The following is a 115,343-nucleotide window of genomic DNA, read 5'->3' as shown; positions in this document are numbered from 1 at the left end:
CATGACGACGATACGATCCGCGATCTGCCGGATCTCCTCGAGGCGATGGGAAATATAGATGATACCGACACCGTCGGCCTTCAGCCGCTCGATCTGCCGAAACAGGAGCTGCGTTTCCTCGCCACCCAGGGCAGCGGTAGGTTCGTCCAGGATCAGCAGCTTGGCATTCAGCGTCATCGCCTTGGCGATCTCGATCAACTGCTGCTTGGCTGTCGACAAGCCCTCCACAAGGCGCCGGGGCGAAACATCAAGTCCGAGCCGCTGAAGCCCGGCATGGGCGCGTTCTTCCATGGCTTGCCGGTCGATGCGTCCGCCCTTGGTCAGGTAGCGGCCGACGAAGACGTTCTCGGCGATCGACAATTGCGGCAGAAGCTTCAGCTCCTGGTGGATCATGCCGAGGCCGGCATCCATGGCTGCGCGCGGCGTCGCCGGCGCGTAAGGCTCGCCGCACCAGGTCATCTGGCCTGAGGTAGGCTGAACGGCACCGGAAATGATCCTCGACAGGGTCGATTTTCCGGCGCCGTTTTCGCCCAGCAGCGCCACGACTTCACCCGCTCTCACATCGAGGTCGATGCCGTGCAGGACCTCGAGCGATCCGTAGACCTTGCGGATCTGCCGGAGCGAGAGGATGGGAGGGAGGTCGTTGGCAGTCATGGCGCTGTCTTCCGGTCGTAATCAGGGATGTTCGGCAACGAACTTCGCTGCGTTCTCCGGCGTCGTCAGGAAGCCCGGAAGCAGCTGCTCGGCTGGGAGCTTCTCACCGGCAGCAAGCTTGATGGCGCTGTCGACTGCGAGGCGCCCGATGCCGCGAACCTGCTGTGTTGCGGTGGCGTCGAAGCCGCCTTCAGCCAGGATCGGCAGAGCCGTGGTGTCACCGTCGAAGCCGCCGACATAGACGCGCTGCGAAACGCCGGAGACCTTGACAGCCTGTGCGGCGCCGAGAGCCAGACCGTCAGCCTGAGCGAAGATCAGCGACACGTCCGGATGAGCCTGCAGCAGGTTCTGGCCGATGTTGAGGCCCTCTGCCTGCGACCACTGCTCGCTCCACTGCTGAGCCACCAGTTCGACACCGGCATTTTCGCCGATCGCCTTCATGCAGCCTTTGGTGCGCTCGACTTCCGGCGTCGTGCCCTTCTGGCCATGGATCATGATCATCTTGCCCTTGCCGCCGGCAAGACCAATGATGTGCTTGCAGACTTCGTAGGCCGACGTGGCGTTGTCTGTGGCAATGAAGGTGTCGCCCGGAGCTTCGTCGGCATTGCGGTCGACGTTGACGACCGGGATGCCGGCTTCCTTGGCGAGACGGGTCGGAACCGCGGCAGCGGCCGCACCGGCAGGAATGTAGATGAACGCGTCGATGTCCTGCGTCAGGAGGTCCTGAACCTGGCTGACCTGGGTCGCGCTGTCATTCTTGGCGTCGACGGTGATGACCTCGATGCCCTTCTCCTTGGCATAGGCCTCGACGCCGATCTTGATCTGGTTGAAGTAGTCGGCCTGCAGGTTCGACACGGCGAGCCCGATCTTCTTCACCTCTTCGGCAGAAGCGCCGAGCGGGTTGAGAGCAGTCGTCGCCAGTGCTGCGGCGGCCAGAAGCATGGTCTTTAATTTCATGGTAGATCTCCTCCGTTGTTTCGGGACCCCGCTACCATCGCAGGACCGAAGGTTTGCCTGGCTTTTGCCCGGCGTTGAACTGGCGGCGATACCGCCAAACTGATCGGCTATCGAAGCGTCATTTCCTCTTGATGGCTTCGGCAGCGACTGCGAGTGCGATGACGACACCGATCACGACAGCCTGCGTGAAGGGCGAGACCCCGAGAAGGTTCAGGCCGTTGCGCAAGACGCCGATGATCAGGACGCCGATGATGGTTCCGAGAATGCCGCCCTTGCCGCCGCTGAGGCTGGTTCCGCCGATGACGACGGCCGCGATCGTGTCGAGCTCGTAGGAGACGCCGGCGGTGGGCTGCACCGAATCCAGACGCATGGCGAGTACAACGCCAGCCAGGCCGGCAAGCAGGCCGGACACGACATAGACGCCGATCGTGTAGAGGTTGACATTGATCCCGGCGAGGCGGGCGACTTCCTGGTTCCCACCGATTGCGTAGAGCGAACGTCCGCCGGACGTGTAGCGCAGATACAGCCAGCCAAGCACGAAGACCACCAGCATGACGGCCACGGTCAGCGTCAGGAAACCTCCATAGCGCGTATAGGCGAGCAGGCTGAACCAGGAGGGAAAGCCGACGATCTGCTGGCCGTCGGTGATCATGTTTGCGAGGCCCCGCGCCACCGACATCATTGCCAGCGTGGCGATGAAGGCTGGCACCCCGAGTGCGGTGATCAATATTCCGGATATGGCCCCTGTTGCAGCGGCCACGCCAAGCGCAAGCAGGATCCCGACCGGCAAGGGAAGTCCGACCTGGTTCGCGAGATAGCCCATCACCATCATCGTCAGGGCGAGCACGGAGCCGACCGCCAGATCGATGCCGCCGATCAGGATGACCATGGTCATGCCCACCGCCATGATGCCGAGCACCGTGATCTGGTCGAGCACGTTGAGAAGGTTCCGGGCCGACATGAACTTGTCGGTGGCAAAGGACAGGAAGATGCACAGCAGGATGAGCCCGATCAACGGACCGGTCGTCCCCCTCAGTGCCGCCAGAGCACTCGCTCCCGCGCCGCGCTCTTGGTCTGTCGCTGATATCGACATCCATGCCTCCCATGCTACCCCGGCATCTCACTGCCGGTATAAATATTCATTGTTGTCTGTAAATTCGTAGCGCAGCGTTCCGGGGGCTGTCAACTGCCCTCATCGTGCCTCGATAGAGATTTAATTTGAGCCGTCCCGCTTGACAGGGAAACATCTCATGCAATTATATGAGGTGTGGCATATTTATTCACTATGAGGTTTCCATGCAGCCGAATGATCTCGACCGCATCGCAAGGCAGATACGCCTTCGCGATCTCCAGGCGGTTTACGAAGCGGGCGCTGGCCATGTCGGCGGAGAAATGTCGGCGATCGACATTTTGACGGCTCTGTATTTTCAGGTTTTGCGCATATGGCCGGATCAACCGAAACACCCGGAACGGGATCGCTTCGTCCTGTCAAAGGGCCATGTCGCCCTGGCGCTCTACGTGACGCTCGCCAAGCGCGGTTTTATCCCGGAAGACGAGATCTCGACCTTCCTGAAGCCACATTCGCGCCTCAACGGCCATCCGAACTGCAACAAGGTCCCGGGCGTTGAAACCAATACCGGCCCTCTCGGGCATGGCCTTCCCGTTGCTGTCGGTATGGCAAAGGCAGCAAAACTGACCGGTGCCGCCTATCGCACCTATGTTCTGACCGGCGATGGCGAAATGCAGGAGGGATCGAACTGGGAGGCGATTTCGTCGGCCGCCCAGTTCGGCCTCGACAACCTCACGCTGATCATCGACCACAACCGGTTCCAGCAGGGCGCCGCCTTGAGCGACACCAACAACATGGCACCCTTCGCGTCCAAGCTTCGGGCCTTCGGTTGGGATGTCACGGAGATCAACGGCAATGAGATGGCCGAGATTGTCCCGGCGCTTCAGCACCGGTCCGACCGTCCTCACTGCATCGTTGCCCATACCAACAAGGGACACGGCATTTCCTTCATGCAGGACCGCGTCGATTGGCATCACAAGGTGCCGAACGCCGAACAATACAAAATTGCTCTCGCCGAGCTCTCGGAGGTGCTGTGATGAACGCCGTGACCATGACCGAAAAACTGCATGACTGCCGCGATGCGTTCGTCTCTGTCCTTGAGCGCCTTGGCGCAGAGAACTCGAAGGTCGTGGCCGTGTGCAACGACTCCGTCGGCTCCTCGAAGCTCGGCGGCTTCAAGGCAAAATGGCCGGAACGGCTGGTCAATGTCGGGATTGCCGAACAGAACATGGTCGGCGTCGGCGCAGGTCTCGCCAATGGCGGGCTCCTGCCTTTTGTCTGCGGTGCCTCCTGCTTCCTGACCGGCCGCTCGCTCGAGCAGGTCAAGGCCGACATTGCCTACTCCAACGCCAATGTGAAGCTCGTCGGCATATCCTCGGGCATGGCCTATGGCGAACTGGGACCGACCCACCACTCGATCGAGGATTTTGCCTGGATGCGGGTGCTGCCCAACTTGCCCGTCATCGCGCCCTGCGATTCCATCGAGACGGCTGCGGCCGTGGAATGGGCGGCCCGCTACGAAGGGCCCGTGTTCCTGCGCCTGTCGCGTGTCGGCGTGCCGGACCTCCTGCCGCAGGGCCACGTCTTCGAACCCGGCAAGGCCAACCTGCTGCGCGACGGCGATGCCATCACCCTGATCGCAAACGGCACGCTCACCCATCGTGCCATGAAGGCCGCCAAGATCCTCGCTACCCGGGGCATCGAGGCCCGCGTGCTCAACATGGCGACGGTTCGCCCGGTCGATGTCGACAGCGTGGTGGCAGCAGCCCGCGAAACCGGCGCCATTCTCACGGCCGAAGAACATTCTGTCTATGGTGGCCTCGGCTCCGCGATCGCCGAAGTCATCGTCGCAGAAGCGCCGGTTCCGATGAAGATCCTCGGCGTTCCCGGTATCTTTGCACCAACCGGATCGGCGGAGTTCCTGCTCGACGAATTCGGCATGGCGCCGGAGGCCATGGCAAACGCTGCCGAAGAACTGCTGGCGCGCAAGCGCAGGCGCAGCTAACGGCTAATACTCTCCAGGATGTCGCCGCACGCAGCACGGCGGCATCTGACCGCTTTCGGAGCTCGACATGATCACCGCCATTCTTGCCATCGACCAGGGGACCACCAACTCGAAGGCCGTACTCGTGTCGAGCGATGGCATCATCATGGCGCGCGGGTCTTCCCCCGTCGGTATCTCGCATCCGCAGCCCGGCTGGGTGGAGCAGGATGCCGACCGCGTCTGGGCCTCGGTTCTGGAAGCGATTGCCGCCTGCTTGGTCAATGCGCCGCCGGTCTCCATTGCCGGGATTGCGATCTCCAATCAGCGTGAGTCTGTGACCATCTGGGATGGCGGGACCGGTGAACCGCTCGGCCCTGTTGTCAGCTGGCAGTGCCGGCGCAGTGCGCCTGTCTGTGCCGAACTCAAGGCCGCCGGGCATTCCGCCCGGGTCGAGGCCCTGACCGGCCTTCCGATCGATCCGATGTTTCCCGGCCCCAAGATGAAATGGCTCCTCGACCGCGCGCCGGCGGGAAGATCGATCCGGCTCGGTACAATCGATTCCTGGCTGATCCACCGTTTCACCGGCGGAAAGGTGCATGCCTGCGATGCATCGAATGCGGCCCGCAGCCAGCTTCTCGATCTCAACAAAATGGCGTGGAGCGACGAGCTTTCAGCCCTTTTTGGCGTGCCCACGGCCTATCTGCCGGAGGTTCGCGACAGTGCGTCGCGGTTCGGGGAGACCCTTGGTGTCCCCGGCCTGCCGGACGGGATACCGATTGCGGCGGCGATCGGGGACAGCCATGCAGCCCTCTTCGGTCATGGCGCCTTCGAACCCGGCGACGGAAAGGTCACCTTCGGCACCGGTTCGTCGATCATGACGACCCTGCCGCACTTCATCGCGCCGCAGAACGGCATCACCACGACGATCGCCTGGTCGCTCGGCGGCACCCCGACCTATGCCTTCGAAGGCAATATCCTGGTCTCGGCCGCATCGTTGCCATGGATGGTCGAGATTCTGGGTCTACCGGATGTTCAGGCGCTGGTTGACCTTGCGAGCACTGCGGAGCCGGAGGGGCCGGGCTTCGTGCCGGCCTTTGTCGGTCTCGGCGCCCCGCATTGGCATGCCGATGCACGCGCCCTGTTTTCGGGGATCACGTTCAACACGACACGGGCGCAAATGGCTCGGGCCGTTACCGATTCCATCGCCTTCCAAGTCCATGACGTCTTCAAGGCCATGGTCGCCCAGTCCCCGGCGCCGCTGGGTCGGTTGTTCGTTGACGGTGGACCGAGCAAGAATACCTTCCTGATGCAATGCGTCGCCGATGCTCTCGACCATCCCGTGATCCAATGCGATGCCGCTGAAGCCTCCGCGCTGGGCGCCGCCTATCTCGCAGGCCTGACACTCGGTCTCTGGAACGGTCTGGATGCGATCAAGGCCCTGCCGCGCAAGACAGCGACACTCGATGCAAAAGAGAGCGATGTCAGAAGGCGTCTGACGACCTGGCAGGATGCAATCTTCCGCTCGACCGTTTCACCGACTTCATCTATGGGTGAATAAAAATTCACCCATCGGAGGGGTTCATGGGACGTCTCAACGAGCTTCGACTTATCGCCCGCGTCGCGCAGATGTATCATGCGGAGGGCAAGCGGCAGGCGGAGATTGCCGAGATCATGCATATGTCGCAGGCCACCGTCTCGCGCATGCTGAAGCGGGCGGAGATGGAAGGGATCGTCAGAACCACGATCATTCCGCCGCCGGGCACGTTTGCCGATCTGGAAATGGCGCTGCGCGATCGATACGGCCTGACCGAAGCCATCGTCATCGACTGTTCGGAAGATCGCGATGGCGCGATCATGGCCCGCATCGGCGAGGCCGCCGCGCACTTCGTCGAAGTCACCCTGCAACAGGATGAGGTGATCGGCGTTTCCAGCTGGAGCCAGACCATCCTGCGCATGGTGGACAACATCCATCCGCTGAAGACGGGCCGCGCCAAATACATCGTCCAGATCCTGGGCGGCATGGGCGAAGCCTCTGTTCAGACTCATGCCACCCAGCTGACCGCGAGGCTTGCGAAACTCACCGGCGGCGAGCCGCGACTGCTGCTTGTCCAGGGCATCACCTCGTCGCGGGAGGCAAAGCTCGTGATGCTGGCTGACCCGGTGGTCCGCGGCACGATGGATCTCTTCGGCCGCCTGACGCTCGCCATCATCGGCATCGGCGCCGTCGAGCCGTCGGAGCTTCTGGCGCGCTCCGGCAACGTCTTCTCGCGCCAGGAGATGGCGATGCTGCACGACGCGGGTGCGGTCGGCGAAATCTCGTTCCGCTTTTACGACCGTGACGGCAAACCGGTCGAGACCCCGCTCAACGAGCGGGTCATCGGCATCTCGCTTGAGGATCTGCGCAAGGCCGACCGGGTGATGGCGCTGGCCGGCGGAGAATCGAAGACCGAGGCGATCGCCGGTGCCCTCAGGATGGGCATCATCGACGTCCTCGTGACGGACAAGTTTACGGCGGCCCGTCTAACGGCCTGACGCTCAATTCCGGGCGGACTGTCGGATCGGCTGCATCAAGGAGGAGTGAGACCATGCAGCGTTTTTCCGGACAGACTGTCTTCGTGACCGGCGGCAACAAGGGCATCGGGCTGGGCATTGCCCGTCGCTTTGCCGAAGAGGGCGCCAAGGTCGCCATTGCAGCCATCGAGCCTGATACGAGGGACGTCGCCTTGCGGCTTGCCGAAGACACGGGCGCCGAAACACTCGGCCTGCAACTCGATGTCACCGACGCCGCGGCCGTACGCGCGGCCTATGCCGAAGCGGAAGGACGCCTCGGACCTCTAAGCATCTCCGTCCAGAATGCCGGGGTCATCACCATTGCCAAGGTCGAAGATCTCAGCGAACGAGAATGGGATCTCAATCTCGACGTCAACACCAAAGGCGTTTTCCTCTGCTGCCAGGAGGCCGTGGCCCGCTTCCGCGCCAGCGGCACCAAGGGCCGCCTGATCAACACGGCATCCGGCCAGGCTCGCCAGGGCTTTATCTACACGCCCCACTATGCCGCATCGAAATTCGGCGTGGTGGGCCTGACCCAGAGCCTTGCCAAGGAACTCGCCAGAGAAGGCATCACCGTCAACGCCATCTGCCCCGGCATCATCCACACCGAAATGTGGGACTATAACGATCGCGTCTGGGGCAAGATGCTCGGCGATTACGGCCCGGGCGAACTGATGGCTGAATGGGTCGAAGGCATTCCCATGGGCCGCGCCGGGACGCCTGCCGAAGTCGGCGCTCTCGTCGCCTTCCTGGCCTCGGCCGATGCAGCCTACATCACCGGCCAGACGATCAATGTCGACGGTGGCCTGATCATGTCCTGATCAACGCCTAGTCTTTCTTCGGGAATGAAAGCTCACACTGGAAGGCCGTATCGCCGGTCGGCAATGGTAAACTTCGCAGGGTCATCGCGCCGCTCATCTGTGCGATGAGTTTGTCAACGATCGCAAGGCCGAGACCGGATCCGGGTTTGCTTGCCTGGCCACGCTTGAACCTTGTCCGGTAGACATTCAGATCAGGTTCGAGAGGAATTGAAACGGAGTTGGTCACGGTAATGCGACCGTCGTTCGCGATGCCGACCGTTATGGGCTGGCCGTCGGTCCCATAATGCACCGCGTTCTCGAGGAGATTGTTGAAGGCGATCGCGAAGGCATCGGGGTCTACCGGTCGCATGAGCTCCGTCACACCGGGCGATAGTTCCAGAACGACAGTCACCGTTGGTCGAGAGCGCTGAATGCTCTCGACCAGCAGTTTGACAAGGGCCACCAGGTCCACCGGCGCACTGGCAAATCCGATACCCGCTTCCGCGCGCGAGAGCTGCAACAGCTTCTCCAGCATCAGCGACAAACGACGCAGCGCTTCGAGCACACGTTCCGATCGGGATATGTCCTGCGGCTCTGTCAATTGTCGGGACAAGAGTTCCATCTGGGCGAGCGCTCCGGCAAGTGGCGTGCGCAGTTCATGGGCACTATTGGCCGCAAGGTCACGTTCGGCCTGTATCGCCTGTTTTAATCGTCCGAGCAGGGTGTTTACCGAGCCAGGGATCGCTGCGATTTCTGTGGGGAGCCCGTGCAGCGTGATCGGCTCGAGATTGCTCCCGTCTCGTGTGCTGATGGCGGCCTGCAGGGCGCTGACCGGTTGTGTCGCACGCACGACGATCCAGCGGATCGCGAACATGCCAAGCGGCAAAAGCAAGATGAACGGCAGGAGCAGCGTAATGGCACTTTCGAGCGCCGCCTCGCGACGATGCGCGAGTGAATCCGCAACCTGAATGAAGAGGGTATCGCTGATGGTCGCGACGGTGAAGATCCGCATGTCGTCACCGCTCCAAAAGCCGGGTTCAAGCGGCGCGGGATAGGGATCCGCTCCGACATTGTGCGAATGCATCAGCACGCGCCCCGCTGCATCGCGCACCTGATAGGTCAGGTACTCGTCGGTTATGCCCGGGTTTAAGGCTGCGATCTTGTTCGGCACCGTGCGGGCATCCCGGCGGAAGTAATCGTCGACAACCAGTGGCGCGAGCCGTTCTGCGGCTTCCTGCAGCGCGCTGTCGAAGACCTCGTCATATTCCGCACGCATCGCATAGATGGAGAGCCCGACTGCGATCGTCCAGAAGATGGCAAGCAGAATCGACAGGGACAAGACGAGACGTCCTGCCAGGCTTTGGGTCTCAGACCGCATCGGCGGAAATCCTGTAACCCACACCACGCACGGTCTCGATGGCATCCTTGCCGAGTTTTCGGCGCAAGCGGCTGACATAGACTTCGACCGTGTTGCTCTCGACTTCCGCCCCGAAGGCGTAGAGTGCCTCCTCGATCTGCGCCTTTGAAACGATGGCACGCTTGCGAGCGATCAACCGGTCGAGCACGGCCCATTCGCGCGAGGACAGCAGGATTTCCTGCCCGTCTTCGCCGGCAATACGTCGCTCGGAAGGGAAGATTGCGGTGCCACCGATCGTGAGATCAGGCAGCTTGTGAGTCCCGTAGCGCCGCGACACGGCGTGGATGCGGGCCTGCAATTCGCCCAGATCGACCGGTTTGACGAGGTAGTCGTCTGCGCCGGCATTCAAGCCGGCAATGCGGTCAGACACCTGATCATGCGCGGTCATGATGATCACGGGCATCTCGTCCCGACGGGCGCGCATGGCCCTCAGAATGTCGAGCCCGCTCCCATCCGGCAGCCGCAGATCGAGAAGAACGAGATCATAAGCCGCAGCTTCGAGACTGGCTTCGGCCTCGTCGCGTGTGCATGCCCAGTCCACCGCATGGCCCTCGCGGTCCACATGCGTCTTCACGGCATCACCCAAAATCTCGTCGTCTTCCACCAACAGCACGCGCATTCCATGACCTCTATCGAAGCGACTTTGATCCTTTGTAACTTACGAAACTGACAGGCTGCTGAACCAGCCGCAAGCGAGGTTACATCCATTCAGGTAGCTGTCAGCTTGAAGACTGATCTTCCTCCCCGTGTCCAACACAGGAAAGGAACACGTCACATGCGCAAGATCATCGTAGCTCTCAGCCTCGCATCAGCATTCGGCAGCACCGCGCTGGCGTCGGAAAAATGCAATGTCGCCATGGCCGACTGGAAGCCACGCGAGACCCTGCTGGCCAAACTCGAAGGCGAAGGCTGGAAGGTCCGCTCGATCAAGACAGAGGATGGCTGCTACGAGGCCTATGCCATCAATGCCAAGGGCGAGAAGGTCGAGGCCTATTTCAACCCGCAGACGCTCGACACTGTCGGCATGAAGATCGAGGACTGATCGATGGCCTCGACAGTCAAGGTCTGGGATCGTCCGATCAGGCTCTTTCACTGGAGCCTTGCGGGCAGTGTCGCCTTGTGCTGGCTGACGGCAGACGAGTTGCAGAGCCTGCACGAAGTCGCAGGCTATACAGCCGCCGGTCTGATTGGCCTGCGCCTCGTTCTCGGGCTCGCCGGAACGGGCTACGCGCGCTTTAGTCAGTTCATCCGTTCGCCAAAGCGGACCCTGCGCTATGCGGGCGAGATGCTGCGCCACCAGGAGGCCCGCTACCTCGGCCACAATCCACTCGGGGCTGCCATGGTCGTTGTGCTGCTCATCATGATCGGCGGCATCGCCCTGACCGGTTGGATGCAGACCACCGACGCCTATTGGGGCATCGAATGGGTTGAGGAGACGCATGAAGCCCTGGCGCAATTGCTGCTCGTGGCAATCGCCTTGCATGTGGCCGGCGTGGTCCATGCTAGCCGGCGGCACCAGGAAAACCTGGTGCTCGCCATGATCACCGGTCGCAAGCGGGCCCCCGCCGGCACCGATATTCTCTGATTGCTCAGGCTCGTTGACCACAAACAAGGACGCCGCTGACCGTGGCGTCCTTGTTCTATGTGTGGCAAGCGCCAGCACGAGCTTTCCCTGAAAGGGGCTTCCCTCAAATTTTCAGATGAACAGTGAGCGCATAAAGCAGCAGCATGGAATTGGCCAAGATCAGGCAGAACACAGCCAGCGATCCGAGATCCTTCGCATGTTTGCCCGTTGCCGACACCTCCGGTGAGATGCGGTCAATGATTTCTTCGATCGCCGTATTGACCGCTTCCATGGCGATCAGGAGGAGAAACAGGATGATCGCCGACAGCCGGACGGCGGCCGTCACATCCATCACGGCGTAGGCAACCAACAGCCCAGTACCGGCCATAACCTCCTGGCGAAACGCAGCCTCCTTCGTCAGCCGTGTCAGACCGCCCGCCGAATAGCCAGCGGCAGACCATAGATGGGCTATCCCCGTTTGCTTCGGCGCAGCATCTTTGGTGTGACGCGTCATGAGGATGCTCCGTCTCGGCAAGACGAGAATATGTCTAGTATGGGGTCCCGAACTTCCGTCTCGACCTGCATCAGGCCGAGCACGCTGTGGAATAGATTGTCGTGCGAGAGTGGCGTGGGAGCCTTTCCAGCAAGGCAAGACTTGTCGAGGTGATTAGACTGTTGCAGGCCCGGGGAGAGCCAGACGACGAAGGGAATATGCGTCTGCTCCTTCGGCGCGAGAATGTAGGGTGCACCATGCAGGTAGAGGCCGTTTTCGCCGAGTGATTCTCCGTGGTCCGACATATAGACCATCGCCGTATCCAGCCGATCGCCCTGTGCGTTCAGCTTGTCGATCACCTCTGACAGGATGTGATCTGTGTAGAGCAGGGCATTGTCATAGGCGTTGGTAATGGTTTCCGGCGCGCAGGTGTCAAAGTCCACCGAGCGGCAGTCTGGCATGAATTTCCGGAATTCCTCGGGATAACGAAGATAGTAGGCGGGGCCGTGATTGCCGAGCTGATGCAGCACGAGAACCGCGTCGCCATCAACCTTGTCCAGCCATGTGTCCAGGCCATCGACAAGGATCTGATCCAGGCATTCACCACCGTTGCAGAACCGCGGATCGCTCGACCTGAAGAGGTCTGTTTTCTTGATCCGGTCAGCGACACGTTTGTCGCCTGTGTTGTTGTCCCACCATTCCGTCTTGATGCCGGCATGGGTGAGGACATCCATCAGATTTTCAGTAGCCAGCCCCTTGGCATGGGTGTAGTCCCCGCGTCCATAAACCGAGAACATGCAAGGCACCGAAACGGCGGTCGCCGTTCCACAGCTCGACGTGTTGGAGAAGTAGACAATATCGCGTTTCGAGAGCTCAGGATTGGTTTGTCGCGCGTAGCCTCCGAGTTGGAAGTTCTGTGCCCTCGCAGTCTCGCCAACAACCACGACCGTAACCCTTGGCTTACGTTGGCTCTGTTCGTTGCCTAACATGCGCTTCGCATCCGTTCCGATCGGCTGAACGACGATGTTCTGCTCTTGATGTTTTCCCATGACGAAGCCCGCAGCGCTGACCATCGGGAAGATCGGGTTCAACGTCCGGAACCAGTCCCGGTGTGCGCGGGCGGTGAAGATGAACGTGCCGCTGTTCGAGAGCCCCGCCAGGGCCAGAACGGCAAGGCAGGGCACGATGATCATCATATTGACGGCCACTTTTTTCAGAATGGGACGATGCACGATGTCCACGAATGTGATGAACAACGCCGGCAAGAAGCCGAACAGCAACAGGTGAAGGACGAAGGCTCCGGTGATCAGGTGACCGGCTTCTGCCTGATTGGTCTCAATGGCATTGCGGATCATCTCGCCGTCGATGATGACGCCGAACCGGTCCATGAACCACGCGCCCGCAACGCTAGCCAGCAGGAGCAGAATCAGCGCTGGCTTGATCAGATACTTGGCGGAGAACGTGAGCATCAGCGCAATGAAACCCGCGAGCAGCCCGACGGACAGCGCAAACAAGGCGAGCATGTCGTCCTTCAGGAAGACTGAAGACTTGTGCCAAAACGTCCCGTTCACGAAGAGGAGAAGATAGCCTGCGGTGAGTATGCTCAGCACCTCGCTGCGCATCCGCGGCCGGAAGCTCAAAAGCGTCTTGAACAAGCCCGCTTCCTTTCCTGCATGGATCAAAGAGAACCGATGCACTGAAGCGGAAAGCTGACAGGAACCTGAACGCGGTTCAGGACCGGTGCGACGTCTGAGGCTTCCGGTAAGCGCAAGAACGTCTGGGGTGGTGGACTTGGGCTCTGCACTGGCAGGGTTTGCCGCTCCTGGTTCGCAGGCAGGCGAAGCCGGGGAACGCGGAAACAGAGCAGGGCGCTTCAGGCCTCGCCGGCACCTCAGTCAGCTATCGGGGCCTCTTCTCTTGCCGAAGAAGGAGACGGGCGACGGCACAACATGGGGGACCGTCTCGATTGATCAACCCGCAACAATACGCACCGGCGCGCCCTTGTAAGCCGGCGTTCCCGAGTTTTTCTCGTGATAGGACAAAGGCACCAGGGGATTGAGTTCGGGGTAGTATCCGGCCACGCAACCATCGGGAAGATCGTAGGCGGTGACGGTCAGTCCTGAGACCCGTCGGTCGATGCCATCGTTCAGATCCGACACAAGAGTAATCTTCTCCCCATCCTGCAGATCGAAACGTCGCATCTCGTCTCGATTGATGAGAACGATGTTTCGATCTCCTTGCAATCCGCGCAGGCGGTCGGAAAAACCGTAAATGGTCGTATTGAACTGGTCGTTGGAGCGTAGTGTCACCAATGTCATGCGGCCATCGCTGCTGGTCGCGTCCGACAGCGGTTCTCCAAGGGCCGAGATTGTATCGGGGGTGGTGAACTGCGCCTTGCCGCTCTCCGTGTTCCACGTGCGTTCCCGCGCGGAATTTCCTCGATAGAACCCGCCCGGGATGAAAAGTCGTCCGTTGAAGTCCTTGAACTGGTCGGGATAGGTCGCTTCGATCAGATCACGGATCAGGCTGTAATCGGCAGTCCAGTCGTCCCACCGCAAATTCGGATTGTTGCCGGAGAGGGTCGCCTTGGCCAGCCGGCACACGATCTCCACCTCCGACCGGACCTCCTCGCCTGGCGGTGTCGCCGACCCGAGCGAGCCATAGATGTGGCTGAGCGAGTCTTCCATCGAAACGGCTTGCTCGCCTGTCTGCTGTACATCTCGGTCGGTCCGGCCGAGACAGGGCAGAAGATAAGAGACCTTTCCGGGAGTCAGGTGCGATCGGTTGAGCTTCGTGGCGATATAGACGGTGAGATCGAGGCCGGGCCACGCCTTTTCCAGCCGCTCCCTGTCGGGCATGGCCCTGACCAGGTTGCCACCCAGCAGCAACATGGCCTTGACGGAGCCGTCCAGGATGCCTTCGCCGGCGGCCACGGTGTTGCGGCCATCTTCCCGCGGCACCTTAAAGCCGAACAACTGTTCCAGCCGATCCACGGGAACCGCTTCCGTCTCGATCTTCTCGCTCACCCCGACAGTCCGCTGGCCCTGCACGTTCGAATGCCCGCGCACCGGTGAAATACCCGCGCCGAGCCGCCCGACATTACCGCCCAGCAAAAGCAGATTGACGAGCATGCCGAGGCTCAGCCAACCATGCACATGCTGGGTGATCCCCATGCCGTAGATGCCAATGACATTCCTGGCGCGGACATAAACGTCCGCTGCAGCTTCGATCATGCGGCGTGTGAGGCCCGAATGCGCCTCGATCATCTCCCAGCTCATGGCGTTCACGGCCTCAAGCATGGGCGCGAAGCCGGTCGTATGGGCTTTTATGAATTCGTGATCGAGGACCGTCCCCGGGGCTTTTTCTTCAGCGTCGAACACGCACTTCATCATTCCCGCGAGCACTGCGATGTCGCCGCCGGGACGGACCTGATAGAACTGTTCTGAGATCTGCGTCGGACTTCCGACGGTCATCTGAACCGGGTTTTGCGGGTCGACGAATTCAAGCAATCCTTTTTCACGGACAGGATTGAAGGTCACGATCCGACAGCCGCGATCAACGGCATCCTTGAGCTGATGAAGGAATCTCGGACTGTTGGACCCCGTGTTCTGCCCGAAGAAGAAGATCGCGTCGCAATGCTTGAAATCCTCCAGCGTGCAGGTGCCGACCGGCGTTCCGATGAAGGTCTTCAGATTGACCGAGGTCGTCTCATGACACATGTTCGACGACTGCGGCAGATTGTTGTGGCCATACAAACGGGCGAACAGGGCAAAAAGATAGGCCGGCTCCAGCGCCGAGTGACCGGATGAATAGAACACGGTCGACTTCGGATCGAGCGCTCTCAATCTTGCACCGATGTCGGAACAAGCGTCTTCCCAACTGACCGCGAAGTAACGGTCGCGATCGGGGTCGTAGCGCATGGGATGGGTGAGACGCCCTTCGGCTTCCAGGTCATGGTCGTGCCATTGACGAAGCTCTGAAACGGTATGCTCGCTGAAAAACTCTGGTGTGACCCGCCGCGTCGTCGCTTCCCAGAGTGTCGCCTTCGCGCCATTTTCGCAGAACTCCAACGCATTCGGATCAGCAGGTTTGGCCCAGGCGCAGGAAGTGCACATCATGCCTTTGGGCTTGTTCTGCGTGGCCAGGATCTTCAGTGCCTCCGGGGAGGCATGCGCGTTTCCATAGGTGCTCAGGATCCCTTTGAGAGATCCCCACCCTCCGGTCGCGCCGGAATATTGCGGAGTCCCCGGATCGTGGCTTGTCGCCTTATGATCTCGGCTCTTACCGGTTTCATCCATCTCTGGCTCCCCTTTTGTCGACGGGTGAAACGGCTCCCGCCCGAGGGGCCAACGGCGCGCAGGTGTCTTTGTTCCGCGTCAACCGGTTGGGCCAGCGATCTGTGTTCATGTCAGCTCACGCTTGAGCGTGAAAGTCTTCAGCGATCGGACGGCTGATCCGTGCTCAGCACATCTTCGTTTCGAACGTTGCGCAGGAGATAGATCCCGTAGAGAAAATGGGGCAACACCAGAAGCACAGGCAGCACGAACGCCCATCCTCCGACCTCCCCTCCGGGGCCCTGGGGGGCCGATTGCTGGCTGGCCGAGATCGAGAACGTGCCGAAATCCCAAAGCGCGTGGTAGATGATCGCCGGCCAGATCGATCCCGTCCGCACGAGAATGGCCATGAAGGCGAAACCGCTGAGGGTCGCGGTGAAAGCCTGCAGCATGGCGTTCAGCAGTTCCCCCGTCGTCAGCGCGTTGAGGATGTGAACAGAGCCGAAGAGCACCGAGGTCCCGATCATCGCTGGCCACAGCTTCACGCGCGTTCGCAACGCCTGAAACAGGATGCCGCGAAACATGGTTTCCTCCGACAGTCCGACGAAAATAGTGCTGAGAAGGATCATCAGCATCAGATCGAGCGGGGGCAATCCGATCACCGCAGCAAGGCCGAGAAACGTCACAATGTAGAGTGCCGGCAGCCACATGATGCGAAGCGAGCTCATCGGCCTTGGGGCCACGAATTTGAGGTCGCGCCAACCCGTCACCAGAATGACGGCCACCAGGAAAAGGAAGGCGGCGACGACATTCCAGAGCGGTCCTTTCGCCAGTCCCTCGGTGAGCGACTGCTTTTGACCGCCGCTGAGCCAGATCCCCCCGTAGATCGTGATCGTGGCCCAGATGCCGTAGACCACCAGACTGAAAGGGAGGCGGGCTTGTCCGTGTGCGAATTTCATGTCGTCCTGCCTCTTGCTCAAGCTCCACAGGGTTGGCGATGCCCGCCGTGATCCGGCTGGATTCTCTGTTATCGTCCACTGTGTTTCCACATCGGTGGCAGCATGTTGCCCCGTTTCGCCGCCGCGTGCAGCACCAGAAGCCCCGTGGCGGTGCAGAGGCCGAACGCCACCACACTTCCCTCCATGCCGAAGCTGCCGCCTGTCAGGAACTCTGGTCCTTCGAGTGTCGCCCTGAACAGACCGGGCTGTTTGAAGGCGCCGGAGACGGAGCCGGAATAGATTCCGCTTTGCACGAAGTTCCAGCCCATGTGGAAGCCGATGCTGAGCCATAGTCGTCGGGTGAGAAGGAAGAGAGCCGCGAGCAGAACTCCGGCTTCGAAAGTAATTGCCAGCGCACCCAGCAGGGTCGCCTCCGGATTGCCGAGGTGGCGCAGCCCGAAGATCAGAGCCGAGACCAGGAGCGCGATCCAGCTTCCGGCGAGTTCCTCCACATTGCGGAAAATCACGCCCCGATGCAGCAGTTCCTCGAAGACGCTGGAGCTGATCGCCATGGCGATTGACAGCAGGATGAGGGGGAAGGGGTTGATCCCATCGACGCGGTAAACGCCGAGCACCATCAGGATCATCACGCACAGCGTATAGAGACCGGCGCCCCCCAGAAGCCCCCCTCCCAGTTCGCGCGCCAGCGGTGCCCGTGCCAATTCGTTGACCGGGCGTCGTTCGACGAAGCGGACAAATGCGACATAAACGGCGATCGCAAGAGCTGCCATCAGAGCGGCACTTCCGATCGCAAGCGGTGGGCGGTCGGCAAACTGCCCGCCCCAGAAGCCGTTGCTGACGCCCATCAGAACGAAGAGCAGCGGGGCAAGCAGCAAGATGCGTATCAGCGGAAACTGCAGGATCCGCAGCCAGAGTGGCCTGAGCCCCTCCGTAGCATTTCCGAACTCCCTCGTCTGTTGCTGGTGAGCCAAGTGGCTGCCCTCACTTTGCTGCCTTTGCCCAGTCCGGGATATGCCACTCGATCTTGATGCTCTCCGCGCAATCATTCGACAGTTTTCGACCGGGCTGGTTGATGAAGGCCACACCCATATCGGCCACGCAGGGCTGATAAAGCAGGGCGCCATGGCCGGCCTCCGGGATCATGAAGACCTGAGCGTTGCTGAGTTGTTCGGTCGCGACTTTGGCCCAGCTTGCCGGTGTTTGGCTGTCATAGAGGCTGCCGATTGAGAGTGTGGGAATGTCGCTCTTGACCGGGACCTGCCAATTGTCGCGCTGGACCTTCTTGAACGGAATGCAGGACCCGAAGACGAAGCGCGCGGCATCGTCGGCGTCGTCGCCGATATAGGGGTATTTCTGGGCGGCCGTGAATGCCTGGTAGCCCTCGAAACTGTTGAAGGGCAGGTCCTCCTGGCAGGCATAGTTGAAGAGATAGAGATCGCCGAAGAAGCCTTGCTCCGATTTGGCGACATCCCGCTGGATGATGGCGAAGTAGCCGGCGACTTCCGCTTCGCTCATGCTGTCGATCAGGGCGGTCAGCCGGGCTGTGGCCTCGCCCGTTGTATGGGTCTTGACGAAGGCACTAAGGGCGCCCTTCGAGGGATTGATGTTCTGCAGGGCGGCGTAGTCGGCAACCATCCCGGCAGCCTTTGCGTCATCGCTCCCGCGTGCAGCAATCAGCGCTTTTTCCAGCTCGGTGTCGAACAGGATTGCGACGGGTCCATAGTTGCTTTCCGTGTCGATCTCGTCGCGCAACTGTTCCATGATGCTCTGGTTCGAGCGGTCTAGCCTGGCCGAAATCACGGCATTGTCGGCCAAGGTGCCGATCAGGGCGCGCTGTGCCTTGGGCAGCGTCGCGGACACCTTGGCAACGTCGTCATCGCCCGGCATAGGCATGACGAAGTCGCGACCGACCAGCAGGTCGACGGTCGGCATCTCCTTGCCACGATGCAGCTCGTAGATGAAGGCCGGAAGGTAAGGCGTCATCGACAGGTTGCCGTATTTCGTGTTGCGCTCCTCGAAGGGGCGGAAGATAGTCTTGGGCTCAATCGCCTTTCCCTGGTGGATGACCTTGCCAGCCTTGGCCGCATGAAGCGTCTCGATGATGATCTTGTCGAGCTCCGGGAAGGCGGCGTTGCAGGTCTCATCCGCCTTGCACTGCTCGACCACGTGTTCGATCGGCTCGCTGACCTTCTGCGCAAAGGTGTCGTAGAGCTTTACCCAGGACGGGGCCACGCCGTCGATGATCACGGCACGGATGCCCTCGGGCGCGACGCGCATGGTCTCCAGGGCAAGCTTCGTGCCATAGGACACGCCATACATGTTGTAGCTCGTGTAGCCGAGCGCCTTGATGATCGTTGAGACGTCCTTGGCATTTTCGGTGGTGTTGTATTTGGAGATATCGATCCCGGCGGCTTCGATTTCCCGCAGGCAATCGGCGATGGTGTTGTTGTTCTCGTTCGATCCGTCGATGGCAGTGGTCGTGTATTCCTTCTTGGCGATTTTCGCCGCGTTGGAGGCCAGGGCATTGAAACACTTCACCGATTGGCCCGAGAGACCGGCCGACCGCTGGTCCCAGAAGACCACGTCGCGCGTCGTGCGCCAGGGTTCGAATGCTCGGGCAAGAAGCGGGATCTGGACCATCGCGCTGGCGCCGGGGCCACCCTGGAGGTAAACGAGCGGATCGGCTTCGGGATAAATCGAATGCGACTTAAGGATCGCAAAATCGAGGCTGATCTTCTTGCCATCAGGCTTCGAATGGTCCTCCGGGACCTGCACCCGTCCACAGAAGACGGTCTTGCCTTCGATCTCGTCGACGGGAAGCGGACGGGGGCAGATGATCTGGGTGATCGGCGCGCTTCCTGCCGTGCCCGCTTTCAAATCGGCGAAACCTTCCTCGGCGTTGCCAGTGAGGAAGGAGATCAAGGCCAATATGCCGGTATAGTCCATTTCAAAATCCCTCTTTGACTGCATTTTCCGTCATGAAAACGGATCGCTGAATCTGTGTCCGCGACCCGTCGGCAGGCATCATAGACGCCCACCTCTGAGATCAATCAGTTCGCCGGTATCCCGCATCGTGCAGGTCATGTATTGCCGACCGACGGCGGCTTCGATCTGCCACTCGTGTTTTCCGGGGGAGCGAGCCTTGGTGAAGTGCACCTGGTGCATCCCGACGGCAAAGTTCCGCGCGACGATATCGGCACAGCCCTGATAGGCCATTGGAGGCGCCCGTTCAGCGACCGGCTGCATGCGATGCGCCATCGAGTTTTCGCGCTCGCGATCACCGGCCTGGTAGCCCTCGGCATAACCGCGTGTGCGATTGCCTTCCCAGTAGGGGTAGCCGTGAACGCCGTCACGATAGCCGCGCTCGAATTCGGCCATCTCCTCGCCGCCGCCGGGCTCGTAGCCCTCCTGATAGTGGTGCTTGTTGTGCGCCAGAGCTGCAATGCCGAGAATGGCGATGGCCGCTGCGGCGGCGGCTGCCTTGTCCTTGTCGCTCATGCCGGCCTCGGCCAGTGGGATGCCGACCTGGAAGGCCAGTGTGGCCGCCGCAAACAATGCGATGATGCGTTTCATGGTCACTCTCCTTTGCACCTATTTGCTTCAAGATCTGACGGTAAGTTCACCACGCCCTGACACGCCGTTCCGGCTTCAGCCATTCCTTGTCGCCCTCTCCGATGTCGAAGGCCTCGTAGAAGGCATCGACATGCTTGAGGGCGGCGGTTGCTCGGTAGAAGCCCGGCGGATGGGCATTGCTCATGAAGACGCTGCGGATGGCCTGATCCGTCACCTTCATTGCCCAGAACTGGGTCCAGGAAATGAAGCAGCGCTGTGCCGGGCTCAGGCCATCGATGCTGACGTTTTCGTCCGGATGCTCCGCCAGATAGTCCTGAAGCGCCTCATAGGCGAAGTTGATGCCGCCGACATCGGCCATGTTCTCGCCGACGCTGAGCGCACCGTTGAGCTTCAGCCCCGGCAGCACCTCGTAGGCGCTGGCCTGTTCGATCAGCTTCTCCGCTTCCTTTTCGAAGGCCGCAGCATCCTCAGGCTTCCACCAGTCCTTCAGATTGCCCTTCGCATCATAGAGCCGGCCACGGCTGTCGAAGCCATGGGTCATCTCGTGGCCGAGCACGGCGCCGATGCGGCAGAAGTAGGTGGCTGCGTCCTTGTCCGCCTCGAAGGCGGCCGGTTGAAGGATGGCCGCCGGAACTTCGAAGCCATTCTTTGACATGCTGTAGCCGGCATTGATGATAACCGGCAGCGTCGTGCGGCTGTCCGAAAAGTCTTCGCTGACGGCGGGTTTACCGAGCTTGGAATAGCTTCGGCCCGCATCGAAGGCGGTGAGCCGCATGATATTCCCGACGAGGTCATCGGCGCGGATATCGACCGAGGAATAATCGATCCAGGTTTCGGGGTAGCCTATCTTGTAGGAGAGCTTCTCCAGCTTCCCGAGGGCTGCCTTCTTGGTCTCCGGTGCCAGCCAGTCTCTCGTCTGCATACGGTTTTGGAAGGTCTGGTGGACGCGCTCCACCATGTCCCGTGCTTTTGCCTTGGTGTCTTCGGTAAAGTGGCGCTCGACATAGAGGCGTGAAACCGGATGGCCGAGATTGGACTGCAGGGCCGATTGCACGAGCTCCGACCGGGGTGGGAGCCGGTCGATGCCATAGACGATCTTGTTCCACTCTTGCGCTGTCGCATCGAAGCGGGTGCCGAGATACCGTTTGAAATGATTGATCACCTTGACCTTCAGATAGTCCTTGATGTCCCCGATCGGACGGTTCTTGAGCATCTTCTCAAGGGCGGACAAATAGCGCGGCTGGGTGAGGACGATCGTTTCCGGTGGCGAAACGTCAACAGCGGCCAGCATCCTGCCGAAATCAAGGCTGGGGATCTCTGCCTGGAGCTCATTCAGGCTTTTAGGCTGATAGCTGTTGGCGGGGTTCATCGCCTCGACCGGCGTCAGCGAGGCGGAATGCAGCTCCCGTTCGAGATCGGCGATCATATCGACCACCGCCACCGCGCGGGCCTCGTCATAGCCGGCGGTTTCCAGAACCTGCCTCAGATTGGCGCGAAGTGCGAGGTCCAGTTCCGAGCCCGACGGGGCGTCGTAGAGGTTTTCCTGGTTGAAGATCAGGGATCCCTCGACGAGGAAGAGTGCCATTTTTGTGGTATCGGCCTGATCGGTCGATGGGACGAAGCCGACGAGTGCCACCTCGCCGGCGACGGTAATGTAGCGTCCGAGATAGGTGGCGAGGTCGTCCATCCCGGTAATGGCGTCGATGCGCGCGAGTTCCGGCTCGATTGGCGTCATGCCTTTCTCGTCAAGCGCGGCAGTATCCATATAGGAGTTGTAGAAAGCGCCGACCTGCTGCAGCGGGCTGCCCTGTTTTGCTGTGGCGGCCTTATCGCCGGCATCCGCCATCAGGTTCTGCATCTGCGCGGTCAGCCTTCGGCCCATGAAGTCGAAAGTATCGATGCTGACGCGATCAGCCGGCCGCTCAACGCGGTCGAGCCAGCCGCCCGCGGCATAGCGATAGAAATCCGCGCCCGGATCCACGGAGGGGTCCATGTTGCTGACCGAGAACGACAGCTGGTCCGGTCCGATCTCCGGCACAGGAACCTTGTCGGCAGCCAGTACGCAGGCAGAGGCCGACAGATAGAGAAAGGCGAGCGAAGTCAGACGCTGCATGGGGTCCCCCCTTCACGGTCGAGCATGACAGATGCCAGTCGGTGGCCGCCGCTGGTGCGCAAGACCGGTGCCGGAACGCCGGCACCGCATCGGTCCGATCAGAGCGAACCTTCATTCGTCAGCGACATGACGTTGGCCACCACGCCGCTGTTCGAAACAAGGCACCGCCAGGGCGCACGCGTCGGACCCACGCCGACCGTCACCTGCGAATTGGCTTCCGAGAAGATCATCTCCGTAATCTCCACGTCGCCGTTGTTTGTGGTGTTGGACACTGCCGCCAGGCATGCACTGCGCGCCGCCGGTGGAACGCTTTCGTCCATCAGGGGCTGGGTCGCCGCCGCCATCGGCGGCGATTGCGAGGCACCATCCGTGGTGCAGGCCGACAGAACCGAGGCTGTCATGCAGATCATGCTGGTCGTCACCAGGAACTTCTTCATGCCTTTTCCCCTTCTTGTCGCGGTATCTGCCTTCGATGCTCCCAAGAATTCAGTTGCTCGCCTCGATCAGGAACCGTCCGGCCGCCCATCCCGAAGCGCTGCCGTCGGGTCGCGACACGCGGCACCAGCGTGTCTGCCCTGTCATGCGGCATCCGCCATTGCGCAGGATCTCGCCATTTACGACGCGGGTGACGATCGGGCTTTGTGCGCTCGGTCGGCTGCGGATGTTCAGGGCATCTCCCGGCGTTACGCCGGCGACCTGAAAGAAATCGGGTCCGCCTGAAAGGCCGTCGGCAAAGTCCGGCTGGGGCGCCGCCGCGGGGCGTCCCCCCGTCACTTCGATCCTCAGCGTAAATCGCGCCTGCTCGTTGCGGCGAGCGGCATTGCGCATGAGGTAGACCTGCACGACATAGTCGCCACTTTCAGGAACAATGATGTCGGCGAAATCGCCGGACACCGAACCGTTGAACAGCGCTTCGCCGCTGTCGGGTGCGAGAATGTTGAAGTAGTTGCTACCGTTCGAACTATCCATCGTGACGGCGATACGTTGACCGCCACGGACATTGATGCGGTAGTTTACACCTTCATATCCGCGAACGGTGCCGCGGATGACTGTCGAGCTCTGACCACGGCTGAATTCGACACGGGCGCTGCGTTCCTGCGCGACCGCCGTTTGCTGCCCGCTCTCCGCGACGGCGACGAGCGCCATAGCGACCACTCCACCTACGAACGCACGCCACATACGCATCGGATATCTCCCGCTGGGAAAGCCTGGATCAGTTGCCGTGCAACCTACCGATGTCTTCAGACTGGCATGCTCGAAGGTTGTGAACCAGTGAATTAAATTAGTCTAATATGAGAAAGTCTCATGGTTGCACCAATTTCAGCTTCTCCTTCTCCTCACATCGCTGGGACTTTCCCAGCTCCTGTTTGAACCAGCGCACCAGCGCGTCGAGGGCAGGCTCCGTACGGCGGCTCTCCTTTATGCAGAGGTGGTAATCCTCATGTGTCGAGAGTTTCGCTGGATCGAGAACTGACAGGTTTCCTGCCTCAAGTTCAGGCTGTGCGAGGAAGTCTGGAACCAGCGCTGCACCAAGATCCCGGCGCACCATGTCGAGCGCGATCACATAATGCGAGGCAAACAGCCATCGGCAGTCGAGCGGCAGGAGATCGGCCCGTCCTGTGTATCGTGCATAGGCCTGCCAGTCGCTTCCGATCTTGCCGGGTTGTAGCTCGGTCGTGATGTAGCGGAAACCTTTCTTTCGTGCGGCAACCGCCGAGGACACGACGGGAACGAGGTTCTCCGGCCAGAGCAGTTGCGCATGGTAGCCGCGATCCCTCGGCAGCGTCGTCACGAAGGCATCGCCAGAGGCATCGGAAAGCTCCGGATCCTGCGCATACATCACGATCTGCAGATCGATATCCGGATGGGCCTGATAGAAGGAGTGAAGCCGAGGAACGAGCCAGGCCTGGGCGAAACTGCTGCAGATGGCAAGCCGCACGCGATCGCGCGTGCCGCCGATGGCCTCGGCCAGCGAGCGGTCAATCTCGGCAAACGCCGGCTGTAGTCGTCGCGCAAGGTCCCGTCCGGCATCCGTCAACGCAATGCCGCGACCGTTCTTCTGGATCAGCCGTTCTCCAACGATCTCTCCGAGCAGCCGCAGCTGATGGCTGACGGCACTCTGCGTGACGCCCAGTTCTTCCGCTGCTGCGGCCACGGACAGATGGCGCGATACCGTTTCAAACGTGTGCAACGCCCTGAGATTATGCCTGAAATCCATCGCGTAATCCTTGATGCGGCAATCCGCGCGAAATCGGGCGCCCTGCACCCTGGAACAAGCGAGAGTGGGTGCGCCTGAAACTAACGTTTCATGAGGATTGTTTAAAATTCAAGAGAGAAACTCATTGGACACCCGCGGTCGGCCCTGAGATGGTCGCTCCCGTCGAAATTGTGAACGAGAGATCGACCATGACGAAGACAGACGGAAGCAGACGCCTCTTTGTGAAGGGGTTGTCGACGGTGGCACTTCTTGGTCATCCTGCTGCGATCCTGGCCGGGGAAGTGATGAAGGACATCGCCACCCTGAAGCCCGGCGAATTCACCTGGCATCCGGAGAGACAGCGGACAGGCCCGGTCGCAATCGTCGTTTCGCTGCCGGAGCAGCGCGTCCACGTCTACCGAAATGGAATTCGCATCGCCGTTTCCACCTGCTCGAGCGGAAAGCCGGGTCATGAGACGCCGACCGGCGTGTTCGTGGTCTTGCAGAAAGACAAGCACCACAAATCCAGCACCTATGACGATGCGCCGATGCCGAACATGAACAGGCTCACCTGGTCCGGTATCGCCCTCCATGCCGGCAATCTGCCGGGCTATCCGGCCTCGCATGGCTGCGTGCGCCTGCCGCTTGATTTTTCCGAGCGTCTGTTCGGCATTACCCATCTCGGGACCCCTGTGATCATCTCCGGTTCCGCCACCGATCCCTATGAAATGACCCACCCAGGCATGGTGCTCGGCGCCTATGCGGCACGGGAGTTCGAAGGCGCGGTCGCAGCGTTGCACGGCAAGGAGCGCCCCACCGACTGGACAGACCTGAGCAAGCAGCCCGTGGTTTCGGTGATCATGTCAACCTATGACGGCCGTGCGCTGCTGGTGGAGAACTCGGAGATCCGGGCAGAGGGCCAGATCACCGTCAGCGGCAAGGACAGGCTCGGCAGCCACGTCTTCCTGCTGCAAGCTCTCGATCAGGCCGTAGAAGGCATGCGCTGGATCGCGTTTTCGAATTCCGTCGATGATCCCCGTGTCGTCGGCGAGGCTAAAGACGTCCTCTCCCGCATCTCGGCCGACCCGTCCTTTGTCGCAAACATGCAAAAGGTCCTGCATCCTGGCGCGGTCCTCATCCTTACCGACACGCCGCTTGCCCCCGACAGCCGCTCGGGCAGGGATTTCGTGATCATGAGTTGATCCGGGCCACCTTAAGGGCGGCGTTGACTTTCAAGGCTGACGGCCGAGCCATGTCGGCCTGAAGTCCCAGCAATCGCGATGAGCTTTCCATCCGGTCGGCGATGTCGCTCCTCAAAGCCTCGTGTTCCTGGTCAATCGAAAGTGGAGCCACGCATGAAGGATCACCAGCCTATGGTGATGAAAAGACCTCGCATTTTCATGAGAACCATCCTGCGGGTCGTCACGATGTTCCGCCAAGGCGTGGCGTTTCATTCGGGCGACAACATCCACGCGATCTGGTAGTTGAGTATCTCTCGTCAAGACGGCAGCAGTGTGTGGAGTGTCGATTTCGTGAAGATTGATCAGCGTATGACCCGAGCCATGAACCGGCGGCTCATACTGAACCTTCTTCGGCGTGAAGGTCCGGCAAGCAGGGCCGACATCGCAACCGTGACTGGATTAAGTCCAGCGGCCGTCACCTTCGTTGTCGCAGACCTGATTGCCGAAGGCTATCTGCGCGAAGGGGATACACAGCCGGGCGCAAGCGGAAGGCGGCCAATCCCCCTGGAGCTGAACTATGGCGGCCATTACGCGATAGGCATCAAGATGAATGTCGGCACGCTTGGTTGCGTCCTGACCGATTTGTCGACCCAGGTGCTGTCCAGCCTGACGGTCGAGTACAAGTCGTCCAAGCCGGAGGATGTGCTTGATGCCGCCGAACAAGCCGTCATCCGACTGCGCCGCACGGCTCCGGACTTGCAAGGCAAGCTGATTGGCATCGGTTTCTCCATGCCGGCGACCGTCGATATCGAGCAGGCGATCTGCGTGCAGAGCCGACGCTTCCAGTGGGAAAACGTGCCTTTTGGAAGAATGTTGCAGCAGCGGATCAATGCACCGGTCTGGATGGAAGACGATACGCTTGCTTTTGCTTTGGCGCAGCACCTCTTTGGGCTTGGACGGCATCACAAGGTGTTCACGGCACTCGCTCTTGGCGTGGGCATTGCCTGTGCGACGGTGAATGACGGTATCATTCATCGAGGCGCCCATGGTCGGGCCGGTAAACTGGGACATGTAACGCATGACCCGAACGGCCCTCTATGTGAATGCGGCCGCAGAGGATGCCTTCAAGCCCGCTACTCCGAGCCGGCAATTGTCGAGGCCTGGCGTTCTGAGCGCGGGCTTGCCCCCGGTGTTGATCGATATGCGATGAAAGAGGCAGCCATTCAGGGAGATCCCGTTGCCCGGCGCATTCTGCAGGAAGCGGGCAGGGCGATTGGTTTCCATCTGGCAGACGCGGTCAACATCATGGATCCCGAGGTCGTGATCGTTGGCGCAGAAGCCGTCAGCTTCGGCGATCTGCTCTTTGGGCCGATGCGCGAAAGTTTGGCGGCGCGATGTTACGAAGAGCCGCCCGCGATTGTTCCGGATGAGCGGGATAACTTCTGGAGCTCGGGAGCGGCTGCCCTTGCAACGCAGGCTCTGTTCAATTTTGAGGCCAGTGGCAGCGGTCCGAAGGAAGCGGAATAAAAGAGGGGCGATGAAACCGACGTTCCACCGCCCCAGTCGCTTGGGAGATTATTCGTTGATTTCAGCCGAGACTGATGACCAGGCAGCCATAGCCCTCAAGCGTTTCCTCATCCGCTACGGCCCGTCCCGAAAGTAAGTCGAAACCGGTCGGCAGGCCGCGAACCATAGCCTCAGTCTCTAGTGTGTTGAGGACGAACAGAAGCTTCTGGCTGCCGGAACTGCGCAGCGTGACCTCGACACCGGTTGGAAACGCGTCGAGCAGTGGGCTCACGCCGCGCGCTGCCAGGATGTTCTCGTCCAGAGCCTCGACCAGTTCCGGCGTGAGATAGGTTGCAACATAGACGACCTCTCCCTTGCCGACTTTGCGGCGCGTGATGGCCGCCTCGCCGTCGAGGAACCGGTTTGACCAGTGTGCCAGGATCTCAACGTCCGCTTCGGTCTCGATTTGCTCGTAGAGATGCTCGACGTCAATTTGCCGTCCGGCAAAGTTCAGGGTGTAGATCCGTTCTGCCGAAGACGGGGCTGCGCGGTTCGGATTGTCGTAGAGCCCTGCTGCAGGCGTCATTCGTTGGAACAGCCCGTCTCCGTTCTTCGCGGTCAAACGGCCGAATTCGACGACCTTGACGCCGCAAAGCTTCGCCAGTGCTCCACCGGGTGCCTGTTCGCGGATGATATGATTGTTGATATCGCGAGTCCCTGTCATCGCCCCGACGATCAGGGTGCCGCCCGCTTCGACGAAAGCTTCGAGCTTCGGGGTCCACTCCGGCTTCCACATGACCCAATGCGGCACATAGAAGACCTTGAGCCGCGATAGGTCATCTTCCGGATGAACGAAGCCGCAGGCAATGCCGCGCCGATAGCAGTGCGCATGCAGGAGTGTTGCGTCATCCTGGGGCGAGGGCAGGCCGATCGGATAGGTCTTGTGCGCCTCCTGATTGTCGAAATCGGCGCCGGCGATGCCAACGTCCATGTGCACGGAAGTCCCGAGCAGGCGATCCTTGATCTTATGGATGTCAGAGGCAAACTGTTTGGCTTCCTCGTAGCGTCGGCGCGGGACGTCATCGTGATCGATGATACCCATCCAGTAGATCTCGGCGCCAAAATGGGCCGGGCGCCAACGGAAAAACATCAGGCCATCGGCCCCGCGTGCCACCGAGGACAGGGCCATGCGCCGCATCTCGCCCGGCTCCGGATTCATCGTCGTGAAGGAGGGCTGGCTACCGAGGCCCGACGCCTGCTCGGGCACCAGGAAATTGCCGCTGTAGCTGCGGCAGAGATCCAGCTGCAGCGCCTGCGTCGCGGCATGGCCATTGGTCCGCCGGAACTCGTCGTAGAGCATCGGATAGATGTCAAAGCCGATGAAATCCAGATCCTGACCGAACTCTGCCCGGAAATCGATGTCGTGCAGGTTGCCGAGATTGTGGAAGATGAACCAGTCCGGATTGGCCGCGCGCAGGATCTCGACCTGGTCGCGCTGAAACGCAGCCGTCGCCCAGGCAAGGAAGCGGTGGTAGTCCTGCACGTGGCCAGGGCTGCTGAACGACGGTGCCATTGGGAAAGGCAGGACCACCTGGTCGAAATTGTCGTAGGCCGTGGCCCAGAAGTGGCCACCCCAGGCGAAGTTCAGGTCATCGATCGTCTGATAGCGATGTCTCAGATAATTGCGAAACGCGAGCGCGGCGGAGTCCGAGAAGGATTCCGAAACCGTCGTGTTCAGTTCATTGTCGGTCTGCCAGCCGATGACATGCGGGTTGTCCCTGTAGTGCTCGGCCATGGCTGCTGTGATCCGGCGGCTGTGCTGCCGCAGGACCGGGCTCGTGGTATCGCAATGCTGTCTCGAACCATGGCTTGCGCGCCGGCCGTTGCGATCCACGCGCAGCACTTCCGGATAGTTCATCGTCAGCCAGCGCGGCGGCGTAGCAGTCGGCGTGCATAGGATGGTCTTGATGCCAGCCTTGCCCAGCACCTCGATAGCGCGGTCGAAGAGATCGAAGTCAAACTTGCCCTCGAAGGGCTCCCAGATATGCCAGGCGAACTCGCCCATGCGCACAGCATTGAAACCGGCTTCCTTCATGCGGTCTGCATCGCGCTGCCAGTAGCTTTCGTCGACATGTTCGGGGTAGTGCGGGACGCCAAGCAGGAAGTCATCGAGATTGATCGGCCGCCAGGCGGAAAGTGGCGCGGGCTGAGTACGTTTCATGGGAATGCTCCTGGTATTCAAATGGCTTGCAGCGGCTTGGGTGCGGTGAGGGTCCGCCCATCCGGGCCGAACAGATAGACATCGGCGATCTCGAAGCCGATCGTGACGGCGGCATCGCTCGAAAACGGCACGATCTGTGGCACCTGCACGGTGACATTCTCCGTTCTGGTATCGGATCCGGAAGTCTTCAAGGGGGAGGCATTGGCATAAAACACGGTCTCCCGTCCAAGATGCTCGACGAGCCGGACGCGTGCCGGAACCGTCACGCTCGCCTTGCCATGTGTGACCAGCTTCTCCGGTCGAACGCCGAGCGTGATCTTGTCCCCCGCAGACAGAGCCTGGGCGTCAGCAATAACGAGGCTGACGGGCGGAAGACCTTCAATGGCTGTGGTAACCGTATGGCCCGAGATGTCCGCAACAGTGCCCTCGAAGAAGTTCATGCGGGGCGCACCGAGAAAGCCGGCAACGAAGAGGTTCTTCGGATTGCTGTAGAGCTCGAGCGGCGAGCCGACCTGCTCGATTTCGCCTTTGTTCAAGACGACGATTCGGGTTGCCATGGTCATTGCCTCGACCTGATCGTGGGTCACGTAGATCATGGTCGAGCCGAGTTGTGCATGCAGCGTTGAAAGCTCGACCCGCATCTGCGTGCGCAGCGCTGCATCGAGGTTGGACAACGGCTCATCGAAGAGAAAGACTTCAGGAGAGCGGGTAATCGCACGACCTATGGCAACGCGCTGCCTCTGGCCTCCCGAGAGTTGCCTTGGCCGTTTGTCGAGCTGCTCGGTGATCCTGAGGATCTCCGCAGCGCGCCTGACGGCCGCGTCGATTTCCGCCTGTGGGCGCTTTGCCATTCTCAGGCCAAACCCCATGTTTTCGGCGACCGTCATATGGGGATAGAGCGCGTAGGACTGGAAGACCATCGCGATGCCGCGATCACCCGGTTCTTCATGGGTCACGTCGCGCCCGCCGATCGAGAGCGTGCCCGACGTGACCGTTTCGAGGCCTGCGATCGTCTTGAGAAGCGTTGATTTTCCGCACCCGGATGGGCCGACCATGACGATGAACTCGCCCTTGTCGATGGTCAGATTGATATCCTTCAGAGCGTGAAATTGGGCATAGTGCTTCTGAAGGTTTTCGAGTTTGACGCTGCTCATTGGTCAGCCCCTTGCAAGTATGTCGATGAAAGGCCGGGCACAGTCGGTCATCCCTTGACCGCGCCCATGGTCAGGCCCGAGACGAAGTGCTTCTGCATCAGGAAGAACATCAGGACCGGTGGAATGGCGACGAAGATCGTGGCGGCAGAGACGATGTTCCACTGCGACACCCATTCGCCTTTGAGATTGGCAAGACCCGCAGTCACGGGCTTCACCGCATCGCTCTGGGTCAGCACGATTGCCCAGAAGTAGTCGTTCCAGATGAATGTGAAGGTGAGGATGGCAAGTGCTGCAAGGGCCGGCCGCACCAACGGCACCACGATATGGATGAGAATTTGCCATGGCGAGGCGCCCTCTGCACGGGCTGCCTGAAAGAGCTCCGCCGGCAGGGCCGCAATGAAATTGCGCATGAAGAGGGTGGCAAATCCCGTCTGGAAGGCGATGTGGAAGGCCATCAGTGCGAAGAAGGTGTCGTAAAGCCCAAGCGACACCATGAGGTCCCGGATCGGAATCATCATGATCTGTTGCGGCAGGAAATTCCCGCCGACAAAGAGCACGAAGATCACCATGGATCCGGGGAATGGATATCGCGACAGCACGAAGCCCGTCATGGTCGACAACACCAGCACCATGATGACCGAGGGCACCGTGATGATCAGGCTGTTGACGAAGTATTGCATCATCTTCGTCTGCTGGAAGACGGCGACATAGTTGTCGACGAGTTTGAACTCGGTTGGCCAGCCCCAGTAGTTGCCGGCCATGACATCTTCGAACGAGCGAAACGACGTCAGGATGATGGCGAAGAGGGGCAGCAGCCAAAGAACGAGGATGGCGCAGACCATCGTCATGTAAAGCGCGCGGGCACCGGAGTGTGTTTCGGCAATGGGGCGGGGATACATGGTGTTAAGTCCCTTTCTCGGCCTTGATCAGGCCCCGCAGGTACCAGGCGATGAACACCGCCATGATCAGGAACAGGACGGTTGCGATCGCCGCGCCGTAACCGAAGCGGTAGGAGAAGATCGACTGTTCATACATCTGATAGGCAAGGACCGTGGACGAACCGAACGGGCCGCCTGCCGTCATGACCGAAATCAGATCGAAGGATCGCAAGGCACCGACGAGCGTGATGGCGATCGCAATGAAGGCAACCTGCGTCAGTTGCGGCAGCACCACATGGCGCAGCATGTTCCATCCGCGCGCGCCATCGACGCGTCCGGCCCCGATCAGGTCTTCATCCAGATTGTTGAGGCCTGCGAGGAACAGAACCAGACAAAAAGCGATCTGCGGCCAAAGAGCAGCGATGATGACCGCGAAGGTCACGAGATGCTCGTCGGACAGAAGAGCAGGCGCCGTCGCGCCGAGCGCGTTGAAGATGATGGCGAGCAGACCGAACGTGGGATCGTAGAACCAGTTGAAGATGACGCCGACGGTCACGGCCGCAAGAACCAGCGGCATGAAGAACAACGACTTCGCCAGCCGCATCCCGGCGATCTTCTGATTGACGAGCAGCGCGATGGCAAGCCCCGCGGGAGGCGCTAGCAAGAACATCATGAGCCAGATCAGGTTGTTCTTCAGCGATGTGTAGAACTGCGGATCCTCGAGAAGCTCGATGTAGTTGCCAAGCCCGATCCATGTCTTCGGACCGATGCCATCCCACTCGAAAAACGAGATCAGGAAGGTTTCGATCGACGAAGCCACGATGATGACCAGGAACAGGAGCAGTCCCGGTGCGAGAAGGAGAGCAGGCGTCAGCCAGCTTCGGTGTCGTCGCCACCAAATTGTCATGGGTCTAATACCGGTGTTGGGGCGGGCGAACGCCGTTCGCCCGCGCTACAGAGTTCAGCCGTGGATGCGGGCGCGGGTGCGCTCGATCTGGGCAAGGATGCTGTCGCGCCGTTCCGGCCGGACCATGAACTCCTGAAGGCCCTTCAGACCGGCCTGGGCGAGATCCGGGTCGCTGTCGCGATCATAGAACTGCGCGGTCCCCTTGACGCTCTTCAACGCCTCGAGCGACATTTTGAGGATCGGATCGTCACCGATTTCGCAATCGCTGCGGGCCGGCACATTGCCCTCGGGCATCAGGTAGGCCGACAGGTTTTCCGGGCGGTAGAAGTAGGCAAGGAACTCGCGTGCCGCATCCTTGTTCTTGGCACCCGAGGGCATGTGGATCGAATCCACCGAGAAGTCCTCGTACTGCTCGAGCCCTGCCTTGATTTCGGGGAAGGGGGCAAACCGCACCTGAGACAGGTCTTCCGCCGGGAAGGCGTATTTGATGAAGTTGCCCAGATCCATCATGGCAGCCTTCTTCTGGACGAGTGCGGCTGCTGCCGGATCCCAGTTGAAGGAGGTATGATTGGGCGTGAAGAGGTCGGCCTTGATCAGCGCTTCCCAGCGATCAAAGATCTCCTTCAGCGAGCTGTCGGTATACTGGATCTTGCCGGCCATCAGATCCATGTGATGCTCGAGGCCGTTGATGCGCAGGTTCATGTGGTCGAACCAGCCGCCGCAGGGCCACTGATCCTTGGTGCCGATGCTCATGGGCACCAGGCCGGAAGCCTTGGATTTCTCAGCAAGCGTGAAGAAGTCATCGAAAGTCTTCGGCACCGTGAGGCCAAATTGGTCGAACGTGTCCTGGCGGTAGAACAGGCCCCAGAGAATGCCGCCGGTTGGCAGACCATACTGTTTGCCGTCGACGGTGACCGAACCCAGCGTATTGCCGATGACATCGGCATAGTTCTCTCGCGCCACCAGATCAGAAATGTCTTCGAACAGGCCGCGGGTAACGAAGGACCGCATGCGGCTGCCCGAGAACCAGAAGCAGATGTCCGGAGGGCTGGTGACGAGATAGTTGCGAATGGCGGTCTTGTGTGCCTCGTGGTCCATGTTGTTGACCGACACGCTCACGCCCGCTTCCTTGCCGAAAGCAGCCGCTATGGTTTCCAGCGCCTTGCGCTGGTCAACATTTCCACGGTTGGAGATGATGGTCAGTTCGCGGGTCTGGCCGATGGCCGGGGTTGAAAGGGCGGAGGCAGCAATGGCCGAGCCCGTGGTTGCCAGGAAGTGGCGCCGCGACATTTCGAAAGACTTGTTCGGAAATTTCATGATTTTGCTCCTCCGTCGGTTTTCCCGATGCCGACGGTCGCAAAAAGCCACATCGAATGGCCAGCGTCAAGAATTAATTTAATAAATAAAATAATTGGGCTGAGGTCCGCCATCGTGAGCTGCCGAGAACCGTTGACTGGGCCTCGCTTGCCGTGCCGAACCAGACTTCGATCTTCTATATGGGCGGGCGCATCCCGGCCAGATCGAGCAGCGTCTGAGGGACAACGGCATGAACTCCGACACGCCTGTCGTGGTGGTTTCCTCAGTCAGCCACCCGCTAGAGCGTTGCTGGGCAGGTCCCCTTGGGAGCCTGGCAGACGCCATGCGGACAATCGGCGTCGACGAACCTGTTCTGATCGGTGTCGGTGCAGTGTTCAGCCGGGCAGCCGAAGCCACTTTTCTTCACCACGATCCCCTCTCGCGGCAGAAGCGGTTTGCGTGCATTTGGCCAACGTGAGCGAACAGCGCTGAGCAGCAGGAGGCTGTTGCCTTCTGGTGGCGCCGGCGTTGGGTTCCAGGAGCCACCAGCCGGCTTTGCAGGGCCCGGTCGAGCTAATCGCTTTCCCCGTCATGCTCTGTTGTTTGGGCAATTGTCTCGGGAGGCAGATGGTTCCCCTCAACAGGTCCGGACGGCAGTGCGGAAATGGTTGAGCCGCTCTGTCGCAATTCGACACCTGCGAATGGAAAACGTGTTCGGAATTCCGGATTCCGGCGGGCCGCCGTTCGGATATCCGAACATGCGGAAAGTACCTCGCCGGGCAAGCTATTGATTTTAAGTGAACTTCAGACTGGCACGCCTCTTGCTGCCCCATAATGGACAACAAGAGGAACTCGTACCGTGAACTTTGAGTGGACCATACTAATCGCACTGGCCGGGGCCATCATCGCCAAACCGGCCTCGTCGCTGCTCGGGCGATACACCGGCTGGGTGGTGAGCCTCATACCTCTGTACATCTTCGCATCGCTTCTGACGCACCTCGCTCCAGTGGCAAACGGAGAGGCGTTAATCGCGCAGCTGGCCTGGGTGCCCTCGCTCGGCGTCGAACTCGCCTTCCGCCTGGACGGTTTCGCACTGCTGTTTGGCTTGCTGATCAGCGGTATCGGAACGCTGGTGGTGATCTATGCGGGGGCGTATTTCGCCGAAAAGCCGAGCGCCGAGATCGGGCGTTTCCTCAGTCTCATCATGCTGTTCATGACCGCGATGCTGGGAACCGTCCTGTCGGACAATCTCATTGTCATGTTCGTCTTCTGGGAACTGACGAGCCTCGCCTCCTTCCTGCTGATCGGCTTCGACGGTCACAAGGAAGCGGCTCGCAAGTCGGCGCTGCAGTCTTTGATCGTCACTGGCGGCGGCGGCCTCGCGCTGTTTGCCGGCATCCTTCTCATCGGCATGACGCTCGGCACCTTCTCGTTCACGGAAGTGCTCGCACGCTCGAACGAGCTGGTTGCCGGCAACTGGGCCATCCCGATCGCAGTCCTGATCATGATCGGCGCATTCACCAAGAGCGCGCAGTTCCCGTTCCACTTCTGGCTGCCCAATGCCATGGCCGCGCCGACGCCCGCCTCCGCCTATCTGCATTCGGCGACCATGGTGAAGCTCGGCGTCTTCCTGCTCGCGCGCTTCGACGGTGTGTTTGCCGGCATGCCGGGCTTCGGACACACGCTGGTGATTTTCGGGTCCTTGACCATGATCATTGCTGCTCTGCAGGCGCTTCGCGCCGAAGGCTTCAAGGCGGTTCTCGCCCAATCCACCGTCGCCTCGCTCGGCATTCTGGTGATGCTGATCGGCCTGACAGGCGAAGTCGCCGCAGTTGCCACCGTCGGCTTTATTCTCAGCCATGCGCTCTACAAGGCGGCACTCTTCTTCTGCGCCGGCACCGCCATCCATGCGACGGGGGAAACCCGGCTTCATAAGCTGGCGGGCCTCGCCCGCTTCCTGCCCGTCACCGCCGTTGCTGCCGTGCTTGCCAGCCTGTCGATGGCCGGCCTGCCGCCTTTCGTCGGCTTCATCTCGAAGGAATATCTGTTCGAAGCGCAGCTTGCCAATGACTGGAACATCCTGCCGATCGCGGCTGCGGTTCTCGTCAATGCCGTGATGGTCGGCGTGGCCGGCGTCGTGTCGATCCGTCCGTTCTACCTCAAGTCCGAGACTGGACGGGAGATCCATCATGGCGAGACATCAGGCCTTCTGGCAGGTCCATTGCTGCTCGCCGCCGGCGGCATTCTGATCGGCTTGATACCCGCACCCGCAGGACAGTGGCTCATTGGCCCGGCCGCGTCGGCACTCCTCGGTCAGCCGGTCGATGTTTCCTTCAAGCTCTGGCACGGCCTGACGCCGATGCTGGTCCTGTCAATGCTCGTTGTCGCCATCGGTGCCGTCATCATCGTTCAGTGGACCCGGATCCATAACGCGCTGCGCCGTTACGACAGGCTCTACGCCTTCCTCGGCGACCGCTTCTACCACAAGGCCCTCAACGGCGTTCTCGCAGCGGCGCGGCTGTCGACCAGGGTGCTCCAGAACGGCGATCAACATCGCTACACCACACTTGTGGTCCTCATGGTCACACTAGGCCTTGCGATCGCCTTCCTGGCGGCTCCGTCTGCCGAGTTCCTGGCCTCGGAGGGCCACATCCGCATCTCGGTCGCATTTGTCCTGATGCTGACAGTCGTCGGCGCGATTGCCACGATCATCGTCCGCTCGCTGATTGCGGGCCTCGTCTCCGTCGGCATCGTAGGCTTCGGCTCGGCCGTGATCTTCATGCTGAACGGCGCTCCGGACCTCGCTCTGACACAGATGGCGGTTGAAACGCTGATCGTGATCCTGATGACGGCCGTGCTTCTCAAGTTGCCCTCGCGACGCCGTCATTCGCGCACGCTTTCCGAGCGCCGGCGCGACGGCATGATCGCCGCAGGCTTCGCCGGGATGATGTTCATCGCGCTCGCCTCCATCGGCGTCACACCGATCGACCTGCGCCTTTCCGACTATTTCGGCGAGACCAGCTACCTCGAAGCCTATGGCCGCAACGTCGTGAACGTCATTCTCGTCGATTACCGCGCTATCGATACGCTCGGCGAGATCGTCGTCGTCGCCATTGCCACCATCGCCGCATGGGGACTGCTGCGCGGCTCCCTCAAACCCGCCCGCAACAAGGAGTGACCGATCATGTCCGTCATCTTTTCCACCATGTCCCGCCTGTTCTTCGTGCTTCTGCTGGGTGCGGCTGTCTTCATGCTGTTTCGCGGCCATAACGAGCCGGGCGGCGGCTTCATCGGTGGCCTGTTCGCGGCGCTTGCCTTTGCGCTTCTTGCGCTCTCCGACAGCGTGGCAAAGGCCCGCAAGGCCCTGATCGTTCACCCGGTCGGCCTGATTGGGGCCGGCCTCGTGCTCGCCTTCGTCAGCGGTATCCCCGGCCTTGTCTCGGATGGCTCGTTCCTGACGCATTGGTGGTTCGAGCTTGGCTCCACGCATCTCGGCACCGCCACCGCCTTCGATATCGGCGTCTTCATGGTCGTCATCGGCGGTGTGCTTTCCCTGGTCTTCCGTTTTTATGAAGGAGTAGAACAGTGAGCCTGATCTACGCATTTGCCGTCGCCGCCCAGATGGGTGCCGGCATCTACCTCCTCCTGTCACGCCATGTGATGCGCATCCTGTTCGGGGTGGTGCTGCTGTCGACGGCAGCGAACCTTCTGATCTTCATCGCGGGCGGTCTTCAGTTCACGGCCCCCCCGGTCATCCAGCAGGGATCGCAGACACTGGCCGAAGGAGCCGCAAATCCTCTGCCCCAGGCGCTCATCCTGACCGCGATCGTGATCGGATTCGCCCTCGTCTCGTTCGCAGCAGCCCTCGTGCTCAAGGCCTACTACACGATCGGCTCCGTCTTTACCGACGAGCATACCGATGCCGAAGCACTCGGCTCGCCCTTCGAAAAGGAGGCCATCCGCAATGGCTGACACACTTCTCCTGTGGCCCGTTGTCCTGCCGCTTGTCGGGGCGGCGCTGGCGGCCGCCTTTCACGCGCGGCCGGCGGTGCAGCGCATCGTCGCGCTCACCGTCATGATCATGACGCTCGGCGCGTCCTTCATGCTTGCCAACGCGGTCATGGTCGGCGGCATACTGACCAAGACCTTCGGCAGCTGGATGCCACCTTTCGGCGTCGTGTTCGTCGCGGATCGCTTCAGCGTCGCGATGGTGGTGATCTCAAGCCTCCTGGCGCTCTGCGCCCTGATCTTCTCCGTCGCTGACCTTCGCCAGCGTCAGGTTCGCTCGGGCTTCTACCCGCTGTTTCTCGGCTTGATGATCGGGGTGAACGGCGCATTTCTGACTGGCGACATCTTCAATCTCTATGTCTGGTTCGAAGTGATGCTGATCGCAACACTGGGCCTGATCACGCTGGACCGAACGCGCGCCCAGATCGACGGGGCGATCAAATATGCCGTCCTCAACCTCCTTTCCACGATCCTCTTCCTGATGGCGATTGGGTTGCTCTACGGCGCCACCGGTACCTTGAACATGGCAGATTTGGCCATGGTCCTGCCGCAGACCGAATCTTCGGCTGCGCTCACCCTGTCGGCGATGATGTTCCTGCTCGCCTTCGGCATCAAGGCAGGCTTCTTCCCGATGTTCTTCTGGCTTCCGGCCTCCTACCACACGGCATCGATCATCGTGTCGGCGGTGTTCGCAGGGCTTCTGACCAAGGTCGGGGTCTACGCCCTTTTCCGCGTCTTCACCCTGCTCTTCGAAATCGACAACGGGACCCTGAAGCCATTGATCGGCGTGTTTGCTGCGGGCACTATGCTGTTCGGCGTCTTCGGGGCGGCCGTGCAGTGGGATGTCCGCCGTATCCTGTCGTTTCACATCATCAGCCAGATCGGCTACATCATGCTGGGGCTGGCGATCGCCACCCCCCTCGCCATGGCTGGCGCGGTCTTCTACATCATCCACCACATCGTGGTGAAGGCGAACCTGTTCTTCATCGCAGGCGCCATCCACCGGGCGACCGGGTCCTTTGACCTTCGCAAGTCCGGTGGATTGATGAAGTCCTCGCCGTGGCTGGCGGTACTTTTCGCCATTCCGGCACTTTCCCTGGCCGGCATTCCGCCGCTTTCGGGCTTCTGGGCGAAGCTGATGGTGGTCGATGCTTCCTTCCAGGGAGATGAGGCGTGGCTTGCAGGCATCGCGCTCTTTGTCAGCCTCCTGACGATCTTCTCGATGAGCAAGATCTGGATTGAAGCTTTCTGGAAGGAGCCTGTCCGAAAAACCCGAATACGCCATGTGCCGGCTGCCATGATGGCGCCCATCGTGGTGCTCGGGGCCATCACACTGGCGATCGGCATCAACCCAGAACCTCTGGTCGCCTTTTCCAACCTCGCCGCCGATAGCATCGGGAATCAGGCTGATCTGATTGGTGCCATGATCGACCACCACGCAACAGCAGGAGTGACGCCATGACCCTCGTGAACCGTATCGGCAGATCCATGACACTGGGACTGGTCTTCATCAACGAACTCATTCGTTCGTCGATTGCCGTTGCCCGTCAGGTGCTTGGCGACAGCTCGCTTGTCAAGCCAGCGATCCTCGCCGTGCCGCTTGATCTGCGCAGCAGAGCCGGCGTTACGGCGCTTGCGAACTGCGTGAGCCTGACACCCGGCACCACCTCGCTGCATGTCAGCGAGGACCTGAGGACCCTCTATGTTCACGTTCTCAATGCGCCACAACCCGATGCGGTGGTGGCCAGCATCAAGAACACGTTCGAGACACGCATAAAGGAGATCGAAGGATGATTGCGCTCCTGGATGGGATCCTATCAACGTTTGCCGCCGTCATGATTGCGATTTTGATGGTACCCCTGCTTCTTGCCGCCGTCCGCATGGTCACTGGCCCCGGCTATGCCGACCGCTTCATTGCACTTGACATGCTGACCGGCATTGCAGTCGCCATAGCCGCCCTGACCATGATCGTCACCGGGCGACGCGAGTTCCTCGACGTCGCCTTCGGGATCGCGTTAATCGGTTTCCTCGCGACATGCTCGCTGTCTGCGCTTCTTGAAAAGAAAAAGGAGGACGCGTGATGCTCGCACTCCTGTCCATTCTGTTCAAACTTGCGGGCGTTGCGTTTCTCTGCATTGCCGCTCTCGGTGTCATCAAGCTTGCCGATCCGTTTCAGCGCATGCACGCGGCCACCAAAGCCGGCACGCTGGGTGCTGGCCTGGTGATTATCGGCAGTGTCATCGCCTATGGCGCGCTGGACGCGACTGTCATGGGTATCCTGACCGTCGTCTTCCTGCTGCTCACCGTGCCGGTCGCCGGCCATCTCCTCGGTCGAGCAGCCTATGTGTCGGGTGCGCAGTTGACTCTGTCGGGCGATGACGCCCTTTCCGGTGTGCTGACGCGTGCCGGCCAGTCGCTCGGCAAGCGGAGCGGCTGGGTTTCCGTGGCGCCGAAAACGCCTTTGAGCGAGAGGCAGGACCGAGCCCCTGAGCCAAGACCGACGCCGCGCATCGACATGCCGGTACTGCCGGCTCTCGAGACTGTACGATTCGCCATCATCGACGGACAGGTGGCACAAGTCGCGGAACGCGCTTTTTCGATCGCCAAGAGAACCGGCGCGAGCCTCTCGGCCTACACCCTTATTGACACGCGTGCGATCCATGCCACCGCCGACCAGGCGCGAATGCGTCGCTTGATCCGCGAGCGGGCGAGCGACGCCATCAGCGAGTTCAAATCGATCACGGCGGAGACGGACGTGGCTTCGATCCTGCACTATGATGAAGGCGATCCCGAAGCCATTCTCCGCTGCGAGACCCTACCAGGCCAAACTCTTCTGGTTCTGCCGTGTCAGGGCTGGTTCCATCATCAGGTCGAGGCACGCATGGACCGCACCACCTGGGATCCGGATGGTCTTCTGCGGCTGCCGAGCTGCCATGGCGGTCCGGTGCTATTCGTTGCCAAGACGCCATTGCTCGAGACGGCACGCACGCTGGTGGTGCGCGATTGTGGCGAAGATCATCTCGCCCCGCTCGTCGAATGGTCACTTCTCAATCATGTTTGGGAGGTAACGCAGATCGTGCATGTTGCAGACAAGCGGCTGAAGGATGCGGCACTGGCCGAGATCGCTGACCGTTTCGGTTGTGGCTACACGCATCATGCCGCGCCGGACAGTGTCTGCGCTATCCCGCCCGGGATCGTTGGCATACGTGCAGTGGTGCTGGGCCGCACACCACGGCCACTGCGGACGAACTGGTTCGGCGCGCCCTGGCTCGACCGAATCGCACCGGACATGACCGGTGACGTCCTGGTGATGGAACGATGAGGGCTCGCTTGGAATAATGTGCTGGCAGGCAAAGCGCGTGTTGGTCTAATCAATCTCAATGTCCCTGCTTTCGCGTCCCAAACTGCCTCTCTCCATCGCGCTGCCACTCTTCGTGGCAGTCGCAATGTTCCTGGTGGCCGTCGGCACGACACAGATCGGCATCATGGCTCTGCGATCGAGCAACGAGACGGGCCTGCGCGATCAGGCGCTGGTCTTTCTCGATGCCGTGGCGGGCAATATTGCCGCCGAGATCAAGGAGGCCGATGCGCAGCAATCCGTGCAGCGGACCCTTGCGGCTTCGCTCGAGTTTCGGACAGCGCTTCTCGAAGAAAGCATCGCGGCTCGCTGGACGGACCAGTCCGGTGAGACGATCACGGTGACGCTGGCCGAAAGCGATGGGGATCTGCTCGATGCTGCCTTGACAGAGGCGCAAGCCAGCGGCCCCGACGAAGCCAGCGCGCGCTTGGTCTCGGAGAGATCCGTTCTTCTGGTCGCGCGCAGTTATGGTATGGACGAGGGGCGTCTCTATCTCGCCGCGACCTTTGACACCCTGCCGCTTGAAGCGGCCACGGATGCTGCGTTCAGCGCGGCGCTCGGGATCGACATACTGGTGGCGATCATCGCGGCGGCTGCGGCTTATGTCGTCACGCGGCGCTCGCTCAAGCCACTCGATCAGTTTATCGACCGGCTGGCAGACCGTGGGGGCTCCTCGACGACCGGTGCCGACTGGCGACGCGGCAACGAATTGCGCCAACTGGAGGCGGCACTTGCCATGCGCGAGCAATCGGAGGCCCAAAGGGTCACCATCCTCGAGCAGATGGCGCAGCAGGAGCGCGACGGACTTCTGGCTCGTATGGCAGCCAGCATTGCCCACGAAGTGCGCAATCCGCTAGCCGGGCTGAAGAATGGCATCTCCACGCTCAAGCGCTTTGGCGAGCGAGAAGAGGTGCGGAAGGAGACGCTGGACTTTCTGGAGAACGGGCTCGACAGTATCGGCCGGGTGGTCGACGTCACACTGTCCACCTATCGCCGGCGGTCCGGAGCGCGAATGATCACGGCCCAGGACCTTCGCGACCTTGAGATCTTGATCGCTCCGGAAGCGGGCCGCGCTGGCGTCGGGCTCGACTGGAAGTTCGAGGAGCCGACGGAGTTCCGCGTCGACGTTGATGCCCTGCGCCAGATTCTGATCAATCTGATGCTGAATGCCGTCCGCGCATCGCCACCGGGATCCACCGTCACCGTTTCTCTCACACGCAAGGATGCCCAGACGGTTGTCCTCAGTGTCGCGGACGAGGGACCGGGTATGCCGCCGGAGATCGTCGCTGCCATGATTTCGGGCCGGGTCAACGACATCCCCGTGGAGCGCAGCATCGGTATCTGGATCGTCGCCTCGCTGGTCGAGCGGATTGGAGCTGATTTGGCGATCCGCAGCGACAGCAAGGGAACCAACGTCCAGCTGACGCTGGTTACGGCACAGCAGGGCGAAGCGGAGACATGACATGGTGACGGCAGGTCGCATACTGGTGGTCGAGGACGACGCGACGCTTGGTCATTCGCTGCAACAAAGACTTGTCCTGGAGGGCTTCAGCGTCAGATGGGCGCGTTCGGCTGCTGAAGCCGATGCAGCGCTCAAGGCGACAGCACCCGACATCATCCTGTCGGATATCCGGCTGCCGGATGGCGACGGCGAAACCGTCATGCGCCGGCATTTCGAACGTTTCGGCCTGATCCCGGTCATTTTCATGACAGCCTATGGCGACGTCGACCAGGCCGTTCGCCTGGTGCGGGACGGCGCGGTCGATTACGTCAGCAAACCCTTCGATCTCGATCAGCTCGTCGAGACCTTGCATGGCATCAGCCGCCGCAAGAGCACCGGCGCCCAGAGCGGGGCCGCATTTTCCGGCAGCACGGTCATGCGCCAGATCGGCGCGACACTGCTGCGTGCTGCGGAGATCGATCTGCCAGTTCTGATCCTCGGCGAGACCGGAACGGGCAAGGAAGTCGCGGCCCGCTATGTCCATGAGGGCGGCCCGCGCAAAAACCTGCCGTTCGTGCCGGTCAACTGCGGCGCATTGCCTGCAGACCTCGCGGACTCGTTGCTCTTCGGCCATGAACGCGGTTCCTTCACCGGCGCATCGGGCCTGCATCGCGGCTTCTTCGAGGAGGCGGACGAAGGCACGCTGTTTCTGGACGAGATAGGCGACCTGTCCCCTGTGTTGCAGGTGAAGCTGCTGCGTGTGCTGGAAACGCGGGAATTTCGACGCCTTGGGGGAAGCGAGACACGCAGATTTGGAGCCCGTCTCGTCTGCGCCACAAACAAGGATCTCGGCGCCATGGTGGCCGAGGGCGAGTTCCGCGAAGACCTGTGGTTTCGCATCAATGTCATCGCCTGCAAGCTTCCGCCGCTCAGAGACAGACGCGAGGAATTGCCGTCGCTGCTTGAGAGTCTTGCGTCTGCGGCAGCAGCGCGGCTCGGACAGGGTGGAATCATCATCGACCGAGCGGCTCATGAAGCGGCAATGCGCCACCGCTGGCCCGGCAACATCCGCGAACTGATCAATCGTGTTGAACGAGCCGTTGCCATGGGGGACGGCCATGTCTTGTCAGAGGCGGCGCTCTTCCCCGAGGGGCCGCTTCCAATGGACGCCGACCCCCACGGCGTACTTGACGTAAACGCTGCGCTGTCGGATGTCCGCGATGCCGCCGAACGGGCGCATATCAAAGCTGCCCTCGCGCACGCCAAAGGCTCAGCGAAAGACGCGGCCGAAAGTCTCAAAATCTCGCGCACAACACTCTGGGAGAAGATGCGTAGGCTGAAAATCGGGCCCGACGGCAGCTAGGTCCTGGTGTCTGGATCCCACGCCGCATCCTGCTCCGGCGCAGTCAAAATGCGAAGGCCGAGCTGATGGAAATTCGGCAAGCGGGGAAAAGCCCTTCTGGCAGTCTTTGCGCCTGTATTTGCCGAACAATAGAATAAGGCTTGGTGGACGGGTCGACCTGGAGGACATGATCCTGGGCGGCGCACTAGGTTGAGAAAGACCGATAGGTGAGCTCATGCCGCCATATCCTCGATCACGAATTTCAAGACACCGCTCAGAGCCAGGCCAGGTTGGTGAAGGCATTGAAGCCCTGCATTCGGACGCACGACTTTCGCCGCGGACGACGACTGGCAATCCATCTTCCGCTTCGCGGGATCTGATATTCACCTCATGCGGCAAGTCCGCGCTGAGTTCGGAGGCAGCTTCGATTGTGAGAGAGGAGTACACCGGTCGGTCAAGCTTGCGCGTTCCGTTCTCTTGATCAGATCGCCTGTCCAGTTCGATCGTATTGAAGAACCCCGCGCAGATATCCGGGCAAATCAATCCTGTCGGCACAACAACTGGGTCTGTGAGGAAGATCCGGATGGTGGCGAAGAATGAGGGTTACACGGTCCCCATCGAAACGCTTCGAGCGCTGCATGCTGACAGGACACCCGATCTCGCATGCCGCTCGGCGCACTTAGGCCTGGAGCACGCCCCATTCATAGCTCCATCCAATCATGGGCTTTGTTATCACATCCGTATGATCAGTTTCACATCGGGGCTGAGCGCGACTGTACCGCCGCCGGTTGTCGGGTTCCACATGGCGCTTCCACTCAGTCTCCAGACACCGCCTTGGAAAGCTCTCGGCCACGTCGCTCAACACCATTCTTGTAAAGGCTCTCAGGCTCTATCGGCGGCGACAAACGATCGTATGCTGCGTGAATTTCGCAACACTGCGAGTTATCTTCGCTCAGTGAAACGCAGTGATGATGCTTGAGATGCAGTGACTTCTGGTCCAGCTGCAATTGCTGCTAGCCAAGCCCAATTGGTGAAACAAGGGCTTTCAAGAAATGAAATGATCCGCTCTATTGTCTGCAGCTTTCGCCTCGCTGCTATTCCATAGTAACGCGAAAACAGACGACCGGTCCTTCGACAATTCGCGTGTTCCAAGCCTTAAGGAAATCAAGCCGCTACCGCGATCCGCTCTCGACGGACTTCAACCCAGTTTCTTCCACGATGTCATACTCTCCGTCGAAGGAAACTATAGCTATCTGGAGCACAGGGACGGACAGCCGGCCCGACTTCGGGCAGAGAGCAAGGGCGCCGATATCAGCCTTGCGACCGGTCTTGGCGGAGTTGGCTTCGCCGTCGTTCGGGGCAGCTTTTCCGCCTACTAAATAAAATCAAAGGTTGTAGAGTTTCCGTTGAACCTCGTCGCTGATGCCTATGCACGAGACAATGATGCCATACTCGGCTTCTACCCGCTGCCCTTCCTTCGCATGGGCGCGATAGGCGGAATTGGAAGCGGTGATGCCAGCTACGCCTTTGCTGCCAACCCTGGCGGCTCCGATAGCGACAGCACCGGCAAACGCCTCGGCGGCTTAATCGGAGGTGTCTACCCGGTCGGGCCCGTCTTGCTCTCCGCAGACCTCAGCTATCTCAAGATCTGGAACGTTCAGAGCTATGACCCGAGCAATAATCCGCCGAAAGCGTCATGGGATTCGGAACTCATGACGCTGACCCTGGGCGCTGACTATCAGGTCATGCCAGATCTGACCCTTTGGGGAAAGCCAGCTTCAATCACATCCTGTCTCAGACTGTCGCGCCGGCCGACACGCCAAACGACACCAACTGGATGGCCCTTGAACTTGGTGCGACCTATGCATTGTCTGACAAGATCGACCTGAAAGTCAGCGGCCTCACCTGGGCAGGCAACGACAAATTCAACTACAGCCGGATCTCGGCGGGCATGAACTACAGGTTTTGAGGGGAAGTCCAAATGTCTTACTGCAAAGCAACAAGCAAACCGGGGATGTATGACATGACACGGCAGTTTTCGAGACGGATCGTGCGGACTTCAGCGGCTCTTGCTTTCTGCATGCTTATGGCAGGCCTGCCCATCCCTGCACATGCGCAACAGGCCGGCTTAAATGCAGCTCTCAATGAAGCTACAGACGCGGTGCGCATCGCGCTGATCGAGGCGCGCCTTGAGGGTCTGGGAGATCTACGTGACGAGATAAGTCCCAGATTGATAATACTTGCTATGGGCAACGATGAAAGGCTGCGTCGATTCCTAGTCGACGATGAATATGCCGCATCAGTGGTTTTGAATATAAGGCAGCATAGATATCATCTGAATTTGTATATTAGTGGAAAATTGACGGAAGAAGAGCTTCGTATCATGAATAACAATTTGGGAATAATATTCCCATTCCTTCCTGGAATTGCCAGCTAGTAAATATCGTAAATTTTATTGAAAATTCAGTGAAGCAATTTATATTTAAAGTATTTTGGGTGTGACAATCTAACACTCGAAACTCCCGACAGGCCGATACGGGCCTGTCGGGAGTTTTTTTGCAGAGACGCATCTCTTCAGATCCGCAGTGCTCGCTGCGGATCTGGCAATCTTCAAAAGACTGACCGCAGAAGAGGCCACACCCTGAGGCGGTCTATCATGGCGCGATCAGATGATCGACACCTCATGCCGCCGCTCCGTGGGGGTCATACCGAAACGGCGCTTGAACTGGCGAGAAAAGTTCGCAGTGTCAAACAGCCCGCATTGTTCGGCAATGGACGTGATCGTCATAGACGGATCACACTGCTCGATCAGTTGTTTGGCCCGATCAAGCCGGACAGCGAGAATGGTCTCCGCCACCTTCAGATCGCGCGCGGCAAATGCGCGATAAAGCGTTGATCTAGAACACTTCAGCGCATGACAAAGACTATCGACGTCGAGGTTTACATCGGCATAATTGCGTTCGATATGGCGTAGTGCGGCCACGAAAATCAGCGGATCGCCCTCCTTCGTCACCGAACTTACGGTCCGGTCAATGAAGGCTTGGCGCGAGATTTGTCGTGCTTGGTCGATGAGAACGTTCCTCTCGCCGCCCGTTAGTGTCTCGTGGTTACGTGACAACAGACCCAGATTCTCTCGCAGAACCGGCATCAAGGGCGAGGTCTGAAGGCGCTGCTTCAGAATTGCAACCGGCGGGATATCTGGGCCAAGTACCTCTCTTAGCTCCGTGCGTCGGATCACCAGATAGATCGCCTTGTGACGCGTCAAAGACACTTCGCTTGGAACGCGCGCATCATAGACAAAAAGATCCCCGGCACTGGCGACGGCCTCAATTCCGTCTTGGCTGCGCGCCCGCCTCGTCCCTTGCAGGATGAAGCCCAGGCTGATGCTGTCCAGGCCGTCATGGTCTATGTGCTTCATCAAGCGCCTGCCGCTGACCTGATCGGACTGTGTGACGAAAAAGTCGGCAGCCTCGCAAGTTACTCCCTTGGCTGACGCCTGGAATCTGTGTTCGATCTGTTTGGATGGGGCATCGGCACAGAAATCGGTGAACGCGATTGAACGCCAATAGTCATAGGCCTGGGCTTGATGAACGCTGGAGGTCGAAATGGACACAGGCGTGGGCTCCGATGGAAATCCATGCAGATCAAGCTGCCATGGCCCAAGATCCGGTCTCCAGTTCCACGTCTCTTTCACGCTGAGGCACCTTTGAAATGAGGTCGTTTACCGATGAAATTTGCAGCTCATGCACTGTTTCAAAAAGTCATACTCACAAGCGGCGAATATTGATTGTTGATTGCAACGCATCAAGATGAACATTGAGCCAGGTGACTGATTTCCTCAGCGTGAATGCCCCGACAATCGCGGTCGTCATGGCGTTCAGCGTGAGAATATCGACTGCCCTTAAGCCAATGGCCGCCAGGCTCGTAATGACCAGGCCTGAAGCCACCAAAGCTATGCCGCTCAAGGTCTGGCTGACACCAATCAATCTGGATCGCTCTGCTTCCGGAGAAAGAAGCTGCACGAGAGTGGTCACTGGAACAACAAAAAAACCGGTCCCGGCTGAAATGACGAAGAGAGCGCTGAGCACCAGCGGAAAACTCTCCGATCTCACGCCGGTCCCGAGATACCAGATCCAGAGCGACGGTCCCGAGATGACCAAAAGGGTCAGGAACGGTGCTTTCTCCTTCGTATTTTGCCAATCAACGGCTTTGACAAGTGCTGCCCCCGCAACTGCACCAAGGCTCGTGACCGTGAGGAGCACGGCCACAGAACTCGGCGGCAAGCCCATAGATTGCTGCACATACACGGGCAAGAGGGTGGTTGTAATGGCTCCTTGAAACCAGAACCAGTTGGCCCCGAAGATTGGTGCCTTTGCACCCGGGACACTGAGAACCGTCCGCATGCCGCGTCTGAAATCAAGCAGAATTTCAAAAATCGATAGCGAGATTGAAGGTGCTCGGGCTTGAAGCTTCGGCAAAGCATGACTTGCAGTCCAGGCGACAGCGGCGGCTGCAATACCCAGTAGAGCCACCCATGTTTTCCCGGCTTCCGTCTGGCCCAGGAGACTGCCCATGATCATGCCGCCGAGAATGGACGTGATGAGCGTAGCCTTCATCGAAGCGTTGGCGGAAACGAGTGCGGCAGGCTGAACGAGTTCAGGCAATATGCTGTATCTGGCCGGGCCAAATAACGCATTCTCGAGGCCACACAACGCGAGACACACCAGGAGCAGCAGGAAGTTATCCCACCACAACGCCTGGGCCGACACCGCAAACAGCAGTAACTGGCCAAACTTGACCCGCCGAATGATCGAAGACTTGTCCCACCGGTCGGCCATTCGGCCAGCCGGCACGGAAGCAAAAAGCAAGGGGAACACCATCACGATGGTGCTCAGCCCAATGACGGTTTCGCCAGAGAGGCCTAGAAATGAGACATTGCCAAAGGCGACAAAGGTCAACAGCCAGAAACGCAATTGATTATGCGCAAACACGCTCAGCCCCTGCACGAGCAGCAAGGCTCTGAATGCGTTTTTCGAGTGACCGTAGGGGGCTTGATCGGTCGTTCCCGTCATCTTTTCTCTGTCCTGCCCAGATCGTCTCAAGCGACGTCGAGGTTGCTTATAGCCGGACAGGCGATGACGACAAGAACTCCCAGAGCGTTCCACGTCGTACACACCACTTTACATTGTCGAATTGAGCGCCAACAGATTCTCCGAGCAGCAGATTGGGCGAACTCTCGATCACCCCCTAACTCATCACTTGAGACGATCCGGTGATCAGGTCGCAGCGCGCGGCGCGCAGCGACGGTCAAGCTGTTCGAAAAGGCTCGGAAGGTGCGTGCCCGGTGACGAGAAACGGGCGACGACGCAGAAGGTCTGAACGCACTGGTGAGGAAGCGGATGCCACTGCCCACATCGCGCTATAGCGGATCTGTTGGGATTTCGGTGAAGGCTGCTACGGCTCAGCTTCGAACCTCGTCGTTTGCAGGACAACAAGGAGGCTCCAACAAGATCGGGAATGACCGAAGGTCACGCCATGCCGATTTCGGCTTGGGGCTCACCTTTGGGCATCACCTTTGGGCATCAGGTCGCCGATGACGCCAAAACGGGATCCGGCACGACGGAAAACGTGGAAATCAGGGCTTTTTTGGGGGGATTGGCTGGGGGTTGCATTCTCACATGATTTCAATGGTCTAGAAAAAAGCCTTTGATTTTCCTCTGTATTCCTGCCGTGAGCGACCGTGGATGCCTTTTTTTGTGCCCTGGCTTTGGGTCGACGTCAACATGGCGGGAGAGCGGCAATTATCTCCGCCCGAGAACGCCAAGCCGGAGGTAGCGGACAACTCGCGCGAACGGGATAGGGACTATTCCGTGCTCTGAGCACCAGCGGTGATGGATCTACAGCCAGCCCTGATGATGCATCCTTATCTTTTCTTTACGCCCCTCACACGTCTTCCCAATCGAAGCCTGACCCGAAGCGCCCTTAATCCTGTGTCGGTATCAACAGGAGAAACGGACATGTCCGACCTCATCTTCATCGCGCTTGGCGGTGGCACGCTTCTCGTGCTTGCCTTTTACGCCCGCGCGCTCGACCGGCTGTGAGGGCGCATAGATGCTTGAACCCCTCTTCGGCCTCTTCGTCGCCATCGCCCTTGGCATCTATCTTGTCGTGACGCTGCTGCGTCCCGAGCGTTTCTGATCGGGAGCAGATCCATGACACTTGTCGGATGGCTGCAGATCAGCCTCCTCTTCCTCGCCGTCCTCCTCGTCATCAAACCACTCGGCCTGTACATGGCGCGGGTGTTTTCCGGCGAACGGACTCTTTTGTCGCCCGTGCTTGGCCGCCTGGAACGCGACCTCTACCGTGTCGGCGGCATCAACCCCGAAAAGGAGCAGAGCTGGCTCGGCTATACGCTTGCCATGCTCGCCTTTTCGCTCGCCGGCTTTCTCGCTCTCTACGCCATGTTGCGGCTCCAGGCCTATCTGCCGCTGAACCCGCAAGGCTTTCCGGGCGTGCCATCTGATCTCGCCTTCAACACGGCCGTCTCTTTCGTCACCAATACCAACTGGCAGAACTATGCCGGTGAGACGACGATGAGCCATTTCTCCCAGATGGCCGGCCTCACCGTGCAGAACTTCCTGTCCGCCGCAACCGGCATGGCGCTGGCCGTTGCTGTTACCCGCGCTCTGGCCCGCTCCAAGGTCGCAACACTCGGCAATTTCTGGGTCGATATGACCAGGGCTACGCTCTACGTTCTGCTGCCGCTCGCCATCATCGTCGCCCTCGCCTTCGTCGCCATGGGCCTGCCCCAGACGCTCGACGCCTCGGTCACGGCCACGACGCTTGAAGGTGCCAGTCAGGTGATTTCGCTTGGCCCCGTCGCCTCCCAGGAAGCGATCAAGCAGCTCGGCACCAATGGCGGCGGCTTCTTCAACGTGAATGCCGCCCATCCTTTCGAAAATCCGACAGCCTGGTCGAACTACCTCAATATCTTCGCTATGCTCTCGATCTCGGCGTCACTCGTTTACACCTTCGGCCAGATGGTCGGAAACCGCCGGCAGGGCTGGGCGCTTATCTCGGCCATGGCTGTCCTGCTGATCGCAGGCGTGGTCGTCACCTACTGGGCCGAGGCCCAGGGCAATACTATCCTGACCGCGATCGGCGTCGATCCAGCACTCGGCAATATGGAAGGTAAGGAAGCCCGCTTCGGCCAGGCCATGACCGCGCTCTACGCAGCCGTTACGACGGGTCTCTCGGATGGTGGCGTCAACGGCATGCACGGCTCGTTCACAGGCCTGGGCGGCCTGGTGCCGATGTTCCTGATCCAGCTCGGCGAAGTGCTGCCAGGCGGCGTCGGCTCCGGTCTTTATGGAATGCTGGTCTTCGCAATTCTGTCCGTCTTCGTCGCCGGTCTGATGGTCGGCCGCACGCCGGAATTCCTCGGCAAGAAGATCGAGGGACGCGAGATGAAGTTCGCCATGCTCGCCGTGCTCATCCTGCCGCTGGTCATCCTCGGGTTCACATCAGTCTCGGCCTTGCTGCCCTTTGCTGTGGCAAGCATCGGCACGGCTGGCCCGCACGGCCTGTCGGAAATCCTCTATGCCTATACCTCGGCTGCCGGCAACAACGGCTCGGCCTTCGGCGGGCTCACAGGCAACACGCCCTGGTACAACACCACGCTCGGGATCGCCATGCTGCTCGGCCGCTTCGCCTATGTCGTGCCGGTCATGGCGATTGCCGGATCCCTCGCCGCCAAGGTGAAGTCGCCCGCTTCCGCCGGCACCTTCCCGACCGATGGCCCGCTCTTCGTCGGCCTGTTGATCGGCATCATCCTCATTCTCGGCGGCCTGCAATTCCTGCCCGCACTGGTGCTCGGCCCGATCGTCGAACACTTCGCCATGCTCGCTGGCCAGACCTTCTAAAGGACCCACCATGTCAAAAGACCACAAGGCTCCCGGTCTTCTCGACCCTGCAATCCTGTTTCCGGCGATGCGCGATGCCGTCGTGAAGCTCGATCCGCGAAAGCTCCTCCGCAACCCGGTCATCTTCGTGACCGAGATCGTCGCCATCGTCGTGACGATCCTCTTCATCCGCGACCTCGCCCAAGATCCGGGCAAGGCCGGCTTCTCCGGCCAGATCGCCGCCTGGCTCTGGTTCACCGTACTTTTCGCCACCTTCGCTGAAGCCGTGGCCGAGGGTAGGGGCCGCGCTCAGGCCGACAGCCTGAAAAAGACCAAGTCGGAACTCGTCGCCCGCCGGCTCGGAGCCAGCGGGAAGACGGAAACCATTCCTGCCTCCAGCCTCAAAGTCGGCGATATCGTTCTCGTCGCAGCCGGCGAGCTGATCCCCGGCGATGGCGAAGTGATCGAGGGCGTCGCCTCGGTCAATGAAAGCGCCATCACCGGCGAATCCGCCCCTGTCATCCGCGAGTCCGGTGGAGACCGTTCGGCGGTCACCGGCGGCACGCAGGTTCTCTCCGACGAAATCAAGATCAGGATCACCGTCCAGCCGGGCTCGTCCTTCGTCGACCGGATGATCGCACTGATCGAAGGCGCCCAGCGCCAGAAGACGCCGAACGAGATCGCGCTGTCGATCCTGCTCTCGGGCCTGACTCTGATCTTCTTGCTTGTCTGCGTCGCGATCTGGGGCCTGGCCGGCTATTCCGGCACGGTGCTTTCGGTGACGGTGCTGGCAGCGCTGCTCGTCACCCTGATCCCAACCACGATCGGCGGCCTGCTCTCGGCCATCGGCATAGCCGGCATGGACCGCCTGGTCCGCTTCAACGTGATCGCCACCTCCGGCCGCGCGGTGGAGGCTGCGGGCGACGTCGACACGCTGCTTCTCGACAAGACGGGCACGATCACCTTCGGCAACCGCATGGCCAGCGACTTTCTGGCCGCCCCGGGCGTCACCCCGGCGGAACTGGCCGAAGCTGCTCTCATCGCCTCGCTCTCTGACGAAACGCCCGAGGGACGCTCCGTCATGGCGCTGGCGACAGGCGAGTTCGGCGTGCCGATGCCGAAGGCCGAGTTCGATGCCGTCATCGGCTTCACCGCCGAAACCCGCCTTTCCGGCGTCGACATCGGTTCGCGCCGCCTGCGCAAAGGCGCCGTCGATGCGGTGCTGAAGTTCGCCGGTCTCACCGATCAGGATGCGCCGGCCGAATTCCGCCGCGCTGTCGATCAGGTGGCCCGCACCGGCGGCACGCCGCTCGGCGTTGCCGATGGCAACCGGCTGCTCGGCGTCATCCACCTCAAGGACGTGGTCAAACCCGGTATCAAGGAACGTTTCGCGGCGCTGCGTGCCATGGGCATCCGCACGGTCATGGTCACAGGTGACAACCCGGTCACGGCCGCGGCAATCGCCTCGGAAGCCGGCGTCGATGACTTCCTCGCCCAGGCAACGCCTGAAGACAAGCTCGCCTATATCCGCAGGGAACAGCAGGGCGGCCGCCTGATCGCCATGTGCGGCGACGGCACCAATGATGCGCCGGCCCTTGCCCAGGCCGATGTTGGGGTCGCGATGCAAACCGGCACCCAGGCAGCTCGCGAGGCCGCCAATATGGTCGACCTCGATTCAAGCCCGACCAAGCTCATCGAGATCGTCGAGATCGGCAAGCAGCTCCTGATGACGCGCGGCTCGCTGACGACGTTCTCGATCGCCAATGACGTGGCCAAATACTTCGCCATCATCCCGGCGCTGTTCGTCGCCACCTATCCGGCGCTCGAAGCCCTCAACATCATGGGGCTGACGTCACCGCAGTCGGCCATCCTCTCGGCCGTCATCTTCAACGCGCTGATCATCGTGGCGCTCATCCCGCTCGCGCTGAAAGGTGTTGCCTACCGTCCATCGGGTGCTGCGGCACTCCTGCGCCGCAACCTGCTGGTCTACGGCGTCGGCGGCCTGATCCTTCCCTTTGCAGGCATCAAGCTCATCGACATCGCCGTCAGCGCTCTTCATCTGGTGTAACCATGCTCAACCATCTCAGACCCGCACTCACCCTCGTTGTCGCCATGACCGCACTCACCGGTCTCGCCTATCCGTTCGCAATCAACGGCGTCGCTCAGGCTGTCATGCCGGCCCAAGCCAACGGCAGTCTGATAGAACGCGACGGCAAGGTCATCGGCTCAAGCCTGATCGGCCAGAATTTCGCCTCCGACCGGTATTTCTGGCCGCGCCCCTCGGCGACGGGGCCAGACCCCTATAACGCGGCAGCCTCGTCGGGCTCCAACCTCGGCACGACCTCGGCCAAGCTGAAGGAGCGCGTGGCGGCCGATGTCGCACGGCTGACGGCAACCGGCATCGTGCAGCCGGTACCGGGCGATGCCGTCACCACCTCGGGCTCCGGCCTCGACCCGCATATTTCGCCCGCCTTCGCCGAGGTACAGGTGACGCGCGTGGCGCAGGCGAGGGGGCTCCAACCCGCAGCCGTTGCAAGCCTCGTCGAGCAGACGATCGAAAAACCCGACTTCGGCGTTATCGGCGAAGCAAGGGTCAATGTGCTAGAGCTCAACCTGGCCCTCGATGCCCTGAACAGATGAGAAGTTGATGGCGGACGACGACCGCAGGGACGAACGACGTCCCGATCCCGATGCCCTGCTTGCCCTGGCGGAGAAAGACCGCCGGGGCAAGTTTACCGTTTTTCTGGGAGCCGCCCCCGGCGTCGGCAAGACCTATGCGATGCTGTCGCGCGCCCGACGCCTCAAGGCTGACGGCATCGACGTCGTCATCGGGCTGGTCGAGACCCACGGTCGCGGCGAAACCGCAGCCCTGCTCGACGACCTCGAAATCCTGCCGCGCCGCAGGGTGGCTCATCGCGGCCGGATGCTCGAGGAGTTCGACCTCGATGCGGCGCTTCAACGGCGTCCCCGGATCGTCATCGTCGACGAGCTCGCCCATTCCAACCCTGAAGACAGCCGCCATCCGAAGCGCCACCAGGACATCGAGGAGCTTATCGCAGCCGGGATCGATGTCTGGACGGCGCTCAACATCCAGCACCTCGAAAGTCTGGCCGATCTCGTCGCCCAGATCACCGGTGTCACCGTGCGCGAACGGGTGCCCGACATCGTCCTCAAGCGCGCAGACGAGGTGCTGCTCGTCGACCTTGCGCCCTCGGAGCTCATCGAGCGCCTGAAGGAGGGCAAGGTCTATCTGCCCGAAAGCGCCAACCGCGCAGTCGACCGCTTCTTCCGCCTCGGCAATCTGACGGCGCTGCGCGAACTGGCACTGCGCCGCACCGCCGACCGCGTCGATGATCAGATGGTCGATTATCTCAAGCAGAATGCCATCGATGGTCCCTGGGCCACGGGTGAGCGCCTGCTGGTCTGCGTCGGCTCCGATCCGCTGTCGGAAAAGGTCGTCCGCGTTGCAAGCCGGCTCGCCTCGGGGCTCAACGCCCCCTGGCTGGTCGTCTCGATCGAGCGTGCCGACCGGGAAGTCGAGACGCCGGAACGCCTGCAGCGCATAGAGACGCTGTTTCGGCTCGCCGAACAGCTGGGCGCCGAAACACGCCGCGTCATCGGCAATGATTTCGTTGAGGAGATCCTGAAGCTTGCCCGGCGCGAGCATGCGACCCAGATCGTCATCGGCACGCGCAAGCGCAGCCGCTGGCAGAGACATGTCACACGCTCGCTGCCGGATGCCCTGTCTCGTCGTGCCTCGGGCCTTGGTGTGCACATCGTCACGCCCGACACCTCGACCGAGGAGATGCGACGCCCCGCCTTTCGCATGCCCAGAGCGACGGCCTTGCGCCAGTCCGCGCTTTCGGCCTTCGGCTTCGTGGCGATCACGGCCATGATCGGCAAGGGCATTGATGTGTTCGTCGAACTGCCGAACATCTCGCTGCTGTTCCTGCTTGCGGTTTTAGGAGCCTCCGTCGTCGGCGGCTATATGGCCGCCTTCCTGGCCGCTGCAATGTCGGCGCTGGCTTACAATTTCTTCTTCATCGATCCGATCCATACTTTCACGATTGCCGCGCCCCACGAGGTTTTCGCGCTGTTGATCTTCTTCGCGGTGGCCCTGATTGCCGGGGGCTTCGCCTCACGCATTCGGGAACAGGCGGAGATTGCGCGGGTACGGGCGACGGCCCTCCAGTCGCTCTATGATTTCTCCCGCAAGCTCGCGAGCACGGCGAGAGGCGAGGATGCGATCTGGCTCGCCGTTTCGCAATTGCAGGCGAGCCTCAAGCGCAAGGTCGTGCTGCTGGTTCCGCGCAAAGGCGATCTCAGCGTGGCCGCCGCCTGGCCGCCGGACACCGAACTCGACGTCACGGACTTGACGGCCGCCCGCTGGACGCATGACAAGCGAGAACCCGCCGGCCATGGCACAGGCACCCTGCCGAACAGCCGCTTCGAGTTCCGGCCCTTGCTCGGGCCGCACGGCATTGTCGGGGTCTGCGGCATTCAGCATGCCGGAGAGAGGCTCGACCAGAACGCCGAGCGCTCGCTCACCGCCATCCTCGATCAGACGGCGATTGCGCTCGACCGCGCGCGCCTTGCCGATGAAACCGTCGAGCAGGCCGCAAGGCTGGAAGGAGAGCGTTACCGCGAAGCGCTGCTCGCTTCGATCTCGCATGATCTGCGCACCCCTCTCGCCACCATCACCGGTGCCGTCACCGGTCTTCGCCAGCTCGGCGAGCGCATGACCCCTGAGAACCGCGACGACCTCCTCCAGTCGATCGAGGAAGAAAGCAGCCGCATGAGCCGCTTCGTCGCCAATCTGCTCGACATGACCCGGATAGAAGCCGGCACGCTGCAGCCCAAGCAGGATTGGGTGGATGTCGCCGACGTCGTGCAGTCGGCAGTCGAGCGCACCCGCAAACACGCGGCCGGTCGCATCATCGAAACCGGCGTTGCTGCCGATCTGCCGCTGATCCGGGGCGACAGCGTGCTCATCGGCCAGGTGCTGTTCAACCTCCTGGACAATGCCGTGAAATACGGCGGCGAAGAGCCGGTCAACGTCTATGCCCGCCGAGACGGCAAGGATGTGCTGATTTCCGTCACCGACCTCGGCAAGGGCATTCCGCCGGAGGATCTGGACCGGATCTTCGAAAAATTCTATCGCAGGGGCAAGCCGGACGGTCGCGCACCGGGCACCGGACTTGGCCTTTCCATTGCCCGCGGCTTCGTCGAGGCCATGGGTGGGCGGATCCATGCGGAAAGCCCGGCGCTCAAGAAGCGGGGCACGCGCATCGTCATGCGGTTTCCCGGAAGTGAAGAGAGGGACCAGATCAAGTGAACCAGTCCCGTATCCTGGTCGTCGATGACGAACCGCAGATCCAGCGCTTTCTGAAGCCATCGTTGTCCGCTGCCGGTTACGAAGTCGTCGAAGCGGCCACTGGTGCCGAGGCGCTGAAGGCCGTTGCCACCCAGGCGCCCGATCTCGTCATCCTCGATCTCGGCCTGCCGGACATGGACGGCAAGGAAGTGATCGCCAGCCTGCGCGGCTGGTCGGACATTCCGATCGTCATTCTCTCGGCCAGGGATCGTGAGAGCGAGAAGATCGCGGCACTCGATCTGGGCGCTGACGATTATATCGAGAAGCCATTCGGGATCGGCGAACTGACCGCCCGCATCCGGACAGCACTGAGACATCGAGGTCGCAGAGACGCCATCCCGACCATCATGGAAATCGATGGCCTGACGATCGATCCTGTCAAACGCCTCGTCTCGCGCGGCAGTGAGGCCCTTCATCTCACGCCCAAGGAATACGACCTGCTCCTGCTGCTCGCCCGCCATGCCGGCCGGGTCGTCACACACCGCACATTGCTGACATCCATCTGGGGCCCCGCCCATGGCGACGATCTGCATTACCTGCGCGTTTTCATCGGCCAGCTGCGCCAGAAGATCGAACGAGACCCGACCCAGCCCCGGATCGTACGGACGGAACCAAGTGTAGGATATCGGATGGCCGAGCAGGATTGAGGTCTGCTGCACGGTAGTCCCGCAACTCGAATACGAGTGTCCGTTCCTGTTGCGTCGCTTGATCGCAGGTACGTTCCCTTCAACTTGCCTGGCACGGACGCTAGTTGCTGATCCTTAGACAAGTTTCATAGGGCCGATTAAGGGCCTCCATCGGCACCATTTGCGGTACGAGGCGCTCACTAAGTATTTGAAATTTAATACTGATAAAAAGTTGGCTGGGGAACCTGGATTCTCACATGATTTCAAAGGCTTAACAAAATCGCCTTTGATTTTCCTATGTTTTCCTGCCGCGAGCGACCGTGGATGCCATCTTTGTGCCCTGGCTTTGGGCCGACGTCAACATAGCGGGAGAGCGGCAATTATTTCCGCTCGGCAGCGCTAAGTCAGAGGTGAGGCTGACACTCAAGCAGCAGTGAAGCGCCCTCATTGCAGGCGTCGAATTTCAGAACAACAGCCCAGAGGAAACCGTTCACCCCATCATGCTCAAAGGCTAAATGTGTCGGTCTTCCTGTGTAGGCTATTGCTGGTGAAACAATCTGTTACCTTCTCGACACAAACTGCAGCCCATCCCTCTGCTACATCAGGAAGGCTGCGCGTTGAACGGACTTGCGGAGAGAACACAATTGGATGCTTCAGCCGAAATCCTGATCGTTGACGATGACGGCCAGATCCTGATCCTGGTCGCCAAGTTTCTTCGGGCAAACGGCTTTCGTGTTCACACGGCGCGAAACGGCGTGGAGATGGCCGAGACCCTAAAGCGCTTGTCGGTGGATCTCATCGTCCTTGATCTGATGCTCCCGGGGAAGAACGGGCTGGAGATCTGTCGCGAACTACGCCGCACGTCCTCTGTCCCGATCATCATGCTGACGGCCAAGGGCGACGAAACGGATCGCATCATCGGTCTTGAAGTTGGCGCTGACGACTATCTTCCGAAACCCTTCAATCCTCGCGAATTACTGGCACGCATCGGTGCGGTGCTGCGGCGTACCCGTGGGGTTGGAAGCCCAGCGGTGGAACGTGGCGGCCGGACCTTCACCTTTGCCGGATGGTCGCTCGACACGATGAAGCGTGAATTGACCGCACCGACCGGCGTTGTCGTGGATTTATCAACGGGGGAATATGACTTGCTGCTTGCTTTCCTGGAAGCGCCGCAACGCGTGCTCAGCCGTGAATTCCTCTTGGATGCGGCCCGCAATCGCGCAATCGAAGGTTATGATCGGTCGATCGATGTCCAGGTCAGCCGTCTGCGTCGCAAGCTCGACGGGCGTGAAGATCTGATCAAAACGGTGCGCGGCGCGGGCTATCTCTTTGCGACGGATGTCATCCGTGCCTGATGCTCGTTCCGAAATACGGTTGCAAGGCTGGTGGCGGTCGATCGACAGCCTGAGACTGCGAACGGCGCTTGTTGTCCTTTTTGGCATCTCTCTCGTCCATTTCGGCAGCCTGTTCACCTACCACCAGAGCCTGGAGCAGGAACTAGACCTAGCAAACGAAGTCCGGCTTGCAGACCAGCTTCTCACCATCAAGCGGTCCGTCATGCGTGCGCCCCTCGAAGAGCGCGAGGATGTCGCGCATGACTTTTCCGGCGGATCGATCGACGCCCATTGGGGTTCAACACCCTACGCGGTTCCGGGCGGGACTGGTGCCGAGAACTGGGAGCCACTTCGCGTCAATCTTCGGGCTCTCGCTCCCGAGATTGCTGAAGACGGTCTCATCATCGGGCCGGCTAATCAGGCGAGGGACGATCCGCATCTGGCGGTCGTTTCCATCAAGCTACCCGATGCGTCCTGGATCAATGTCAATCTTGTCTCCTGGGACCGCAGGGCGCCGCCTCCCGGGGGAATGCTGGTTTCGACGACGCTAATGGCTCTTGGGGCGATCGTCGTATCCATGCTGCTGGTCCGTTGGTTCACCCGTCCGCTGACAGCGGTAGCTGGTGCTGCCAAGGATTTCTATCGAGGCAAGACTGTCGTGCCCGTAGCGGAAACGGGTCCGCGAGAGGTGGTCGAACTTGCCGCCGCCTTCAACGACATGCAAAGGCGTATCGAGCGATTGATCGAAGACCGAACGCAGGCTCTGGCTGCAGTCTCGCATGATTTGAAGACTCCGATAACGAGGTTGCGCTTCAGAGCGGAGGATCTGGCTGACGGCGCGGTTCGTGATGCAATGGTCGAAGACCTGACCGAGATGGAGCGGATGCTCGATCAGACGCTGTCTTTCCTGCGCGGTGACCGCAGCGAAGAGGAAGTGAAGCCGATCGACATCGTCGCGATCCTTGGAACTCTCGTCGATGATGCGGTGGATCGTGGCGCATCCGTCGATCTCTCCGGCGCCACTCATGCAATTATCATGGGCCGTCGGCTGGCGCTGAAGCGAGCCTTTTCAAATCTCATCGACAACGCACTTAAATATGGCGAGAGGGCGCGGGTCGAGGTCATCGATCGGCAGTCCGACGTTGTCGTCGCAATCAGTGATGAAGGCCCCGGCATCGCTTCCGAGGATATCGAACGAGCCCTTTCGCCCTTCGTTCGGCTTGAGCCGTCCAGAAATCTTGAAACAGGCGGTTTCGGGCTTGGACTCCCGATTGCCCAGGCGATCATTGACGGACATTCCGGTGCGCTTCGCCTGGAGAATGGCCAAATGGGAGGGCTGGTCGTCAGTGTCATCCTCCCGAAGGACGCGCCAAAACCATCCTGAAACATTCTGTAACAATCGGGACATCGACGGACAAAGAGGCGCAGCTACACCGGAGCAAATCAACTTTTGCTCCGGGTTACGATGGTCGATCGATTCGCCTCTGTTCTTGCTGGAATCTGCCTTTCTGTCATAGGACTTGCTGCATCCTCTGCAGCGGCCCATGAGGGACATGATCATGGCGCGCCGCCCCCGCCTGTCTCCACCACGATCGCGCCGCGCGCCGACGCATCGACGGTCGATCTTGAGCTGGTGGCTGTGGCACGCGGAGAGCGGCTGGAAATTTTCCTCGACAGCTTCAAGGGGAATGAACCGGTTGATGGCGCGATGCTTGAAATCGACGGTCCTTCAGGAACGCTGACGGCAGAAGCTGCGGGCGAGGGGACCTACGTGGCAAATGCACCATGGCTGACAAAGCCTGGTTCATACGATCTTGCCATTACCGTGATGGCCGGAGACCTCTTCGACGTACTGACAGTTACCTTGGTGATCCCGGAGATGGCCACCACTGCTGCTCCAGTGGCTGCCGCTGATGGTTTCCTAATCAGTTCGGCGTTTGCGCAGGAAGTGGGCACACGACTGCAGCGACAGGACATGACATTGTGGGCTGTCGGTGGTGGCGGTGTCGTGGTCGGGCTTCTCCTTGCTGCACTCTTCCGCCGCCGTAAGCCCGCCGGATCTATCGCTGCAATCACCGCAGCTCTGGTCTTGGCCGGAGCTCCACAGTCTGAGGCCGCCGGTCCTGCAGCACCCACAGCGCAAGCAGCCGAACGGGATGTCGCCCAGCGGTTTGCCGATGGGTCGATCTTCGTTCCGAAGACAACGCAGCGCATCCTCGCCATCAGGACCATCTTCACCGAGCAGGCAACTCATGCGGGGACGGTTGAACTTCCGGCCCGCATCATCCCAGACCCCACGACTTCGGGCTATGTCCAGGCCTCTGTGTCGGGAAGGCTTCTGCCGCCACCCGGCGGCTTCCCGCAGCTTGGTGCGCGGGTGTCCGCCGGGGACGTCTTGGCCCTCGTGCAGCCCTCTGTCGGGGCCGCAGATCTGACGAGCCAGCAGCAGCAGGCCCGTGAGCTCGATCAGGAAATCATGCTGGTCGAACGCAAGCTGCAGCGTTTCGAGCGGCTGCAGTCAGTGGTAGCCCGTGCCGAGATCGAGGATGCGACACTGGAACTCCAGGGCCTGAAGGCCCGGCGTGCCAACCTTGAACAGGCGCCGACGGCGGCTGAAGAGCTGACCGCCCCCGTATCGGGTGTCATCGCTGCGGCCCAGGCCGTTGCCGGTCAGATTGCCGAGCCCAATACCGTGATCTTCCAAATCATCGACCCCCGCCGTTACTGGGTAGAAGCACTGAGCTTCGACGCGCATTCCGTGACCGGAGCCGCGCGCGGCAAGTTCATGGATGGCAGAACCGCCTCTCTCTCCTATCGGGGTAGCGGGCTTGCCGATCGCAATCAGGCGATTCCGATCCATTTCAGCGTCGAGGGCCAGGCAGAAGGTATCCGTGCCGGGCAGTTGCTGACCGTTCTGTCATCGACCACTGACGAGCGCACGGGCATTGCCGTGCCACGCACCAGTGTTCTGCGTGCTTCCAACGGGCAATCACTTGTCTATGAACACACCAATGCGGAACGTTTCGTCCCGAGGGAAGTCCGTACCGAGCCGCTGGATGGTGACCGTCTTCTCATCGTCTCCGGGATCGAGGCCGGAAAGCGCATCGTCACACAGGGTGCCGAACTCCTGAACCAGATCCGCTGAGGCTCCGATGTTCAACTTTCTCGTTACCCAGTCCCTACGGAACCGCCTGTTCGTCTTGGCGATTGCCGCAGTCCTCATGATCTACGGGGCGTTTACGGTCACGAGGCTGCCCGTTGACGTCTTCCCCGATCTCAACCGACCGACCGTCACCATCATGACGGAGGCAGAGGGGTTGGCACCGGAAGAAGTCGAACAGCTCGTCACCTATCCGCTCGAATCCCAGATGAACGGCCTTCCCGGTGTGAGCCGTGTCCGCTCGACTTCGGGCGTCGGTCTCTCGATTATCTATGTCGAATTCGACTGGGACACGGATATCTATCGCAACCGCCAGCAGATCGCCGAGAGGCTATCGCTTGTGCAGCCGCAATTGCCCGCCAATGTCGTGCCGCAGATGGGACCGATCAATTCGATCATGGGGCAGGTCATGCTGATTGCCGTGACCGGGCCGGACAATGTCTCGGCCATGGAGTTGCGCGAGCTCGCTGACTTCACCGTCCGACCGCGAATTCTGAGCATTCCGGGTGTGGCCCAGGTCATTCCGATCGGGGGCGAGGTTCGCCAGTATCGCGTTTCTCCGAACTCTGCCGCCATGCGTTCACTTGGCGTGTCCTTCGAACAGATCGAACAGGCTTTGGCGCAGTTCGGCTCGAACACCGGTGGCGGCTTCACCGACCAGTACAGCCGCGAGTTCCTGATCCGAAATGTCGGCCGCACGCAAAATATCGAAGATCTCGCAAACGTCGTCGTGGCTAGCGTCGACGGCCAGCCTGTCCTTTTGAGGCAGGTCGCCGAAGTCGGTTTCGCGCCGCGCCTGAAACGTGGAGACGCCGGTTATCAGGGTCAGTCTGCGGTGATCGTCTCGGTAGAAAAGCAACCTGATGTCGACACTGTCAAATTGACTCGCGAGGTCGAGACCGCCCTCAGCGAAATCAGTGCAACATTGCCTGCAGGCGTGAAAGCCGATCAGGTTCTTTTCCGGCAGGCCAATTTCATCGAAACCTCAATCGGCAACGTGCAGAAGGTGTTAGGCGAGGCAATCGTCGTCGTTGCCATCATCCTATTCGTCTTCCTCCTGAACACCCGGACGACGGCGATCTCGCTGACGGCTATTCCGGTTTCCATTCTGGTGACCGCTATCGTCTTTCACCTGCTCGGGTTGTCGATCAATACGATGACGCTTGGCGGGTTGGCGATCGCCATCGGCGAATTGGTTGATGATGCCGTCGTTGACGTGGAAAACATCTTCCGGCGGCTGCGGGAGAACCGGGAAAAGGGCAACCCGCGATCAGTCTTCGATGTCGTCGTCTCGGCAAGTCAGGAAGTCCGCTCGGGCATCGTCTACGCAACGATGATCATTGTTCTGGTCTTCGTGCCTTTGTTTGCCCTGTCGGGGATCGAGGGACGGCTCTTTGCGCCGCTTGGTCAGGCCTACATCATCTCAATCCTCGCTTCGCTCGTCGTCTCGATCACGCTGACCCCGGTCATGGCCTATTACATGCTGCCCGGCCTGAAACGTCTCGACGAGCATGAGGGCGTGGTCGTGCGGGTCCTGAAACGGGCAAACCGTCGGCTGCTCGACTGGTCATTCGGGCATCCGAAGATCCTGATGACCACCGTGCTCGCTGGCGTCGTGGCAGCGGTTCTGTTTGCCACCCAATTGCCGCGCTCCTTCCTGCCGCCCTTCAATGAAGGCACGCTGACGATCAGCATGCTCTTTAACCCCGGCATCTCGCTTGCCGAAAGCCATCGGGTCGGCCTGATCGCGGAGCGGTTGATTATGGAAGTGCCCGAGGTCGAGCAGGTGGGCCGTCGCACGGGACGCGCCGAGCTAGACGAACATGCAGAGGGCGTCCACTCGTCCGAAATCGAAGTGGCTCTGACTGCGGACGGTCGGTCCAAGGACGAGATCATTGCCGATATCCGCTCGCGGCTTTCTGTCCTGCCTGTCGCCACCAATGTCGGCCAGCCGATCTCGCATCGCCTCGATCATATGCTGTCGGGCGTGCGAGCGCAGATCGCACTCAAGATCTTCGGTGAGGATCTCGACAGCATCCGCGGTTTTGCCGAGGAGTTTCGTGGCAAGCTGGCGGAGATCCCGGGGATTGTTGATCTGCAAGTCGAAAAGCAGGTCCGCATCCCGCATCTCGAGGTCATCGTCGATTATCGCCGGGCTGCCCTTTACGGCATCCAGCCGGCGGCCGTCACCGAGCAGCTTGAGCGCCTGTCGAACGGGACGATCGTGTCCCGTATCGTCGACGGCAACAAGCGGTTCGACGTCGTGCTGCGTCTCGAGGACGAGACCCGCAGCACCAAGGGGCTCTCGGATCTCCTCATTGAAACGCCTGCAGGCTGGATCCCCGTCAGCCAGATAGCCGAAGTGCGCGAGACGGATGGTCCCAACCAGATCCTTCGTGAAAACGGCAAGCGTCGTGTGGTCGTTCTCGCCAATACGGATGGCGAAGCCGACATGGCAACGGTCATTGCCCAGATCCGCGAAGTGATCGCGAGCTCTTCTCTTCCGCCCGGCTTCTTCGTCAGCCTTGAAGGCACCTTCCAGGCGCAGGAGGAGTCGATGAGGACTATCGGTCTTCTCTCGATCATCTCGTTGGCGATGGTGTTTGCGATCCTTTATTCGCGTTATCGCTCGGTGCTCTTCGTCTCGATCATCATGGCGAGCGTGCCGCTTGCACTGATCGGCTCGGTGACTGCGCTCTGGATCGCGGGTCAGCCGCTTTCCGTCGCCTCGATGATCGGCTTTATCACGCTGACGGGCATTTCGACGCGCAACGGCATTCTGAAGATCAGCCATTACATTAACCTAGCGATTCAGGAAGATCTGCCGTTCGGCAAGGAACTTGTCGTGCGGGGCTCACTGGAACGTCTGACCCCAGTCCTGATGACGGCTCTGTCGGCTGGTGTTGCGCTTGTTCCGCTGATGATCGATGCGACCGCACCGGGCAAGGAAATCCTCCACCCGGTCGCGATCACGATCTTCGGTGGTCTCGTGACGTCGACCGTACTCGATACGCTTCTCACTCCTACCCTGTTTCTGCGCTACGGTCGGAAGCCTCTGGAGCGTCTCGTGGAGCAGGCTCGCAGTCAGGCGAGTGGTGCGCAACAATCCGCTGGAACGCCCAATCAAACAATCGAAGCCTTCTAAGTCCTACCAGGAGAACTCCATGCGCCGCAGTCTGCTTGCCCTATCCGTCGTCTTTGTCATGACAGCTCTGCCCGCCTATGCACACGCGCCACGCCCTGGGCCGAATGGCGGGCTGAAGGTTGACGCAGGCGCAAACCACCATGTCGAACTCGTGACGACAGGAACGACTGAAGTGACGATCTATTTGTTTGACGCAGCCGACCAGCCCGTCTCTGCGGCCGGACACACAGGCAATGCCATCCTTTTGATCGACGGCGCTGTTCGTCGGTTTGCGCTGTCTGCTGCTGATGGCAATCGCCTCACGGGAACTTCGCCCGTTCCGGTCAATCCGGGTGTCAAGGGTGCAATCCAGGTGATCACCCCGGACGGGACCACCGCGCAGGGGAAGTTCTAATCTTGGAAGCGCGAAAGGCGAGTGGCAGGATCGTTGACTTGCGGCAAAGATGTCACGCCATCGCCGTGCCAAGATCAGGTCATCAACTGTCGGGAGCCATGCCGGGCATCTCCTTCCAGTTTTGAGCGGCTTACCAAAGTTCGCAGGAGAGAGTATGAGACGCAGAGAATTTTTGGCTGTGGCCGCCACGATGGCTCTGACACCCGCCACGGGCTTTGCCGCAGTGCCATCGGTCATCCTGCACAAGGATCCCACTTGTGGCTGTTGCTTGTCATGGGGCGATGCCTTCACCAAAGTAGGCTTTTCAGTTCGCACTGTTGAAGAATCGGACATGGATCAGGTCAAGGAACGCCTCAAGGTGCCGCCGTCCGTTCGGGCCTGCCACACAGCGGAAGTAGAAGGCTACTTCCTTGAGGGCCACGTGCCGATCGATGCCGTGAGAAGGCTGCTCGATGAACGGCTGCCCCTGGTGGGGCTCGCAGTCGCAGGAATGCCATTGGGTTCGCTCGGCATGGGTGGTTCGCCGGAACCATACGACGTCGTCGCAATTCCGCGCGATGGCGGTGAGATGTATGTCTATCAGTCATTCAAGCCGGACTGACCGGAACTGCTGCTTTTGCAGGCTACAGTCCAAACGAATGGAGGATAGGGCAGGGGCCGCTTTTGCCTGAAGAGCATTCCGAAACCAGGCGTTTTAGCGCATCGCGGGTCCGATTGAGTTCGGCGATCCGCGTCTCCAGCGCGATCAGCCGCGCCTTTGCGGCCTCGCGTGCCCGCTCCCTGTCGTCTCCCGCATCGAGTTCGAGCAGTTCCCTTATCTCCTCCAGCGTAAATCCAGCCGTCTGAGCCTGGCGGATAAACTGCAGCCGCCTCAGATCCTCAGTTCCATAGCGCCTGCCACCCTCGAGGCGCTTGGGGGTCTTGAGGAGACCCTTGCGCTGGTAGAACCTGACGGTCTCCACGCCGACGCCACCGGTTGATGCAAATTTTCCAATTGTCATGTCCATGGGGTATTGACTCCGTACCATGGTACGGAACGTATGGTCTTGCCAACTGTTTCACAAGCCAAAGGAGACGTGAAATGTTGGATAGAGTGAACCCCTCGACTGCAGTGAAGAAAGCCGTCCTCTACCGGATGGTCACTGCAGAGCACACCTGCCCTTATGGCCTCAAAGCCAAGGACCTGCTGAAGCGGTCTGGATATGAGGTGGATGACCGCCACCTGACAACCCGCGCGCAAACCGATGTGTTCAAGGAAGAGCACGGTGTCAAGACGACACCGCAGGTGTTCATCGACGGTGCCCGTGTCGGCGGCTATGACGATCTGCGGCGCTACTTTGGAAAGCCTGTGGCCGATCCGAAGGCAACCACCTATCGCCCCGTTATCGTGCTGTTTGCGATGACTGCACTTATGGCAATGGGTGTCAGCTACGCTGTCTTCGGCACGCCCTTCACCGTCCGGGCCTTGGAGTGGTTCATCGCTTTCTCGATGGTGGTCCTGGCCATGCTCAAGCTTCAAAATGTCGAAACCTTCGCGACGATGTTCCTGAACTATGATCTGCTCGCGAAGCGGTGGGTGCCATACAGCTACATCTACCCCTACGCCGAAGGACTTGCAGGCGTTCTGATGGTGGCAGGCGTTGCGAACTGGCTGTCCGTTCCCGTGGCTCTGTTCATTGGTGGCATTGGCGCAGTTTCGGTCTTCAAGGCCGTTTATATCGACAAGCGTGAGCTGAAATGCGCCTGCGTCGGTGGATCGAGCAATGTACCGCTCGGATTCATCTCACTTACCGAGAACTTGATGATGATCGCGATGGCGGTCTGGATGGCATTGGCATCGCCAGGGTTGATGCTCGGTCATCAGATGTGACTCTGGTAGTAGTTTTGCAGGAAACGGAAGCCGGTGAAGGTGCCCCCGGCTTCTCTTGCGCGCCATGTTCTCGGATCACTCACCTGCAAATGGACGACATCCGCGAACCGCTGACGTTGGATCTGGCATGCGTGCTTAATCCCATGTTAGGTCCACCTCAGGTGTCCAATGACAATGACTAAGTGCGGACTGTCAGCTTCCGGTCCCCTTGCGGTCATCTCTCGTGGGTCCCCAGCGAATTTTGTGAGCTGCGTTTGAGCACGACGGATGCCCTGGCGAACAGCAGCCAGGATTACTCAAGTTGTTGAGAAGGCGTCGCTTTTTTCTGTGAGAAACAGTCGATGATTTTGTGCGGAAAACCGAACTGAAATGGCCTGCCTGGAGAACCTGGATTCTCACATGATTTCAATGACTTAGAAAAGAAGACTTTGATTTTCCTCTGTTTTCCTGCCGCGAGCGACCGTGGATGTCATCTTTGTGCCCTGCCTTTGGGCCGACGTCAACATGGCGGGAGAGCGGCAATTATTTCCGCTTTCGGTTATCCAGGTTCCTGTGATGCTCGGTTGAATGGTGAGGGCTAAAGGCCTTCAATGGTGAGCTCGGACCCGCTCGTGTTCAGCCTGCCACGACGTCGCATCCGACTTCGACGGAAGGAAACAAAGCTCCACCCGTGTGCCTTCGCCTAAGCGAGAGGTGATCCTAACTTCACCACCAGACTGGCGGACGAACCCATAGACCATGGCGAGCCCGAGGCCTGATCCTCCGGTTTTCGACCTCGTGGTGAAGTAGGGTTCCATCGCTTGGTCCAGAACTTCGGGCGACATGCCGACACCTTCGTCGATGACTGCGATGGTGACCGTGTTTGCCTCCCCGCGCGCTTCAATTCGGACTGTTCCGCCATCCGGCATTGCGGCCGACGCGTTGAGGCAAAGATTCAGAATGGATTGCTCGAGCAGCGCGGGATCAAGGCTAACGGTTGGCAGATTGGCGGCGAGCTCCAGCTCCAGACGATTGCGGGCGCCAATTGCCATTTCCAGAACATCAGCCATCCCTTGAAGGATCGTGGCGATGTCTATCGAGGCTGGCCGTATCTGCTGCTGGCTACCGACGGATAACATGCTGGAGGCGAGTGCGCGCCCTCGTTCAGCGGCCTTTCGTATGCGCCCGAGGTGCCGCTTCTGCCGTTCGGTGAACTCTGGTTCGCGCTCCAGTAGGCCAAGACTGCCGGTGATGATGCCGATCATATTGCCAACCTCGTGGCTTACCTGATGCGTCATGCGCATGACCACATCCAGGCGCTGGGCGCGGGCCGCCTCCATCTCCTGGCGATCCATGGCCGTCACGTCGCGGGCGAGCAGGACCACGCCGCCGTCAGGTTGCCTTGAAGCAGAAATCTCCACCACCTGGTCGTCAACAAACCGGTGCCGCAGCATCTGACGCTCCACAAGCGAGCCGCTCTCGTTTTCGTTTGGCATGAGAAGCGGATCGATCTCAGGGACCGTTCCAACGAACCGGCGCAGCGTCATTTTTCGCGACGATCCCGTTTGGCGCATCAGTTCGATGATGCGACGGTTCATGGTGATCGGCCGACCTGTCGGATCGAAGAGGGCGATGCCTTCATTCATTGTCCGGAAAGTGGATCGGATCGTCCGAGCAGCCGCTTCTGCCGTGCGTCTCAGACGGGACACGCGATCGACGCTCTCCTTGAAAGCGCGAAAGGCGTCAAGCAAGCGGATCAGCTCCGTTTCAGTCCCAGCATAAACGGGCGGCCCGACATTTTCCTCTCCGCGAGCCAGCGCATTCATGCCGCGCGAGAGGTCACCTATTCCGTGTGAAACGCGCATAACTGAGCGAATTGAGAGAATAGCGAGGATAACGACCGCGAAGGATGCAAGCACGATCATGACAAGCAGTTGGCGCAATGCGCTTGAGGTGGCTTCGAGATTCTTGTTCAGCGCGCTGGCAACGAATGCGCTCTGGGTTTCGGTTGCATGCGAAAGGTCGCGCGAGACTGTGTGCAGCCGTGAGACCGATGCGCGGATGGTGAACATCTCCAGCAGGTAACGGGTCTGTGCCTCAAAGATCCGACGGTAGGGTTCCAGTTGCTCAGGCGAGACCCTCAAGTTGGGGCCTGGTACCAGCATTCGGACGGTCGTCTCGGCGACGAAACGTCGTTGAAGTTCGCCAAGCTGGAAAAGACTGTCCGAGGTGGAGGCTGATTGTGCGATGTCGTTCAGACGCTGCCGTAGCTCCTGATCCTGAATGGCGCGAGCGGTCGCGATCTCTCCGAGTGCGACGGCCGCTTCGGCCTTGTGTACCTGTGCGGCATCTGCATTTGCCGCAAGTGCCAGTGTCTGGGCCTCGATGCTCTCGAGCAGTTCAATGATCCGGTGCGCGCCGGTGCCCGGCATGGCAGCGCCGGACTTATCCGGTGCCATGGTCTCCAGAAGTGTCTCTACCTGCGCGACCACGGCGCGGCTTTCGCTCGAAACACGATAGGGAGAAGTGGCATTCATCAGGAATGGCGCGCTCGAAACAAGGTCGGAAACTTGCCTAGATACCAGCGAGGCCTTGGCGAGGCTTGAAAAGGCCTGCACGCTGTAGGCCGACATTTCACTGCGCGCCCTTTGCAGGCCGTAGATGGCGACGGTCGACAGGAGGAGAACCGAGACGCAGATGAAGGCGATTGCGAAAGGCAATCGGAAGGCGATGGAGGACAGGAAGGCGCGGTTGATCAAGGCGATAATCCGGCTTCATCGGTGTGCAGCACATAACCTTTGCCGCGTCGCGTTTGGATATGGCGGGGGAGATCCGGGTTGCGCTCGATCTTACGCCTGAGCCGCAGGACCAGAACATCGACGTTGCGATCAACGAAACGATCGGAGTCTGCCCCCATCCGGTCAAGAATGTGCGCACGGCTCACGGGCGCGTTCGGCGTCTCGGCGAGGATCTCAAGCAGGGCGAACTCTGCTGCCGTTAGAGTCTTGGTTGGATCGGTCAGGCAAACGGCGCGGCGCTGAGCCAAATCGACAGCCCATTCGCCGAGCCTGAGCGCCGTTGACGGCTGTTCGCGCTCAATCTCCCTGTCGTGGCGCAGTTGTGGATGGGTACGACGGAGAACAGCCTTGATCCGTGCGGTCAGTTCATTCGGTTCGAAGGGTTTGACCACATAGTCATCTGCCGCAGTTTCGAGCCCCAGCACCCGATCGGTCGCACTTCCTGCTGCTGTCACCATGACGATGCCGACGTCGGTCTGCGCCCTCAAACGCTGTGCGAAGGCTCGGCCCGAAAGGCCCGGCAGATTGTGGTCGACCAGAACCAGTTGAACTGTCTCATGCTGCAATCGTTCTTGTGCAACCTCGGCTGAGGGGGCGGTAACTGGTATCCATCCCTCTGCCTCCACCAGGTCACAGATAAGCTCCGCCATATCCGGATCGTCTTCGACGATCAGAATTTTCACCTTTTGATCCAACACGTTGCAGTCCTCCCATCAGCATCATAACCGGGCAGGGAGAAAACGCCAAAGATTTGCTGGTTATCGCTGGACGTCACAATTGTAATATTTGAAATCCCTGAAACGCATGGAGGCGGCCCTGTTGAAAGATCGGTAACCATTCTCCGGGTTGCCAGCCGGAACCGATATAGACATGCTTCAGTCATTGGAACGGGGAGGTTCCAAGGGAGGACGACGTGAAGTTATTGACCGTCATCGGCGCAGGGGTGCTTGTGACCCTTGCCACGGCTACGAGTTCGCGGGCAGCAGACACGCTCAACATTCTGTGCGGTGTCGACGAGGTCTGGTGCGCCGTCATGGAAAAGACCTACGAGGCGAAGACCGGGCTTGCCATCAACATGCCGCGGATGAGCACCGGAGAAATACTCGACCGTGTGCGGGCTGAGAAAGACGCGTCGACGGTCGATGTCTGGTGGGGCGGGACCGGCGTCACGCATCTGCAGGCAGCCTATGAAGGGTTGCTTGAACCTTATCGTCCCCAGCAAGAAGCAGACCTTCTGCCCTGGGCTCGGAACTTCTTTTCCCTGTCCGGCGGCACGTCCGTCGGCCTTTATGCCGGGGCGCTCGGATTTGCTTACAACGGCGAGCTTCTGGCGGCTGCAGGGTTGCCGGCGCCCAACTGCTGGAAGGATCTCGCCAAGCCGATCTATCGCGGCCACATCCTGTCTGGAAACCCGCATTCGTCAGGGACCGCCTTCACAACGCTGGTGACGCTCGTGCAGTTGCTCGGCGAAGACGAGGCTTTTGGCTATATGCGCGAACTCGGCCAGAACATCACCGAATATACAAAGGCCGGTGCAGAGCCGGTCAAGGCGGCGGGCAGGGGAGAGATCACGATCGGCATCTCCTTCATGCATGATGCCGTCACGCAAAAGGAGGCGGGCGCTCCCCTCGTGATCGTCGCGCCCTGCGAGGGCACCGGCTACGAGATCGGAGCGGTCAGCATCGTCAAAGGCAGTCGCAATCTGGAAGAGGCGCGGCGCTTCGTCGATTTTGCGCTGAGCCCCGAAGGGCAGGCGACCGGTGCTGCCGCGGGTCAGAACCAGGTGCCATCCAACGCCCGGGCCGTGCTGCCGCCCGCCGCTCCCGATATCTCGATGATCAAGATGGTGGACTATGATTTTGCCACCTTCGGATCACCCGAACAGCGAAGTCGACTGCTGAGCCGCTTCGATAGCGAGATCAACCCGACGAACTGATTTTTCCACGACCGGACGATCCCAGACACGGTGCCTTCCAAGCACCGCCGCCGAAGGCTTGTCCGTTTTCTTCGACTTCCATCAGACGCAAGCAACAGGAGGATACCCATGCGACTGACAATACTCTCGACTCTACTTTTCGCCGGCACGAGCTTGTCTGCCGGCTCGGCCTTGGCCGCTGGTGAGCTCAACCTTATCTGCGCTGCCGACGTCGTCATCTGCGAACAGATGCAGGGCGATTTCGAAAAGGCACACGACATCAAGGTCAACATGGTCCGCATGTCCTCCGGTGAGGCCTATGCCAAGATCCGCGCCGAAGCCCGCAATCCGAAGACCGACCTCTGGTGGGCCGGCACCGGCGACCCTCATCTCCAGGCCGCTTCCGAAGGGCTGACGGAAGAATACAAGTCGCCGATGTTGGACCAGTTGCAGGATTGGGCAAAGAACCAGGCCGAAAGCTCGGGCTTCAAGACCGTGGGCGTCTATGCCGGCGCGCTCGGCTGGGGTTACAACACCGAGATCTTCAAGCAGAAGGGATATAAAGAACCGGTTTGCTGGGCCGACCTCCTGGCTCCCGAGCTGAAGGGCGAGATACAGATCGCTAACCCGAACTCCTCCGGAACCGCCTATACCGCGCTCGCCTCGCTCGTGCAGATCATGGGCGAAGACAAGGCCTTCGAATATCTGAAGTCCCTCAACGCCAACATCTCGCAATACACCAAGTCCGGCTCCGCGCCGGTGAAGGCTGCTGCCCGCGGCGAGACCGGTCTCGGTATCGTCTTCATGCATGATGCGGTGGCCCAGACGGCCGAGGGCTTCCCGGTCAAGTCGATCGCACCTTGCGAAGGTACCGGCTACGAGATCGGCTCCATGTCGATCGTCAAGGGCGCTCGCAACATGGAGAATGCCAAGATCTGGTACGACTGGTCGCTGAAGCCTGAAGTGCAGTCGCGCATGAAGGACGCCAAGTCCTTCCAGCTTCCCTCGAACAAGACGGCGGAGATCCCCAAGGAAGCGCCGCGCTTCGAGGACATCAAGCTCATCGACTACGACTTCAAGACCTATGGCGATCCGGAAAAGCGCAAGGCACTGCTCGAGCGCTGGGACCGTGAAATCGGTGCCGTCGCCAACTGACGCCTGATCCTATCCGCCGGCGGTTTCTGGACCGCCGGCCCCCTTCCTTCTTCCGCTTCTACTGATGAGGTCGACCATGAGACATGGCAACCGCAGACTGGACCTGTTGCTGGCATTTGGAGCCGCGTCCTTCATTCTGCTTCCCTGGTACAGGCTGGAATCCGGCTTCTTCGGATTGGACTGGCTTGGCGATTTTCCCTTCACGGAGAGCGCTGCGCCAGGCGTTCTGCAGTTGTTGGGTCACGGTCGCCTCTGGCTTCTCGGTGTCGTTCTCTTCTTCAGTCTCGGTTTCGCAGCACGTTTCATTGCCGACCCGATGCGCCGTGGTGCGTTTTTTGCGGCAGCAGGTGCGGCAGGCCTCCTCTATCTCTGTCTGCAGGGGCTTGCGGTCGGTTTCTCCGGCTGGACCTGGGGGATCAGTGAAACACTTTTCGGAGCGCTATCCGATGGGCAACCCTCCATGGGCGCCGGCGCCGTCACCATGGCGATCGTCTTCGTGCTCATGTTTGCCTTCGGCCTCGTGGAGCGCGGCGTGATGATGGGCGATGCCTTCGTCGTCGGGTCGATCTCGCTGCTTGTCTTCCTCGTCTTCGTCTTCGTTTTTTATCCGATCGGCAGCATGCTGGTGGCGGCCGTCCAGGATTTCGACGGTTCCTTCAAGCCGGATGGCTTCATCCGCAACCTTCAGGATCCGGGCATCTGGAGCCTGAGCTGCCTAGTGAGTGAGGGCCGCTGCGGCGTCGCCTGGCGCACCTTCACGCTCGCCATCATGACGGCGTCCGCCTCCACATTGCTGGGCCTTGCCTTCGCACTCGTGGCGACCCGCACCCGCTTTCCTTTCAAGAAGGGTCTGCGGCTTCTCACCGTGCTGCCGATCATCACGCCACCCTTTGTCATCGGCCTTGCACTCGTTCTGCTATTCGGTCGCGCCGGCGTAGTGACCGAGACGCTCTCGAGTCTGTTCGGCATCGAGCCTGGCCGCTGGCTCTACGGCCCGACCGGCATCTGGATTGCCCAGGTCCTGTCCTTCACTCCGATTTCTTTTCTCGTCCTGATCGGTGTCGTCGAGGGCGTCAGCCCGTCGATGGAAGAGGCTTCGCAGACGCTGAGAGCCGATCGCTGGCGCACCTTCTGGCGCGTTTCGCTGCCTCTCATGAAGCCTGGCCTCGCCAATGCCTTCCTGATCGGCTTCATCGAAAGCATGGCCGATTTCGGCAACCCGCTCGTGCTCGGTGGAAGTAATGGCGTGCTCTCGACCGAAATCTTCTTCGCCGTTGTCGGCTCGCAGAACGATCCGTCGCGCGCTGCCGTGCTCGCGCTCGTCCTCCTCTTCTTCACGCTGTCGGCCTTTCTTGCCCAGCGCCTCTGGCTGTCGGGGAAGAATTTCGCGACCGTCACCGGCAAGGGAGACAGCGGCGCCCATATTGCCCTGCCGCGCGGCATATCGATTGGCGTACATGCTCTCGTTATCCCCTGGATGATCTTCACCGTCGTCATCTACGGCATGATCCTCGTCGGAGGCTTCGTGACCACTTGGGGCCTCGACAATACGCTGACCCTCGAACATTACGCCCGAGCCTTTTCCGTCAGCATCCAGAACGGCTCGATTGCCTGGACGGGTGTTGCCTGGAACTCCTTCTGGACGACCATGGAGATCTCGCTCATCTCCGCGCCGTTGACCACAGCCGTCGGACTTCTGACCGCCTACATCATCGTCCGGCAGAAGTTTGCCGGCCGGAACCTCTTCGAGTTCGCCCTGATGATGAGCTTTGCCATTCCGGGCACGGTCATCGGCGTCAGCTACATCATGGCCTTCAACCTGCCGCCGCTCGAAATGACCGGCTCGGCGCTGATCCTGATTGCCTGCTTCGTCTTCCGCAACATGCCGGTCGGCGTACGCGGCGGGATCGCGGCGATGAGCCAGCTCGACAAGAGCCTGGATGAAGCCTCTCTCACGCTTCGAGCCGACAGCTTCCGCACGGTGCGCAAGATCATCCTGCCGCTCTTGAGGCCAGCCATCACGGCAGCCCTCGTCTATTCCTTTGTGCGGGCCATTACCTCGATCAGCGCGGTCATCTTCCTCGTCAGTGCCGAACATAACATGGCGACCTCCTACATCGTCGGCCTAGTCGAAAATGGCGAGTACGGCGTGGCGATCGCCTATTCCTCGATGCTGATCGTCGTGATGATCACCGTCATCGGTGGTTTCCAACTCCTCGTCGGCGAACGCAAGCTGCGTCGCGAAAACCGTATTGCCGGTCTCGGCAACAACAGTCCCGTTCCTCTCGGTCAGGAGAAAACCGCATGATCACCGTAAAAGCCGGATCCGTAACATTCCAGAATGTCCGCAAGTCCTTTGGCGCTTTCACCGCCATCCATGATCTTTCACTCACGATCGAGCCGGGAACGCTTGTCACCCTGCTTGGCCCCTCCGGCTGCGGCAAGACGACAACTTTGCGCATGCTGGCGGGGCTTGAGCATCCGACCTCCGGAAAGATCCTGATCGGCGGCAAGGATGTGACCATGTTGCCGGCGAACGAACGCGACGTTTCGATGGTTTTTCAGTCCTATGCGCTCTTTCCACACATGACCTCGCTCGAAAACGTCGCCTACGGCCTTCAGTCGTCAGGACTGGGCAAGAAGGAGGCGCGTGAGAAGGCCGAGGAAGGCCTCAAACTCGTTGGCCTTGCCGGCATGGGGCATCGCCTTCCGGCCGAGCTTTCGGGTGGTCAGCAGCAGCGCGTCGCGGTCGCTCGTGCTTTGGTTCTCGAACCTCAGGTCCTGTTGCTCGACGAGCCGCTCTCCAACCTCGATGCACGTCTGCGCCGCCGCGTCCGCACGGAGATCCGCGATCTCCAGCAACGCCTTGGCTTCACAGCTGTGTATGTCACCCATGACCAGGACGAGGCGCTTGCCGTCTCCGACCGGATCATCGTGATGAAGGATGGTGAGATCGCCCAGTCGGGGGCACCGCGCGAACTCTACGAAGCGCCGGCCTCGCCCTTCATTGCCGACTTCATGGGGGAGGCGAATGTGCTGCCCTGTGAGGTGGTCCAATCGGAAGGCGGCCAAGTCTTGGTGCGTGTCAGCAATCTTGAGCATCGCCTGCAGTCCAAGGCGGGCCGGGGCCCTGCCAAACTCGCCGTGCGGCCCGGTGCCATCCGTATCGACGCTGCCGGCGCAGAGGGCCTGAGGGGCCGCGTCCTGCACTCCGCCTATCTCGGCGGTCATGTCGAATATGAGGTCGAGACCGATGTCGGCACGCTCTTTGTCATAGATCACGACGTTGATCATGCTCATGCCGCCGCGAGCGACGTCACATTGGCGTTCAAGACCCGTGGCATTTCCGTCATCAGCGGCTGATGATTTTTTTAAAGAAGACCAAGGAAAAAGAGAATGACAGTGAATGATACGGCACTCGCAGCGCGTTTTGTCCTGGCCAAGACGCTGGCGGCGGAAGCGGGAGCCATGGCGCTCGACTACTTCAACCGGCGCGATACGCTGGTGATTGAAACGAAGCGCGATCTACAGGATGTGGTGTCGATCGCGGACCGCAATGTTGAAACCTTCCTGAAGGAGCGCGTTGCTGAAATCTACGCAAATGATGGGTTCTTAGGCGAGGAGTTCGGCCACGACGAAGGCTCCTCCGGCTTCACCTGGGTTGTCGACCCGATCGACGGCACCGCTCCCTTCGTCAACGGCATGCCGACCTGGTGTGTTTCCGTCGCGATCGTTCGGGATGGGGAGCCGGTCGTGGGCGTGATCCATGTGCCATGCTCGGATGAGCTTTACGCCTCCGCGCTCGGTTTCGGCGCGACGCTGAATGACAAGCCCCTACGTCTCGATCCGTCGCGCAATCTGCAGAACGCCATGACCGGGATCGGCTGCAACAACTACGTCACACCCGAACGCGTCGGTGCGATCATCGCAGGCCTCATGGAGCAGGGCGGTAATTTCATCCGCAACGGGTCCGGTGCGTTGATGCTAGCCTATGTCGCAGCAGGCCGCTTGGTTGGGTATTACGAACCGCATATGCGAGCGTGGGACTGCATGGCTGGTTTCTGCCTCGTCCGCGAAGCCGGCGGAAAGAGCCTTGCCTTTCCCGCAAGCGGTCCCGAGTTCCTGAACGGACATCCGGTTCTTGCCGCAAACCAGTCCTGCTATGATGAACTGATGCAGCTTCACCTTGGCAATCTTTAGAGCCTACGGGGTCCCGATGACGATTTGCGGACAACTACGCCGACGTTGACCACGGCCATGTAGATCTGGGGCCAAGGCCTTGGAAATGATGTCGGGCTCTTCTGGCTAAACGCGGACTTTGTGGCACCAGTCGGAGTCGTCGCGTTAGCCAGTTTGAGCAGCTTCGGGGAAAAAAGGTTTTTGAAAGAGGATTACGCCTAGGGGTCCCCAGCCAATCTTACGAGACCCAATTGAGCACGACGGATGACCTGAAAAACAGATGTCGTAATTGCCAAAGTTGTTGAGAATACGCCGCTTTTTTCTGTGAGAAACAGCCGCCGAAACTATGCGGAAAACCGACCTGAAATGGCCCGCCTGGAGAACCTGGATTCTCACATCATTTCAAAGGCTTAAGAAAATTGCCTTTGCTTTTCCTCTGTTTTCCTGCCGCGAGCGACCGTGGATGCCATCTTTGTGCCCTGGCTTTGGGCCGACGTCAACATGGCGAGAGAGCGGCAATTATTTCCGCGTCTGACCTATCATCTGCTTCAGTCGTACCGTCGTCGTTAAAGCTCCAAACTCTGATGCATCCGAAGGCGAATGCTCAAGTTACGCAGTGACGTGCCGTTTCAGACCCGAGCAAAACGCTCGATCATCAAGCTCAGCGATGCCGTGGCCTCCTTGAAACGCTGGAAGTGGTTCGATGCTCGGTGGGCCGCCAGCGCGGCTTCGGTTTCAAATTCTTCGATCACCAGAAAACCACCGGCGTGCTCGGAGGACTGCAGAATGTCGAACATTCGGTTTCCGGGTTCTCTGCGGCTCGAGCGCTGCAGATCCCGAAGGGCGCTCAGCAGGCTCTCGGCCTCCAGAGGTCCACAGGTGATCCGCAGATGCACGCCAATCGACCGTCGCCGCTGGTTCATGTTACGCCCCCTAAGCGAAATAAATTTCATGAAGAAAAATATTATGCGAGCATGATTGACGCAAGTTCTCCGCCGCGATATTGATCTCGACATGCGATAAATTGCTTTAGGCGATTTTTATTGCAGATGATCACCATCTCTGGGAGGGGAAAAATGCTGAAGTCTTTGAAGGCCGCGACCGCCATCGGCCTGATTGCCGCCGCCGCCATTGCCGGGGCCGTCGCGCCGGCCAACGCCGAAGGAAAGTTTGCCTGCGAGCCGGGCGAAACCTATGTCATGAACGTGATGGTCTCTGGCCATCCCTATTGGGTCCCGGTTTTCGAAGGCTTCAAGCAAGCCGCTAAGGCACTGGGCTGCGAAGCGGCCTTCACCGGCACGCCGGAATACGACATCACCAAGCAGATCGCGTCCTTCGAGCAAGAAGTGGTGAAGAAGCCGAAAGGCATCCTGCTGCATCCGATGCAGGCGGACCCCTTCATCGAGCCGATCAACAAGGCGATCGACGCGGGCATCTCGGTCACGACCTTTGCGGCAGACTCGCCGAAGTCGAAGCGCACCGCCTACATCACCTCCGACAATGTCGCCGAGGCGAAGTTTGCAGCCGAGGAGATCGTCAAGGCGCTCGGCGGCAAGGGCGAATACGCTGTTCTCGAGAATCCGGGCCAGAGCAACCATGATCTGCGGGTCACGGCACTCATCGACTACATGGAGCGGACCCATCCTGACATGAAGCTGGTCGGCCGCCAGGCGACGAACCAGGATTCCAACGCAGCCTATCAGGCGGTCTCCGCCATGCTCCAGGCCAATCCGAACCTCGGCGCTCTCTGGATCCCCGAAGCCGGTTCGGCAGAAGGTGCGGTTGCCTCTGTGCTCGAAGCCAAGAAGAAGGTGCTGATCCTCCATGCGGACATCACGCCCACCACGCTTGAGCACATCAAGCAGGGCAACATCCACATGTCGATCAACCCCAATCAGGGCATCCAGGGCTTCATGGGCTTCATGAACACTTTCCTTGGCGCCCATCCGGAGCTGATCGACCCGTTCAACGACTACAAGGTGTCGGGCTTCAACCCGATGCAGATCCCCTCGATGGACAACGGCTTTGCGGTCATCACCAAGGCCAACGCCGCATCCTTCGATCTCAACGAATACATGAAGGGCCGCTGAGCGCGACCCGACGTGACCCCGGCGGCGCCTCTTGCGGCGCCGGGGAAGTCGAAGTGACGAAAGGGTAGGGGTATCATGGCCGAGGTCGTCCTCAGCTTGACGGATGTGCACAAGTCGTTTGGACCGGTTCAGGCCCTGCGCGGCGCCGAGTTCGAACTGCGCCGGGGCGAAATTCACGCGCTGGCGGGCGAAAACGGCGCGGGCAAGTCGACGTTGATGCACATCATCGACGGCATCCTGCAGCCCGACAGTGGCGAGATCCGCCTCGACGGTGCCCCCGTTCGCATCGCTTCGCCGAATGTCGCAAACCGGCTCGGCATCGGCTTCGTCCACCAGGAAATCGCGCTCTGCCCGGAGATTTCGGTCGCGGAAAACATGTTCATGGCCGAAACGGGGAGAAGCCGGACCCTGTTGATGGACTACCGCGCGCTGGTCGTCCGCGCCGCCGAGATCCTCAAGGAAATCGGCGATATCGATCCGAGGCGCCGTGCCGGCGATCTCTCGATTTCGCAGCAACAGATCGTCGAGATCGCCAAGGCGCTGACGCTCGATTGCCGTATCCTGATCCTCGACGAGCCGACAGCGGCTTTGACCGAAACCGAAGCGCAGACGCTGTTCAAGATCATGCGTCGCCTCGCCGATCGCGGCATCGCGATCATCTATATTTCCCACCGCATGGCGGAGATCTTCCAGCATTGTGACCGGATCACCATCATGCGCGACGGTTGCCACATCAAGACGGCCGACATCGCGGCGATCACGCCGGAGGATGTCGTCAACAGCATGGTCGGGCGCGTGCTCGACAAGCTCTATCCGCCCAAGCAGGCACCGGATGCAAAGTCCGACGATGTCATCCTGTCGGTGCGCAACCTTACCGAGGGGCGCAGGGTCAAAGATGTCAGCCTCGACTTACGCAAGGGCGAGATCCTGGGGCTTGCCGGCCTGATCGGCGCGGGGCGCAGCGAGATCGTCCGTGCCATCTGCCGGCTGGAAGGCAAGGCTGAGGGCGAGGTGGTGCTGAAGGGCCGGAAGCTCACTCTTCGGGACTATCGCGACAGCATCCGCGAGGGGCTGGTCTATGTCTCCGAAGACCGCAAGGGCGACGGCCTGTTTCTCAACATGTCGATCCCTAACAATGTCTCGTCGCTGGATCTCAAGCGGGTCTCGAACCCCTTCGGCTTGATCAATCGACGTCGGGAGACGGCCAGAGCCGAACAGTTCGGATCGCGGCTCAAGCTGCGCTCCAACGGTGTTGCCGACGCGGTCAACACGCTGAGCGGTGGCAACCAGCAGAAGGTGGCGCTTGCCAGAATGCTGTCGGTCGAGCCCGAAGTCGTCTTTCTCGACGAGCCGACCCGTGGTGTCGATGTCGGCGCCAAGGCGGAGATCCATCGTCAGATCAGAGATCTCGCCAATGAGGGCGTCGGTGTCGTCGTCATCTCGTCCGAACTCCCTGAACTCATCGGGGTCAGCGACAGGGTGCTGGTGGTCCGCGAAGGCCGCATCACGGGAGAGGTGAGCGGCGCGGAGATGACCGAAGAACGGATCATGCATCTTGCATCGATCAGCAGTCAGGTGGCCCAAGGCGATACTTCGCCTGTGGGCGAAGCATGAGGGAGTGGGACAAGATGGCAACGATCGACACGCAGTATCACGCAGGCTCGGCCACCGAGCGCCGGGTCCAGTGGTGGGCACCCGCAATCAAGGCACGCGAGACGGGCCTGATCGTCATCATCCTGACGCTGTTTACGGTGATGTCCTTCATCTCCCCCTACTTCCTCACGGTCGACAACCTCCGCGCCATGGCCATGGCCTTTGCGGTGGAGAGCATCGTGGTGGTCGGCATGACGATCCTCTTGATCTCGGGCGGCATCGACCTTTCGGTCGGTTCGGTCACGGCGCTCGCCATGGTGGTCGCCGGATGGCTGTTTCTGAACGGGATCGATCCCTGGGCCGCTGCCGCCTTTGCCATCGCGGTCACCACCTGCATCGGCATGTTCATGGGCTTTCTGACGACCGTGGTCGGTCTGCACCATTTCATCGTCTCGCTCGGTGTCATGGTGATTGCCCGCGGCGTCTGCCTGCTGGCGACGGGCGGTCGACCGCTCGGGCTCTTCTCCCTGCCGCCTGAGTTCAAGTTCATCGGCCAGGGCGCGGTCTACGGCATCCCGCTCGTCATCATCATCTTCGTGGTCGTCGTGGTGTCCTTCGACTTCCTGCTGCGCCGGACAACTGCCTTCCGCAAAGTCTTCTATACCGGCAGCAATCCCAAGGCGGCCGCCTATTCGGGCATCCGTGTCGGCCGCGTCGTCTTCGCCACCACCACGCTCTGCTCTGCGCTCTGCGGCGTGGCCGGCGTCATCTACATGGCCCGCTTCGGATCCGCCCAGCCCAGTTTCGGCGCCGGCATGGAACTGAACGTGATCGCGGCAGCCGTCATCGGTGGCGCCAGCCTGTCGGGCGGTGCAGGCACCATCTTCGGTGCCATCCTCGGCGCGGTCCTGCTTTCGGTGGTTTCCAGCTCGCTCGCCTTGCTCAATGTGTCGGTTTACTGGCAGGACATCATCAAGGGAAGCATTCTGCTCACCGCCGTGCTGTTCGACCACTACCTGGTCAAGCGCCGCCGCTGAGCAGCCGGGAAGCAACGAGGAGACGACGCGTCATGATGGATAACAGGGATGAATTCGATCAGCAGCGCCAGATGTATTCGGTCCTCGTCCTGCATTTCATCGAGGGTGTGAAGCAGTCCGAGATCGCCGAAAGGCTCAACCTTTCGCATACGAAGGTCAACCGCATGATCGCCGCTGGCCGCAAGGCGGGCATGGTCAAGATCAGTATCTCCAGCCCCTATCAACGGCTGGTCGACATGGAAAACGAAGTCACCCAGCGCTTCGGCCTGAAGCAGTCGGTGGTCACGCCCACCGTATCGGATAATCCCGAGACGACGCTGCAGATGGTCGGACGGGTCGCGGCCAACCATCTCCTCGAAACGCTTCGGGATGGAGACGTCATCGCCATCACCGGCGGCAAGGCGGTGAGTGCCGTGGTCGAAAACCTGGAGGCCGAGCGCCGTTTCGATGTCCGGGTCGTGCCACTCACCGGCGGCGTGCAGGGCAAGCATTACACCGACGTCAACCATCTGGCGACGCAACTCGCCGACAAGCTCGGTGGCACCGCGCAGCTCGTCCATGCCCCGCTGTTTGCCGAGGACGATAAGCAGCGCGACCTCCTAATGAATGTCGCCTCGATCCGCGAGGTCTTCGATCTCGCGCGCAAGGCGACTGTGGCTCTGGTCGGCATCGGCTCGGTCCAGGCGCCGGGCTCCGGCTACTACGACCTTTTGCCGGATCCGGCACGCGGCGGCCAGGCGCTTGTTGACGCGGGCATTGCCGGAGAATTTCTGGCGCATCTGATCAAGGCGGACGGTACGCTCGCCGAGATCGATCTCAATTCACGGGTCGTGGCACTCGACCCGGCAGACCTCGCCGATTGCCCGACGATCATTGGTGTGGCGGCAGGCAGCCTGAAGGCGGGTCCGGTGGCTGCGACCCTTGCCGGGCGGTTTTTGACCTCGCTCGTGGTCGATGAAGAAATCGCCCGGGCACTCGATACACATGGGGAAGGATGATCCGGTGACGGACCAAGGCATACTCAACAGGCCCATCGGCCGAAGTGGCATCAAGGCATCAGCCGTGGGGCTCGGCACCTGGGCCATCGGCGGCTGGATGTGGGGCGGCACCGACGAGAAGCAATCGATCGACGCCATAAGAGCCTCGGTGGATGCCGGCGTCTCGCTCATCGATACCGCGCCCGCCTATGGCATGGGGCTGGCGGAAACCATCGTCGGCAAGGCGATTGCAGGCCAGCGCGACAAGGTCGTGCTCGTTTCCAAATGCGGTCTCGTCTGGCATGTCGCCGAAGGCACCTATTTCTTCCAGCAGGACGGCAAGCCGGTTCATCGCTACCTGGGGCCATCCTCCATCCGCCACGAGATCGAACAAAGCCTGCGCCGTTTGGGCACCGACTATATCGATCACTATGTCACTCACTGGCAGGATGGAACGACGCCGATTGCCGACACTGTCGGAGAACTGCTCCGCCTGAAGGACGAGGGCAAGATCCTATCGATCGGCGCGAGCAATGTGTCGGAGGCAGATCTCGCCGCCTATCTCGCGACGGGTGCGCTCGATGCGATCCAGGAGGAATACTCCATGGTCAAGCGCGATATCGAGACGAGTTTCGTTCCCACATGCCTCGACCGTGGGGTTTCCATTCTCAGCTACTCCTCGCTCGCCCTCGGCCTGCTCTCGGGCAAGATTGGTCCGGACCGCGTTTTTGCTGCTGATGACCAGCGCCACGGCAATCCGCGCTTCAGCTTCAGCAACCGGGAAAAGGTCGCGAGATTGATGACGGTGATCGACCCGATCGCGGATCAGCACAAGGCATCGGTCGCCCAGGTCGTCATCGCCTGGACGCTCGCCCAGCCTGGCATCACCTTCTCGCTGTGCGGTGCGCGCGACCCCACCCAGGCGATCGAGAATGCGGGTGCCGCACGCTTGCGCCTGAGCGAACAAGAACTGTCGACCATCACGGCCGGCATTAGAGACCATCTGGTCGAACTCGACCGGTAAACCCTCACAGACCACAACAGAGAATTGGGACGTTGGCCTCAAAACCAGCGAACGGTACTTCCATGTCCACATTCCGCGAGGACGCGCTCAGGCGAATTCGACAGGACGGCGATTTCGATGCCGTCGTGGTCGGCGGCGGCATCAATGGCATCGCCGCCTATCGCGATCTGGCGCTGCAGGGGTTGCGCGTGCTTCTGGTCGAGCGGGACGACTTCGCGTCCGGCTGTAGTGCCGCCCCCTCGCGCATGATCCATGGCGGCCTGCGATATCTGGAAAACGGTGAATTCAATCTCGTCCGGGAATCGCTTGCAGAACGCGATGCATTGCTCAGGCTCGCACCCCACATGGTCCACCCTCTGCCGACGACGATCCCGATCTACTCGATCTTCAGCGGTCTTTTCAATGCCGCTGCCACCTTCTTCGGCTCGGCCGGCAAGCCATCGAGCCGTGGGGCGCTGGCGATCAAGACAGGTCTTTCGCTCTATGATTTCGTCACGCGCAAGAACCGGCTTCTCCCGCGTCACGCATTCCGCAACGCCAGCAGCACCCGGGCCCAATGGCCGGACCTGACGCCGGAGGTCCGCTATTCGGCGACCTATTATGACGCCTGGATCAGTCAGCCGGAGCGCCTGGCGCTGGAACTCGTTCTCGACACACGCCGTGATGCCCCCCAGGCGATGGCTCTGAACTATGCGCAATTGCTCAGGATCGGCGAGGGCTATCAGCTTTCGGCCGAGGGTTCGAACGAACTCATCGTCGTCCGTCCTCGCATCATCGTCAATGCCACAGGCGCCTGGATCGACCAGACAATCACGGCGCTCAGCGATGGCGCAGCACCTGCCGAGAAGACGGTTACCGGCACCAAGGGCTCACATCTCATTCTGGCGAATGACGCGCTCTATCAGGCCCTGAACGGCCACATGATCTTCTTTGAAAACACCGACAATCGCGTCTGCATCCTCTTTCCCTATCTCGGCCGTGTGCTGGCCGGATCGACGGATATCAAGGTCGACAAGCCGGGCCGGACACGCTGCGAACCGGAGGAGCGCGACTACATTCTCGCTGCCATTCGCACCGTCTTTCCGGATCTCGTCATCTCTCCATCCGATATTGTCTTCAGCTTCAGCGGCATCCGCCCGCTGCCGCGCAGCGATGCGGAATTCACGGGCAAGATCTCGCGCAGCCACGTCATCCATCGCGTCGAGAGCGATCCGCCGCAGCTCTGCATGGTCGGCGGCAAGTGGACGACCTTCCGCGCCTTCGGCGAGCAGGTGGCGGACGAAGTGCTCGCCTTCCTCGGTCGTCCCCGCATCGCAACGACCGCCGACCGCCCGATCGGCGGCGGCAGGAACTACCCTGCCGATGGCGAGCGGTTGTCGGCTCTGCTCTCCCGCGACTTTCCGATCGGCAAGGCCCGCGCCGATCACCTGGCATCCACCTATGGATCGCGGGCCTTCGATCTGATGGCCTTCTGCGACGGACATCCGGATGACGTTCCCTTGTCCTCCACAACGGTGATGACGCTGGCCGAAATCCTTTGGCTGATCCAGGGCGAAGACGTTCACCACCTGGCCGACATCGTGCTCCGCCGCACAAGCCTTGCGATCACCGGCCAGATCGATCTCGAAATTCTCGACACCGTGCTGAGCGCCATGGCCCGCGAACTCGCCTGGTCGGGTGAGCAGATCTTTGCCGAGCGGCGGCACCTCATCGATGAACTTGGGACCTATTACGGGGTCTCGGTCGCAATGCTTCAGGACAGATGCAAGGAAAAGGACAAGGCGTCATGATGCGAGTTTCCAAGAAGGCACGAATGAACAGGCTGTTTCGCCAGGGTGGTTGCCTCGACGTTGCAATCGACCACGGGGTCTGCAACGAGCCGAGCTTCCTCATCGGCCTGGAGGACATGGCAGGCGTGGTGGACAAGCTCGTCGAAGCAGGCCCCGATGCCATCCAGATGGCCTATGGCCAGGCAGACCTCTTGCAGGCGAGACCCGAACGCGACAAGCCGGCGCTTGTCATGCGCATCGACATGGGCAATCCCTACAATTCCACGCGCCACCGCAGCATGTGGTCGCAACTGCAGAACCATGACGAACCGATCATCGGTGCGCTGGAGATGGACGCGGCATGTGTCGTCGTCAATCTTTTCATGCTGCCGGACGAGCCGGAACTCTTCCGCCAATGCGTCGAAAACATCAGCCGCGTCCGCGCCGATTGCCACCGTTATGGCATGCCGCTGATGATCGAGCCCTTGGTGATGCTGCCCAACGATATCAGGGGTGGCTACCAGGTGGACGGCGATGCCGAGAAGATCGTCACCCTGGTCCGTCTGGCCTCCGAAATGGGCGCTGATATCATCAAGGCCGATCCGACAAGCGATCCCGAGGACTTCCACAAGGTCATCGAAGCGGCGCGCTGCCCGGTTCTGGTCCGTGGTGGCGGTCGCGAGGATCTGCGCGTCGTGCTCGCCAAATCAGCCGCCCTGATGGATCAAGGCGCAAACGGGATGGTCTATGGACGCAACATCTATCAGCATGACAATCCGAAGGCTGTCGTGAAGGCGTTGATGGCGATCATCCACCAGCGCGCCAGCGGCGAAGAAGCATGGGACATTTATAACCGTGGCTGAGAAAAACTACATTTTTGGTGTCGATGTCGGAAACACGGTCATCAAGGCCGTGCTTTTCGACACGGAGGGCCACCAGATCGCCCACTGCGCCATCGACGGCCAGTCGAGCTTTCCAGAACCCGGCCATGTCGAGCGTGATCTCTCGGAACTCTGGGAAAACGGCTGCGCGGCAATCCGCGAAGTGATTTCCACGTCCGGTGTCGATCCCACGCGGATCCTCGGCCTTGGGTGTGCCGGGCACGGCAATGGCCTCTATCTGCTAGATCGGGCCTTTCAGCCGCTGAAGGGCATCCAGTCGCTGGACAGTCGGGCAGCCGATATCGCAGCAGAGCTCGACCGTGAGAACGGGGACGCACTCCAGGCGCGCTGTCTGCAGCGCCCCTGGCCATCGCAGACCCCGAGCCTGCTCGCCTGGATCAAGCGTCACGCTCCGGAGACCTATGCGAATATTGGCATCGTCCTGTTCTGCAAGGACTTCATCAACTTCCGCCTGACCGATCGCCTCGCCAACGATATCTCCGACTTGAGCGGCGCCGGGCTGCTTGCCATGCCGGAGGGGCAACTCGATGCCGGATTGCTCGGACTCTATCACCTCGAGGATGCCCTGTCGTTCTTCCCTGAGCGTGTGCAGTCCGCAGACATTGTCGGCCGGGTCACCGCAGCGGCGGCCAAGGCAACGGGCCTCGCGCAAGGCACGCCTGTGATCGGTGGCTATTTCGACGTCGTCTCCAGTGCCATGGGTTCAGGCGTCATCCATGCCGGTGAAGCCTCGGTCATTGCGGGGACCTGGAGCATCAACCAGGTCTTTGCCGATCGCCCGGTCATCAGCCCCGATGTCTTCATGGTCACGACCTTCGGCAAGGATCGCTATGTGAACATCGAGTCGAGCGCGACCTCCGCCGCCAATCTCGAATGGTATGTGCATCGCATGCGCGGCGACCATGGCGGCGAGGCCTTCGACCGCTGCAATGAGGAGGTCGGCAAGGTCGTACCCCGCGCCGACGACCCCTTCTTCCATCCCTTCATCTTCGGCTCACGCCTCGGTGCCGAGTTTCGCGGCGGTTTCTACGGTCTCGCCGGTTGGCATGGCGAAGGCCACATGATCAGGGCGCTTTTCGAAGGCGTCTGTTTCGAACATCGCCGCCACATCGAAGTGCTGCGACGCGCCGGACTGTCGGTGGATCGCGCGGTGATGTCCGGTGGCGGCTCGCGTAGCCCCCATTGGCCGCAGATGATGGCCGATGTCCTGGAGATCCCGCTCACCGTTGCCGAGGCCCGCGAGACCGGCGCCCTGGGGGCGGCGATCGGCGCTGCGGTCGCGATCGGCCTTTACGCCTCCTACGAAGAGGCCGTGGCGGCGATGACCCGCTCTGCCAGAGACTTCCAGCCGAATACGGAACGGACGGAGCATTTTCGCAGGCGATACGGGCTCTTCACGGCCCTGACCGACCAGATGCGGGACTTCTGGAGCGCATTGCGCCTGAAGTCCTAGGCCGGCCCAAGACCACAGACGAACATCGGCGATCGTGATCGCCAACGAAAGGACAGACCATGCCGGACACGACACGGCTCGATGGCGACTATGACTATGTCATCGTCGGGGCAGGGACCGCAGGCTGCGTTCTCGCCGCCCGTCTGACGGAGGATCCGACGATCCGCGTGCTGCTCCTGGAGGCCGGAGGCTCGGACCGCTATCACTGGGTGCAGATCCCCGTGGGCTATCTCTATTGCATCGGCAATCCGCGCACCGACTGGATGATGCGCACCGCATCCGAACCCGGGCTCAACGGCCGCAGCCTTGCCTATCCGCGCGGCAAGGTGCTCGGCGGCTGCACCTCGGTCAACGGGATGATTTACATGCGGGGTCAGGCCGCCGACTACGACGGCTGGCGCGACCTCGGCAATCCCGGCTGGGGCTGGTCGGATGTGCTGCCCTATTTTCGGAAGTCAGAGGACTATCACGGTCCATCGGGAGACATGCATGCAAAGGGTGGCCCGTGGAAGGTCAGCCGCCAGCGCCTGAAATGGGATATCCTGGAGGCCGTCCAGGAAGGTGCCCGTGAATTCGGCATCGAACCGCGCGCTGACTTCAACGACGGCAACAATGAAGGATCCGGCTTCTTCGACGTCAACCAGCACAAAGGTGTCCGCTGGAACACGGCACGCGGCTTTCTGCGGCCTGCCCTGAAGCGACCCAATCTGCGCCTGGTCCAGCATGCGCTGGTCGAGCGCCTCACCTTCGAAGGCAAGCGCGTCTCCGGCGTCCAGTATCGCACGCCAGGAGGCTCGTTTACCGCGAAAGCCACAGGCGAAGTCATCCTTGCCGCAGGCGCCATCAATTCGCCGAAGCTCCTCGAACTCTCTGGCATTGGCGACCCCTCCCGCCTCTTGTCGCTCGGTATTGACGTCAATCTGCCGAAGCCAGCCGTGGGCGCAAACCTGCAGGATCACCTGCAGATCCGCACGGTCTTCAAGGTGAAGAATACGGTGACGCTGAACCAGCTCGCCAATTCCTGGCGCGGCAAGATGAAGATCGCTGCCGAATATGCCCTCTACCGCTCCGGGCCGATGTCGATGGCACCCAGCCAGTTCGGCATGTTCACCCGGTCCTGCCCGGACGAAGACCGACCCGACATCGAATATCACATCCAGCCGCTCTCCACCGACAAGCTCGGCGATCCGCTCCACCCGTTTCCGGCAATCACCGTCTCGGTCTGCCAGTTGCGCCCGACCAGCGTCGGGACCTGCCACATCACCTCCAACGACCCGGCCCTGCAGCCGGAGATCCGTCCGAACTACCTCTCCACTGACCAGGATCGGTCCATCGCGATCGCGGCCATCCGCCAGGCAAGACAGGTGATGTCGGCAGCCGCCCTTTTCACCTTCCAGCCGGAGGAAATCCTGCCTGGCCCTGAGTTCCAGGACGACGAAGCCCTGCTGCAAAAGGCTGGCGACATCGCCACCACCATCTTTCATCCCGTCGGCACCTGCCGCATGGGCCCTGACCCGGATGCCGTGGTCGATCCCGCGCTGCGCGTGACAGGCCTTCGGGGCCTGCGCGTGGTAGATGCCTCCATCATGCCCCGCATCGTCTCCGGCAATACCGCCTCACCGGTGGTGATGATCGCCGAAAAGGCGGCCGACTTGATACGGCAGGACCGGATGGAGGGGTGTCACCATTCAAGCGCCGGCTAAGGTCCCCAGCCGATTTTGCGAGGCGCGTTTCCAGCACAAAGGATGGCCAAAAAAATCAGTCGAGATTACTCAAGTTGTTGAGCAGGCGTCGCTTTTTGTCGGTGAGAAACAGTCGCCGATATTCAGCCGAAAACCGAGCTAGAATGGCCCGCCTGGAGAACCTGGATTCTCACATGATTTCAATGGCTTAGAAAAATAGCCTTTGATTTCCCTCTGTTTTCCTGCCGCGAGCGACCGTGGATGCCATCTTTGTGCCCTGGCTTTGGGCCGACGTCAACATTGCGGGAGAGCGGCAATTATTTCCGCTTAAGAGCGTCAAGCCGGAGGTGAGGTGAGCATTTTCGCGTGTCCGCTGTGCGCCTCCATCCCGGTCATAGCTCGTGTCCTATTCCCCTCCCAGGAACGGACATCCGCTGGCATAGTTCACGACCAATGCGATCCGTTGGTCGGCCTACAGGTTTATTGGAGGTAACGTCGTTGCTCGCGTACAATCTGACCTAGAATCGGTTATGATTTCTGTATGCCGCAATTTGCAGGGACCGCCGATGTACCTATCCAGAATTACGATAGACAACTTCCGGAACTTCCGGTGCTTGGATGTCTCGCTGGCGGGCAACATCGTAATCGTCGGAGAGAACCGGGTCGGCAAGTCGAACTTGCTCTATGGACTCCGTCTGATATTCGACCCGTCGCTGCCAGACAGCGCTCGAGAGCTGTCTCTCGGCGATTTCTGGGACGGGCTTGAAGAACTCGACGAAGAAAGTCGAATCCTTGTGTCCGTTGAGATAAAGGACTTCGATGATGACCCGGATGTTCTTGCGGTGCTGACGGACTACCGTGTCCCCGGAAGCCCGGACACGGTGGCACTGACGTACGAATACAGGACGCGCGCCGGACTCGGGCGGGCTCCAACGAGCGAGAGGGACTTCCAGTTCTCGTGCTACGGCGGCAGGGATCCGACGCGAAAATTTGGTCATGATGTTCGTAGCAGGATTTCCATGGATGTCCTTCCCGCGCTTAGGGATGCGGAAGGAGATCTAGCTGTCTGGAGACGCTCTCCTCTTCGACCGCTGATCGAGACGGCTTTTGGTGCGATCGACCGTGACGAGTTGCAGGAAGTCGCCGACCAGATTGGGACAGCCACCTCCAGCCTTATGGAGTTCGAGCCTGTCTCCGACCTTGAGGAGGCCATAGCGACATCGTTCCGGGCCATGAGCGGGGAGCGGCAGGACGTCGAGCCAACGCTCGGCTTCTCCGCCACCGACGCCTCGAAGCTTCATCGCCAGATTAGGCTGCTGATCGACTCCGGACAGAGGGCCGTTTCCGACGCCAGCCTTGGCTCTGCGAATCTCATCTTCCTGACGCTTAAGACCATGGAGCTGCGCAACCTCATTGCAGGGGACAAGCGTGACCATTCTCTTCTCGCGATAGAGGAACCCGAAGCGCATCTGCACCCGCATCTGCAAAGACTCGTTTACAGAAGCCTGTTCGAAGATGCGAGCGGTCAGGATGAGGACGGCGAGGATCCTCCGCTGTCAGTCATCATGACAACGCACTCGCCGCACATCGCAAGCGTCGCTCCTGTAAGATCGATCGTCCTGCTCCGAGAAAACGGCGAAGAGACAGTCGGCTGTTCCACGGCCTCCCTGGATCTGTCGACCGATGAGGCGGATGACCTGCAGCGCTACCTGGATTTCACGCGCGCCGAAATGTTGTTTGCTCGCGGTGTCATCCTCGTCGAGGGCGATGCGGAACGCTTTCTGGTTCCCAGGTTTGCCGAGGAACTCGCCGCCGATTTGGACGGCCTTGGGATCACGGTCTGCTCGGTCGCCGGCACGAACTTCACGCCTTACGCAAAGTTTCTTGAAGCGTTGAAAATCCCCTTTTCCATAATCACCGATTTCGATCCTGATGGTGATCGGGGCCAGAAACGGACAGTTGCGTTGTCCCGGCTCCTAAATGGGATGCGCACCGAGAAGTATGGCGAGGAATATTTCGACGAGCTCCTCGAGACCGATGACTGGCCTCGCTTCGATGAAAGCATCGAGGAGTTCGGGATATTCACCAACGCCGACACGCTCGAGATGGATCTCTTCAACGGCGCCTTCACGGCGTCTATCATCGAGGGCCTCAGGGAGGGCAACTTCGGCAAGGAACGAATGACACGGATCGACGCCTGGGAAAAGGATCCTACGACGGTCAATCGGAAACAGCTACTCGCCATGATGGAGGACATCGGCAAGGGCCGCTTCGCACAGCGTATGGCAGCCCGTATTGGCGGTCTTGAGGTACCCGGCTACATCGCGCGCGCCATCAGCTACGTGGTCGGCCGTGTCTAGCAGCGCACTCTATCTCGACGCTGCGGAGGAACTAAGGCCGAACAACGCCCAGTGGCAGGCCTATGAGTCGACCGGGCACTGCGTCGTTCTCGCAGGTCCCGGAAGCGGCAAGACCAAGACACTAACGGTTAAACTTGCCAGGATCCTTTCCGAGGATGTGAAGGCGCCGCGTGGCGTCGCTTGCATTACTTACAACAACGAATGTGCGCGGGAATTGGAGGAACGGCTCGGCGACCTCGGGGTCGAACCGGGAAAGCGAGTATTCGTCGGCACCGTCCACTCCTTTTCCCTGACACAAATCCTGATCCCATATGCCGAGTCCCTAGATGTCGGACTTACTTCCAGGTTCCAGATAGCAAACGCCCAGCAAAAGGGAGCGGCGATGGCCAGGGCTCACCGGGACGTGGTTGGCGGTCCTGGCAATCCGGAGGATTTTCGGTTCGGCATGGACCTCCACCGTCGCACCTACTTGGACAGAACCAAGCCGATATGGACGGAAGCTAACCCGCAACGAGCTGCGCTCGCAACGTCATACGAGCAGTATCTGCGCGAAGCTGGCTTGATAGACTTCGAGGACATGCCTCTTCTTGCGCTGCGTGCCCTTGTCAGGAATCCATGGCTGCGCGATGCGTTGCTTGCCAAATTCCCTGTGCTCGCCGTCGACGAATATCAGGATCTCGGTACCGCACTTCACCTGATGGTGCTAGGACTTTGCTTTCGCACCGGAATACGCCTACTGGCGGTCGGCGATGCCGATCAATCGATCTACGGCTTCATTGGAGCGAGACCGGAGCTCCTGCAGCAGCTTTCACAGCGCGAAGACGTGGAGACGGTGAGACTGGCACTGAACTACCGAAGCGGCACACGGATCGTTGCCGTTTCGGAATATGCCCTCGGAGAGGTGCGTGGCTACAAGGCGGCTGAAGGCGCCGCTGAAGGCACGGTCTACTTCCACCCACTAGCTGGAAACTACGAAGACCACGCCGCCTGGCTCTTCTCAACGTTGCTCCCTGAAGTGGAGGTGAGAAATCCCGGCCTTCAACGTGGTAACATCGCTGTCCTCTATGCTGCGGCGTTCATGGGCGACGCCGTCGCCGAGGCTGCTGCTGATCATGGCTGGGCATTCGTGCGGGCTGACGCGAATGCCCTCTATTCCAGATCGAACAGATTGATGCGATGGATCGAGCGCTGCGCTGCGTGGTGTTGTGGCGGATGGGAGGTCGGCGAGCCACGCTGGTCAAGGATTGTCTCCGAAGGTAGGCGCCTGTTCTCCGAGACGATCTTGTCCGATCAAGATTGGCGGGAGTTCAAACGAGCCCTGCTCGCCTTCACTTGGTCGTCGCGGGACAGCACCCTTTACCTTTCCGCCTGGCTTCGGGCGCTAGACGCCGCGATCGTCCAACGGTTTGCGATCGGTTGCAGAGCCCTGTCCGACGATGTGGCCGCGATGAGATCCCTCATACAGCGGCTTGAACAGGACCTGGGATTGTCCGGCATGTCACTTGGCCAGTTCTCGGGAGCTGGCGAAGGAAACGATCGCGTCAATCTCACCACTCTCCACAGCTCGAAGGGGCGGGAGTTCGATGTCGTGGTGATGTTCGGCATCGACGAAGGCAGAATCCCTCGATCCAATCCGACACCAAAGGACATCATCGAACAGCGTCGCCTTTTCTACGTGGGGTTCACCCGCGCACGCTCGGAAGTTCACATAGCATTCTCGTCCACCCGTGCATCGAGGTTCGTCCTCGAAGTCGACGAGCGCATCCAGGCGGAAGATTGAACTGCCAGCGAGCGTACTCGACACTGCTTTTTGTAAACGCCGTGATGTCTGCCGGTCTTCCTAGAAATTGACGATTCTGCCAAGCCCGACGATGTCGTACTGCGCCGTCATTCCGGTCATCCCACTGCGCCAGTTGACTTTCAAAAACAGTCGTTCAAGTGACGCCTCTTCATGAGTGCGCAACCCCCAACAAGTTGGGTCCGCCTCGCTGCCTTATCGGCTAGTATCTCGGGGCCGAACTGCTGCGCCGTTACGCCCCGGGGGAATCTCCTTTGGTTCCCGAGCCGCTTGCCCAAGGCGCAAGAAAACCCAGAAGCCCGCTCCGGTAGTATTTTACTTGCCGATATCCGATCATAAGATGTGCCGCAGGGGCAGATTCGGGGGGCGGCATGTACCTATGCGGTGAAGGCATTGATGAAATACTGATCGAACTGTACCCGATCCTTCTCTCCGAGGGAGCCGCGAACGTCGGCACCCGCGGCGAAATGCGAGAAAAGCTTGGGGTGTCCTTCCGAATGACTAACCCTAGAGCTCGGATCAGTCGATCACAGGACCGTGGCAAGCCGTTCAGCGCCTTGGGGGAGTTGCTCTGGTATCTCGGGGGCCTCAATACTCTGGAGTTCATCAAGGAATATATCCCGGATTACGCCCAGGATGCCGAAGATGGCATCCTCGCTGGCGCCTACGGCCCGCGGATTCATGCGATGCGCGGAAGCATCAACCAACTTGAGAATGTCACTAGGCTTCTGAAAGAGAAATCCACCTCCAAGCGCGCCGTGATCCAGCTTTACGATGCTGCGGACATCGCAGTCCATCACGAGGAGATTCCGTGCACGACTGCACTGCAATTCGTAGCGCGCGATGGACGCCTTCATATGTCCGCCACGATGCGGTCGAACGACGCGTACAAGGGCCTGCCGCATGACGTGTTTTGCTTCACCATGCTCCAGGAGATGATGGCCACTCGCCTTGACCTCGATTTGGGCGATTACATTCACTACGCCACCAGCATGCACGTTTACGACGGCTCTATAGAAGCGATGAAACACTACGTGAACGAAGGACATCAAAAAACGGTGCAGATGCCTCCAATGCCTTCCGGAGACGCATTCTTAATTACCGACGCCCTGTTGCAAGCAGAGGGGGAGATCCGGGCAGAAAAGAAAATCCGGGCCGCAGACTGCGCGAGCGAGCCTTACTGGGCTGACATCATCCGCCTTCTCCAGGTTTTCTGGGCCACTAAACGGCGGGATGCTCCAGGGTTCGAATTTCTTAACGAATTGAAGGCCGAGTTTCATGACGAGGTTTATCGAACTTATCTCGAGCGGAGGCAGAAGACCCGAGTTCTTCGAAATGCCAAAACGAATGGAGCAGCCTGAAATGTGGCCTACGAGGCAGCAACAACATGCGCAGATATCCAGCGCTCTTCACGACTACTCGGCCAACGTCCGTAATCTTCCAGGTGCTGCTGAGAACCTGGCGCGCGACACACTCGCAATGCAGTTCGTCGCAAGCCTGAGACGCGAAGATTACTACAGGCGAGTACAGGAAAGGCCCATCCCCAAGAGGAAGGCAGATCCCAATTCGGGTACATTCGATGCCGAGCGCGCGGTTGCATATCATATGCAGACGGGCAACGTAGAAGAGGCCGCGTGGCTTGTGTTCCTTATGACGCATTTCGCTAGACCTGCGTCTTCCGGATGGCTTCGACTGCAGCAGGTATATGGTCGCCTCGGGGCCGGGGTGTGGGACTGGCAGACTGTCTCACACAACCCCCAGGCTATGATTTCATGGCTCGCCGCTACCTGGACAAGCATCGACGGACGGTTCGGCAATCACCGGAAGTACGAGAGTCTGCGGCCGGACTCCAATAGGAGCTTCAGCGACGTTCTGCTCAGCTACCTCGGGTGGATAGGCCAAGGAGGACACCAGGCTTTCTTTGCGAACAAAATCCTAGAGGCGGGCAACAATCCTGCGACGATCTTCGATGCTCTCTACAGAAGCATGAACGTGAGAACCTTCGGGCGCCTTGCGAAGTTCGACTACCTTGCATTGATCGGTCGGTACGGGATCGCTCCCATCGAGCCGGGATCGGCCTACTTCAAGGGTGCCACGGGTCCCGCTTCCGGTGCACGCCTCCTGTTCACAGGTTCACACACTGGTGCGGCAACTGAGGCGCAGCTTCAGAGCTGGGTGGATCAATTGGATGCCAGCCTGCACGTGGGAATGGCCGTGATGGAAGATGCCTTGTGTAATTGGCAGAAGAGCCCGACCTCATTCGTCCATTTCAAAGGATAGCGAGCTTAGACTGTGACCGGGTTGATCTGGCTCCAATTCCATGTGCGCTTGAGATAGTTAAGTTTGTCGGGCTCCAGCATCCCACGATGCTGCATCTGACCGACAGTGAGGCCCGGTGCGATGCCTATCGACACGCTAAACCGAACAATATCCTCTCGGTTCGGCTTGATGCGTTCGAATTCGGACTCCCGAAGGGGAGGGATTACGCATTCGGCCGCAAACTCGTTGGCTTCGTTCTCCCGATCGATGTCGCCGGGCAGGGCATCGTCGTCGACAAAGGTGTTTGCCTTGTGAAGCACGAGATGCCCGATCTCGTGGAAAACCGTGAACCAAAACTGATCATCGCGCTTGTAGCGGAAACTCAGCAGGAGCATCGCCTTGTCCGGGTCCACCATTCGTATTGCGCCACTGGCGCGGCATCCATCGGGTGCCTTAACTACAACGAGTGCCACGCCGGCCTCAGCGCACAGCGCCTTCAGTTTGGGAAGAAAGAGCTGAGGATGGCGTATCATGGAGAGCTTGCGGATCTCCTGCAACCGATCCATCAGGTTTTCGGAGTTCCAAACTCGGGTCTGGATCATCTCGGCTTCGAGTTCGCCGCGCCTGAGCCAAAGAAGAGTCGCGTCTTCCTTTGAAGCGTATGTCTTCGAGGTACGATAGTCCGTTTCTCCGACTAAGCGGCCATAGCGACCCCGCCAGGATTCTGCGTCTGGGACGTTATAGAACACCAGTCTTCTACGAATTTCGGCAGCGCGACGCTCAAGAGACAGCTTGCCGCGTGCCTTCTGCCCGGGGGCAGGCAAGCATAGTAGTGCGTCCTCATGCCCGCTCTGTCTAACTTGAGCGACTGCACGATCGACCGCCGTATCGAAGTTCTCCTGTCGCTTCAGCCAAAATTTCGCCGATGCTCCCAGCATTGCCGAAAGCGTCGACGCGGTGTACTCATCGATCTGCCGCGACCCGTCTATAAGACCCCGGACAGCATCAAGCCCATCCTCAAAGCGCTCGGCGAGGTCATGCGCGGAGATATTTCGTCGCTGCATGATCGCGCGGATCGAGTCGCCGGGTTTCGAAAACCAATTGGCTGTGCCGTGCTCGTCAATCATGGTACTTCCGATATGGCTGTGAGCTTCACAAATTCAACACTGGCCCAGTCAATCCGCCCAGTCCCCGTCATGATGACGTTTTGATCTACGCTCACGAAGGTGGCCGTGTAACGCGAACCGATAGCGACTTCAAAGCTATCATCGTGATTGATGGTCACGTTTCCCCCAAGAATCTCGTGCCATTCCTGCACATTCTCGAAAGCCTCCGCATCCGCGAGCTCGGTGACCAGTCGATCGGCATAGGTTCTTCCGAACCGTTGCTCGGCTATCTCCCGGTTCAGGCAACAATGCTTCAAGTCGGCCGTCGCATACGAAATCTGCATTCGCGAGTCAGCGTCCGTTTGCGCAACAATGGATGGCGAGGCTTGCGCCACGCTGCTCGGGTAAAGTGCTGGTCATTGGGGAAGGGCAGCCCCCTCAGGTTTGGCCGCCTGCTTCGCGCGGATGCGATCGATGCGTGCCCAATTCCTGTCGAGCTCGCGTTCTCCTGCGTCGTTCATGCTTACCTCGGCGGCGTTGCAAAGGGCCGCCAGAGTCACCATCACCCCGCCGACCTCCTGGCGGACTTCGCCTGGCGGTCTGCCGAACACATATTCTACGAGTTGGTGGGCTTCTTCCTTACTGCAGGCGTTCGCCTGGGCGAGCTCGAGCGCTTCTTCAAGAAATCGATGATTTCGCTCTCGCACGTTGAGGTGCGCGGATTTTGGGAAGCACGCGACAACCCACTGCCACACGCGGTGTTGAAACGAGTCGGACTGCATCTCTACTCCCAGAAGTTGATCTGAGAAGACACTGAGTCTCAGATTGGTTCAAGTTCCAGGGGAACAAACAAGCTCGCAGGAAAATAAAGGTTGTGCATAAGCTGTGGCTTTGTCTTGCGACCGGTCGAGTTCTCGGTCGGCAGAATCTCAATTTCGTCACAACGCCTACAGACAGAATGTTGAATGGCAGCTTATCGCCAACAGTAGTCGAAAAGCGGACAGTCCGCAGCCGGCCCCTTTGCGGAATTGATTTCCGACTTGCTTGCTGATTGCCGCTCCTGAGGACTTCAGCTACTCCCTGAGGGCGGATGCAGTCTCACTGCCCGAAGATCGACGTGAGTATAGGGCTGACGACTTGACCAGAGTTCAACAACGCCCCCTGCTAGGGCTTCTCACTAACCCGTTCGCGCGCAGCGCACGAGCATTTGAGCTTTCTGGGCGGGCCCTTCTGGTCACTCTACGCGGCTCGACATTGACGGTTTCGCTTGGGGACCTGATCAACCCGCCATCGGTCGAAAGGGGGCTATTTGGCACCTCTTGCAAGTTCTCGGCGTCCGGTGGACGCGAATTCTTGTTGCGCAGCGTTCGGTATCCGGATGCCTACTCCTTCTCTGATGAGGTAAAGGTCGCTTGGATCGCCTTCAACCTTGAAGCACTTGAGCGCGATGCGGATCGATTAACCCACCTTCATGCTCAGATCGCAGATTTGGCAGAGCCGACCGCCTATCCCGCCGCCTGTCTCATTTCCCCTCTGCTGGCTGATGCAAGAGCCCTGGATGCCTCACTTCTGTCGAAGCTCAACTTAGAGGCCATCGGTCCGGAAGCGGCAGCCTGTGTAGCACGGGTTAGAACCTTTGCGGAAAAGCCGAAAGCCATACGCTCGGCTGCAATCGACGCTTTTGTCACGAGCGAGCTGGAACGCTGGAAAGAGTTCTTTGATACGATCGAGAGCAAACCGCTAACGCCAGAACAGCGACTTTCTGTCGTTGTCGATGAAGACGCCACGCTGGTTCTCGCGGGGGCCGGCTCCGGCAAGACGAGCGTGATCACGGCCAAGGCCGCCTATCTTGTCAAAGCCGGTATTCGTCGGCCGGAAGAGATCCTGCTGCTGGCATTTGCAAAGAACGCGGCAGCGGAAATGTCCGAACGCGTTGAAGCACGCTCAGGCGTCCCGATCGTAGCCCAGACATTTCATGCCATCGCCTATAACATCATCGGCAAGGTGGAAGGCACAAAGCCGCCTCTGGCAGACCACGCCACCGATGACCTGGCGTTTACCAACCTGATCAAGCAGATCCTCAAGGATCTCGTCCTGACGCTGACTGAGGTATCGAGAGCCATCATCCAGTGGTTCGCGCACTTCCTTGTCGAGCCCAAGACCGAATGGGATTTCAAGACGAAGCATGACTATTACAGCCACCTGGAGAAACAGGATCTGCGGACCCTCCAAGGGGAGAAGGTGAAGAGCTACGAAGAGCTGCAGATCGCGAACTGGCTCTACGAAAACGGCATCGCCTATGAATATGAACCAGACTACGAGCACAAGATCGAGGAAACCGGGCGCCGGCATTATTGTCCCGACTTTCGCTTGACCGAGAGTGGTGTCTACATCGAGCACTTTGGCGTTCGCCGTCAGATGCTGCCCGATGGCACCGAGCTCTTGGTCACCGCTCCGTTTGTGGCTCGAGAAGCGTATTTGGCTGGCATGGAGTGGAAGCGGAAGGTTCACGCCGAGCATGCGACCACGCTGATTGAGACCTACAGCTATGAGCGGCAGGAAGGGCGCCTGCTTACCAGCTTAGCTGAAAAGCTGGCGCCCTTTGTCACCCTCAATCCACGGCAAGCCGATACCATCTTCGATCGTGTAGTTGAAATGGCGCAGGTGGATACGTTCTCGCAACTGCTCGCAACGTTCCTGCGCAAGTTCAAGAGCGGTGGTTACAGCTTGGCCGATTGTGACGCCAAAGCAGACCAGATGAAACTCGGCAATCGAGGAAAAGCCTTTCTCGCAGTCTTCGTGCCTGTATTTGCCGAATATCAAAAGAGGCTCGGCGGACGGATCGACTTTGAGGACATGATCCTACGGGCGGCGCACTACGTTGAAACGGGCCGATATGTCAGCCCGTTCCGCCATATCCTCGTCGACGAATTCCAAGACATCTCCCAGAGCCGGGCGCGGCTGGTGAAGGCATTGAAGGTCCAGCATTCGGATGCACGGCTTTTCGCTGTCGGCGACGACTGGCAATCGATCTTCCGTTTCGCAGGTTCTGACATTCACCTCATGCGCCAGTTCGGCGCTGAGTTCGGCGGCAGCTTTGACGGCGAAACCGGAGTTCATCGAGCCGTTGATCTTGGGCGCACATTTCGTTCGGTAGATCAGATCGCCTATGCGGCCAGATCATTCGTGTTGAAGAACCCCGCCCAGATATCCAAACAAATCGTTTCTGCCGGCACAGCAACCGAGCCTGCGATTAAGATCCGGATGGTCGCGAAGAACGATGAACAGACCGTTCTGGTTGAAACGCTCCATGCCTTGTCCAGTGGAATTGAGCCGGGGACGACAGCCACAGTTTTGTTGTTGGGGCGATACCGTTTTCTTGAGCCCGATATGCGGGATCTCCAGCGGCGTTTTCCGAGGTTGCGCATCACCTTCAAAACCATTCACGCCTCGAAGGGGCTCGAAGCTGATCACGTTATTCTGCTAAATGCCGACAGCGGGCGGGCAGGCTTTCCCTCGGAGACGGTCGACGACCCACTGCTCAGCCTAGTTTCACCCGAAATTGAGGCCTACGAAAACGCAGAGGAGCGCCGCGTCATGTACGTGGCCATGACGCGCGCCAGGCATACGCTGACGATTCTCGCTTCGAAGTCGCGCCCGTCATCCTTCGTTACCGAGTTGGCAAAGGAGCCTGGCTACAAGGTCGCGGCCTTCACCGAAGAGGACGTCGACCATGAGTGTGGCGAATGCGGCGGGCGGTTGCTCGACGTTAAAGGCCAGGATGGGCGGATCAGGTACCGTTGTGAGCATGTGGATCATTGCGGAAACATCCTCCCGGCTTGCCCGTCCTGCGGCGTTGGCCTGCCCCGGCATCTTGATGGGACACCCGATCTCGCATGCCGGTGTGGCTGCACGGTTCCGACTTGCCCGGAGTGCGGGGATGGTTGGCTGGTCGAACGCTCCGGGCTATATGGTGCATTCCAAAGCTGTGTCCGCTTTCCCCGTTGCACCGGAAAAGCTCGCGGTGCGGCCGCTCCGGACAAGGCCAGAAGGCGAAGGCAAAGTCAGACCGGGCCGATCCAAGGATAGCGCACAAATGAAGCGTAGCCATGCTGAGACATCACTCTGAAATGCTTGCAACTCCAGTTTACCTGCTCCCCTAACGTGTGGCATGTTCACCCCAATGAGATAAGCATCTGGGTGGGGCATTGTCGGCAAACTTTGGTCATCTGCAGGAGATCAGCCCGGAGCTGCATCGCCTCGGCACGCTGGCCGAGCGATTCTTCGCCGAGGATGCCAACACCTCGCTGATCAAGAGCCGCCAGTTCGGCGAATACATGGTCAAGGAGATCGCCGCTCTTTCCGGCGTTTATGACCCCGCCGCGCGCGAGACCACGAACGACCTCCTTCGACGCCTCGCGACACAGCAGGTTTTGCCGCGTGAAGTCGCCGACATCTTCCATGCGGTTCGCAAGAGCGGCAACGACGCAACCCACAATCTGGCCGGTTCGCCCGCCGACGCACTCGCGGCGCTCAAATTCTGCCGCGCACTCGGCGTCTGGTATCGCCGAACCTATGGGCGTGATCCGGGGTTCAAGCCTGGTCCCTTTGTGCCGCCCCGAGCCTCTGCGGATACTGACCAGGACACCAAAGCGGAACTGGCCGCACTGCGTGCCCAGGTCAGGGAAGCCGAGGAAAAGCTTGCCGCTGCCCATGCCTCGGCGGAAGACCTCGCAAAAGCCCGTGCCGCTGCCGAAGAGCTCGCCCGCCAAGCATCCGCTGACAGTGCCGTCTGCGAGCAGGCCGCCGTCGAGATGGAGGCCAATCAGGCCGCACTCGCACGCAAGCTTGTCGACTTGCAGAAGGCGGCGGAGGCCCAGCCCGAGCAGTTGCAGATCGAGTTCAAGCAGGCGGGTCTGAAAGCGGCGAGCAGCCTGGAGCTCGATGAGCGCCAGACCCGCCGGCTGATCGACGTGCAGCTTGTTGATGCCGGATGGGTAGCCGACAGCGACCGCCTGGCCTATCAAAAGGGTGCCCGACCGGAGGAAGGGCGCAATCTCGCCATCGCCGAATGGCCGTCGGACGGTGGCAGGGCAGATTATGCCCTGTTCGTCGGCCTCACTTGTGTCGGTGTCATCGAGGCCAAGCGCGAGAGTGTCGATGTGCCGTCTACGCTGCAGCAGGCAGAACGTTACGCCCGCACCATCGTGCTCGCCCCGGAAGAAGCGCATCCACACGGCCCTTGGAAACACGGCCTGGATGAACCCTTCCGTGTCCCCTTCGTCTTCGCCACCAATGGCAGACCCTATGTGCGCCAGTGGGTGACAAAATCCGGAATTTGGTATCGGGATGTCAGGCGCGAGACCAACCACGCCGTCCCGATGACGAGCTGGTTCTCGCCAAAGGATCTCCTCGACAAACTGACCACAGATGTCGATACCGCCGCCCAGGGTCTGGCAGAGGAGAGTTTCGGCAAGGGACGCATGCGCCCCTATCAGGAAGAGGCGATCGCCGCGATCGAAACAGCCGTTGTCGCCGGTCAGCGCGACATTCTCGTGTCCATGGCGACCGGCACGGGCAAGACGCGCACGGCAATCGCGCTGATGTATCGACTGCTCAAACACAAGCGCTTCCGCCGCATCCTCTTCCTCGTCGACCGCAAGGCGCTTGGCCGGCAGACGAGCGACGCGCTCCAAACCACCGAGATCGAGGGCATGCTGAACTTCGCCCAGATCTACAAGGTCGCCGGGCTGGAGCAGAAACTGCCGGAAGAAGAGGACCAGGTGCAGGTCGCGACCGTTCAGTCCCTGATCGCCCGCATCCTCAACGAGCCGGATCCGGCCAAGCGGCCCACGCCAGGCACCTTCGACTGCATCATCGTCGACGAAGCCCATCGCGGTTACACGCTGGATGCCGAGCTGCGCGAAAGCGATATCGGCTTCCGCAACATCGATGACTACCAGTCGGCCTATCGACAGGTCCTCGATTACTTCGATGCCGTGAAGGTGGCGCTGACGGCGACACCCGCGCTCCACACCCGCGAGATCTTCGGCCACCCGGTCTTCCATTATGGCTATCGTCAGGCCGTCGTCGAAGGGTATCTCAACGATCACCTGCCGCCGAAGCGCATCACCACGGCGCTGTCGGAAGCCGGCATCCATTTTGAGGGTGGCGAGGAGGTCGAGATCATCGACCGCAAGACGGGCCAGATCGATCTCTTCGAGTTGCCGGATGAAGTCTCCCTCGATTACGACCTCGCCGACTTCAACAGGCGCGTCTATTCGGAATCCTTCAATCGCATCGTCTGCCGCGCAATCGCCACCGAGATCCCGCCGTCGAAACCCGGCAAGACGCTAATCTTCGCCGCCCGCGATGCCCATGCCGATGACATCGTGCGCCTACTGGTCGAGGAACTGCAGGAGGAATACGGCAAGGAAAACGTGCCTCATGGCATGGTGACGAAGATCACCGGCACAGTCGAGAAAGCCGATGACCTGATCTTGAAGTTCAAGAACGACCCCTATCCGAAATATGTCGTCACGGTCGACTTGCTCACCACAGGCGTCGACGTGCCCTCCATCTGCAATCTCGTCTTCGTCCGCCGGGTCAAGAGCCGCATCCTCTACGACCAGATGATCGGTCGCGCCACGCGGCTTTGCCCTGATATCGGCAAGGAGCATTTCCGCATCTTCGATGCTGTCGATCTCTATGCCGAGCTGCAGGAGATGAGCGACATGCGCCCGGTCGTTGTCAAGCCGGATATCGCGCTCGGCCAGCTCGTCACGGATCTGCAAAATGCGGAAACGGAAGAGGACAAGAGCTGGGTGGCAGCCCAGGTCATCGTGCGCATGCGCAGCCTTTTAAAGCGCATGGATGCCGAGACCCGCGAGAGCTTCGAACGCCACACGGGCGAAAGCCCCGACATAGCGTTGCAGCGGCTCTCCACCCGCTCTGGTGCCGAGTTGCAGGAGTGGCTGGCCTCCCATCCTCGCGCCGTCGAGCTGCTCGAACGCCGCCCGCTCTTCACGGACAAGAACGATGGCGTCGTCATCTCCACCCATGAGGACGAGCTGCTGCGCATCGAGGAGATCTTTGGCAAGAACACGACGCCGGAGGATTACATCACCGGCTTCGAACGCTTCGTGCGCGAAAACATGAACCAGGTCCCGGCGCTGATTGCCGTCACCCAGCGCCCGCGTGATCTGACCCGCAAGGAACTCTCCGAACTCGCCGGCCTGCTCGACGAGAAGAACTATTCCGAAGCCATGCTGCGCGCCGCTTACGGTCGCGCCCGAAATGCCGATATCGCCGCCCATATCATCGGCTTCGTCCGCCAGGCGGCGCTGGGCGATCCGCTCATCCCCTATGCCACCCGCGTTGACAGCGCGATCGTCAAGATCGAGTCCTCCAGGCCGTGGACACAGAAGCAGAAGGAGTGGCTGCGCCGCATTGGTCGCGCCTTGAAGGACAAGCCGGTGGCCGACCCGACCCTGCTCGACCAGGGCGCCTTCGCCGACAAGGGCGGCTTCAAGCGCATCGCGCAGGAGTTCGACGGCGAGCTCGACGAGGTGCTGCACGCCTTCAACGAGGCGATCTGGGCGCCGCCCGCCGCGTGACCCTCAGGCCGTCGTTGACCATCGACTGATGATCACTACAACCACTACAACCACAATCACGATCCCGGATCAAATGAGAATCACGTCATGAATGCCAATGCCATCGTCCAGAAACTCTGGCGCCTCTGCACGGTCCTGCGCAAGGACGGCATCACCTATCAGCAATATGTCACCGAGCTGACCTATCTGCTGTTTCTGAAGATGATGGCTGAGCGCAACCGCGAGACAGGCAGCCTGCCGAAGGGCATGCGCTGGGCGGATCTGGTCGCGGCAAACGGTCTGGCAAAGCTCGAACATTACCGCAAGGTTCTCGTCACCCTCGGCGCCGCCAGCTCAAGGCTCGGCGAAGACGATGTTCTCCTCTCGCCGCCCGGCGAAGGTGCCAGCCCCGAAGAGCGCAAGCGTTATGCCGATGCCCGTCCGCTGCCGGAGATGGTGCAAAAGATCTTCGACAATGCCTCCACCTTCCTGCGCGAGCCGCAGAACCTCACGACGCTAGTCACCGCCATCGATGAACTCGACTGGTTCTCCGAAGAGCGCGACCAGTTCGGCGATCTCTATGAAGGCCTTCTGCAGAAGAACGCGGAAGAAACCAAGCGCGGCGCAGGCCAATATTTTACCCCCCGCGTGCTGATCGAGCTTCTGGTCCGCCTCATGCAGCCGAAGCCCGGCGAAGTCATCCAGGATCCGGCCTCCGGCACCGGTGGCTTCCTGATTGCCGCTGATCGCTACATGAAGGCGCGCACCGACGACTATCTCGCACTGGGCGAAAAGGAGCAGGAGTTCCAGAAGCGCCGCGCCATTCACGGCATGGAAAACGTGCCGGGCACGCTGCGCCTGCTGCTGATGAACCTTTATTTGCACGATATCGATGGCGACCATGTCGATCTCGGCGATACGCTGTCCGACAAGGGCAAGGGTCTCGGCCGCGCCCATCTCATCCTAACCAACCCGCCCTTCGGCCCGGCAGGCGGCGCGCCAACCCGCGATGACCTCTCCGTCACAGCGAACGTCTCCTCCTACCAGCTCCCCTTTGTCGAACACTGCATCCGCGCGCTTGAGCCCGGTGGCCGTGCGGCGATCGTCGTGCCGGACAATGTCCTCTTCGAAGACGGGCGTGGGCGTGAGCTGCGCCGCATGATGATGGACTGGTGCGAGTTGCACACCATCCTGCGCCTGCCCACCGGCATTTTTTATGCGCAAGGGGTGAAGACCAATGTCATCTTCCTGACGCGGGCCAAGACCGAGAGCGGCAACACCAAATCCGTCTGGATCTATGATCTGCGCGCCCAGATGCCGAAATTCGGCAAGACGACGCCGCTGACGCAAGCCTATTTCGAAGGGTTTGAAAAAGCATTTGGAACAAGCCCCTATGGCAAGGAGCGTGGCCCGGATGAAGGCGAAGCCGGCCGCTGGCGCCAGTTCACCCGCGAGGCCATCGCCGCCCGTGGTGACAATCTCGATATCGCCTGGCTGCGCGAGGCGGAGGAAGAGGCGGAAGAAGGCCTCATCGAACCCGACGACATCGCCGCCGCCATCCTCGGCCATCTTCAGGCCGCCACGCTGGAGATCGAGGCGCTGATGGCGGAACTGGGCGATGACCTGCCGGAGGCGGCGGAATGAGTGGGCTGCCGAGGGGGTGGGTTGAGGCGACGTTAGAAGACCTCTGCGAGTTCAATCCGAAGCACGATCCGGAGACAGACCGTGGGACTAGGGTCAGCTTTATTCCTATGCCTGCGGTGGATGATGAGACCGGAGCGATAGTCGACAGGTCCGCCATTCGACCACTCTCGGAAGTCTGGAAAGGCTACACGCATTTTGCCGACGCCGATGTGATCTTTGCCAAGATCACTCCATGCATGGAAAATGGAAAGATCGCGGTCGCCCGAGACCTCGAAAATGGAATGGCTTGTGGCTCAACCGAGTTTCATGTTCTGCGTTCTAAGGGCGCGGTGGAGCCTGACTTTATTTGGCGATTTTTACGCCAGCGGAGCTACAGACAGGTAGCAGAGCGCTCAATGACGGGTGCTGTGGGTCAGCGTCGAGTACCCAAGCCGTTCCTTGAGGGGACTACATTACCCCTCCCACCCCTGGCCGAGCAAAAGCGCATCGTGGCCAAGCTGGATGCGCTGAACGCGAAATCCGCCCGCGCCCGCACCGAACTCGCCCGCATCGAAACCCTCGTCTCCCGCTACAAGCAGGCCGTGCTCAGCAAGGCGTTCAGCGGGGAGTTGACACGGGCATGGAGAGAGAGCAGTGGCGTCGCACTCTCGGCTTCGGAAAAGCTCGCTGTGGCAAAGGCGCTGCAACGAGCGCTTTCCTCTCGAAGGGGCGCACGCACCAACACCCACCAAGTAGAATTCAATGCCGTTCCCGCCATTCCCGGCTCATGGGCTCATGCTGTCATCGGGGTCGGTGCGGACATGACTGTCGGGTTCGCGTTCAAGAGCGAATGGTTCCGTGTCGATGGTGTGAAGCTTCTGCGCGGCGCAAATATTGCTCCGAAAGCGATAGACTGGTCTGAGTTGAAGTGCCTGGATGCCTTACGCGCCCAAGAGTTTGCGAGGTACTTGGTTGAAGAGAACGACATTGTGTTGGCCATGGATCGTCCGGTGATCTCAACTGGCCTCAAAGTCGCGCGAGTGGCGAAGCAAGATGCGGGCTGCCTCTTGGTGCAGCGGGTCACCCGCTTTCGTGCATCAGAATTCATTGCTCAGGACTTTCTCTGGTGGTTTCTCAATTCCCAAGTGTTCTTGGCTCATAGTTTGCACCGGGCAACAGGCTCTGATCTGCCTCATATTAGCGGAGATGACATCGCTACCTGCCCCCTTCCGGTGCCACCCCTCGAAGAACAACACGAAATTGTCCGCCGCATCGAATCCGCCTTCGCCAAGATCGACCGGCTGGCGAAAGAGGCAAAGCGCGCGCTGGAGCTGGTGGGCCGGCTGGATGACGCGATCCTGGCCAAAGCCTTCCGCGGCGAACTGGTCCCTCAGGACGAGAACGACGAACCCGCCAAACACCTGCTCGCCCGCATCCGCGCCGAGCGCGAGGCGGCACCGAAGGGCAAACGGGGGCGGGGGGCGAAGGCATGACGGTTTACGAGAGCACTCTGACCCCCGGCAATTTTACGCTGGAGGGGAAGAGGCCGCACATCTACATCACGCCTTTCTACCGAAAACTCCCTCCCGATGTCTTCGGCGGCACAAGCGTTCACACCCCGGCGCCGCGCCGCGTTCGTCTGGAATTCGGCGCCTTGCGCACGGACACTTTCGTCCCCACGGACAAGAAGGGTCGGCCGCGCACATTCTTCCAGGACCGGAACTTCGTCCGCGAGTTCTTCGCCCGCACTGGTGCCAAGCCCGGCGACATTGTCCTCTTTGAGGAGGTCACTCCTTACCATTTCCGCTTGTCGCTGAAGACGGCGGCGGGAAAGGTGATAGCGGCATGAGACCCGTCGGTGAATGGGATGACAAACAACTCGCCAACCTGATCGCCAACTATCAAAGGCTTCAGCGGGTTGACGACCCCTATTTCCTCGAGGCTTTGTCCGAAATGGCCCGCCGCAAAGGCGCCGGGCTGGATTTCGAGAAGACATTCAGCGCTGTTCTGAAGGCCGCGAAAGAGCGGCGGTTCCTGTCCTACAAGCAGTTGGCGGACGAAAGCGAGGTTGAATGGTCAAGGGTACGTTACGCCGCCAACCAGCATCTGGGCGACCTGATCGAATATGCGCATCGCAAGGGATGGCCGCTACTCAGCGCCATCATCGTCAACCAGCAGAACCTGGCCGACGGCCACATGGAGCCGTCTACCCTCAGGGGCTTCTGCGAGGCGGCGCGCTCCCTGGGATACGCTGTCGCCGATGAGAAAGCCTTTCTGAAAGACCAGCAGCAGCGGGTGTTCGAGTGGGCTGCATCACACGACATTGACACGTGAGCGGGCAGGGACGGATGCCGAAGGTCTTTTTCACCTATGTATGGGGACCGCCCGGCGACCCGTGCTGGCCGTTGACCTTCGGCTCCAAGGCCGCCCGCACGCAGGCTAATAAGGCACTGACCGAAGGTGACTATGTCTTCACCGTTGGCACCAAGGGGGAGGCGACACAGCGAGAGAGCCAAGGCCGCGTCCTTGGCCTCTATCAGGTCTCATCTCTCGAAGTGAACACGATCGATTACATGGACCAGATCGACACCAGCGGCAACACGGAGCGTGCGGCAAGCGAGTTCCCCTATGCGCTGCATCCGATATCGGTCTGGGAAATCACGTCACCGGAGAATACCTTCTCGAGCCTCGTCGGCCCTCTGACCGGCGCCCATCATCTGCGGGCACAATCGACCGTCGTCGAACTCGATCCGGAGACAGCGGCTCCGTTGCTAGCACTCGCGCGTCGCCCGGTCTCGCTGGCTGAGCCGAGAACACTGCTCGGACGCGGTCTGGTCGCCCACAAGAACAGCAAACTGGCGCCCAAACACGAGGGCGCGTTCAGCGGCGCCTTCGGCGAGCATGATATCTGGTATGTCTACGTCCTTGCGCTAAAGGATCGACAAGGTCGCGACCTTGCCTTCAAGATCGGTTATGCCAGCGACCCTGCTGCCCGTTGCGCCGCCTATCAGGCTCCCATGGCTTCGGAAGTGACTGGCCTCACCTGGAAGCCTGCCTGCAGTCAAGCGACTGGAAGCGAAGATGACGCCCGCCGGATAGAACAGGCACTCCTGGCGCATTTTTCGAAATACAAGCTGCCCAGCAACGGAGAGATCATTCGTGGACCTACGGAAACGGAAATCCTATCGAAACTGGCAGTCATCCTTCGGCAGGGATGAGAAGCCGGGATTAGCCCGTTCAGTGATCTGAATTAGTCTCAGCGAGTGTGGGACTGGTTGCAGCCAGGTCGGAAATCATTTCCGTCTTCTCAGCCCTTAAATCTCTCCCTGCGGTGATACTGCAGGAACTGTGAATGCGGTCGCTCATCGGCGCGTGCCGGCACAAGCAGGCGTCGCTCCGGATTAATGAGCCGTGTCACAGTGTCGGGAACCCCGGCCCTCGCGATCAGGAGGCTATAGTCATCGTCGACCGAGATCAGGCCGCGGTCGAACATCCAGTGCACGGTTCCGGATAGAGCCAAGCCATTGCGGACGCTGTCCGGGCCGCCATCGGCCACCGGACGAATGTGCGCGGCCTGGACCTCCGATCGCCCGCCACCATTGATCAGTTTGATGCCGGTGACGGCGCAGGTGTCCTGATATGCGGACTTGATGGCCACCGAAAACGCCCGGTCGCGGAACGGCCGCTGCACCACTTGGGAGATGATCCGTCGGTCGACGCTGTCGGCCTCATAAGGCATTTGCGGGTTATGACCAAAGCCAATCCGCGCCTCCTCGACCGGATCCGGTGCTGCACGTTCCCGATCCCGCTTGCCCAGCACATGCGCGAAACCAGCGGCGAGGATCAGGTCGTATTCGGCGTCGGAAATGTTGCGGACCGCGCGACCGAAGGCCCCCTTGTTCGTCGAGCCGTCGTCTTTCTGCAGACCGCTCTCATAGTAGTGTGCCCCGTCCTTGAAGGGGACGGCATGATCGAAAGGCAGAAAGTCATCAACCAGAGCGTAGAAGTGGTCGGCCCTTGATGGGTCCTCGATGATGTCGATGATCCTGGCTGTCGCGAAGTAAGCCTGCCTGCCGCCGGTCTTCATCAAATCGCCGCTCGGCCGCCTGGGCTCGTAATAGACGATCCAGTCTCCGCGCGCGGCCTCCACCTGCCGCAGATAGGTGCGCGGGAAATGATACCGCTGCTCCGGAAGGTCGTCATAAGTCGGATCGACCTTGGTCGTCAGAATTGCCTTTGCCATCGCACGCCGATCCCTCGCAGAGCACTCCACGCTGTTTGTTTTTGGCTACCAGGTCGCGCAGATCATGGGAAGCGCAAGTGAAGGATTCCGAGGGCGGTTTTGGTGGTCTGCGACACCCAATAAGGGGGGTGGAATTTACTTGGATGAAGGCGAAGTAACAAGTTGTTTCAGCCTGTGGATAGACCCATTTTCTCAATTATCTTAAGTAATAATTTAAGCAAATCGCCAATTGTTGACAATTTAATTAGTCGTTAATGATTTGACATTACTTCCAGTTGCTTCATAATTAAGGGGTAGGCTTCACATCGGTCTACAACTTGAAAACAACGCAGGAGTTATCTCGTGACCAACACTACAAAGACGCCGCCGCCCGCCCCCACCGCAGACCAGTTCTATAAGGCCCATGGAGTCCCCGAGGACATCAAGAGCCGCCTCGAAAGCACTGCAGTTCTTCTCATCAGCGCGACGCGACGCTCCACTGAAGAGACCTTCGAACTCGGTGAGCACCTCGAACAGGCAGCCACCCTGCTGCCGGATGGAACCGTAGAACAATGGGCGGCCGAGCGGTGTGGCTACACAGCGCGTCACATCCGAACCTTGCGCGCCACGGCACGTAACTTGGTTGCGTACAAGGAGGTTCTCGTCGAGCTCGCCGTCGGCCCAACCGTTGTCGGCAAGCTGAGTTCGGCAAACCCCGAGCAGATCGAGCAAGCGATCGGCGTGGCGCGGGATACTGGCCGTCTAAGGGTCCAGGACGTAACAGCAATTATTTCCGGGTCCAATGAAGGTGCCGAGCAGGAGGAGGAAGTCGATCCCTTTGATGTCGGCGGTCCTGACGGTCTCAAGGCCATCGTTGCGCTCAAGGTCCGCGAAGGGATGAAGTCATTCATCGCACACGTGAATGAAATTCGTGCGCACATTGAAGAAGCGCTGCCGAAGCAAAACATCGTTAAAAAGGCTCTTGTTGGGAAAACGGCTTTAACTGCACGGCTTGCGAGGGAGGAGCTGAAAAGCCTTGCCCAATTCGTCACCCCCAACCCCACCGCGGCATCCGTCATTCACGCCACTTCGATTCCAAGTCGCACGAAATGGGCAGCAGTCGGCGATCTTCTTTACAACATGGGCGGCGAAGACACCTGGCCGGACAAAGCGGGACTTCGCGCGTGGTTGGAAAACGAAGTGCTCCCGCTCCTGAATTGGGTGGCTCCGAAGCCGCCAGAGTCGAGAGCATTGAAGGCTAAAGCGGCTTCCGTTGACGTGCTGCCCGCCAAGAAAGCGACGGCGAAGCTGGCGAAGGCATCAAAACTGAAAGCCGAGACCTTTCCGACATTGAAGGAAGGTTTGGAGTCGATGTTTGCCGGGGTCGGTATCGACGCTAGGGTGAACCTTGCCGCCCCGGAAAAGAAAAATACGATCCCAACGTTGACGGAGGCCCTCGCCAAACCACAGTCCCGCGGTCCACGTCCTGCCGTCCTCGGCGAAGCCAAACTTGACTCAGCATCAGCAGCCTGAGGTCCGATCGGAAGGCGTGACTGTCTATTTTACCATCGAACTCGAAAGGGCCGCCTGTCGGCCCTTTTCAATTCTGGGATCAGTTCCGACCTGATTGAGGGTGGAATCTGATCGGCGATATCGGATACGATCGCTGTCCGGACGCTGTGAGCCCACCGTTAACCTTGTACCGGCTTTGTTCTTTTTGTGCCCCCAGGGTCCTTGAGCCCGACCTCGGGTCCTGCCAGGGTAAGCGCGTTCCGGATGACCGGGACAAGCGGCCCTAGCCGATGCTCGTAACATCGACAAGGGCCTAACCCTCAGCCTTCTTGCGAAAGGAATCGGGCTATGACCACGTTTACCTCCTCGGGCCCTATGGGGGAAGTTCCCCGTTCGAGCACCAATCTGATCAATTCCGAGCTCAACTTCGGCAGTTCAGGCTCCCGCCTGCGCCCGTTCGGCTTTGGCCGCAATGTGGTTGCCGCGCCGATCCGCGAGCCAGCCGTGCTGCGCCGCCATCCGCACCTCGTCCGCTTCAAGGACGTTGAGGCCGATCTCGATGTGCTCATCGATCGCGCCATCACTGCGATCACCGACGGCGAACCGACCGAAGATGAGATCTTGGGCCACTACGTTCACATCGCCTCTCTCGTGCGGGCGGTGTCGTTCAGGGAAGGGAAGCTTCTTGAGTATGCAGTTGAACGGGTAGCGAGAGCGAACCCGAATGTGCTGGTGCTGACGCAGTCGCTCAAACTGCCGCTGGTCAAAGCAGCGCTTGAAGCTGTCTCCGGCAATGATTGGTCGTGCCTCGACGGCATCAAGCTCGATTGCGAGTCGCCAGCAAAAGGCAGCTACACGCCCGACCTTATCGTCGTGAACCGCGCGCGACACACCGCATACATCCTCGACCTCAAGCGCTCGCTCGCGTCTTACGGCGACACAAGCCGCCTCGAGGAACTCAAGATGAAGATGATGGCTTCGGCGATGGTGTTGCCCGACTGGCTTTACAAAAACCAGAAGCGCCTCATGGTCGATGCGGTCGAAGTCGCAATCGTCGATGGGGCCAGCCGACCAAGCGATCATGCCGCGGGCATCTGGGCGCTCTCCGAAATCGATGACCTGCTGGAGATCGACGGGGCCGCAGCTTGCATGGCCGAGCTACGCCGCCGCTTCGGTGCCCGAGTGCAGCAGCTTCTTGAGGTCGAAGCGCGCAAGGCGATTGGGGTCGACGAGCGGTTCACCGAAGCGGCAGCCGACACTGAAGCCGAGCTGATTGCGCCGAAGCCACCTCGGATCAACCTCAACGGTCCGAGCCGAACATTTGAGGAAGACATGGCGGCCCGATCGTTTGACGAAGATTTGGATCGCGACCCTTGGGATGATGATCGCTTCGATCCGGCCGATACAATAGACGATGACGAGCCGCGTCCGGTCTTCTTCCGCATCGGCTATGCCAGACGCCCTGGGACGCACTGACCCAAACCGCTCGATGATCTGAACGCTGTAGCCAGACGCTTGCCGTCGGGCTGCAGGCGTTGGCCGCAATGGCTTTGCGCCCGCGGCTTTCCTCACCGTTCCCCATTCCACGTTTGCGCTGGGCCCCGATGTGGTCCGGCCAAGGAGTTCCCATGTCTTCTGACATCCATTCGGAGGGGCCGCGCATGCGTTGCGAAGCGGTCATGCCGAATACACGACCGACGTCTCTCGATTGCCACCGCTCCCACGACGCCTTGCTCCGCACCGGGAGCGCACCCTCCCATCAATCGCCCGCAGATGATCCTGCCGTCGCGATCGCCCTCGCACTTGGTCACGTTCGAACCCAACACGGACTTACCGGCATCGTGCCGCCTCGCGTGATGGCGCACCTGCTGGTCCATATCGAGCGGGGCGACCCAGCTTGCGCGGTGGTCTTGGACTGGCTCGCCAAGCGCAGCCGCAACACCGCCGTGCAGCGCGAGCGTCGCAGGGTTCGCGAGCGTCCCCGGCCGGAGCCGGGCACTCTCAGGAAACGCGCGTTGCGGGCGCGAGACCTTAACCGATCCGACTTGGCAATTATTGCCGAGACTGAGGAGGGCAAGATCGATGAGTAAGATCGCCCGCCTGTTTGTTCATCGCCTTGAACAGCTTGCCCGACGCGAGGCGAGGCGCAACGCCCTGCGCAACGGGTTGCTGGGGGTAAAGGCCATCGAAATCGACGGTCACATGACCCGGCGCTACACGCCTGTGTTCGACACCTCGTCCCTCACCGGCGATCGGGACAAGGACTTGGCATGGGTGCGGCGGCACTTTGGCGACTATCTGCAGCCAGTGGCGGGAGCGTTCGAAGGTACTTCGGTGCCCGCGGGTCTACGATCGGCATCTCGGCGGAAGTCCGGTTCCAAAAATGAGCGTCTGTCCGACGCTGATCATGCGAACCGCGCCTATGCTCTGAGCCTCGTTGGCCAAGCGGGCAAAGGACCCCTCGTCAGTAACATCATCGCGGCGATCGTCCTTGCCCGGGCGATTGAGAGAACCCGTGTGACCCTGGCCTCCTTGGTTCGCGCGGCGGCGATGCCGGCTCCGGTGATCGCCTTGCATGCGCCGATCATCGGCTTCGAATCGGCAATCCGACGGCT

The 115,343-nt window shown here is 60.3% G+C and carries 93 protein-coding genes and 1 pseudogene (1 of these 94 running past the window's edge); 65 read left to right on the top strand and 29 right to left on the bottom strand.

The window, feature by feature from the left end; all coding sequences use genetic code 11:
• From H6M51_RS20365 to H6M51_RS20355, 3 genes are all read right to left on the bottom strand, one after another.
• Positions 1 to 654, bottom strand: the 5' portion of a protein-coding gene (locus H6M51_RS20365; RefSeq protein WP_185811628.1) for a sugar ABC transporter ATP-binding protein. It extends 840 nt beyond the left edge of the window; 654 of the gene's 1,494 nt are visible here — the first part of the coding sequence; the start codon lies at positions 652 to 654; the stop codon falls past the left edge of the window.
• Between the two features lie 21 nt (positions 655 to 675).
• Complete coding sequence (locus H6M51_RS20360; RefSeq protein ID WP_185811627.1) at positions 676 to 1,611, bottom strand: substrate-binding domain-containing protein; 936 nt, start codon at positions 1,609 to 1,611, stop codon at positions 676 to 678.
• 118 nt (positions 1,612 to 1,729) lie between these two features.
• Complete coding sequence (locus tag H6M51_RS20355; RefSeq protein WP_185811626.1) at positions 1,730 to 2,704, bottom strand: ABC transporter permease; 975 nt, start codon at positions 2,702 to 2,704, stop codon at positions 1,730 to 1,732.
• A gap of 203 nt (positions 2,705 to 2,907) precedes the next feature.
• Here H6M51_RS20355 and H6M51_RS20350 point away from each other — a divergent pair, with 203 nt between their 5' ends.
• The 5 genes from H6M51_RS20350 to H6M51_RS20330 all read left to right on the top strand — a co-directional run bounded on the left by H6M51_RS20350 (position 2,908) and on the right by H6M51_RS20330 (position 8,035).
• Complete coding sequence (locus tag H6M51_RS20350) at positions 2,908 to 3,717, top strand: transketolase (protein ID WP_185811625.1); 810 nt, start codon at positions 2,908 to 2,910, stop codon at positions 3,715 to 3,717.
• Positions 3,717 to 4,685 (top strand): transketolase family protein, encoded by a 969-nt coding sequence (locus H6M51_RS20345; protein WP_185811624.1) that lies wholly within the window; start codon positions 3,717 to 3,719, stop codon positions 4,683 to 4,685. Before H6M51_RS20350 ends, H6M51_RS20345 begins: the two co-directional genes overlap by 1 nt.
• Positions 4,686 to 4,755: 70 nt before the next feature.
• Positions 4,756 to 6,222 carry an FGGY-family carbohydrate kinase gene (locus tag H6M51_RS20340; protein WP_185811644.1) on the top strand — a complete coding sequence of 489 codons (1,467 nt, stop codon included), beginning with the start codon at positions 4,756 to 4,758 and terminating at the stop codon, positions 6,220 to 6,222.
• Positions 6,223 to 6,245: 23 nt separating this feature from the next.
• Positions 6,246 to 7,196 carry a sugar-binding transcriptional regulator gene (locus H6M51_RS20335; RefSeq protein ID WP_185811623.1) on the top strand — a complete coding sequence of 317 codons (951 nt, stop codon included), beginning with the start codon at positions 6,246 to 6,248 and terminating at the stop codon, positions 7,194 to 7,196.
• Positions 7,197 to 7,249: 53 nt separating this feature from the next.
• Complete coding sequence (locus H6M51_RS20330; RefSeq protein ID WP_185811622.1) at positions 7,250 to 8,035, top strand: SDR family oxidoreductase; 786 nt, start codon at positions 7,250 to 7,252, stop codon at positions 8,033 to 8,035.
• A gap of 7 nt (positions 8,036 to 8,042) precedes the next feature.
• Here H6M51_RS20330 and H6M51_RS20325 read toward each other — a convergent pair whose 3' ends face one another.
• Together H6M51_RS20325 and H6M51_RS20320 are read right to left on the bottom strand one after the other, a co-directional pair.
• Positions 8,043 to 9,392, bottom strand: a complete 1,350-nt coding sequence (locus H6M51_RS20325) for an ATP-binding protein (protein ID WP_185811621.1) — start codon at positions 9,390 to 9,392, stop codon at positions 8,043 to 8,045.
• Complete coding sequence (locus tag H6M51_RS20320; protein ID WP_185811620.1) at positions 9,382 to 10,050, bottom strand: response regulator transcription factor; 669 nt, start codon at positions 10,048 to 10,050, stop codon at positions 9,382 to 9,384. Before H6M51_RS20320 ends, H6M51_RS20325 begins: the two co-directional genes overlap by 11 nt.
• Before the next feature lie 156 nt (positions 10,051 to 10,206).
• Here H6M51_RS20320 and H6M51_RS20315 point away from each other — a divergent pair, with 156 nt between their 5' ends.
• Both H6M51_RS20315 and H6M51_RS20310 read left to right on the top strand, forming a co-directional pair.
• Positions 10,207 to 10,473 carry a PepSY domain-containing protein gene (locus tag H6M51_RS20315; RefSeq protein ID WP_185811619.1) on the top strand — a complete coding sequence of 89 codons (267 nt, stop codon included), beginning with the start codon at positions 10,207 to 10,209 and terminating at the stop codon, positions 10,471 to 10,473.
• A gap of 3 nt (positions 10,474 to 10,476) precedes the next feature.
• Entirely contained in the window at positions 10,477 to 11,016 is a 540-nt protein-coding gene (locus H6M51_RS20310) for a cytochrome b/b6 domain-containing protein (protein WP_185811618.1), read from the top strand.
• A gap of 103 nt (positions 11,017 to 11,119) precedes the next feature.
• Here the strand turns inward: H6M51_RS20310 and H6M51_RS20305 are convergent, their stop codons facing one another.
• The 11 genes from H6M51_RS20305 to H6M51_RS20255 all read right to left on the bottom strand — a co-directional run bounded on the left by H6M51_RS20305 (position 11,120) and on the right by H6M51_RS20255 (position 24,625).
• The gene (locus tag H6M51_RS20305; RefSeq protein ID WP_185811617.1) at positions 11,120 to 11,509 is read right to left on the bottom strand and encodes a diacylglycerol kinase; all 390 of its coding nucleotides are present in this window, start codon (positions 11,507 to 11,509) and stop codon (positions 11,120 to 11,122) included.
• The gene (locus tag H6M51_RS20300) at positions 11,506 to 13,143 is read right to left on the bottom strand and encodes a phosphoethanolamine transferase (protein WP_246780604.1); all 1,638 of its coding nucleotides are present in this window, start codon (positions 13,141 to 13,143) and stop codon (positions 11,506 to 11,508) included. The genes H6M51_RS20305 and H6M51_RS20300 overlap by 4 nt, the downstream gene beginning before the upstream one ends.
• A gap of 315 nt (positions 13,144 to 13,458) precedes the next feature.
• The gene (locus tag H6M51_RS20295) at positions 13,459 to 15,786 is read right to left on the bottom strand and encodes an FdhF/YdeP family oxidoreductase (protein WP_185811616.1); all 2,328 of its coding nucleotides are present in this window, start codon (positions 15,784 to 15,786) and stop codon (positions 13,459 to 13,461) included.
• Positions 15,787 to 15,923: 137 nt separating this feature from the next.
• On the bottom strand, positions 15,924 to 16,721 hold the full coding sequence (locus H6M51_RS20290; protein ID WP_185811615.1) for a CPBP family intramembrane glutamic endopeptidase: 798 nt from the start codon (positions 16,719 to 16,721) through the stop codon (positions 15,924 to 15,926).
• 68 nt (positions 16,722 to 16,789) lie between these two features.
• The gene (locus H6M51_RS20285; RefSeq protein WP_246780603.1) at positions 16,790 to 17,692 is read right to left on the bottom strand and encodes a CPBP family intramembrane glutamic endopeptidase; all 903 of its coding nucleotides are present in this window, start codon (positions 17,690 to 17,692) and stop codon (positions 16,790 to 16,792) included.
• A 10-nt stretch (positions 17,693 to 17,702) separates the two neighbouring features.
• Positions 17,703 to 19,667 (bottom strand): alpha/beta hydrolase, encoded by a 1,965-nt coding sequence (locus H6M51_RS20280; protein WP_185811613.1) that lies wholly within the window; start codon positions 19,665 to 19,667, stop codon positions 17,703 to 17,705.
• A 78-nt stretch (positions 19,668 to 19,745) separates the two neighbouring features.
• Positions 19,746 to 20,294: a hypothetical protein gene (locus H6M51_RS20275; RefSeq protein WP_185811612.1), complete on the bottom strand. Its 549-nt coding sequence runs from the start codon at positions 20,292 to 20,294 to the stop codon at positions 19,746 to 19,748.
• Between the two features lie 46 nt (positions 20,295 to 20,340).
• Positions 20,341 to 22,407, bottom strand: coding sequence for a M13 family metallopeptidase (locus tag H6M51_RS20270; RefSeq protein WP_210314885.1), 2,067 nt, complete (start codon positions 22,405 to 22,407; stop codon positions 20,341 to 20,343).
• A gap of 98 nt (positions 22,408 to 22,505) precedes the next feature.
• Positions 22,506 to 22,844 (bottom strand): hypothetical protein, encoded by a 339-nt coding sequence (locus H6M51_RS20265; RefSeq protein WP_246780602.1) that lies wholly within the window; start codon positions 22,842 to 22,844, stop codon positions 22,506 to 22,508.
• A gap of 49 nt (positions 22,845 to 22,893) precedes the next feature.
• Entirely contained in the window at positions 22,894 to 23,592 is a 699-nt protein-coding gene (locus tag H6M51_RS20260) for an SH3 domain-containing protein (protein ID WP_246780601.1), read from the bottom strand.
• A 118-nt stretch (positions 23,593 to 23,710) separates the two neighbouring features.
• Positions 23,711 to 24,625, bottom strand: coding sequence for a LysR family transcriptional regulator (locus tag H6M51_RS20255; protein WP_185811611.1), 915 nt, complete (start codon positions 24,623 to 24,625; stop codon positions 23,711 to 23,713).
• A 188-nt stretch (positions 24,626 to 24,813) separates the two neighbouring features.
• Here H6M51_RS20255 and H6M51_RS20250 point away from each other — a divergent pair, with 188 nt between their 5' ends.
• The 3 genes from H6M51_RS20250 (at position 24,814) to H6M51_RS20245 (ending at position 27,312) form a co-directional block, all read left to right on the top strand.
• Positions 24,814 to 25,806 (top strand): L,D-transpeptidase, encoded by a 993-nt coding sequence (locus tag H6M51_RS20250; RefSeq protein WP_185811610.1) that lies wholly within the window; start codon positions 24,814 to 24,816, stop codon positions 25,804 to 25,806.
• Between the two features lie 153 nt (positions 25,807 to 25,959).
• Positions 25,960 to 26,088, top strand: a complete 129-nt coding sequence (locus tag H6M51_RS24885; RefSeq protein ID WP_281418973.1) for a hypothetical protein — start codon at positions 25,960 to 25,962, stop codon at positions 26,086 to 26,088.
• 78 nt (positions 26,089 to 26,166) lie between these two features.
• Positions 26,167 to 27,312, top strand: coding sequence for an ROK family protein (locus tag H6M51_RS20245; protein WP_185811639.1), 1,146 nt, complete (start codon positions 26,167 to 26,169; stop codon positions 27,310 to 27,312).
• A 61-nt stretch (positions 27,313 to 27,373) separates the two neighbouring features.
• On the opposite strand, the gene H6M51_RS20240 is transcribed toward H6M51_RS20245, so the two are convergent.
• From H6M51_RS20240 to H6M51_RS20220, 5 genes are read right to left on the bottom strand one after another with little or no spacing between them, the layout of a single operon-like run.
• The gene (locus H6M51_RS20240; RefSeq protein WP_185811609.1) at positions 27,374 to 29,512 is read right to left on the bottom strand and encodes a beta-galactosidase; all 2,139 of its coding nucleotides are present in this window, start codon (positions 29,510 to 29,512) and stop codon (positions 27,374 to 27,376) included.
• A gap of 17 nt (positions 29,513 to 29,529) precedes the next feature.
• Positions 29,530 to 30,666, bottom strand: coding sequence for an ABC transporter ATP-binding protein (locus H6M51_RS20235; protein ID WP_185811608.1), 1,137 nt, complete (start codon positions 30,664 to 30,666; stop codon positions 29,530 to 29,532).
• Positions 30,667 to 30,713: 47 nt separating this feature from the next.
• A complete protein-coding gene (locus tag H6M51_RS20230; protein WP_185811607.1) occupies positions 30,714 to 31,565 on the bottom strand; it encodes a carbohydrate ABC transporter permease in 852 nt (283 codons plus the stop codon).
• A gap of 4 nt (positions 31,566 to 31,569) precedes the next feature.
• Positions 31,570 to 32,451, bottom strand: a complete 882-nt coding sequence (locus tag H6M51_RS20225; protein ID WP_185811606.1) for a carbohydrate ABC transporter permease — start codon at positions 32,449 to 32,451, stop codon at positions 31,570 to 31,572.
• Positions 32,452 to 32,505: 54 nt separating this feature from the next.
• Positions 32,506 to 33,768, bottom strand: coding sequence for an ABC transporter substrate-binding protein (locus H6M51_RS20220; protein WP_185811605.1), 1,263 nt, complete (start codon positions 33,766 to 33,768; stop codon positions 32,506 to 32,508).
• Positions 33,769 to 34,606: 838 nt separating this feature from the next.
• On the opposite strand from H6M51_RS20220, the gene mbhE reads away from it, so the two are divergent.
• From mbhE to H6M51_RS20165, 12 genes are all read left to right on the top strand, one after another.
• A complete protein-coding gene (gene mbhE / locus H6M51_RS20215) occupies positions 34,607 to 36,925 on the top strand; it encodes a hydrogen gas-evolving membrane-bound hydrogenase subunit E (protein WP_348644546.1) in 2,319 nt (772 codons plus the stop codon).
• A 6-nt stretch (positions 36,926 to 36,931) separates the two neighbouring features.
• Positions 36,932 to 37,336 carry an MnhB domain-containing protein gene (locus H6M51_RS24510; protein WP_210314884.1) on the top strand — a complete coding sequence of 135 codons (405 nt, stop codon included), beginning with the start codon at positions 36,932 to 36,934 and terminating at the stop codon, positions 37,334 to 37,336.
• Entirely contained in the window at positions 37,333 to 37,719 is a 387-nt protein-coding gene (locus tag H6M51_RS20210; protein ID WP_185811604.1) for an NADH-quinone oxidoreductase subunit K, read from the top strand. Before H6M51_RS24510 ends, H6M51_RS20210 begins: the two co-directional genes overlap by 4 nt.
• The gene (locus tag H6M51_RS20205; RefSeq protein ID WP_185811603.1) at positions 37,712 to 39,217 is read left to right on the top strand and encodes a Na+/H+ antiporter subunit D; all 1,506 of its coding nucleotides are present in this window, start codon (positions 37,712 to 37,714) and stop codon (positions 39,215 to 39,217) included. Before H6M51_RS20210 ends, H6M51_RS20205 begins: the two co-directional genes overlap by 8 nt.
• A complete protein-coding gene (locus H6M51_RS20200; RefSeq protein WP_185811602.1) occupies positions 39,214 to 39,549 on the top strand; it encodes a Na+/H+ antiporter subunit E in 336 nt (111 codons plus the stop codon). Before H6M51_RS20205 ends, H6M51_RS20200 begins: the two co-directional genes overlap by 4 nt.
• A complete protein-coding gene (locus H6M51_RS20195; RefSeq protein WP_185811601.1) occupies positions 39,546 to 39,836 on the top strand; it encodes a monovalent cation/H+ antiporter complex subunit F in 291 nt (96 codons plus the stop codon). Before H6M51_RS20200 ends, H6M51_RS20195 begins: the two co-directional genes overlap by 4 nt.
• Positions 39,836 to 41,077: a monovalent cation/H(+) antiporter subunit G gene (locus tag H6M51_RS20190; protein WP_185811600.1), complete on the top strand. Its 1,242-nt coding sequence runs from the start codon at positions 39,836 to 39,838 to the stop codon at positions 41,075 to 41,077. Before H6M51_RS20195 ends, H6M51_RS20190 begins: the two co-directional genes overlap by 1 nt.
• Positions 41,078 to 41,135: 58 nt before the next feature.
• Positions 41,136 to 42,575: a sensor histidine kinase gene (locus H6M51_RS20185; protein ID WP_185811599.1), complete on the top strand. Its 1,440-nt coding sequence runs from the start codon at positions 41,136 to 41,138 to the stop codon at positions 42,573 to 42,575.
• Position 42,576: 1 nt separating this feature from the next.
• Positions 42,577 to 43,917 carry a sigma-54 dependent transcriptional regulator gene (locus H6M51_RS20180; RefSeq protein ID WP_185811598.1) on the top strand — a complete coding sequence of 447 codons (1,341 nt, stop codon included), beginning with the start codon at positions 42,577 to 42,579 and terminating at the stop codon, positions 43,915 to 43,917.
• Between the two features lie 1,049 nt (positions 43,918 to 44,966).
• Entirely contained in the window at positions 44,967 to 45,275 is a 309-nt protein-coding gene (locus H6M51_RS20175; protein WP_185811597.1) for a hypothetical protein, read from the top strand.
• 383 nt (positions 45,276 to 45,658) lie between these two features.
• Positions 45,659 to 45,865 (top strand): autotransporter outer membrane beta-barrel domain-containing protein, encoded by a 207-nt coding sequence (locus tag H6M51_RS20170; protein WP_185811596.1) that lies wholly within the window; start codon positions 45,659 to 45,661, stop codon positions 45,863 to 45,865.
• Between the two features lie 12 nt (positions 45,866 to 45,877).
• Entirely contained in the window at positions 45,878 to 46,333 is a 456-nt protein-coding gene (locus H6M51_RS20165; protein ID WP_185811595.1) for a hypothetical protein, read from the top strand.
• A 228-nt stretch (positions 46,334 to 46,561) separates the two neighbouring features.
• Here H6M51_RS20165 and H6M51_RS24985 read toward each other — a convergent pair whose 3' ends face one another.
• Positions 46,562 to 47,509 carry an AraC family transcriptional regulator gene (locus tag H6M51_RS24985; RefSeq protein ID WP_185811594.1) on the bottom strand — a complete coding sequence of 316 codons (948 nt, stop codon included), beginning with the start codon at positions 47,507 to 47,509 and terminating at the stop codon, positions 46,562 to 46,564.
• Between the two features lie 154 nt (positions 47,510 to 47,663).
• On the bottom strand, positions 47,664 to 48,968 hold the full coding sequence (locus H6M51_RS20155; protein WP_185811593.1) for an MFS transporter: 1,305 nt from the start codon (positions 48,966 to 48,968) through the stop codon (positions 47,664 to 47,666).
• A gap of 1,039 nt (positions 48,969 to 50,007) precedes the next feature.
• Between H6M51_RS20155 and kdpF the strand changes: the two genes are divergently transcribed.
• The 12 genes from kdpF (at position 50,008) to H6M51_RS20095 (ending at position 66,431) form a co-directional block, all read left to right on the top strand.
• Positions 50,008 to 50,094, top strand: coding sequence for a K(+)-transporting ATPase subunit F (gene kdpF, locus H6M51_RS25075; protein WP_113377767.1), 87 nt, complete (start codon positions 50,008 to 50,010; stop codon positions 50,092 to 50,094).
• 14 nt (positions 50,095 to 50,108) lie between these two features.
• Positions 50,109 to 51,818 carry a potassium-transporting ATPase subunit KdpA gene (gene kdpA / locus H6M51_RS20145; protein ID WP_185811592.1) on the top strand — a complete coding sequence of 570 codons (1,710 nt, stop codon included), beginning with the start codon at positions 50,109 to 50,111 and terminating at the stop codon, positions 51,816 to 51,818.
• Positions 51,819 to 51,828: 10 nt separating this feature from the next.
• Entirely contained in the window at positions 51,829 to 53,865 is a 2,037-nt protein-coding gene (kdpB, locus tag H6M51_RS20140; RefSeq protein WP_185811591.1) for a potassium-transporting ATPase subunit KdpB, read from the top strand.
• Between the two features lie 2 nt (positions 53,866 to 53,867).
• Positions 53,868 to 54,437 carry a potassium-transporting ATPase subunit KdpC gene (kdpC, locus tag H6M51_RS20135; RefSeq protein WP_185811590.1) on the top strand — a complete coding sequence of 190 codons (570 nt, stop codon included), beginning with the start codon at positions 53,868 to 53,870 and terminating at the stop codon, positions 54,435 to 54,437.
• 7 nt (positions 54,438 to 54,444) lie between these two features.
• Positions 54,445 to 57,132, top strand: coding sequence for a sensor histidine kinase KdpD (locus H6M51_RS20130; RefSeq protein ID WP_185811589.1), 2,688 nt, complete (start codon positions 54,445 to 54,447; stop codon positions 57,130 to 57,132).
• Positions 57,129 to 57,818: a response regulator gene (locus tag H6M51_RS20125; protein WP_185811588.1), complete on the top strand. Its 690-nt coding sequence runs from the start codon at positions 57,129 to 57,131 to the stop codon at positions 57,816 to 57,818. Before H6M51_RS20130 ends, H6M51_RS20125 begins: the two co-directional genes overlap by 4 nt.
• 623 nt (positions 57,819 to 58,441) lie before the next feature.
• Positions 58,442 to 59,152 (top strand): response regulator, encoded by a 711-nt coding sequence (locus H6M51_RS20120; RefSeq protein ID WP_185811587.1) that lies wholly within the window; start codon positions 58,442 to 58,444, stop codon positions 59,150 to 59,152.
• Complete coding sequence (locus H6M51_RS24980; RefSeq protein WP_185811586.1) at positions 59,145 to 60,515, top strand: ATP-binding protein; 1,371 nt, start codon at positions 59,145 to 59,147, stop codon at positions 60,513 to 60,515. Before H6M51_RS20120 ends, H6M51_RS24980 begins: the two co-directional genes overlap by 8 nt.
• Before the next feature lie 81 nt (positions 60,516 to 60,596).
• Positions 60,597 to 62,276 (top strand): efflux RND transporter periplasmic adaptor subunit, encoded by a 1,680-nt coding sequence (locus H6M51_RS20110; RefSeq protein ID WP_185811585.1) that lies wholly within the window; start codon positions 60,597 to 60,599, stop codon positions 62,274 to 62,276.
• 7 nt (positions 62,277 to 62,283) lie between these two features.
• On the top strand, positions 62,284 to 65,436 hold the full coding sequence (locus tag H6M51_RS20105; RefSeq protein WP_185811584.1) for an efflux RND transporter permease subunit: 3,153 nt from the start codon (positions 62,284 to 62,286) through the stop codon (positions 65,434 to 65,436).
• A gap of 19 nt (positions 65,437 to 65,455) precedes the next feature.
• On the top strand, positions 65,456 to 65,830 hold the full coding sequence (locus H6M51_RS20100) for a hypothetical protein (protein WP_185811583.1): 375 nt from the start codon (positions 65,456 to 65,458) through the stop codon (positions 65,828 to 65,830).
• A 154-nt stretch (positions 65,831 to 65,984) separates the two neighbouring features.
• Positions 65,985 to 66,431, top strand: a complete 447-nt coding sequence (locus H6M51_RS20095; protein ID WP_185811582.1) for a DUF411 domain-containing protein — start codon at positions 65,985 to 65,987, stop codon at positions 66,429 to 66,431.
• A 22-nt stretch (positions 66,432 to 66,453) separates the two neighbouring features.
• Here the strand turns inward: H6M51_RS20095 and H6M51_RS20090 are convergent, their stop codons facing one another.
• Positions 66,454 to 66,858 carry a MerR family transcriptional regulator gene (locus H6M51_RS20090; protein ID WP_185811581.1) on the bottom strand — a complete coding sequence of 135 codons (405 nt, stop codon included), beginning with the start codon at positions 66,856 to 66,858 and terminating at the stop codon, positions 66,454 to 66,456.
• Positions 66,859 to 66,911: 53 nt separating this feature from the next.
• On the opposite strand from H6M51_RS20090, the gene H6M51_RS20085 reads away from it, so the two are divergent.
• Entirely contained in the window at positions 66,912 to 67,700 is a 789-nt protein-coding gene (locus H6M51_RS20085) for a MauE/DoxX family redox-associated membrane protein (RefSeq protein ID WP_185811580.1), read from the top strand.
• Positions 67,701 to 68,287: 587 nt separating this feature from the next.
• Here H6M51_RS20085 and H6M51_RS20080 read toward each other — a convergent pair.
• Both H6M51_RS20080 and H6M51_RS20075 read right to left on the bottom strand, forming a co-directional pair.
• Positions 68,288 to 70,438: a PAS domain-containing sensor histidine kinase gene (locus tag H6M51_RS20080; protein ID WP_185811579.1), complete on the bottom strand. Its 2,151-nt coding sequence runs from the start codon at positions 70,436 to 70,438 to the stop codon at positions 68,288 to 68,290.
• Complete coding sequence (locus H6M51_RS20075) at positions 70,435 to 71,175, bottom strand: response regulator transcription factor (protein ID WP_185811578.1); 741 nt, start codon at positions 71,173 to 71,175, stop codon at positions 70,435 to 70,437. The genes H6M51_RS20080 and H6M51_RS20075 overlap by 4 nt, the downstream gene beginning before the upstream one ends.
• 335 nt (positions 71,176 to 71,510) lie before the next feature.
• On the opposite strand from H6M51_RS20075, the gene H6M51_RS20070 reads away from it, so the two are divergent.
• From H6M51_RS20070 to H6M51_RS20050, 5 genes are all read left to right on the top strand, one after another.
• Positions 71,511 to 72,413: an ABC transporter substrate-binding protein gene (locus tag H6M51_RS20070; protein WP_139330603.1), complete on the top strand. Its 903-nt coding sequence runs from the start codon at positions 71,511 to 71,513 to the stop codon at positions 72,411 to 72,413.
• A 108-nt stretch (positions 72,414 to 72,521) separates the two neighbouring features.
• Positions 72,522 to 73,547, top strand: a complete 1,026-nt coding sequence (locus H6M51_RS20065; protein ID WP_185811577.1) for an ABC transporter substrate-binding protein — start codon at positions 72,522 to 72,524, stop codon at positions 73,545 to 73,547.
• Between the two features lie 76 nt (positions 73,548 to 73,623).
• The gene (locus H6M51_RS20060) at positions 73,624 to 75,855 is read left to right on the top strand and encodes an iron ABC transporter permease (protein ID WP_185811576.1); all 2,232 of its coding nucleotides are present in this window, start codon (positions 73,624 to 73,626) and stop codon (positions 75,853 to 75,855) included.
• Positions 75,852 to 76,910: an ABC transporter ATP-binding protein gene (locus tag H6M51_RS20055; RefSeq protein WP_185811575.1), complete on the top strand. Its 1,059-nt coding sequence runs from the start codon at positions 75,852 to 75,854 to the stop codon at positions 76,908 to 76,910. Before H6M51_RS20060 ends, H6M51_RS20055 begins: the two co-directional genes overlap by 4 nt.
• A 33-nt stretch (positions 76,911 to 76,943) precedes the next feature.
• Entirely contained in the window at positions 76,944 to 77,747 is an 804-nt protein-coding gene (locus H6M51_RS20050; RefSeq protein ID WP_185811574.1) for an inositol monophosphatase family protein, read from the top strand.
• Between the two features lie 608 nt (positions 77,748 to 78,355).
• On the opposite strand, the gene H6M51_RS20045 is transcribed toward H6M51_RS20050, so the two are convergent.
• Positions 78,356 to 78,649: a putative quinol monooxygenase gene (locus H6M51_RS20045; protein WP_185811573.1), complete on the bottom strand. Its 294-nt coding sequence runs from the start codon at positions 78,647 to 78,649 to the stop codon at positions 78,356 to 78,358.
• Between the two features lie 153 nt (positions 78,650 to 78,802).
• Here H6M51_RS20045 and H6M51_RS20040 point away from each other — a divergent pair, with 153 nt between their 5' ends.
• The 13 genes from H6M51_RS20040 (at position 78,803) to H6M51_RS19980 (ending at position 96,691) form a co-directional block, all read left to right on the top strand.
• Positions 78,803 to 79,816 carry a substrate-binding domain-containing protein gene (locus tag H6M51_RS20040; protein ID WP_185811572.1) on the top strand — a complete coding sequence of 338 codons (1,014 nt, stop codon included), beginning with the start codon at positions 78,803 to 78,805 and terminating at the stop codon, positions 79,814 to 79,816.
• A 75-nt stretch (positions 79,817 to 79,891) separates the two neighbouring features.
• Complete coding sequence (locus tag H6M51_RS20035) at positions 79,892 to 81,430, top strand: sugar ABC transporter ATP-binding protein (protein WP_185811571.1); 1,539 nt, start codon at positions 79,892 to 79,894, stop codon at positions 81,428 to 81,430.
• A 14-nt stretch (positions 81,431 to 81,444) separates the two neighbouring features.
• The gene (locus H6M51_RS20030) at positions 81,445 to 82,446 is read left to right on the top strand and encodes an ABC transporter permease (protein ID WP_185811570.1); all 1,002 of its coding nucleotides are present in this window, start codon (positions 81,445 to 81,447) and stop codon (positions 82,444 to 82,446) included.
• 32 nt (positions 82,447 to 82,478) lie between these two features.
• On the top strand, positions 82,479 to 83,444 hold the full coding sequence (locus tag H6M51_RS20025) for a sugar-binding transcriptional regulator (RefSeq protein ID WP_185811569.1): 966 nt from the start codon (positions 82,479 to 82,481) through the stop codon (positions 83,442 to 83,444).
• A gap of 4 nt (positions 83,445 to 83,448) precedes the next feature.
• Positions 83,449 to 84,447 carry an aldo/keto reductase gene (locus H6M51_RS20020; protein ID WP_185811568.1) on the top strand — a complete coding sequence of 333 codons (999 nt, stop codon included), beginning with the start codon at positions 83,449 to 83,451 and terminating at the stop codon, positions 84,445 to 84,447.
• A gap of 62 nt (positions 84,448 to 84,509) precedes the next feature.
• Positions 84,510 to 86,237, top strand: coding sequence for a glycerol-3-phosphate dehydrogenase/oxidase (locus tag H6M51_RS20015; RefSeq protein ID WP_185811567.1), 1,728 nt, complete (start codon positions 84,510 to 84,512; stop codon positions 86,235 to 86,237).
• The gene (locus H6M51_RS20010; RefSeq protein ID WP_185811637.1) at positions 86,237 to 87,079 is read left to right on the top strand and encodes a class I fructose-bisphosphate aldolase; all 843 of its coding nucleotides are present in this window, start codon (positions 86,237 to 86,239) and stop codon (positions 87,077 to 87,079) included. Before H6M51_RS20015 ends, H6M51_RS20010 begins: the two co-directional genes overlap by 1 nt.
• Positions 87,072 to 88,571 carry an FGGY-family carbohydrate kinase gene (locus H6M51_RS20005; protein ID WP_185811566.1) on the top strand — a complete coding sequence of 500 codons (1,500 nt, stop codon included), beginning with the start codon at positions 87,072 to 87,074 and terminating at the stop codon, positions 88,569 to 88,571. The genes H6M51_RS20010 and H6M51_RS20005 overlap by 8 nt, the downstream gene beginning before the upstream one ends.
• Positions 88,572 to 88,630: 59 nt before the next feature.
• Complete coding sequence (locus H6M51_RS20000; protein WP_185811565.1) at positions 88,631 to 90,274, top strand: GMC family oxidoreductase; 1,644 nt, start codon at positions 88,631 to 88,633, stop codon at positions 90,272 to 90,274.
• A 545-nt stretch (positions 90,275 to 90,819) separates the two neighbouring features.
• Entirely contained in the window at positions 90,820 to 92,613 is a 1,794-nt protein-coding gene (locus tag H6M51_RS19995; RefSeq protein ID WP_185811564.1) for an ATP-dependent endonuclease, read from the top strand.
• Entirely contained in the window at positions 92,606 to 94,393 is a 1,788-nt protein-coding gene (locus tag H6M51_RS19990) for an ATP-dependent helicase (RefSeq protein ID WP_185811636.1), read from the top strand. Before H6M51_RS19995 ends, H6M51_RS19990 begins: the two co-directional genes overlap by 8 nt.
• A 389-nt stretch (positions 94,394 to 94,782) precedes the next feature.
• The gene (locus tag H6M51_RS19985; RefSeq protein WP_185811563.1) at positions 94,783 to 95,772 is read left to right on the top strand and encodes a thymidylate synthase; all 990 of its coding nucleotides are present in this window, start codon (positions 94,783 to 94,785) and stop codon (positions 95,770 to 95,772) included.
• A complete protein-coding gene (locus H6M51_RS19980; protein ID WP_246780600.1) occupies positions 95,690 to 96,691 on the top strand; it encodes a hypothetical protein in 1,002 nt (333 codons plus the stop codon). Before H6M51_RS19985 ends, H6M51_RS19980 begins: the two co-directional genes overlap by 83 nt.
• A gap of 5 nt (positions 96,692 to 96,696) precedes the next feature.
• On the opposite strand, the gene H6M51_RS19975 is transcribed toward H6M51_RS19980, so the two are convergent.
• On the bottom strand, positions 96,697 to 97,797 hold the full coding sequence (locus H6M51_RS19975) for an ImmA/IrrE family metallo-endopeptidase (protein WP_185811562.1): 1,101 nt from the start codon (positions 97,795 to 97,797) through the stop codon (positions 96,697 to 96,699).
• A gap of 80 nt (positions 97,798 to 97,877) precedes the next feature.
• On the opposite strand from H6M51_RS19975, the gene H6M51_RS19970 reads away from it, so the two are divergent.
• The 8 genes from H6M51_RS19970 to H6M51_RS19935 all read left to right on the top strand — a co-directional run bounded on the left by H6M51_RS19970 (position 97,878) and on the right by H6M51_RS19935 (position 110,212).
• Positions 97,878 to 98,582 (top strand): hypothetical protein, encoded by a 705-nt coding sequence (locus H6M51_RS19970; protein WP_185811561.1) that lies wholly within the window; start codon positions 97,878 to 97,880, stop codon positions 98,580 to 98,582.
• 547 nt (positions 98,583 to 99,129) lie between these two features.
• Positions 99,130 to 101,865, top strand: coding sequence for a UvrD-helicase domain-containing protein (locus H6M51_RS19965; RefSeq protein WP_246780599.1), 2,736 nt, complete (start codon positions 99,130 to 99,132; stop codon positions 101,863 to 101,865).
• Between the two features lie 119 nt (positions 101,866 to 101,984).
• Entirely contained in the window at positions 101,985 to 105,392 is a 3,408-nt protein-coding gene (hsdR, locus tag H6M51_RS19960) for a type I restriction-modification system endonuclease (protein WP_185811559.1), read from the top strand.
• Between the two features lie 87 nt (positions 105,393 to 105,479).
• Positions 105,480 to 107,015 carry an N-6 DNA methylase gene (locus H6M51_RS19955; RefSeq protein ID WP_185811558.1) on the top strand — a complete coding sequence of 512 codons (1,536 nt, stop codon included), beginning with the start codon at positions 105,480 to 105,482 and terminating at the stop codon, positions 107,013 to 107,015.
• The gene (locus H6M51_RS19950) at positions 107,012 to 108,487 is read left to right on the top strand and encodes a restriction endonuclease subunit S (protein WP_185811557.1); all 1,476 of its coding nucleotides are present in this window, start codon (positions 107,012 to 107,014) and stop codon (positions 108,485 to 108,487) included. The genes H6M51_RS19955 and H6M51_RS19950 overlap by 4 nt, the downstream gene beginning before the upstream one ends.
• Complete coding sequence (locus H6M51_RS19945) at positions 108,484 to 108,843, top strand: hypothetical protein (protein ID WP_185811556.1); 360 nt, start codon at positions 108,484 to 108,486, stop codon at positions 108,841 to 108,843. The genes H6M51_RS19950 and H6M51_RS19945 overlap by 4 nt, the downstream gene beginning before the upstream one ends.
• Complete coding sequence (locus H6M51_RS19940) at positions 108,840 to 109,328, top strand: hypothetical protein (RefSeq protein WP_185811555.1); 489 nt, start codon at positions 108,840 to 108,842, stop codon at positions 109,326 to 109,328. Before H6M51_RS19945 ends, H6M51_RS19940 begins: the two co-directional genes overlap by 4 nt.
• 14 nt (positions 109,329 to 109,342) lie before the next feature.
• On the top strand, positions 109,343 to 110,212 hold the full coding sequence (locus H6M51_RS19935) for a GIY-YIG nuclease family protein (RefSeq protein WP_185811554.1): 870 nt from the start codon (positions 109,343 to 109,345) through the stop codon (positions 110,210 to 110,212).
• A gap of 89 nt (positions 110,213 to 110,301) precedes the next feature.
• Here H6M51_RS19935 and H6M51_RS19930 read toward each other — a convergent pair whose 3' ends face one another.
• Positions 110,302 to 111,237 carry an HNH endonuclease gene (locus H6M51_RS19930; RefSeq protein WP_185811553.1) on the bottom strand — a complete coding sequence of 312 codons (936 nt, stop codon included), beginning with the start codon at positions 111,235 to 111,237 and terminating at the stop codon, positions 110,302 to 110,304.
• A 342-nt stretch (positions 111,238 to 111,579) separates the two neighbouring features.
• Between H6M51_RS19930 and H6M51_RS19925 the strand changes: the two genes are divergently transcribed.
• From H6M51_RS19925 to H6M51_RS19910, 4 genes and pseudogenes are all read left to right on the top strand, one after another.
• Positions 111,580 to 112,749 carry a hypothetical protein gene (locus H6M51_RS19925; protein ID WP_185811552.1) on the top strand — a complete coding sequence of 390 codons (1,170 nt, stop codon included), beginning with the start codon at positions 111,580 to 111,582 and terminating at the stop codon, positions 112,747 to 112,749.
• Positions 112,750 to 113,076: 327 nt separating this feature from the next.
• On the top strand, positions 113,077 to 114,204 hold the full coding sequence (locus H6M51_RS19920) for a hypothetical protein (protein WP_185811551.1): 1,128 nt from the start codon (positions 113,077 to 113,079) through the stop codon (positions 114,202 to 114,204).
• A 152-nt stretch (positions 114,205 to 114,356) separates the two neighbouring features.
• The gene (locus H6M51_RS19915; protein WP_185811550.1) at positions 114,357 to 114,818 is read left to right on the top strand and encodes a hypothetical protein; all 462 of its coding nucleotides are present in this window, start codon (positions 114,357 to 114,359) and stop codon (positions 114,816 to 114,818) included.
• A pseudogene (locus tag H6M51_RS19910) lies at positions 114,811 to 115,343 on the top strand (hypothetical protein); the annotation flags it as partial. The gene H6M51_RS19915 and the pseudogene H6M51_RS19910, both read left to right, overlap by 8 nt.

It is taken from the genome of Rhizobium sp. AQ_MP (assembly GCF_014237835.1).
GTDB lineage: Bacteria > Pseudomonadota > Alphaproteobacteria > Rhizobiales > Rhizobiaceae > Allorhizobium.
Note: the sequence above shows the minus strand (reverse complement) of the source record. Positions and strands in the feature narration are given on the sequence as shown.

Bases quoted from the DNA above. Each gene is read 5' to 3' on its own strand.
- H6M51_RS20270 (WP_210314885.1), bottom strand. From the start codon at position 22,407: ATGCAGCGTCTGACTTCGCTCGCCTTTCTCTATCTGTCGGCCTCTGCC.
- H6M51_RS19975 (WP_185811562.1), bottom strand. From the start codon at position 97,797: ATGATTGACGAGCACGGCACAGCCAATTGGTTTTCGAAACCCGGCGAC.
- H6M51_RS20220 (WP_185811605.1), bottom strand. From the start codon at position 33,768: ATGAAATTTCCGAACAAGTCTTTCGAAATGTCGCGGCGCCACTTCCTG.
- H6M51_RS20070 (WP_139330603.1), top strand. From the start codon at position 71,511: ATGGAAAAGACCTACGAGGCGAAGACCGGGCTTGCCATCAACATGCCG.
- H6M51_RS19930 (WP_185811553.1), bottom strand. From the start codon at position 111,237: ATGGCAAAGGCAATTCTGACGACCAAGGTCGATCCGACTTATGACGAC.
- H6M51_RS20065 (WP_185811577.1), top strand. From the start codon at position 72,522: ATGCGACTGACAATACTCTCGACTCTACTTTTCGCCGGCACGAGCTTG.
- H6M51_RS20245 (WP_185811639.1), top strand. From the start codon at position 26,167: ATGAACCGGCGGCTCATACTGAACCTTCTTCGGCGTGAAGGTCCGGCA.
- H6M51_RS20345 (WP_185811624.1), top strand. From the start codon at position 3,717: ATGAACGCCGTGACCATGACCGAAAAACTGCATGACTGCCGCGATGCG.
- H6M51_RS20320 (WP_185811620.1), bottom strand. From the start codon at position 10,050: ATGCGCGTGCTGTTGGTGGAAGACGACGAGATTTTGGGTGATGCCGTG.
- H6M51_RS19940 (WP_185811555.1), top strand. From the start codon at position 108,840: ATGAGACCCGTCGGTGAATGGGATGACAAACAACTCGCCAACCTGATC.
- H6M51_RS20250 (WP_185811610.1), top strand. From the start codon at position 24,814: ATGACGAAGACAGACGGAAGCAGACGCCTCTTTGTGAAGGGGTTGTCG.
- kdpA (WP_185811592.1), top strand. From the start codon at position 50,109: ATGACACTTGTCGGATGGCTGCAGATCAGCCTCCTCTTCCTCGCCGTC.
- H6M51_RS20100 (WP_185811583.1), top strand. From the start codon at position 65,456: ATGCGCCGCAGTCTGCTTGCCCTATCCGTCGTCTTTGTCATGACAGCT.
- H6M51_RS20025 (WP_185811569.1), top strand. From the start codon at position 82,479: ATGATGGATAACAGGGATGAATTCGATCAGCAGCGCCAGATGTATTCG.
- H6M51_RS20000 (WP_185811565.1), top strand. From the start codon at position 88,631: ATGCCGGACACGACACGGCTCGATGGCGACTATGACTATGTCATCGTC.
- H6M51_RS20235 (WP_185811608.1), bottom strand. From the start codon at position 30,666: ATGAGCAGCGTCAAACTCGAAAACCTTCAGAAGCACTATGCCCAATTT.
- H6M51_RS20315 (WP_185811619.1), top strand. From the start codon at position 10,207: ATGCGCAAGATCATCGTAGCTCTCAGCCTCGCATCAGCATTCGGCAGC.
- H6M51_RS20325 (WP_185811621.1), bottom strand. From the start codon at position 9,392: ATGCGGTCTGAGACCCAAAGCCTGGCAGGACGTCTCGTCTTGTCCCTG.
- H6M51_RS20355 (WP_185811626.1), bottom strand. From the start codon at position 2,704: ATGTCGATATCAGCGACAGACCAAGAGCGCGGCGCGGGAGCGAGTGCT.
- H6M51_RS20290 (WP_185811615.1), bottom strand. From the start codon at position 16,721: ATGAAATTCGCACACGGACAAGCCCGCCTCCCTTTCAGTCTGGTGGTC.
- H6M51_RS20275 (WP_185811612.1), bottom strand. From the start codon at position 20,294: ATGAAACGCATCATCGCATTGTTTGCGGCGGCCACACTGGCCTTCCAG.
- H6M51_RS20040 (WP_185811572.1), top strand. From the start codon at position 78,803: ATGCTGAAGTCTTTGAAGGCCGCGACCGCCATCGGCCTGATTGCCGCC.
- H6M51_RS19950 (WP_185811557.1), top strand. From the start codon at position 107,012: ATGAGTGGGCTGCCGAGGGGGTGGGTTGAGGCGACGTTAGAAGACCTC.
- H6M51_RS20155 (WP_185811593.1), bottom strand. From the start codon at position 48,968: ATGACGGGAACGACCGATCAAGCCCCCTACGGTCACTCGAAAAACGCA.
- H6M51_RS20230 (WP_185811607.1), bottom strand. From the start codon at position 31,565: ATGTATCCCCGCCCCATTGCCGAAACACACTCCGGTGCCCGCGCGCTT.
- H6M51_RS20085 (WP_185811580.1), top strand. From the start codon at position 66,912: ATGTTGGATAGAGTGAACCCCTCGACTGCAGTGAAGAAAGCCGTCCTC.
- H6M51_RS20190 (WP_185811600.1), top strand. From the start codon at position 39,836: ATGCTCGCACTCCTGTCCATTCTGTTCAAACTTGCGGGCGTTGCGTTT.
- H6M51_RS19955 (WP_185811558.1), top strand. From the start codon at position 105,480: ATGAATGCCAATGCCATCGTCCAGAAACTCTGGCGCCTCTGCACGGTC.
- H6M51_RS19985 (WP_185811563.1), top strand. From the start codon at position 94,783: ATGTACCTATGCGGTGAAGGCATTGATGAAATACTGATCGAACTGTAC.
- kdpC (WP_185811590.1), top strand. From the start codon at position 53,868: ATGCTCAACCATCTCAGACCCGCACTCACCCTCGTTGTCGCCATGACC.
- H6M51_RS20205 (WP_185811603.1), top strand. From the start codon at position 37,712: ATGGCTGACACACTTCTCCTGTGGCCCGTTGTCCTGCCGCTTGTCGGG.
- H6M51_RS20335 (WP_185811623.1), top strand. From the start codon at position 6,246: ATGGGACGTCTCAACGAGCTTCGACTTATCGCCCGCGTCGCGCAGATG.
- H6M51_RS20050 (WP_185811574.1), top strand. From the start codon at position 76,944: ATGACAGTGAATGATACGGCACTCGCAGCGCGTTTTGTCCTGGCCAAG.
- H6M51_RS20055 (WP_185811575.1), top strand. From the start codon at position 75,852: ATGATCACCGTAAAAGCCGGATCCGTAACATTCCAGAATGTCCGCAAG.
- H6M51_RS20360 (WP_185811627.1), bottom strand. From the start codon at position 1,611: ATGAAATTAAAGACCATGCTTCTGGCCGCCGCAGCACTGGCGACGACT.
- H6M51_RS20030 (WP_185811570.1), top strand. From the start codon at position 81,445: ATGGCAACGATCGACACGCAGTATCACGCAGGCTCGGCCACCGAGCGC.
- H6M51_RS20350 (WP_185811625.1), top strand. From the start codon at position 2,908: ATGCAGCCGAATGATCTCGACCGCATCGCAAGGCAGATACGCCTTCGC.
- H6M51_RS20255 (WP_185811611.1), bottom strand. From the start codon at position 24,625: ATGGATTTCAGGCATAATCTCAGGGCGTTGCACACGTTTGAAACGGTA.
- H6M51_RS20165 (WP_185811595.1), top strand. From the start codon at position 45,878: ATGTCTTACTGCAAAGCAACAAGCAAACCGGGGATGTATGACATGACA.
- kdpF (WP_113377767.1), top strand. From the start codon at position 50,008: ATGCTTGAACCCCTCTTCGGCCTCTTCGTCGCCATCGCCCTTGGCATC.
- H6M51_RS20305 (WP_185811617.1), bottom strand. From the start codon at position 11,509: ATGACGCGTCACACCAAAGATGCTGCGCCGAAGCAAACGGGGATAGCC.
- H6M51_RS20035 (WP_185811571.1), top strand. From the start codon at position 79,892: ATGGCCGAGGTCGTCCTCAGCTTGACGGATGTGCACAAGTCGTTTGGA.
- H6M51_RS20060 (WP_185811576.1), top strand. From the start codon at position 73,624: ATGAGACATGGCAACCGCAGACTGGACCTGTTGCTGGCATTTGGAGCC.
- H6M51_RS20130 (WP_185811589.1), top strand. From the start codon at position 54,445: ATGGCGGACGACGACCGCAGGGACGAACGACGTCCCGATCCCGATGCC.
- H6M51_RS20015 (WP_185811567.1), top strand. From the start codon at position 84,510: ATGTCCACATTCCGCGAGGACGCGCTCAGGCGAATTCGACAGGACGGC.
- H6M51_RS20090 (WP_185811581.1), bottom strand. From the start codon at position 66,858: ATGGTACGGAGTCAATACCCCATGGACATGACAATTGGAAAATTTGCA.
- H6M51_RS20180 (WP_185811598.1), top strand. From the start codon at position 42,577: ATGGTGACGGCAGGTCGCATACTGGTGGTCGAGGACGACGCGACGCTT.
- H6M51_RS19920 (WP_185811551.1), top strand. From the start codon at position 113,077: ATGACCACGTTTACCTCCTCGGGCCCTATGGGGGAAGTTCCCCGTTCG.
- H6M51_RS20225 (WP_185811606.1), bottom strand. From the start codon at position 32,451: ATGACAATTTGGTGGCGACGACACCGAAGCTGGCTGACGCCTGCTCTC.
- H6M51_RS19980 (WP_246780600.1), top strand. From the start codon at position 95,690: ATGACGAGGTTTATCGAACTTATCTCGAGCGGAGGCAGAAGACCCGAG.
- H6M51_RS20195 (WP_185811601.1), top strand. From the start codon at position 39,546: ATGATTGCGCTCCTGGATGGGATCCTATCAACGTTTGCCGCCGTCATG.
- H6M51_RS20260 (WP_246780601.1), bottom strand. From the start codon at position 23,592: ATGCGTATGTGGCGTGCGTTCGTAGGTGGAGTGGTCGCTATGGCGCTC.
- H6M51_RS20200 (WP_185811602.1), top strand. From the start codon at position 39,214: ATGACCCTCGTGAACCGTATCGGCAGATCCATGACACTGGGACTGGTC.
- H6M51_RS20240 (WP_185811609.1), bottom strand. From the start codon at position 29,512: ATGAAACGTACTCAGCCCGCGCCACTTTCCGCCTGGCGGCCGATCAAT.
- H6M51_RS20110 (WP_185811585.1), top strand. From the start codon at position 60,597: ATGGTCGATCGATTCGCCTCTGTTCTTGCTGGAATCTGCCTTTCTGTC.
- H6M51_RS20295 (WP_185811616.1), bottom strand. From the start codon at position 15,786: ATGGATGAAACCGGTAAGAGCCGAGATCATAAGGCGACAAGCCACGAT.
- H6M51_RS20105 (WP_185811584.1), top strand. From the start codon at position 62,284: ATGTTCAACTTTCTCGTTACCCAGTCCCTACGGAACCGCCTGTTCGTC.
- H6M51_RS19935 (WP_185811554.1), top strand. From the start codon at position 109,343: ATGCCGAAGGTCTTTTTCACCTATGTATGGGGACCGCCCGGCGACCCG.
- H6M51_RS20045 (WP_185811573.1), bottom strand. From the start codon at position 78,649: ATGAACCAGCGGCGACGGTCGATTGGCGTGCATCTGCGGATCACCTGT.
- H6M51_RS20310 (WP_185811618.1), top strand. From the start codon at position 10,477: ATGGCCTCGACAGTCAAGGTCTGGGATCGTCCGATCAGGCTCTTTCAC.
- H6M51_RS20095 (WP_185811582.1), top strand. From the start codon at position 65,985: ATGAGACGCAGAGAATTTTTGGCTGTGGCCGCCACGATGGCTCTGACA.
- H6M51_RS19945 (WP_185811556.1), top strand. From the start codon at position 108,484: ATGACGGTTTACGAGAGCACTCTGACCCCCGGCAATTTTACGCTGGAG.
- H6M51_RS20280 (WP_185811613.1), bottom strand. From the start codon at position 19,667: ATGGACTATACCGGCATATTGGCCTTGATCTCCTTCCTCACTGGCAAC.
- H6M51_RS20010 (WP_185811637.1), top strand. From the start codon at position 86,237: ATGCGAGTTTCCAAGAAGGCACGAATGAACAGGCTGTTTCGCCAGGGT.
- H6M51_RS20265 (WP_246780602.1), bottom strand. From the start codon at position 22,844: ATGAAGAAGTTCCTGGTGACGACCAGCATGATCTGCATGACAGCCTCG.
- kdpB (WP_185811591.1), top strand. From the start codon at position 51,829: ATGTCAAAAGACCACAAGGCTCCCGGTCTTCTCGACCCTGCAATCCTG.
- H6M51_RS19915 (WP_185811550.1), top strand. From the start codon at position 114,357: ATGTCTTCTGACATCCATTCGGAGGGGCCGCGCATGCGTTGCGAAGCG.
- H6M51_RS24885 (WP_281418973.1), top strand. From the start codon at position 25,960: ATGAAGGATCACCAGCCTATGGTGATGAAAAGACCTCGCATTTTCATG.
- H6M51_RS19995 (WP_185811564.1), top strand. From the start codon at position 90,820: ATGTACCTATCCAGAATTACGATAGACAACTTCCGGAACTTCCGGTGC.
- H6M51_RS20330 (WP_185811622.1), top strand. From the start codon at position 7,250: ATGCAGCGTTTTTCCGGACAGACTGTCTTCGTGACCGGCGGCAACAAG.
- H6M51_RS20185 (WP_185811599.1), top strand. From the start codon at position 41,136: ATGTCCCTGCTTTCGCGTCCCAAACTGCCTCTCTCCATCGCGCTGCCA.
- H6M51_RS24510 (WP_210314884.1), top strand. From the start codon at position 36,932: ATGTCCGTCATCTTTTCCACCATGTCCCGCCTGTTCTTCGTGCTTCTG.